This is a genomic window from Mesorhizobium sp. M0207, from assembly GCF_040321995.1.
In the GTDB taxonomy this organism is placed as follows: domain Bacteria; phylum Pseudomonadota; class Alphaproteobacteria; order Rhizobiales; family Rhizobiaceae; genus Mesorhizobium.
Genome location: NZ_JAMYSQ010000007.1, coordinates 109,429 through 208,915, shown reverse-complemented (window position 1 = coordinate 208,915; position 99,487 = coordinate 109,429). Strand labels below are relative to the sequence as shown.

The following is a 99,487-nucleotide window of genomic DNA, read 5'->3' as shown; positions in this document are numbered from 1 at the left end:
GGGTTACGCGGGAATGATATCTGCCGTATGTGCTCAGGCGATAAAGTTTGCCCGGGGTGAGCTGACGGCTACCCCGGCCCACTATCTCAACTTTCGGGCGGGGGCGCCGGGTCACAGCGGGGCGCCCTTCGTGTATCGGAACGCCCAGTGTTTCGGGGCGCACCGAAACGCGTCACACGCACGATGACGAGGACCAGATGACGGTGAAGCCCCTCTACCGACGTGTCTTGCTGAAAGCGTCGGGCGAAGCGTTGATGGGCGAGCAGCATTTCGGCATCGACGTATCGGTGGTCGACCGCATCGCCGCCGACATCGCCGAGGCCCGCGCATTGGGCATCGAAGTCGGTGTCGTCATAGGCGGCGGCAACATCTTCCGTGGCGTCGCGGTTGCGTCAAAAGGCGGAGACCGCGTCACCGGCGACCATATGGGCATGCTTGCCACGGTTATCAATTCGCTGGCGTTGCGCACCTCGCTCAACAAGATCGGCGTCGACGCCGTGGTGCTGTCGGCGATCGCCATGCCCGAGCTTTGCGAAAGTTTTTCGCAGCGTCAGGCGACCGCCTACATGAACCAGGGCAAGGTCGTCATCTTCGCCGGCGGCACCGGCAATCCGTTCTTCACCACCGATTCGGCTGCAGCCCTTCGCGCCGCCGAGATCGGCGCCGATGCTCTGTTCAAGGGTACCCAGGTCGATGGTGTCTATTCGGCTGATCCCAAGAAGGACCCGCATGCGACACGTTTCGAGCGGATCAGCCATGACGAAGTCATCAAACGCGGGCTTTCGATCATGGATACGGCGGCGATTGCACTTGCGCGCGAAAACAACATTCCGATAATCGTCTATTCGATCCACGAGAAGGGTGGCTTCGGCGATATCCTGAGGGGCGGCGGCCGTTGCACGGTTGTCGCAGACGATTGACCGGACCATGAACCCGAAAGGGACCGGTTGCGGATGAGGCTCGAACAGGGCCTAAGCAGTGAACCCGGGTTAACGGGTCGAGGAGACGATGATGAGTGGCGAGTACGACGATCTCAAACGGCGCATGGACGGGGCGATCGCCGCGTTCAAGCATGATCTGGCTTCGCTGCGCACCGGCCGCGCGTCGAGCAACCTGCTCGATGCCGTCCAGGTGCAGGCCTATGGCACCACCATGCCGATCAACCAGGTGGCAACAGTGTCGGTGCCGGAACCGCGCATGATTTCGGTTTCGGTCTGGGACAAGTCGATGGTCAGCGCAGTCGACCGCGCCATCCGTGAAGCCAATCTCGGCTTCAATCCTATCGTCGACGGTACCAATCTCAGGATTCCGCTGCCCGAGCTCAACGAACAGCGCCGCAAGGAGCTGGTCAAGATCTCGCACGGTTATGCCGAGAATGCCCGCGTCGCCGCACGCCACGTTCGCCGGGACGGCATGGACTTTCTGAAAAAGGCGGAAAAGGACGGCGACATCAGTGAGGACGACCATCGCAAACGGGCCGACCAGGTTCAGAAACTGACCGACGAGACAATCAGCACCATCGACCACCTGCTTTCCGACAAGGAAGCGGAAATCATGCAGGTCTAGGGTCTGGCCACGCCTGGCCCGGAAGCGAGAATATGGCAACGCCCGCGCATGTCGCGATCATCATGGACGGAAACGGACGCTGGGCCAAGGCGCGCGGCTTGCCGCGGCTGGCCGGTCACCGCGCCGGCGTCGAGGCGCTGCGCAAGACAGTGCGCGCCGCCCCCGGCCTCGGCATCTCCTTCCTGACCGTCTACGCTTTTTCGTCGGAAAACTGGTCACGGCCGAAATCCGAAGTCAGCGACCTCATGGGCCTGCTTAAGCTTTTCATCCGACGTGACCTCGCCGAGCTGCACCAGAGTGGGGTGCGGATCAGGGTCATCGGTGACAGGGCGGGGCTGCAGCCCGACATAAGGGGGCTGCTCGAGGAAGCCGAAACGCTCACTCTCAGCAACGAGGCGCTGACACTGGTCATTGCCTTCAATTACGGCGGGCGCGACGAGATCGTGCGCACCGCGCGCAAGCTCGCAGCGGCGGTGGCGCGCGGTGAGATCGAGAGCGAGGCGATCACGGCCGATTCCTTTGCCAGCTCGCTCGATACAGAGGGCATTCCGGACCCGGAACTGGTCATCCGCACCAGCGGCGAGCTTCGGCTGTCCAACTTTCTGTTATGGCAGGCAGCCTATAGCGAACTCGTTTTCCTGCCTTGCTACTGGCCCGACTTCAGTCGCGAGCACCTGTCCGATGCACTGCGCGATTTCGCCGGCCGCGAGCGCCGCTTCGGCGGACTTGCCGCCCAAGATGTCGCCTCAGGCTGAGGAATGAGCAACCTCCAACTCCGGGTCATTTCGGCCGTCGTGCTTGCCATCGTCACGCTTGCCCTGACCTGGCTCGGCGGACTGTCCTTCCGGTTGCTTTGCGCTGCCATGGCGGCGGTCATCTTCTACGAGTGGACGCGGATGAGCCGCCCCGTTGCCCCGGCAGGTGCTGGTGCTACGGCAGGTCTCGGCTTTCTGCCCGAGGCGCTGATCGTGGTCTTTATTGGTGCCCTCGTCGCCGGCCTGCCTGCGTCTTTGCTGCTGCCGCTCGTCGCGGCTCTGGTTGCTGTCACTGCCGTCGCTTCTTCCATGCGCAGGGCAGGACCGTGGGAAGCATCCGGCCTTGCCTATGCGGCCGTGTCCGGCTTGTCGCTGGCCTTCTTGCGTGACGGCGACCATTCAGGGCTGCTGGCCATTCTGTTCCTATTCGCCGTGGTTTGGGCGACCGATATCTTTGCCTATTTCGTCGGCCGCTCCATCGGTGGTCCAAGGCTGGCGCCGTCGATCTCGCCGGGCAAGACGCGGAGCGGGGCGCTCGGTGGGGTGGTCGGCGGCGTAGTGGCCGGGCTGCTTCTGGCCGCCGTAGCCGGAACGGGCAACCTCGTCGTGCTTGGCGTGGTCGCACTGGTGCTTTCGATTGTCGCGCAGGCCGGCGACCTGTTCGAATCATGGGTCAAGCGACGCCACGGCCGTAAAGATTCCGGCACGCTGATACCCGGCCATGGCGGCATCATGGATCGGGTAGATGGGCTTGTCGCGGCGGCTTTCGCCCTATACGTCATCGGCTGGATTTCCGCGACCGCCGACCATCCGGCACAGGGGCTGTTTCCGGTTTGAACGGCATCGTCGGTGGGCCGGCGCGGGGCTGCGTCATGGATTCGCCTGGATTGATGTCACAGTCGCGGCGTGATCTGTGCCGTGGATGAATTTGAGGGCATGAATTGAACGAGATTTTTCACGCGGTTTTCAGCACAGAGGGCTTTGTCCTCGGCACGCTGGTGCCTTTCCTGTTCGTGCTGACCGTGGTCGTTTTTGTCCACGAAATGGGCCATTACCTCGTCGGGCGCTGGTGCGGTATCGGCGCAAAAGCCTTTTCGATCGGTTTCGGCCCAGAGATCATCGGCTTCAACGATAGCCGCGGCACGCGCTGGAAGCTTTGCGCCATACCGCTCGGCGGCTACGTCAAGTTCGTCGGCGACATGAACGCGACGTCGAGCCAGCCCAGCTCGGAGGAGATCGAGGCGCTGAGCGACGAAGAACGCAAGGTTGCCTTCCACACGCAGCCGATCTGGAAGCGGGCGGCGACCGTCGTGGCGGGGCCGCTGTTCAACTTCCTGCTGACGATCGCCGTCTTTGCCGTGCTGTTTTCCGTCCACGGCCGGCCCGTGCTGGAGCCGATGGTGGCTGAGGTCACCGTCGGCAGTCCGGCCGCCGCGGCCGGCATCATGCCCGGCGACCGATTCGTCAGCGTCGACGGCAGCAAGGTCGAGACCTTTGCCGACGTCCAGCGTCTGGTCTCTGGCCGCGCCGGCGACAGCATCACCTTCGTCATGCTACGCGCCGGCAAGGAAATTACCGTCACGGCGACGCCGCGCTCGATGGAACAACAAGACGCACTGGGCAACAAGGTCCAGGTAGCCGTGATCGGTGTCGTCAACAACAAGGAACTCGGCCAGCCACGGCTGATCACCTATAGTCCGGCCGGGGCGGTCGGGGCAGCGGTCCAGGAAACCGGACACGTCATCCAGCGTACCGGCCAGTTCCTGCAACGTTTCGTTGTCGGTCGCGAGGACAAGTGCCAGCTGGGCGGCCCCATCAAGATCGCCAAGATGTCGGGTCAGGCGGCAAAGCTCGGCTTTGAATGGCTCGTGCAGCTTGTTGCATTCCTGTCAGTCGGGATAGGGATTCTCAATCTTTTGCCGATTCCCCCCCTCGACGGAGGGCATCTTCTGTTCTACGGCGTGGAGGCTGTCATCCGGCGGCCGGTGTCCGAACGCATGATGGAAATGGCTTACCGAAGCGGCCTCATATTGGTGCTCGGGTTCATGGGCTTTGTTTTCTGGAACGATCTGTTTGGGTGCTGAAATCATGAAGGAATTTGGCTTCGGCACGAGCAATGTTGAGACGCCGTTTACCATGCGTGGGGATATGCGTGACGCGAAAGCCACGCCGCAGGGTTAAGTAAATACAAATTAACCAGAAGCCTTGCGTGTAGGGAAAATCCGGTTAATACGGTAGGGGAAATTACCGCACGTCCGGTTTTCTCGCCGTGGGGACTTCGAGAAAAGGTACAAAAGCCCGATGAAGGCAGCATCCAAGTTTCTGAGCGCCGCGTCCGCGGTGGCAATGTCCGCCGCTCTGGTTGTACCAGGCGCGCTCGCAGTACAGTTCGTTGCCACATCGGCCGCCGAGGCGGCTGTCGTCTCCAGAGTCGAAGTCACCGGCAATCAGCGTGTCGATGCGGACACCATCCGCAATTACGTGACGATCAAGCCCGGCAAGGCGTTTTCCAGTTCGGATATCGACGATGCGGTCAAGGCGCTGTTTGGCACCGGGCTGTTTTCGGATGTGCAGATCAACCAGGTCGGATCGACGCTGGTCATCAAGGTGTCCGAATACCAGGTCGTCAACCAGGTGCTGTTCCAGGGCAACAAGAAGCTCAAGGACAACGCGCTTGAGGCCGCGGTGCAATTGAAGCCGCGCGGCACCTTCTCGCAACAGCAGCTCGACGCCGATGTCGAGGCGGTCAAGGCCGCATACCGGCGTATCGGCCGCGACGATGCCGCCGTGACCACCCAGATCATGGATCTCGGCGACAACCGGGTAAACGTGGTCTTCAACATCAACGAAGGCGGCCGCACCCAGATCGCAGCGATCAATTTCGTCGGCAACAGCGCCTATTCGAGCCGCCGTCTGTCGGACATCATCTCCACCAAGCGTTCGTCCTTCCTGTCGTTCGTGCTGCGCGACGATGTCTACGACGAGGACAAGCTGCGCGCCGACCAGGAGCTGCTGCGCCGCTTCTATTATAATCACGGCTATGCCGACTTCCAGGTCGTCTCGGCTGTCGGCGAACTCGACGACACAACCAACAAATACACCGTCACCATCACGGTGCAGGAGGGCGAGCGTTATACGTTCGGGGATGTCAGCGTCGAAAGCACGATCCCCGAGGTCGACGCCAAGTCGCTGGAATCGGTGGTCGAGACCCACAAGGGCGACGTCTACAACGCCAAGAACGTCGAGGACACGATCATCGCCTTGACCGAAAAGGTCGCTGGATCCGGCTATGCCTTCGCCCAGGTGACGCCGCGCGGCGACCGCAACTTCGAGAACCACACGATCTCGGTCGTCTATACGGTCGACCAGGGTACCAAGGCCTATATCGAGCGCATCGAGATTCGCGGCAACGATCGGACGCGCGACTACGTCATTCGCCGCGAGTTCGATGTCAGCGAAGGCGACGCTTTCAATCAGGTCCTCATCCAGCGCGCGAAGAGGCGGCTGGAAGCGCTCGATTATTTTGAAAAAGTCGAAATTTCCACCGTTCCGGGTTCTGAGCCGGACCAGGTTGTGCTGGTGGTCGATGTGGTCGAGAAATCGACCGGTGAGTTCACGGTCGGCGCCGGTTATTCGAGCGGCGGTGAAACGTCAGGTCCGTCCGTCGAAGGTTCCGTCAGTGAGCGCAACTTCCTCGGTCGCGGCCAATTCATCAAGGTGGCGGCGGGCGGTGGCAAGAACTCGCGCGACTACAGCTTCTCTTTCACCGAACCCTATTTCCTCGGCCGCCGGATCGCGGCCGGCTTCGACATCTACAAGCAGAGCCGAAACTACGACCATTACGACAGCGACACGACAGGCGCGACCGTCCGCTTCGGTCTGCCGATCACCGACAACATCTCAACGCAGCTGGCTTATAATATTGCGCAAGAGAAGTACGAGTTCGACGAGGGCTGCGTTCCCGTTATCAATGGTGGCACCTGCGACGTCTCCCAGGCGATCGTAAACGGCGTTGAAGAGAGCCCATGGCTCAAGTCCTCGGTCAGCCTCGGCCTGATCTACAATACCATCGACGACATGAAGAACCCGCATGACGGCATTTATGCCAATGTCGGCACCGAAGTGGCCGGCGTCGGCGGCGATGCCAAGTTCATCAAGGTCACGGCGCGCGGCAGCATTTATCAGACGCTGTCCGAACAATTGGACCTGGTGGGCCTCATTTCGGGCGGCGCCGGCCATGTCCAAGGCTATGGCAACGGCGATCTGCGCGTCTTCGACCATTTCCAGAGCAGCGACCGTATGATCCGCGGTTTCGAATACGGCGGCATCGGCCCGGTTGCTTCGGACAACAGCAATGACCATCTCGGCGGCACCACCTACTTCAATGCCTCGGCGGAAGCGCAGTTCCCGCTGCCGGTCATCCCCGAAAGCTTCGGTTTGCGTGGCGCTGTGTTCGCCGATGCGGCAACGCTCTACGGCAGCAAAATCGCAAGTGGCCTTGTCAATTCTTCGACAACCGGCATGGAATGGCGCGCTTCCGTCGGTGTCGGTTTGATGTGGGCATCGCCTTTCGGCCCGATCCGCATTGACTATGCGATCCCGGTCAAGAAGGAAAAGACCGACGACGTGCAGGAATTCAACTTCGGCATATCGACCCGCTTCTGATGTGCGGGCAATGATGCTTCCGGCTCGTTTGGATCCGGATGGCAGTGATCCGATACTACAGCGCAGCGCGTCCTATCGGACGCGCAAAGGACGTTGTAGCACTTTGATTTGCGCATGATCCTTTCCGAGGGTCGATTTCCGATTTTCGGGTCATGCGCTAGCTGGATATTGCTTCTGGAATGACCGATCCGGTGTTCTTCGCGCCCTCACGCCGGTATACGGCCGGCGAAGTCGCGAATCTGACCGGCTCGACGCTTGTTGATTCCGGTCTCTCCGACGTATCGATCGAGGCTCTGGCGCCCGCCAACGAAGGCGGCGAGAACGCCCTTGTCTTCGTCGATGGCAGGCGCAATTTCGCCCTGATGCAGTCACTGCGGGCGGCGGCGGTTCTCTGCCCTGCCGAATTTGCCGGCAAGGCGCCGGCGGGCATCGCGGTGCTGGTGCATCCGCGCCCGCAGCAGGCCTTCGCAATGGTCGGGCGTCTGCTTTTTCCGGCGGCTGCAACGCCTGGACCGATGACCGGCGAAACCGGTATCTCGCCGCACGCCCATATCGATGCGACCGCCCATGTCGAGGCCGGCGCGATCATCGAAGCGGGTGCGATCATCGGACCTCGCGCTGCCATCGGCAGCGGGACCGTCATTGCCCCGCATGCGGTCATCGGTCCGTCCTCGCAGATTGGCCGCGACGGCTATGTCGGTCCAGGTGCCAGCGTGCAATATGCGTTGATTGGCAATCGCGTCATCATCCATGGCGGTGCCAGGATCGGCCAGGATGGCTTCGGTTTCGTGGCCGGCGCCAAGGGTCCGGAGCGGGTTCCGCAGATCGGCCGCGTCATCATCCAGGACGACGTCGAGATCGGGTCGAATACGACCGTCGATCGCGGCGCCATGTCCGACACGATCATCGGCCAGGGCACCAAGATCGACAATCTGGTGCAGATCGCGCACAACGTTCGCATCGGCCGCAATTGCATTATAGCCGGGCTTTCGGGTATTTCCGGTTCCGTGACCGTAGGCGACAACGTCACCATGGGTGGCGGTGTCGGCCTTGCGGATCATTTGACCATCGGGTCCGGGGCCAAGCTTGCGGCAAGAAGCGGGTTTATGAGCAATGTGCCTGCCGGTGAGATTTGGGGAGGATATCCGGCGCAGCCGATGGCGGAAGCCATGCGCGAGATAGCGGCCTTGCGCAGACTTGCACGGACGCGCAAACAGGGTGAGGGGGGAAATGGCTGACATCGCAGCGGCGACGCTCGAAGCGGTTGACATAATGCGGCTGATGAAGCTCCTGCCGCACCGCTATCCGTTCTTGATGATCGACCGTATTGTCGACATAGATGGCGACGAATCCGCCGTCGGCATCAAGAACGTCACCATAAACGAGCCGCATTTCCAAGGTCATTTCCCCGACCAGCCGGTCATGCCCGGCGTGCTGATCATCGAGGCGATGGCGCAGACGGCCGGCGCCATCTGCATCCGCAGCCTTGGTACGGAAAAGCCGTCGCTGGTTTATTTCCTGACCATCGACAATGCCAAGTTCCGCAAGCCGGTCGTTCCAGGCGACCAGCTGAAAATTCATGTGAAGAAAATCAAGAAACGCGGCAATCTTCTCAAATTCGCTTGCGAGGCCCTCGTCGATGGCGCCAAGGCGGCGGAAGCCGAGATCTCGGCGATGATGGTCGCAAGCGGCTGACAAACGAATGCTAATGAAAATCCAGACAGTCATCCATCCATCCTCGGTCATCGAGGCAGGCGCCCAAATCGGCGAAGGCGCCCGCATCGGGCCCTTCTGTCACGTCGGCCCCGACGCCGTGATCGGCGACCGCGTCGAACTGGTCAGCCATGTCTCGGTGATTGGCGCGACCACCATCGGTGCATCGACCAAGGTCTATCCGATGGCGATACTGGGCGGGCCGCCGCAGAACACCAAGCACAAGGGCGGCCGTACCACGCTGGTGATCGGCGAGAACTGCACGATCCGCGAAGGTGTCACCATGCATGTCGGCACCGATTCCAGCCGCGGCGAGACGACGATCGGCGACAACGGCAATTTCCTTGCCTATGCCCATATTGCCCATGACTGCGTGGTCGGCAAGAACGCCACCTTCGCCAATCAAGCGACGTTAGGCGGGCATTGCGAAGTCGGTGACAATGTCTACATCGGCGGCCTTACCGCGGTTCATCAGTTTGTCCGCATCGGCGATAACGCCTTTCTCGGCGGTTGCTCGGCGATCGTCGGCGACGTCATTCCTTACGCCATCGCCGTTGGCAACCGTGCCAGCCTTCGCGGCCTCAACATCATTGGCCTGAAGCGCGCCGGCCTGCCGCGTTCGGAGATCCACTTGCTGCGCAAAGCCTACAAGACGATCTTCGATCGCTCCCGGACCGTCGGCGAAAACATCGAATTTGCCAAGGCGGAATTCGCCTCGTCGCCGACTGCCATGAAGATCGTCGACTTCATCGCCGGTCGCGGCAAGCGGCACTACGCCGTGCCGTCCCTCAAGGGTAGCGACGGCGACGACACCGATGATGAAGACTGAGGGCAGATGACGAAGATTGAGGCTGCCGGAAAAGGCCTTGATCTCGCGCCAGATGCCAAGGTCGGCATCATCGCCGGCGGCGGCAGTCTCCCGGTCGAAATTGCCCGAGCGCTCGCCCGGCAAGGCAAATTGCCCTTCGTCGTGATGGCGGCCGGCGAGGTCGATCGCATAGCCGATTTCGAGCCCTATGAGCAGGCAACCTTGAGGCTGGAAGACGTCGGCTCGCTGCTGCCGATCCTTAAGCGGCACCACGTCACGCATCTCGTAACCGCGGGTCATATCACGCGCCGCCCCAGGCTGAGCGCCATGCGCCTCAATTTGGGCCTGCTCGCGTGGCTACCCAGCCTCTTCGTCGGTGTAACCCGGGGGGACGATACGGTGCTGAAACTGTTCGTCCGCAGGATCGAGCGCAGCGGCATCAAGGTCATCGGCGCTCACGAGATCGTGCCGGAGCTGGTCGCCGCCGAAGGCCTGCTGACCAAGGCGGCGCCACGCAAATCCGACTGGCGCGACATCGAGGCGGCGCACGCGGCGGCAAAAGCCATCGGCGCGCTGGATATCGGCCAAGCGGCTGTTGCGGTCGGCGGCCGCGCCATTGCGTTGGAAGGCGTCGAAGGCACCGACGGGCTGCTCGAGCGGACAAGGGAGTTGCGCGGGCACGGCAGGCTGGCCGGCGGGAGCCGCGGTGTTCTGGTCAAATGCGCCAAGCCCGGTCAGGAACTGCGTGCCGATCTGCCCTCCATCGGCCCGCTGACAGTCGAGGCCGCGCATGCCGCCGGACTGGCCGGCATTGCCGTCGAAGCCGGTCGCTCGCTAGTGCTCGAAGGTCCCGCCACCATCGGACGTGCCAATGCGCTCGGCCTGTTCGTGATCGGCCTGCCTGCTGCGGAGCCGGCGCATGGCGAATGAGCGGCCGTTGAAGATAGCCATCGTCGCCGGCGAGGAGTCCGGCGACCTGCTTGGCGCCGACCTTGTGCAGGCGCTCAAGCGCATGACCGGGCGCGAAGTTCGGCTTGTCGGCATCGGCGGCCGCCATTTGCAGGCGCTCGGCCTGGCGCCATTGTTCGACGGCAGCGAGATCGCACTGATGGGGCTTAGCGCCATCCTGCGCGACCTGCCGCGCCTGATACGGCGGATCGGCCAGACGGCCACCGCGATTGCCGGTGAAAAGCCCGATTGCCTTATCACCATCGACAGTCCGGACTTCTCGCTGCGCGTCGCCAAGAAGGTGCGTGCCGCCGATCCGACTATCCCGATCGTCCACTATGTCTGCCCGAGCGTGTGGGCTTGGCGGCCGGGCAGGGCGGCGGCGATGAAGCCATATGTCGATCACATTCTTTGCATCCTGCCGTTCGAGGTGAAGGAACTCGCTCGCCTGGGCGGGCCGCCCGGCACCTATGTCGGGCATCGCCTTACACACGATCCGGGCATAGTCAGTGCCGCAAGGGCGCAGGCGCAGCCGCGTAACCTCGCCGCTGACCGTGTGAAAACGTTGCTTGTATTGCCCGGTTCGCGTCGCGGCGAGGTGCGGCGCCTGGTTGGGCCGTTCGGCGAAACGCTGTCGATCCTGCGGGCGCGCGGGCACCGCTTGCGCCTGCTGTTGCCGACGGTGCCGCACGTCGCCGACCTGGTCAGGACCTCGGTCGCGAGCTGGGACGAGAAGCCGGAGATCATCCTTGATGCCGAACGCAAATGGCAGGCCTTCGGCAAGGCGGATGCGGCGCTGATCGCGTCGGGGACGGTATCGCTGGAACTGGCACTGGCGGGTGTGCCAATGATCTCCTGCTACCGGCTCGATCCGGTCATGCGCATGGCGCAGCCGCTGATCAAAGTATGGAGCGCAGCCTTGCCCAATCTCATTGCCGACCGACCGGTTGTGCCGGAACACTACAATCAATATGTGCGGCCGCATTATCTGGCGCGGCAGTTGGAAGCGCTGTGCTCCGATACCGCCTACCGCACCTGGCAGAAGCATGGTTTTGCCGACATTGCCGGGCGTATGGCAACCGCCAAGCCGTCAGGCGAGATTGCCGCGGGGGTGGTGATGGGGATGGTGAGGAAGTGAGTGAATTATGAATTGTGAATAGTGAATTGTGAATAGCGGTTTCTATGGACAGGGAGCGACGCTTCGCTACTCCCATTCACCATTCACCATTCACCATTCACCATTCACCACCTTCACCGCTTCGCGATTGGCACGTAGTCCCGTTCCGGCGCGCCGGTATAGAGCTGGCGCGGGCGACCGATCTTCTGGTGCGGATCCTCGATCATCTCCTTCCACTGCGCGATCCAGCCGACGGTGCGGGCGACCGCGAACAGCACGGTGAACATGGTGGTCGGAAAGCCCAGCGCCTTCAGCGTGATGCCGGAATAGAAATCGACGTTCGGATAGAGCTTCTTCTCGATGAAATAGGAATCGGTCAGTGCGATCCTTTCCAGCTCCATGGCGATGTCGAGCAGTGGATCGTCCTTGATGCCGAGCTCGCCCAGGACCTCGTGCGCGGTCTTCTGCATGATCTTGGCGCGCGGATCGTAATTCTTGTAAACGCGGTGGCCAAATCCCATCAATCGGAACGGATCGTTCTTATCCTTGGCGCGCGCAATGAATTCCGGGATGTGATCGACATGACCGATCTCGCCCAGCATGTTCAGGGCTGCCTCGTTGGCGCCGCCATGTGCGGGACCCCACAGGCAGGCGATGCCGGCAGCGATACAGGCAAAAGGATTGGCGCCCGACGAGCCGGCCAGGCGGACGGTCGAAGTCGAGGCGTTCTGTTCGTGATCGGCGTGCAGGATGAAGATGCGCTCCATCGCGCGGGCCAGCACCGGATTGATCTTGTATTCCTCGCAAGGCACGGCGAAGCACATATGCAGGAAGTTGGCTGCGAAATTCAGCTCGTTCTTCGGGTAAATGAATGGCTGGCCGATGTGGTATTTATAGGCCATCGCCGCGATCGTCGGCATCTTGGCGATCAGCCGCATTGACGCGACCATGCGTTGATAGGGGTCCGAGATATCGGTGGAATCGTGATAGAAGGCCGACAGCGCGCCGACCACGCCGCACATCACCGCCATCGGATGCGCATCACGGCGGAAGCCGGTGAAAAAGCGCGACATCTGCTCATGCACCATAGTGTGGCGCGTCACCCGGTAGTCGAAATCGTCCTTCTGCGCCTTGGTCGGGAGTTCACCATAGAGCAAGAGATAGCAGACTTCGAGGAAGTCGCCGTGCTCGGCCAATTGGTCGATCGGGTAGCCGCGGTGCAAAAGAATGCCGGCATCGCCATCGATGAAGGTGATTTCCGATTCGCAGCTCGCCGTCGACGTAAAACCGGGATCGTAGGTAAAGACGCCGGCGGTGTTGTAGAGCGAACCGATGTCGATGACGTCAGGTCCTACCGAACCACTTCGTATCTTGAATTCATGGGTTTTGCCGCCGAGTTCCAGCTTGGCCGTCGATGCCTGGGTTTTGCCGCCAAATTCCATTTTTGTCGCAGGTTCGGTCATAGCAAACTCCTTTTTGTTTCCTCAGGCCGGCAAAGGCAAAATATCTGAACCCAACACGTCAAAAGCATCGGAATACGCACATTTGCGCCCGCAATTGAATCTGCGCGGCAGATTAGGCCAAGACCCAATGTTGCACTGCGAAACACACCTTTCAATGCCAATCTTCTTGGGCCAGTTTGCTAATCGATTTGATCAGCGATCCGCGCCAGGCTTTCCTCGCGGCCAAGCACGGCAAGCACATCAAAGACACCTGGCGAGGTACTTTTGCCGGTGAGCGCGGCGCGCAAAGGTTGGGCCACGGCGCCGAGTTTATAGCCGGCGGCCTGCGCATAGTCGCGGATCGCGGCTTCGGCTGAGGCGGCAGACCACCCCGAAACCGTGGCTAGTGCCGCATGAGCGCCCCGCAGGATCGCGCGTGCCTCACCGCTGAGCAGCGCCGCCGCCTTCTCGTCGACCGGCAGCGGCCGTTCGACGAAAAGGAATGCAGCCCCTTCAACAAGTTCGACCAGCGTTTTGGCGCGCTCCTTCAGGCCCGGCAACGCGGCAAGCAGTTGCGCCCTGCGTCTGTCGTCGAGGCGAGCGGCGATTGCCGGGCCGCCTTCTAGATAGGGCAGAGTGGCGATGAAGATGTCGAGCAGCGCCGCGTCGTTCATCCGGCGCATATGCACGCCGTTAAGCGCCTCGAGCTTGGCGAAGTCGAAACGGGCGGCGCCCTTGTTGACGTCGCCAATGTCGAACCATGTAATCATGTCGGCGATCGACATGATCTCATCGTCGCCGTGGCTCCAGCCAAGCCTCGCCAGATAGTTGAGCAGCGCCTCCGGCAGGTAGCCCATGGCGCGATAGGCTTCGACGCCAAGCGCACCGTGCCGCTTCGACAGCTTGGCGCCGTCGGCACCGTGGATCAACGGGATATGCGACATCGACGGCACCTCCCAGCCCATGGCGTGATAGATTACGGTCTGGCGTGCGGCGTTGGTCAAATGATCGTCGCCGCGGATGATGTGGGTGATGCCCATGTCGTGATCGTCGACGACGACGGCATGCATGTAGGTGGGATTGCCGTCCGAGCGCAGAATAATGAAATCGTCGAGATCCTTGTTGGGAAAGCGCACGTCGCCCTGGACGCGGTCATGCACCACCGTCTCGCCGTCTGTCGGCGCCTTGATGCGGATCGCCCCCTTGGCGCCGGGCGGCGCCTCCGACGGGTCGCGGTCGCGCCAGCGCCCATCATAGCGGGGCGGAAGCCCCTTGGCTCGCGCTGCCTCGCGCATCGCCTCCAGCTCCGCCGGCGTCGCGTAGCAGTAATAGGCCTTGCCCACGCGCACCAGCTCCTCGGCCACCTCGCGATGGCGCGGCGCGCGCTCGAACTGCGAGACAGGCGCGCCGTCCCAGGTGAGTCCGAGCCAGGAAAGCCCGTCGAGAATGGCTGCCGTCGCCGCATCCGTCGACCGCTCACGGTCGGTATCCTCTATACGCAGCAGCATCGTGCCGCCCGTGTGCTTGGCGTACAGCCAGTTGAACAGCGCCGTGCGCGCGCCGCCAATGTGCAGATAGCCGGTGGGCGAGGGGGCAAAACGGGTGACGACCTTATCGGGCATGGAACTCTCAGGCGGGCGAAGGAAGTGGGTTTGCGGACTTTCGCGCGTTGCGCGTTCATGTAGCATAGGAGGTCGAGGGCGCAAGGGGCAGACCCGATGGCTGTGCGAGGCCGTGGTGCGGGCGAGGGCGAGGACGTTGGCAGCGACGTCAGCGAACGCTTGCTGTTTGCCGCTCCCCCGCCTGTCCCGCCGGCACCGGCATTGCTACCTGCTCCGCGCTTCGATGCTCCGTCGCTGCCGGCCAGCGACCCAGCAACGGTTCTCGTGCCCGCGGGCGAGCCTATCGTACGCCTGCGCAGGCGTTTCCGCCTCCCGTCACCGTCCCGTATCCGCAACAGCGTAACCACAGCGGCCGGTCTGGAACTCGACCGCGGCATCGCCTTCCTGCTGGTGCCGGTGTTCCTCGCATGCGGGGTGGTCGTTTATTTCGGGCTGTCGGTGGAGCCGGCCTTTCCACAGCCGGTCGCAATCGCGCTCCTCGCGACCCTTTGTGCCGTCGTCTCGCGGTCATGGCCCAGGACGCGCCTGTGCTTCATGGTGGCACTGCTCTGCGCGCTTGGCGTACTTGCCGCCAAGTTCGAGACATGGCGTGTCGGAACGCATATGCTCGGCTCCGAAATCTCGACGCGGCTGACGGGTCGCGTCGTATCGTACGAGCCCATGGCGAGCGGCCGCATCAGGCTGACAATCGATGTGATCTCAACCGCCAGGCCGACACTGCGCTACATGCCGGAACGGCTCCGCGTTTCGGCGATGAAGATACCGGCTGAGCTGACCGCCGGTTCTGAGATCACCGGCTATGTGCGGCTGCTGCCGCCGACCGGCCCGGTGCGGCCCGACAGCTATGATTTCTCCTTCGACAGCTATTTCGCCGGTATCGGCGGCAGCGGCTTTTTTCTCGGCAATCCGAAAATCGTGTCGTCGGACAGCATGCCGCTTGCCGCGCAGCTTTCTTCCGCGATCGAAGACGCGCGTGAATCCATCGCCGACCATATCCGCAGCCGCATCGGCGGTGCCGAGGGCGAGATTGCTGCTGCGCTGATCGTCGGCGTGCGCGCCGGCATTCCCGAGGAGATCAACGAAGCGATGCGGCGCACCGGCATCTACCACATCATCTCCATCTCGGGGCTGCATATGGCGTTGGTCGCCGGCACCATCATGGCGCTGCTCCGGGGTGCCTTCGCGCTGTTTCCCGATTTCTCATCGCGACGGCCGGTCAAGAAATATGCCGCGGCCGCCGCGCTTTTTTCGATTGCGGCCTACCTCGTCTTTTCCGGCATTGTCGTGGCGGCCGAACGCAGCTTCATCATGCTGGCGGTGATGCTTATCGCCGTGCTGTTCGACCGGGCCGCGCTCACCATGCGCAACCTGGCGATCTCGGCCATCGCGGTCATCCTGGTGTCGCCGCACGAGGTGGTCGGTCCGAGTTTCCAGATGTCCTTCGCCGCGACGGCGGCCCTTGTCGGCGCCTATGCAGGCTGGTCCGATTACCGCGCCGGCAGGGCCACCACGCCGCCGCCGCGGCAGTCGCCGCTACGCTTTGCCACTCGAAAGGTCCTGCTGGGCATGTGCGGTCTGGCGATGACCTCGATCATTGCAGGGAGCGCCACGGCGCTTTTCGCCATATGGCATTTCCAGCGCGTGGCGCCGCTCAGCCTGTTCGCCAATCTGGCCATCATGCCCATCGTCTCACTGGTCGTCATGCCCTTCGCCGTTCTCAGCGCGCTGGCGATGCCGTTCGGTGCGGATGGCCCTTTTCTCTATGTCATGGGCAAGGGGCTGACGGCGATGATCGCCCTGTCCGGGTGGATCTCGGAGCGCTCGCCGATCGATGCGGTCGGACTGATTTCGCTGAGATCCGTCCTTCTGGTGACGATCGCCCTCGTCATTGCCAGCATGGCGACGACGTGGTTGCGGCTGGCGGCACTTCCTTTTGCGCTCGCCGGCTTGCTGACGACAACGCAGACACGCATACCCGACGTATTGGTCTCGGAGGACGCACGGCTGGTCGCGCTGCCGATCGGCAGCGGTGAACTCGCGGTCAACCGGGCACGCCCGAATGAGTTCACCATCGACAACTGGAAACGCGCGCTCACATCAGAGGCTATCGTCGCGCCGGAAACACCTGGAAAGAACGACCCGCAATTCGACATTGCCGATCCGGCCGACCTACCGCCGGGCATGCCGTTCATTTGCACGGACGGCCTCTGCCTTGCCAGGCATCCATCCGGCGCGATCATCGCGCAAGCCAAGGACCGCGATACTGCGCGGCCAGCCTGCGCCTTTGCCAGCTTGATCGTCATCGACGACGCCACCGCCCATAACCCCTGCTACTACGACCGGCTGGTCCTCGTCGTCACCAAACGGCAACTGGCGCGCGCGGGAAGTGCCGCCGTCTATTTCGATCCACAAGCGGCAACACGCGCCGAGATCCGCTTCGCCGTCGAAAAATCATACCGGCCCTGGCACGTGCAGCGGAAATTTTCACGCGCGGCACGGGGCCTGCCGCCATACCGCCGGGCCGACAACCCCAAAGCCGGCGCCAAGGACGGAGCTCAGTAGCGGCGGATCAGTCCGACGAGCTTGCCCTGCACCTTGACCCTGTCTGGTCCGAAGATGCGCGTCTCGTAGGCCGGATTGGCGGCTTCCAGGGCGATCGAGGCGCCCTTGCGGCGGAACCGCTTCAGCGTCGCTTCCTCCTCGTCGACCAGTGCCACCACGATCTCACCGGGGCTCGCCGTATCGGCATTGCGGATGATCACCGTGTCGCCGTCGAAAATGCCGGCCTCGATCATCGAATCGCCTTTGACCTCGAGCGCATAATGCTCGCCGCCCATGATCATATCCGGCGGCACCGAAATCGAATGCGTCTGGTGCTGGATGGCGTCGATCGGCACACCGGCAGCGATGCGGCCCATCACCGGGATCGAAACGGCGGCGACGACATCGTCGTCATTTCCGGCTGCGGGCACGCGCGACGATGTCGGCTTGCCTTGCCGAGGGGCGCCTTGCCCAAGACTACCCTGGATGACACTCGGCGAGAACTTGCGTGCCGCATTGAGGCCGGGGGCGATCGAGTCAGGCAGGCGTAGCACTTCCAGCGCACGGGCCCGGTTGGGCAAACGGCGAATGAAGCCGCGCTCCTCCAGCGCCGTAATCAGCCGGTGGATTCCGGATTTGGAAGCCAGGTCGAGCGCTTCCTTCATCTCGTCGAATGAAGGCGGGATACCGCTTTCCTTCAACCTTTCGTGGATGAACATAAGCAGTTCGTGTTGTTTGCGTGTCAGCATAGCGACCCCCAACAGAATCAGAAAAACAAACCCAGAACAAACACTATCTGTTCCAGTTGTGTTCCGCAACTGTTTAAAGTTTAATGAATGCGTTAAGGCTCGGGAAACAAACGACGTCCCCTACCGGCGTACCGCATTTTCACCGCCGCAAGCCTCATCGCCTTGATTCTGCTTTCGTTTGCGCCCTTCTGGCCTCCTAGAAGGCGGCACTGGCATCGGCCGTCGGTCGGCAAAAGGCACGGAATTGAACCCGTATCGACTGTGCGGTTTGGTCAATGCACCGTGAACGAAACGAACTCAAAACGCCAACCTCGGGTTAAGTCCCGGTTTCCACCGCCTGGTCAGGCTGCTTCTCGCCGGTGGAGCCTTGCTGCGCGCAACCAAGTAATGGAAGAACAGTCGATGCGTGTCCGGCGTTGCGTTGGATCTTGGGGGAGCAGACAAATCATGACAGGAATTCCCGATCTCGTGGCCATAAAGGCGATGGATGCCGCGGATCCGCTGCGCGCGATGCGCGACCGCTTTGTGTTGCCGCAAGGAGTGATCTATCTCGACGGCAATTCGCTAGGAGCTGCTTCACGTGCCGCTTTCGATGAACTGCACAAGGCCGCGACCGAAGAATGGTCGCATGATCTCATCCGCGCATGGAACACGGCCGGCTGGTTCAACATGCCGCTTGAACTTGGCGACCAGCTCGGGCGCCTGATCGGGGCCGCGGCCGGCCAGACAGTGGTCTGCGACACGACATCGGTCAATATCTACAAGCTGCTGCACGCCGCCATGGCCATGCGACCGGAGCGGCAGGTCATCGTCGCCGAGGGCGATAGTTTTCCGACGGACCTCTACATGGCCGAGGGTGTGGTTTCGACGCGAAAAGATACGCTGCTGCGCCTCTCGGGAGTCGACGCGCCGACCATCGAAGAGCTGATCGACGAACGCACCGCTGTGGTGCTGGTCAACCACGTCAACTATAAGTCGGGCGAACTGCGCGACATGCCGGCGCTGACGCGCAGGGCTCAGGAAGCCGGGGCGATGATCGTCTGGGATCTCTGCCACACCGCCGGCGCGATGCCAGTCGAACTCGACAAGGCAAACGCCGATTTTGCCGTTGGCTGCACCTACAAATATCTGAATGGCGGCCCGGGCGCGCCTGCCTTCATCTATGCGGCTGAGCGGCATCTTTCCGACATCCAGCAGCCGCTCACCGGCTGGTGGGGCCATGCACGGCCCTTCGCCTTCGAGCCAGGCTATGCGGCCGGCACCGGCATCCGCCGGTTTCTGTGCGGCACACAGCCGGTCCTGTCGATGCGCACGCTGAAGGGCGCGCTCGACATCTGGAACGATGTCGACATGACGGCGGTGCGCAAGAAGAGCATCGCGCTGGCGGATCTGTTCATCGAGCTTGTCGAGGCAAAGTGCGGCACTTACGGGCTCACGCTCGAAAGCACGCGCGATGGGGAAAAACGCGGCAGCCAGATTTCATTCATGCATGAGCATGGCTACCAGGTCATGCGCGCGCTGATCGAACGAGGCGTGATCGGCGATTTTCGCGCGCCATCGACCATGCGCTTCGGCTTCACCCCGCTCTATGTCGGCTATGCCGATGTCTGGCAGGCCGTCAAAGTGCTTGAGGACATCCTGCACACCGGTGCGTGGAAGGATGCGCGCTTCGCCATCAAAGCAGCTGTCACTTGAGATTGATGCGAGAGCTGGAATCGTGAGGCTGGCGACGACGCGCCGCGCGATGCTTACGGCTACGCTGCAAGGCCATATGCCAGGGAGGGCGCAGGGTGTTCGAACGTCACATTGCCGATTGGGACAACGCCTATGCCAACGGCGCCAACATAGCCGGCAGCGATCGCTGGCCGGCGGCCTGGATCGAGCCCGCGCGGGTTTTCCGCGACGTGCTTTCGACCGAGGGCAGGGCGCGGCTCGACATGGCCTATGGCGACAATCCACGCAACCGGCTCGATCTTTTCCTGCCGGCCATCAAGCCTAAGGGACTCGTGGTGTTCGTTCATGGCGGCTACTGGATGGAATTCGACAAGAATTTCTGGTCGCATCTTGCCGCTGGCCCTGTTGATCGCGGCTATGCGGTGGCGATGCCGTCCTACACGCTCTGTCCGCAGATACGCATTGGCGGCATCGTCAAGGAGGTCGGCGCGGCGATCGGCAAGGCGGCGGCGATGGTTGCAGGGCCGCTGATGCTGACCGGGCATTCGGCCGGCGGCCATCTTGTTAGCCGGATGGTTACGGCGACGACGCCGCTGGCGACCGAAGTGGTCCGGCGCGTTCGTCATGTGGTGTCGATCTCGGGGGTGCACGATTTGCGCCCGATCATGCGCACCGGCATGAACGAGACGCTGGCGATCGATGAGGCCGAGGCGCAGGCCGAAAGTCCGGTGCTGCTGCGCCCGATGGACAAGGCCCGCCTGACCTGCTGGGCCGGCGGCGGCGAGCGCGCCGAATTCCTGCGTCAGAGCGCGTTGCTGGCCAACATCTGGATCGGCCTGGGTTCCGCGACCAGCTCGGTGGTCGAACCTGACCGGCATCATTTCAACATCATCGACGGTTTGGCCGATCCAGACCATCCGCTGACCCGGACCTTGATTTCGGAGTGAGGCAGGTTCAGCGTAGCATCAGCACGTCGCAGGGGGAGCCCGCCGCCGCGGCAGGCGCGAACGGCGCGCGAACGATCAGCCCGTTGGCATCGGCCAGCATTTTCAGCATCGAGGAGTCCTGGATGCCGAACGGCGTCGCCACGGGCGTACCGGCGTCATCTATGACAACAGCCCGCACATAATCTTGCCTGAGATCATTGGCCGGCATGGCGGCACCGAGCCGTGCCCGACGTATATCCTGCTGAAAGGCGCGGCCGCCGAGCCGCGCCAGCAGCGGCTTCAGGAAGAGCTGAGTGCAGACCAGGCTTGCCACCGGATTGCCGGGCAGGCCGATGCAGCGAATGTCTCCCAGCCGCCCGAACATCAGTGGCTTGCCCGGCCGCATGGCGATCTTCCAGAAATCGAGCGTCATGCCTTGCCCGGTCAGCACCTCATGGACGAAGTCGTGGTCACCGACCGAGGCACCGCCCAGCGTGACGATGACGTTCGCGCCAGCCTTCACGGCCTTTTCAACCAGCGCAGCGATCGCCTCCCTGCGGTCCGGCGCGATGCCAAGGTCGAGCGCGCGCGCACCGACCGACTGTGCGGCAGCGGCGACACCATAGGCGTTGGAGGAGATGATCTGGTCGGGGCCAAGATCGCTGCCCGGCGGCAGTAATTCGTCGCCGGTGGCGATGATGGCCACCAGCGGCCGTTTGACCACGCGCACCTCGGGGTGATTGGCCGATGCCGCCAGCGACAAGGCCGCCGGGTCGAGCAGGCGGCCTTTGGGCAGCAGGACATCGCCCTTGGCGAAATCGAGCCCGAGGCGGCGGATGTTGCGCCCCTGCACCGTCCGTTCCGTCACTTCGACGCTGCCGCCACCGAGATCGCGGACGTTCTCCTGGATGACGATAGTGTCGGCGCCTTCGGGAAGCGGCGCGCCGGTAAAGATGCGCACGGCCTGCCGCTGCTGCACCGTTCCGGCAAAGCCGCGTCCGGCCGGCGCCATGCCGACCACCGAAAGCCTTGCCGGTACGGACGCGATATCGGCCGCCCGCACGGCATAGCCGTCCATGGCGGAGGCGTTGAACGGCGGCTGGGTGCGGAGCGCCACAACCGGCTCCGTCAGCACGCGGTCGGCGGCATCCAGCAGTGCGACGCGTTCGCCCGGCAGCGCTGCTGCGCCGTCCAGCAGGCGCTCGAGCGCCTCGGCAACTGGGACCAGCACCATTATCGGCCTGCCTCGGTGGCCCCGTCTCCGGTGATCTTGTAGTCGCCGGATTTGCCGCCGGTCTTTTCAACCAGCCTTATGCCGGAGATGACCATGGCGCGGTCGACCGCCTTGGCCATGTCGTAGATGGTCAGGCAAGCGACCGAGACGGCACTCAGAGCCTCCATCTCAACGCCGGTCTTGCCGGTGACGCGGGTCAATGCTGTCACCTTCAGGCCGGGCAGCGCGGCGTCCGCCTCGATATCGACAGATATCCTGGTCAGCAGCAGCGGATGGCAAAGCGGGATCAGTTCATGCGTCTTCTTGGCCGCCATGATGCCGGCAATGCGCGCGGTGCCCAGCACGTCGCCCTTCTTGGCGTCGCCGGCGAGGATCATGTCCAGCGTCTCGGGCCGCATCGCGACAAAGCCTTCTGCGACTGCCGTGCGCACCGTCACAGCCTTGTCGCCGACATCGACCATGTTGGCTTCGCCCTGCGCGCCAAGATGGGTGAGGGTGGCCGCCATCCTCAAACGGCCTCTGCCGGCGCCTTGCCCGTCAACAGCAGGCGCGTTGCCGCGGCCACGTCCTGCTGGCGCATCAGGCTCTCGCCGACCAGGAAAGTCGCAATTCCGCTCTGCTCCAGCCGGCGGCAATCGTCGTGCGAAAAGATACCGCTCTCGCTGACCAGATGGCGGTCGGCCGGCACCATCGCTGCCAGCCGCTCCGAGGTCTGCAGGCTGGTTTCGAAGGTCCGGAGATTGCGGTTGTTGATACCGATCAGTCGCGACGACAGCTGCAGGGCGCGTTCCATTTCAGCCTCGTCATGCACTTCGACTAGCGCGTCCATGCCGAGCCCGAACGCTGTCGCTTCGAGTTCTCTTGCCAACGCGTCGTCGACGCTGGCCATGATGATCAGGATGGCATCGGCGCCCCATGCCCTGGCCTCGTAGACCTGATAGGGGTCGAACAGGAAATCCTTGCGCAGGGCAGGCAGCTCGACGGCAGCGCGCGCAGTGGTGAGGAATTCGGGCGCGCCTTGGAAGGAGGGTGCGTCGGTCAGCACCGAAAGGCAGGCGGCACCGCCCTTCGCATAGGCCCTGGCCAGCGCCGGTGGATCGAAATCGGCGCGGATCAGGCCTTTGGATGGGCTAGCCTTCTTGATTTCGGCAATCAGCGCGAACCTGCCGGATTTGCGCTTTGCTTCAAGGGCGGAAAGAAAGCCGCGCGGCGCGTCGGCATCCGTCGCCCGTGCCTTGATCTCAGCCAGCGGCACGCGCGCCTTGGCCGCCGTGATCTCGTCGCGCTTGTAAGCCTCGATCTTGCGCAGGATGTCGGACATGGTTTTTAACCGTTCGAAATCTCGATCAGCCTGTCGAGCACTTTCAGCGCGCGGCCGCTGTCGATGGCCTGCGCCGCCGTTACCATGCCGTCGGCGAGGGTCGTCGCTGTGCCGGCCACCACCAGCCCGGCGCCGGCATTCATCAGCACCGTATCGCGAAAGGCGCCGGCGGCGCCGCCCAGCATGTCGCGCAGTGCCTGGGCGTTGTGGGCGGCGTCGCCGCCGCGCAACTCGTCCTTGGTGTGCCGCTTCAGTCCGACGGCTTCCGGGGTCAGCGTAAAGCTGCGGATCTCGCCGCCGGCCAATTCGGCGACAAGTGTCTCGCCGGTGGTGGTGATCTCGTCATAGCCGTCGCCATGGACGATCCAGGCATGGTCGGCACCAAGTTCCTTCAACGTTTCTGCCACCGGCATGATCCATTCGGGCAGGAACACGCCGACCATCTGCCGTCTGACACTCGCCGGATTGGAAAGCGGCCCCAGCAGGTTGAAGATGGTGCGGGTTCCGAGCTCGACCCGGGTCGGGCCGACATGCTTCATCGCCGGGTGATGCGCCGGCGCGAACATGAAGCCAACGCCGGCCTCGTGGATGCAGCGGCCGATCGTCTCCGGAGGGATGTCGATCTTGACGCCCAATGCGATCAGCACATCGGCGGCGCCGGTCAGCGAGGACAGTCCGCGATTGCCGTGCTTGGCGACGGGCACGCCGCTGCCGGCGATGACGAAAGCGGATGCGGTCGAAATATTGACGCTGTGCGAATTGTCGCCGCCGGTGCCGACAATGTCGATGGCACCCTCGGGAGCTTCGACACGCAGCATCTTGGCGCGCATGGTGGCGACGGCGCCGGCGATCTCGCTGACGGTCTCACCGCGCACGCGCAATGCCATCAGGAAGCCGCCGATCTGGCCGGGGGTAGCATCGCCGGACATGATGATGTCGAAGGCCTCGCGCGCCTCCTCGAAGGAAAGAGCGCTGCCGGCGGCGACCTTGGCGATGTGGATCTTCAGCGCGCTCATCTGGCCAGGGCTTGGGTTACGGCCGCCTGATCGATGCGGACGTCATATTGCGTCTGCAACTGCGCGACCAACTGGTCGAGCAGGTCGTCGGACATGCCCGAGGTGAAGGACTTCTGTGCGTCCTGGGGCACTGAGCTGGCATCGGCCCCGGCAGGCTCGAACACCTCGGCAACCTTGAACAGGATCTGTCCGTCGCCCGTAGGTGAGGGGATCAACCCGGTGCCGCCTTCGCCGACGCCGAACATCGCGGCGGCGCCTTCCTTGCCGAAATCGACGTCGTCCGCATCGCGCTTGACTCCGCGCTTGGTCTGCTTTTCGAGCTTGAGCTCACCGGCGATCACCTCGAGCGTGACGCCAGCCTTGAGACGCTTCTCGAGCTCCTGTGCTTTTGCTGTGAGCCGTTTGGTGGTCTCCGCCGCGGTCCAGTCGGCCACGACCTTCTGGCGGACTTCGTCCAATGTGCGGTCGCGGGCAGGCGTGATCGCGCTCACGTCGTAGAAGACGAAGCCGTTATCGGCGGTGGTGAGGCCTTCATTGTCGGTTCCGGGTTCGGATTCGAACACCGCCTTGATGAGTGCCGGCGATTCCGGCAGGTCTTTGACGATGCTTCCATCCGGCCGTTGGCCGGTGCGGTCGATGGCATCGATGGTGACGACCTTCAGCTTCAATTTGGCGGCAGCCTCGGCGAGCGAACTGCCCGAGGCGCGCGTATCCTCGTAATTGTCGTGCACGTCCAGCAAGATGCGGCTTGCCTCGCCCAGTGCCAGGTCCTTGCGGATCTGCTCGGACACTTCGGCCAGCGGCTTCACCACTTCGGGCTTGATGTCGGTGACGCGCAGCAGAACGGGACCAAAGGCGCCCTGTACGACCGGGCTGACCTCATTGACGTTCAGTTTGAAGGCAGCATCGGCGACCGCCTTGTCGGCGATCTTGTCCTTGGCCAGCGTGCCGAGCAGCGTGTCTGCCGGCGTCTTGCCTTCGGCAGCGACGATCTTGTCGAAGGTCGCGCCGGTCCTGAGCGAATCGAGCGCCGCCTTTGCGGCATCAGGTGTCTTGAACACAAGCTGCTCGATGGTGCGCATCTCCGGCGTGGTGTAGCGCGCCTTGTTCTTATTGTAGTCGTCGCTGACCTGTTGGTCGGTCACCGCGCTCAAATCCATGATGTCTTCCGGTTCGAGCCTGACATAGGAGAACTTACGGTATTCGGGAGCGGCGTAGGTTTTCTTGTTTTCCTCGAAATAGGCCGAAAGCGCGCTGTCGGACGGCGCTTCTATCGGTTCGACCAGCGATTTCGGCAAGGTCAGGTAGTCGATGGTGCGATCTTCGCCGCGATAGAGCGCGACCGCCTTGAAGAATGTATCCGGGGCCTTGAGGCCGTCCGAAACCGCCTCGACGATCTGCTGGCGGACCGCGACCTGGGCGCGGTTCTTCAAATAGTCTTCCGGCCGCATGCCGACCTGCCGAAGCAGGTACTCGAAGGTTCTCCTGTCGAAGGTTCCGGCAGGCCCTTTGAACGCCGGGTCTTCACGCGTCAGTTCGGCGAGCCGGTCCTTGGACAGGCCGAGGCCGAGCTTGCGGGCCTGCTCGTCGAGGACGGCACCCGACACGAGTTGCGCCAGCACCTGGTTGTCGATGCCGAGCGCCGTCGCTTGCTCACGGCTGATGCGCTGGCCGAATTGCTGCGACATGACGCTGAGCTGGCGATCGTAGGCGAGGCGGTATTCGTTGATCGAGACCTTGGTGCCTCCGGCCGTAATCACGGCGTCATGGCCGGCAAGACCGCCCATCAGCCGCCCCGAGATGCCCCAGATGGCGAAGCTCAACACCAACAATGACAGCAGCAGTTTCGCGACCCAGGTCCCCGCCGCGCTTCTCAACATACCAAGCATGAGTACTTCCGATTTTTGCGCATTTCGCATGCGCCGAGTCTGAAACAAGCGCAATAGCGCCCTTCCTGCCCACTGTCGATTGCTTTGTGGCCTGATTTTGATAGTGAGGGCCAGCTGGAAATTGCCCGGAGAAACAAATCCCATGACCACTGGAATCCGCCCGCTCGTCGCCGGCAACTGGAAAATGAACGGCACCAGCGCCTCGCTCAACGAGCTCAGGATGATCGGCAACGGCTTCATGAGTGGGCTCGACGCCGAGACCGAAGCGGTGGTCTGCGTGCCGGCGACCTTGCTTGCGCACGCCGCCGAGATTCTGTCGCGCACGCCGGTGCGGGCCGGCGGAGAGGATTGCCACACCGAGGAGAGCGGCGCCTATACCGGCTGCATTTCGGCCGAGATGCTGAAGGATGCAGGTGCCAGCCATGTCATCGTCGGCCATTCCGAATGCCGCGCCGATCGCAAGGAGGACGATGCCTTGGTCCAGGCCAAGGCCTCCGCCGCATGGCGCGCCGGGCTGGTGGCCATCGTCTGCATTGGTGAGACAAGAGCCGAACGAGAAGCAGGAGCCACGCTCGACGTGCTGTCGCGCCAGGTCGCTGGCTCGGTCCCGCCAAACGCCACGGCTTCCAACACCGTCATTGCCTATGAGCCAATATGGGCGATTGGGACCGGCTTGACCCCGACCGCCGCCGACGTCGCCGAGGCACATGCGCATATCCGCGAAGAACTGGCACGGAAGCTCGGCAATACGGCGGCCAAGATGCGCATTCTCTACGGCGGCTCGGTCAAGCCGTCCAACGCCATCGAGTTGCTCGGCGTCAGGAATGTCGATGGCGCGCTGGTCGGCGGCGCCAGCCTAAAGGCGGCGGACTTCCTCGGCATCGCGGAAGCCTATCGAAACATCGCTTGATACAAGGGCTGGTTGCTGCATTTGAGCGGACGGCCGACGTCGAAATCGTTGCAAAGGACGCATTGCTTCCCATATTCCGGCCACGGGCTTGGAAATGCCGTCAAAGCATTGTATTGAGCCGCCTCCAAATCAGCGGCCGCACAAGGCCTTGCCAGGGTAAATTATGGAAACCGTACTGATCGTCGTCCACCTCATGGTCGTGCTCGCGCTTGTCGGCGTGGTGCTGCTGCAGCGCTCCGAAGGCGGCGGCCTCGGCATCGGCGGCGGATCGGGCTTCATGACCGCGCGTGGCGCCGCCAATGCGCTGACGCGGGCGACGGCGATCCTGGCTGCCGCTTTCTTCGTCACCTCGCTGACACTGTCGATCGTTGCGCGCTATGGCGAGAAGCCGATCGACATTCTCGATCGCGTGCCGGCGACCTCGGACGGAGCAGGCAAGGGCGTACTCAACCAATTGCCTGGAACCACGACGCCGACGCCGCCGTCGGGCACCACGGCGCCGACCCCGCCGTCCGGCAATGGCGCGGCAACGCCGCCGCCGGCAACCGCTCCGGCGACGCCGCCAGCGACAAACGGCGCCACCGCGCCGGCTACGCCGCAGGTCCCCAACCAGTAATAGGGCAACTTATGCCGCGATCTGTTGTCGTTTGAACACAGTCGCGGCAAATGCCGCACGATCATGAAGATTCGACTGCGCCTCACGCTTGAGGCGCTTCCGGCTAATCGATTATACGTTGCACGCGGCATTCTCGGCGTCCTTGGGGGGCGCCGGGCGACGCCGTGGGCAACAAGCATTGAACGATCGGATCTTCCCCATGCAGCTTCGCAGCTTCATTTTTGCCGGCCTTTGTGCCGTGCTCAGCCTAGGTGCGCCCGCTTACGCGGCCATGCCGACGGCAAACTCGGCCCACAAAGCCGCAACAACAACCGACGTCGTCAAGGTCGCTGCCAAAAGCGATGCAGCGCAATTGAAGCTTCTCAAGAAGAAGAAAGATCCGACGCCGGACGACCTTGCGCAGATCCGCAAGATCGAAGCCAAGATCGCAGCCGACAAGGACGCCGCTCGCGCCAAGGCACTCGAAGCCAGGAAGCTGGCGATGCGCGAGGCGGCGAAAGCCAAAGCCGATGCGGAACGGCAGGCGTTCCTTGCCAAGAAGAGCCAGCCGCTCGCAACGGCCAAGGTGGCTGACGCCACGCCGGCCAAGAAGAAGACCGTCAACATCATCGAACCGATTACGCCCATTGCGCCGATCCAGTCGGCCGAGCCGATCCCGGCCGAGGCCATGAACGTTGCGCTGACCGGCAACAATGGCGAGTTGCGCAGCGAACCGGTCGGGCAGAAGCCGCAGAGCGTCGGGCTGTTCGCGGGACTGTTCGGCGGCACATCCTCTTCGTCGATGTCGCTGCTTCCGGAAACACGCGCGCTCGACGCCGCGCTCGAAAGGAAGCAGGCCAAGCGGCAGTTCAAGGTCAAGCCGGAATTCGTGCCGCAGGAGGTCGAATTCACCGGCTACAACCCCGGCACCATCGTCATCGATACCAGCGCCCGTCGTCTCTACCTCGTCGAATCATCGTCAACCGCCCGCCGTTATGCCATCGCGGTCGGCCGGGAAGGCCTGCAGTTCAAGGGTACGGTTGCCGTCGGCGACAAGCAGGAATGGCCGCGCTGGATTCCGACGCTGGATATGCAAAAGCGCGAACCCAAGCACTATGGCCAGTACAAGGACGGCATGCCCGGCGGCGGCGACAATCCGCTCGGTGCGCGCGCCATCTATCTTTACGACGGCAAGAAAGATACCCACCTGCGCATTCACGGCACCATCGCGCCGCAGTCAATCGGAACCAGCGCCTCCAATGGCTGCTTCCGTATGATCAACGAGCACGTCATGGACCTTTACCGCCGGGTGAAAGTAGGCACCAAAGTCGTCATCATCTGACGCTTTGACAGATCGTGCCAAAAGGGCCGGCCTCGCCGGCCCTTTTGTTTTGATACGCCAACGACCAGAGCGCCTTCTTGGGAAAAAGCCTTCGCGGCGGTTTTTTCTCTGGCGGAATCAATTCGGCCGCGTTAAGCGATGACTCCCATGGCGCGATATGTATTCATCACAGGCGGCGTGGTTTCCTCACTTGGAAAAGGCATTGCTGCAGCGGCCCTTGGGGCTCTCTTGCAGGCGCGGGGCTATCGCGCACGCATCAAAAAGCTCGATCCCTATCTCAATGTCGATCCCGGCACGATGTCGCCCTATCAGCACGGCGAAGTCTTCGTGACCGATGACGGGGCCGAGACCGATCTCGATCTTGGCCATTATGAGCGCTTCACCGGCCGCTCGGCCAACCAGCAGGACAACATCACCACCGGCCGCATCTATAAGAACATCATCGAGCGCGAGCGGCGCGGCGACTATCTCGGCGCTACCGTGCAGGTCATTCCGCACGTCACCGACGAGATCAAGAATTTCGTCCTCAACGGCAATGACGACTACGATTTCGTGCTGTGCGAGATCGGCGGCACCGTCGGCGACATCGAAGCGATGCCGTTCCTGGAGGCGATCCGCCAGCTCGGCAACGACCTGCCGCGCAACAACGCCGTCTACGTCCACCTGACCTTGATGCCTTACATTCCGACGGCAGGCGAACTGAAGACCAAGCCGACGCAGCATTCGGTCAAGGAGTTGCGCGGCATCGGCATCGCACCCGACATACTGCTGGTCCGCGCCGACCGGCCGATCCCCAAGGAAGAGCGCAGAAAGCTGTCGCTGTTCTGCAATGTCCGCGAAAGCGCCGTCATCCAGGCGCTCGACGTCCCGCATATCTACGACGTGCCGATGGCCTATCACAATGAAGGGCTGGATTCGGAAGTGCTGGCGGCCTTCGGCATCGATCCGGCGCCGAAGCCGCGCATGGAACGGTGGCAAGCGGTGTCCAACCGCATCCACAATCCGGAAGGCGAAGTGACCATTGCCGTCGTCGGCAAATATACCGGCCTCAAGGACGCCTACAAATCGCTGATCGAGGCGCTGTCGCATGGCGGCCTCGCCAACCGGGTCAAGGTCAAGCTCGACTGGATCGAAAGCGAGATATTCGAGAAGGAAGACCCGGCGCCGTGGCTGGAGAAGGTCCATGGCATTCTCGTCCCCGGCGGTTTTGGCGAGCGCGGCTCGGAGGGCAAGATCCTGGCGGCGAAGTTCGCGCGCGAACGCAAGGTGCCGTATTTCGGCATCTGCTTCGGCATGCAGATGGCCTGCATCGAGGCGGCGCGTTCGCTGGCCGGCGTCGAGCACGCATCATCGACCGAGTTTGGTCCAACCGAGGAGCCGGTTGTCGGCTTGATGACCGAATGGCTGAAGGGCAACATGCTGGAAAAGCGCAGGGAAACCGGCGACCTTGGTGGTACCATGCGGCTCGGTGCCTACCAGGCCGACCTCGCCAAGGGATCGAAGATCGCCGAGATCTATGGCGATACCCAGATTTCCGAACGCCATCGCCACCGCTACGAGGTCAATGTCGACTATAAGGAGCGGCTCGAGGATTGCGGCCTGGTGTTTGCCGGCATGTCGCCGGACGGCGTGCTACCGGAAACGGTCGAATATCCCGACCACCCCTGGTTCATCGGCGTGCAGTACCATCCCGAGTTGAAAAGCCGGCCGCTCGATCCGCACCCGCTGTTTGCCAGCTTCATCGAGGCGGCGGTAGAGCAGTCGCGGCTGGTCTAACTAGCCGCCCATGCAAACTTACGTCGCGCTGCTCTACAGCATTGTCCTGGGCGAGGGGCGGCGGGTCGTCATGTCCGATCTGAAGGCGATGGCCGAAGGCCTGGGTCTGAATAACCCGCGCACGCTGGTGGCGACCGGCAATCTGGTTTTCGAGGCGCAAGAAACAGAACTTGCGGCGTTGGAGCAGCGGCTGGAGGTGACGTTCGCAAAGACTTTCGGCCGCCACGTCGACATCATCGTGCGCCGCGCCGACGGCTGGCTGAGGATGGCGGCCAGCAATCCGTTCCCAGCCGAATCGGCTGAGGCCGCGGACCAGGTGGCGGTGCGCGTGATGCGGGCGCCCGTTCCCGCCGAGACCGCCGCGGCGCTTGAGGCGTATGCCGGCAAGGACGAGAAGCTGCGGATTGTCGGCGGCGACATCTGGATCGTCTTTTCCCGCGAGACGCCGAGTTCGCGGCTGCTTGCGGCGGTCAGTCACAAACGTCTCGGCATCGGCACCTCGCGCAACTGGAATACGGTGCGCCGCCTGGCCGAGATGGTCGCAGAATAAACGGGGCGGCTCGCGCCGCCCCAAATCGCTCAGGCCTTGGCTATCCTGGCTCCGGCACCGAGTGCCATGGTGCGCAGCACGTAGTAGATGACGCCGGCAATTGCCACGCCGAAGAACCAGCCATAGACGCCCCACCATGACGGCAGCAGGCTGGTGAAGTTGGGCAGGATCGAGGAGAAGACCGCGCCGATACCGGCGGCGATGAAGGCATTGACATGCCAGCCGCCCTGAAAGCGGAATTCGCCATTCTCCCTGTAGAGCGCCTCGACGTCGACCTCGCCCTTCCGGATCAGATAGTAGTCGACCATCATCACGCCGAAGATCGGCCCCATCGTTGCGCCAATGATGTTGACGAAGGAGGCGGCACTGCCTTCCCAGGGCGCGAATGGATAGAGCACCAGCGCGATCAGCGCCGCGATGTAGCCGCCCTTCTTGAAGTCGATCTGGCGTGGAAAGACATTGGAGAAGTCGAAGGCCGGCGACACGAAGTTCGCCACCACATTGATGCCGAGCGTCGCCACCGCAAAGGTCAGGGCTGCGAGCGCCGCCAGGAACCAGCTGTCGAATTTCGCCGAAATCTGGTCGGGATGCAGCAGCACCTCGCCATAGACGTCGAAGGCGGCGATCGTCGTAACGCCGGCGACCAGCGAGAACAGGATAAGATTGACCGGCAGGCCCCAGATGTTGCCCTTGCGCAGCGATGCCTTGTCGGGGGCGTAGCGCGCGAAATCGCAGAAGTTGAGATAGAGCGCGGAGAAATAGGTCACCCAGATCGCGGCCACCGCAAACAGCGAGGTCCAGGAGCCCGGCGTGCCCGGCACGCCCGCGTCCTTTGTCTTTTCCAGCAGCACATCCATCGGGATGTCGCTGGTGAAAGCGAAGGTGCCTGCCTTGATGCAAAGATAGATCGCCAGGATCAGCATCATCACCCACACCGCCGGTCCGGCCCAATCCTGGAAGCGGCGCACCGTTTCCATGCCTTTCTGGATGATCAGGAGTTGCAGCGCCCAGATGACGGCGAAGCAGATCACCTCGAGCCCGGAATGGCCGAGGAAATGTGTGCTCTGGTTGAAGTCGGCGAACCATTGCGAGCGGATCAGCAGGGCTACGATCGCCCCGGAGGCGGCCGCCGTCTGCGCGCCGTACCAGAAGCAGGCGACGATGGCGCGCACCAGCGCCGGTATGTTGGCGCCCCAGATGCCGAAGGAGGCACGCGCCAGGACCGGGTAGGGCACCCCGGTCTTCACGCCGGCATAGCCGACCATGTTCATCAACGCATAGATGATCAGCGAACCGATACCGATGGCGATGATGAAGTTGACGAAGCCGCCGCAGAACAGGAACAGGCTGGCAGCGAGATAGTAGCCCCACAGGCTGTGGACGTCCGACGTCCAGACGTTGAAGATCGAGAACGGTCCCCAGTTTCGAACCTTCGCCGGAGCGAGATCCTCATTGTACAGGTCCGGTGATGCGCCTTGTATTGTCATTGCTATGTCCTCCCCTTGCAACCGCACGCGCCTCCACGCATGGCACGCAGGTTAAGCCTGACGCAGGGGAACCGGCAAGCAGACGATTTGCCGGCTTTGGGCTTAAAGTCATTCAATGAGAAACGCGCTTATCGGCGTGGCGTCGTTGAGCTTCTAGCGCCGGCGATTCGTGGGGTGACACCAATCGCTCGACCTAAGCTCCAGAGTCCACCTTGTGCGTGATCAGGGCGGCAAGCTTTTTGGGCGCTTGTGCGCGATAACTCTCATCGAGCCATGACTTCAGTTGTCCCATCGGTGGCAGTTCGTCCGGTGCTGGTTCGAACGTCACCCATCCGCTCTTGCCAAGGCCGTACTCCGTCGGCGACGCATAGTGGAGCTTTCTCGCCTCGTCGCCGCTGTAGGGGAGTTTGAGGGAGATGCTGAACGGTTCGCCTTCAAGGCTCAAATAAGCAAAGGTCTTGCCTTTCACCGCGAGATCGTCGTGACCAGGCCACGGACTCTTTGTCTCGGCGCCTGGATAGGTGAGGCCGAAGGCGCGTAGTTCCTTGAGAACGGCATCGGTCGAAGCGCGCGATTTCCTACTCATCAACTCTCCTCCATCGCTGTCGGTGGCTATCCTGGCAGACGAGCCGACGGGGAGCCTCGACAGCAAGAGCTCGGAGCAGGTGTTCACAATCCTGCAGAATCTGGTGCGCGAACGCGGCAAGACGGTCGTGGCAGTCACGCATGACCTCGACATGGCCGCACGCATGGATCGCCGCATTCACATAGTGGACGGGAAGATCAGCTGAACCGGGCCACGGCGCGATCAGGCCACCGCCGACGTCTCGAAACTGGCCTCGAGCCAGGCTATTGCGCCCGTCACGTCGTCGAGGACATAGGTTGCGGCCGTCGGTCCGTTCGGCTTCACGCGGATGGAGATGCCGCCAATTTCATTGATCGCCTCGAAACCGTGTTCGTCCGATGTATCGTCTCCGAGGAATATCGGCCGCCGGCCAACAAAGGGCGGAATGTCCATGAAACGCCGGATGGCAGCACCTTTGACGGCTTCCAAAGGCATGAGCTCGACGCCGGCGTTTCCTGGAAGCACCCGATAACCCTTCGGAAGCCGGGCCAATGCCTGTTCGACGAGCTGGATTGCGGGTGCAAGCAGTTGCGGTGCTGCTCTTGTATGAACGGCAAGGACCGGCCCCTTGCGCTCGACATAGACCTTGCCGCTGCCCAGTTCGGCCTCGATCTCGTCCGCAAGGGCGGCGATGTCGGCCGGCGCGTCGGCGGCATCGATCGGACCGCTCGGCGTCAGCCGGTGCTCCAGCCCATACAGTCCGGCGATCCGCAGCTTCAGCGGATGGAACAGCTTGTCCACGGCGGGAATCGATCGGCCGGTGATGAAGGCGACCGCACCATCCAGCCGCCGCTCGATGCGTTCCAGCAGATTGCGCAATTCCTCGCCGACGAACACCGCGTCGGGATGGGCAGCGTGTTCCAGCAGGGTTCCGTCGATGTCGAGAAAGAGCGCCCATTGCCGTTCCGACAGGTTCAACGCCGGTGGTTGTTCAAAGCTTTTCACGACGCTGCCTTCCGAGCCCGCTCGAACATCGAGATGACGTTGTTGGTGTTCGATGGCGGGCGCTCGCCGGTTCCGGTCACCCTGTCGAGATCGCCGCGTTTGCGCAGGCGCGCGGCGTCCAGCAGCATGCTGCCGGCCCAGCGGTAGACATTGTTGTCGCGGACCATCTCGCGCATCGGCCGCAAACGTTCGCGCTGCTCTTCCGGCGTCATCGTCAGCGCCTGCAACAGCGCCTCGCTCATCATGGCCGCATCGTAGGGGTTGACGATCAGTGCTTCCAGCAATTCGCGCGAGGCACCGGCGAAGGTGCTGAGCAAAAGCACGCCCTGTTCGTCGTCGCGCGCTGCGACGAATTCCTTGGCGACAAGGTTCATGCCGTCATGCAGACTGGTGACCATACAGATGTCGGCGGCACGATAGACCTCGTAGACCTGCTCCTGCCGATGATGTTCGGCGACCATCAGGATAGGGCTGTATGTCTCGCTGCCATAGCGCCGGTTGAGCTCCTCGGCACAGCGGCGGCATTCGTCGTGGAGTTGCTGGTAGGCGGGCAATGTCCCCCGGCTCGGCGCGGCGATCTGCAGGAAAACCACCTTGCCTATCCATTCGGGATATCTCGTGAACAATTCGTCCAAGGCATGGAAGCGATCGAGAATGCCTTTCGTGTAGTCGAGGCGCTCGACGCCAACGCATAGTTTGGTATCCGCAGACAGGCCGAATCTGTCGCGCACGCTGGCGCGGCACTCCTCCACAGACGGCAGTTTTGCCAGCAATTGGGCCGGCCATTCTATGGAAATGGGATAGGCGTGGACCAATGTGGTCTGCCCACCATAGGAGATTGCCGCGTCTGCCCGTTCGATCCGGCTCTCCAGAAAGCGGTCGACACTTTCGGTGAAGTTGTTGGCATGGAATTGGGTATGAAAGCCGATGATCGAACTGCCGAGCAGTCCTTCCAGGATCCGCTCACGCCACGGACAGATGCTGAATACTTCCGAATTAGGCCACGGGATATGCCAGAAGGTGATGACTATCGCGTCCGGCAGGCGCTGGCGGATCATGCGCGGCAGCAGCGCGAAATGATAGTCCTGCACCAGCACGATCGGCCGTTCGTTGCGGGCTTCGGCAACCACCGTATCGGCGAATTTGCGGTTGACGGCCTCGTAGGCGTCCCAGTCCGAGGCGCGAAACACGGGGCGGGTGAAGGCGATATGGCAAAGCGGCCATAGGCCCTCATTAGCGAAGCCCAGATAGTAGCCCTGATATTCCTCCTCCGTCAGCCAGACCCTGCGCAGCGTGTAGGACGGATTGCCTGGCGGCACCTGCACCCGGTCGTCCTTGTCGACGGTGAGACGGTCTGCCGTGCCGCCGCCATAGGCGATCCAGGTGCCGGCACAGGCGCGGGTGATGGGCTCGAGTGCCGAAACCAGGCCGCTGGCCGGCACCAAAAGTTGGACCCCGTCGTCCTTGATGTTGTGGATGTAGGGTTCGCGGTTGGACACCACGATGACCTGTGCGTCCGGCAGGTCGTCGGCCAGGATCTTGCGCAACGTGTCGGGCGACCACGTGACCAGTGCCGCATCGGCGGACTGGCCGTTCTTTTCGAACTCGCGCAGCACCTTGCGTGCCGCTTCCGAGGCGACATCCTCGCTCGGCGTGTATGCGGCGGCCGTTGCGCGACCGCGGCGCTGGCGGGATATCGACAGGAGAATGGCAAAAGCGGAAAAGCCAAAACTTGCAATCAGCAAAACCCAGAGCAGGTTTACAGTATAATCTGACATGGAATGTGATCTCGCCTCCGGCCGGCCGATAGCCGTTTTTTTTATTTGTTTTCTGGTTCGCCGCCGTATGACAACGACGGCGTCCCCACCCCGCCCATTTTTGCAACGCACAAAGAGGCTATCGGTTCCGGACGATTGCAACGCGCGCGTCATTTTCGATGCGCCGCAGCGCGGCGGCATCAAGTGCGCACGATGAGCGGCACCATCCCCTCATACCGGTCGGCAAGAAAGGCGACGACCCGGTCGCCGACACGCTGGAATGTGAGGTCGACCACTGTCGAGCCGACACCCAGATGCCGCAATGTCAGCGTGTCGATGCCGATCGGCAGCCTTGGGCGGGTGACCCGGATTTCGCTGTTCCAGCCGTCGATTTCGAGCCCAAGGCAGGCCTGCATCAGCATGAAGGCCGATCCCGCTGACCAGGCTTGCGGCAGGCACGCGACGGGATAGGCGATGGGGGCTTCGCCCGGCGACCGGGTAAAGCCGCAGAACAGTTCCGGCAGCCGCATGTTGAAATGGACAGCCGATTCGAACGTGCCGCTCATCAGCCGGACCACGCTGTCGCGCACGCCATAACGTGCCAGGCCGGCACCACACATGGCGGTGTCGTGCGGCCAGATCGAACCATTGTGGTAGGACATCGGATTGAAGAATATCGCATCGTCGGCCAGCGTCCTCACGCCCCAACCAGAGTGGAACGACGCGGAGAGCAGCTGATCGGCGACCATCTGCGCCCGTTCCGGCTCGGGCAGCCCGACAAAGAGAAGATGGCCGGCATTCGACGTCCGTACCTTGCAGAGCTCGCCTGCACCATCGATCGCCAGTGCATAGAAATTGAGATCGTCCATCCAGAAATGGCGTTCCACCGCGGCGCGCATGGTTTCGGCGCGTTCCTCCCAATGATCGGCCTTGTCGTCCTCGCCGCGGCGGCGGGCGAGCGCCGCCAGCCCACGGAACGCGGCAAAGACGTAGCCTTGCACCTCGACCAGGGCGATCGGCCCCTTGGGCATGCGGCCATCGGCATGGAAGACGGAATCGAAACTGTCCTTCCAGCCCTGGTTGGCAAGGCCGGTCTCGGCGCCGCGCTGGTAGGTAACGAAGCCGGTCGCGCGGCTTGTCTCCTCCGTCCATTCGGCCGCTGCACAGAGCGATGGCCACAGGCTGTCGACGAACGCCATGTCGCCGGTACGATCCGCATAGGCGCAAGCGAGATGAATATAGAGCGGCGTGGTATCGACGCCGCCGTAATAGCGGCCGAACGGGAGCTCCCGCAGTGCCGCCATCTCGCCCTTGCGGGTCTCGTGCATGATCTTGCCGGGCTGCGAATCGCTGAACGGCGACGTTTCGGTCGCCTGATGCTGGGCGAGAAAGGCGAGTACGCCGCGCGCCAGCCCAGGATTCAACCACAGCATCTGCAATGCGGAAATCACCCCGTCACGGCCAAATGCCGTCGAGAACCAGGGTATGCCGGCATAGGGGTAAGGTCCGGTTGCAAGCTCGGTGGTCAGCAGCGCCACGTCCGCGCGCGCGCGTTCGATCCAGTCGTTGAAGACGCGGCCAGAACTGTGCACCGTCGCGCCGTGGCGGCGTTTGGCGCGCATGCCGAAGCGAGCGCGGGCGGCTGCAGCCCGAAAACGGTCGCGGTCGGGTGTCTCCGCCACTTCCGGGCCGACCTCGATATAGAGGACCTCGCTGCTGCGCTTCGTCACCGCAACCAGGAAATCCGCGCGGCTGGCGGTCAAATTGTCCGGCGCCTGCGAGAACGAGATCGCCGACAGGCGCACGAGTTGGTCCAGCCCGTCATATCGAAGCACCACGGATGTCGGACTGGTCTCGGCGGCGTGGGCTATTCCGCGCTTGAGCCGGGTCGAACCGCGCACCTCGAACATGTCGCGGAAATCTGCTGCGAAATGCAAGGAAACCCGAATGGCCGACGATTCCTGGCTGTAGTTGGAAAGGGTGATGCGCTCGAACAGCCGGTCCTGCCAAAGCAGCCTGACGCGTTCTATGTGGATCGCGCCCTGCGGAATGTCGCGACCACCGACACTCTGGATCGGCAGATTGGTCAGGTTCGAGGTGAAAAGCACATTGTCCTGGCTGAGCGAGGCGCCGAGCAACGACATTTGCCGGCCACCGACCGTCAGCCGGAATTCCGAAAGCACACGCGTGTCGTCTCGGAAAAAGCCATCGCCGGCGCCGCGGATGTCGCCATAGGCGTCGGCCACCGCGAAGCAGTCGGCTTGCTTGAGGGCGAACAGCCGGTGCGGCTCCCGGGGCGCAACCTCGTCGAGGGAGGCAAGGGCTACGGCGGGATCAAGCTTACGCTCGTCGAGTTGATTCATACGTCACAAGCTCTGTCGTTTCGTTCCAACGTCCACAATGACGCCGATCAGGACGCTCTCGCTTCACCGGGAGTACCGATCAGGCGCGCATAGGCAGCCACATAGTCGTGGGCCATTCTCGTGGCAGAAAAACGGTTTTCGAACACGGCTCTCACCTGTCGCCTGTCGAGGCGCAGCAATTCCGGTATCGAGGCGACCGCAGCATCGACCGTATCGACAAGAAAACCGGTCACGCCGTGGTCGATGATCTCCGGCAGGGCACCGCATTTCCAGGCGATCACCGGCGTGCCACAGGCCATAGCCTCTATCGCGGCAAGACCGAACGGCTCCGGCCAATCGATCGGAAACAGCAGGCCGGCCGCCTTGCCGAGGAATTCCGCTTTTCTGTCCTCTTCGATCTCGCCGATATAGTCGACACGGTCGCCGTCGATCAGCGGCTCGACCGTGTCGTGGAAAAAAGGGCGGTCGTCGTCGCCGATCTTTGCCGCAAGCTTCAGTTTCAGCCCGGAGCGCAAGGCGATCTCAATGGCACGGTCCGGGCGCTTGTCGCGCGACAGCCGGCCCAGAAAGGCCAGATACGGCTCGTCCACCTCCGTCTCGAAAGTCGGCTCGTACATATTGATCGGTAGCCCGTGATGGATGGTCGCCAGCCAATTTGCCCTGGGTAGCCCGGTTCTCTGGCTGCGCGAAATCGAGATCATCGGAAAGCGCGGAAAATGTTCGTAGGCGGGGGCCAGGTCGACATAGTCGAGCCTGCCATGCGGTGTCGTCACCGTCCGGTCGGGCATGTGTTCGAAGAAAGGAAAATGCAGGAAGTGGCTGAGATGGAAATGGATGATGTCGAACTGTTGCGCACGGCTCCTCACCTCGGCGAGCATCGAGAGATGCGCCGCTGTTTCGGATTTGTGCGGGCGCGGATCGAGACGGAGCGCGCGCTCGCGACACGCCACCAATTTCGCCGATGTCTTGGTATCGCCGCTGGCGAACAGGGTCACGTCATGGCCAAGCTCGACCAATCCTTCGGTCAGATAGGAGACGATGCGCTCCGTCCCTCCATAGAACCGGGGTGGCACGGATTCATGGAGCGGCGCCACATGGGCTATTCTCATGTTTTGGCATTTCCCTCAAAAAGACTGCTCGTGGCATCGAAATGCATCAGCCGCCCTAACGTTCCCGTACAATGGCAAGATGCCACCCAATTGGGGCAAGATGTCACCCAATTGGAGCTGCCGGGCGCGTCCACCGTTGCTCGTCTCGTCCAGCAAACATTTTTCAGGCCAAGCCATGTTTTGCCGGGAACCAAAGTCGGGTTCGCGAGTTTAGTGGGGTTCGATCGCACGCATCCGGTCGACGGGGAGGAAATGATGGACCGCTTGCAATTCTTTTCGCCCGTGCGGATTTTGCGCGGACAGGGACAGCCCGTGGAGGAGATCGACAGCGTTGCCGAAGCGATGGCATTCTTGCGAAAATGGCCGGCCGGGCGGCGCGGGCCGGTTTACCAGTGCGCCGTGAATTGCTGCGCTGCGGCCATGGCCGGCCGGATGTCGGCCGAGGAAGCGAGAAAGGCTTTTGCCGGCTTCGCCCGGATCACCCGCCTGCTCGAGGGCGATCGGCCGTTGCCGATGAGCGGCGAGGATCGGCATCGCGATCACGCCTTGAGGCGATAGGCAAGCTGCCGCAGATGGTCCGAGCAAGGGCATTCAGCCTGAGCGCCTGATCGGCGACCGACTCGCTTTCGCGAACAGTCGTTTGAGCTGAGCAACGGCGCCGTTTTCGCTGATGTAATCGCGATAGGCGACGTAATCGGGGTCGCGTGACAGATGGCATTCCTCGGTGATGGCGCGGAGTGCGTAGATGGCATTGAGCGCGAGCAGGATGGCGGAGTGCCGCAGCGCTTCAGCGGGTCCTGCGGCGGTGAGGAAAGGTAGGGAGACCAGCCACCAGGAGAGGTTTTTCGAAACATAGGCCGGATGCTTGATCCAGCGATACGGTCCGCAGGTGATGATTCCGCGATTGGTGAGATTGGAAAATCTCAGGCCAAAGCTCACGGTGGACCAGACAAAAATCAAGATGCAGAAGAGGATCGCCGACCCCCAGAAAACCTGGAGCGCCGGCGAGGGCATCACCGCCGTCCAGTTGGCGCCCGTTTCGTAGTTCAGGTAGGCACGGGTGGCGGCGTTGATGGGTTCATAACAGGCAAGACAAACCAGCCAGCCGAATACGGTGGGCTCGACGGTGCGGATATGATTGTCGAGGACGCGCAGCGTGAAGACGTAGCCGACGACCGCGACAAGAACATCCACCATGAACAGGAGATCGATTGCAAAAGCGTGCCAGCGCATGATGTCGAATCGATACGGTTGTTCCAGCCCGGCAAGGATCGAACCCAGTGTGGAGCACAGATAGACGAACATCAGCGGCAGGAAGAAGCCTTTGACGGTCCAGCCCCGCACGTGCTGGCGTATCTGCTCGGTCCTTTGCGGCACGGCGCCGCTGAGGACGAATGCACCGATTTCGGCATATGAATCTTCCGGATCGGTCTGCCGGCGGTCGACATAGGCAACATAAAACGGCGCGGCGACGAGCAGCGCCGGCAAGGTGTCGAAAAGCGCCGCCCAGTAGGGGGCGTAAAACCCGCGCCGGTATTCCGGCACTATCCAGTAGACTGCGGCAATGGTCGTGAGCGTGACGATGAAGCCGATGAGCTTGCGCACGACGCGCTCGACTTCAAGCACTCGCATCGGCTTCGCCTGCAATCCCGTCGAACGCCTCCGGAACGTCTGGAAATAGGCCGTGTCGACCGCGATCATCGCTGCCGCGGTAGCTGCAATGACAGTCATGGCCTGCAAATGTACAGGCCAGCTTCTGTTGACGAGCACTCCGACGGCCAGCGCAAGACCAAACAGTCCTGCAAGGCCGGTGAGGGGCGCGGTCGCGGATTTCGGTTGGAGCGTCAAGCTGCTACTCCCGTTGCATGAGGGTTGATCGTCGTCGGCGGCCGCGACGGGTCACGTAGTGTGCCCACCCGCCGCCGCTGGTGCCACTTGAGCAGCCGCTACACTCCACCGCTGCCGTTGGATCCGCTGCTGCTTGTCCCGTCGTTGCCGCCGCTGGATCCGCTGCTACTGCTCGATCCGCTTGAGCCGCCGCTGCTTGTTCCGTCATTGCCGCCGCTTGAACTGCTGGTGCCACTCGAACCGCTGCTGCCGCTGGAGCCGCTGCGGCCGCTTGAACCGCTGCTGCCGCTCGACCCGCTGCTGCCGCTGGAACCGCTGGTGCCGCTCGATCCGCTGCTGCCGCTCGAACCGCTGCTGCCGCTCGAACTGCTGGTGCCGCTCGAACCACTGCTGCTGCTGCTTGAGCCACCGATGGGCCTGTTGTTGAGGTTGTGTGGCGAGCGATGGTTGTTGGCGCCCTCGTTTGTATTTTCGCAGGTGCATTTGCGCTGATATTTGGTGCCGAAAGCACTGTGTTCATTGCTCGCCTTCTTGCAGACCAACCTATGGCAAATCAAATTCGCTTCGGTCGTCTCGGGGGTAAGGCCGGTGATCACTATTGCGGTTGTCGTGGCCGCCATGGCCATGATCGAGAACCGGAGTAAATTCCGAAAATTTTGCATAGATACCTCGCTTTCTGACGCCTCGCTTCTCGGGCTCGCGCCCAAGCTTCCTGATTGTCGAGCGGGTATTTGCAACAAGGCCGCATACGGATCGCTTACGCCTCAGCGGTCGGGCTCAGGGCGGCGAAAAAAGTTGAACAAAGCGCAGACAATGCTGCCGCATTGCGGTATTTCGACCAGAAAAAGGAAGATGCACTTTGGGGGAAACGGAAAATGTCGAAACGGCTTAGACTGGTGCTGGGAACGGCCGGCGCAATTGCCGTCGCCATTGTCTGGGGGATCATCGCCACGTTAACGGGTGTGCCATCGATTCTGATCACTGTAGGAGCGGTCGCGATCGGCGCGGGCATCTACAGCTATGTCGATCGAAGCCGAAGCTGATCCGGTTATCAGGCTACGGGCATAACGCAAAAATCCCACCGTCGCAGACTGTCTGCGGCAATGCTCAGTGTACGAAAATTACCAACGACAGCGGTCTGTGGCACGAGTGGCCTGCCGAAGCTATTGTGGTGTCGGTCCGAGACACCCCCGCCTCGGGTCATTGGCTCACCCAGCCGAGTGGTCCGCTGCTACCCAATGGCAGCGGACCTTCATCCGGAGGACAGACCCGGAAGACGGATTGTGCCGAATCGAGGGAGAACGATGGTCGTTGACGAGATTGCCGCGCGGCGCCTGAAAATTCTGCTCGAGCAATACATGGAGACCAGGAAGAGGCGCCACGATGCGGTTTCCACCGCAGCGGCTGAGATCGCGATCAGGGCTGTCATGCCGAATTGCCCGGCCTCCGGAAAAGTCCTGGACGACATGATTGCGGCATGTGCGTTCGAACACGGGCTGGGGGTGCTGTTCGATCGACCTGACGCATGAAGGCCTAAACGCCATGAATCCCAACGCCAAAATCGCACGGTGCTGTCGTGCACAAATCCGACGCTGTTCCTGAGGCGCTCGCCACTAAAGCGCATCGCGTCGATCGGCCTCATGCGATGCGCTGTAAGTGCCTGTTTTTGTGCATGTCGTTGCCGCAAAACCGCTGCACAGTTTTGCGCGACATGCATTAGAGAAACCGACCGACCGGAGCAGCCATGCCGAGATATTTTTTCCATTTCCGAAACAATGAGGGCCGCTTGACGGAAGATTTCGAGGGTCAGGAGTTGGACGGTTTGTCCGCGGCTCAGGATAACGCAATGGCCTCGGCCAAGGAAATCCTGGCCGAGGGCCTGCTCAGCGGCAGCCCGGTCCTGACAGGTCTTTCCTTCGAAATCTGCGACGAGAACCGGAAGCTGCTTTTCCGATTTCCATTCTCGGAAGCTGCCGAAAAGGCCGGCACTCGGCCGTGATTGGCCAAAAGCCCCGCGATGCGGGCGAGCTTTGATCGAGCCTGGCTGAAAAACCGCATGTCGCGGCAAGACGGTCGTTGGTGCAAATCAGCACCATAGCCAAATTAGTAGCATAGCTGCCGGCACAAAGCAAGAACAAATATGGCTTGCCTTGCCTACGGGGGCATTACTTATGTCCCTGCGTGTGCCGGCCCGGGCTATCGTGCGTTTCAGGAACTCGAGGGCAGGCACGGGTAGGGGGCGCCAAGCGACGTTGCCATTTCCAACCAGTATGTCGATTTGTCGGGCCGGGTGTTCGTCAACTTACCGAAACGTCTTCGCAGGATGCTGTGATCAGGAGTTCCTTTCTCCCGCGGTTGCGTTTACAGGACGCTCAGGACAGTGTCGTTTGCGCGCCGGCAACTGGACCGAGTTAGGCCGGGCGCACAGTCCCCCTCCGTCAAGGAAACCAATCCGGCGCCGTTTTTGGAGAACAATGATTTGTGGTGGTCAAATAAGCAAAAGAGATTCAAGGGAACGTGGGACGACCGACTGGATGGCCTATTCTCAGCAGAGGTCGACTACGCCGGGAAATCCATTCTCGATGTTGGCTGCAACATGGGTATTGTCGCCTATGAGATATCCAAGCTAGGACCGAGTTCGATCCATGGGATCGACATTCTCAAGCCGCATATCGAGACGGCCAGGATGATCTTCCTGGGTTGTCCGGTCCAAAGCCAGTTCGATTGTCTCGATCTCGGCAGCCGGAAGCTGCAAAATGTTCTCAAACCGCAGTACGACATCGTCATGCTGCTGGCGGTCTACCATCACATGCAGTGGAGCCTCGGCGCGGACAAGGCGCGACGCGTGCTGTGCGATATCGCCGGGCGTGCTCAAACGATCGTTGCCCGCGTCCCTCCTGGCAAGGATAAGGAGATGATCGCGGTGCTTTCGGATGTGGGCTTTTCAATCAAAAGCAATCACACATCGCCTCTTGGAAGCCATCTCATGGTCCTCGCGAAACACTGACCGGGCATAGCGCGGCCGACGGCGAATGGCGCAAGAGCCGCGTGGCTGGGATCCGCTATGCTCGGATGCGAGGAACCGACAGTCATAAGCCGATGACGTGCAAGGATCCGGTTCGGCATTGACTGCGGTCGGGAACGAAGCCACAGACAGGTGATCGAAACCGTCTCGTGCTTCAAGACAACACGAAGACCGGACGGGATCGCAACGGGCGGCGACAAGATGATTGCAAAGAAACGAGTGTCAACGGTCCCGGCATATCCGCTGATCAAGCGTCTGATTGGCGAAAATCTGCCGCCGCACAAGATGCTGTATGTGACAGGTTTGCTGTGCTCGATCGCTGCTGCGGCCGCGGTCGGCGCGACGGCCTGGATCATGAAAGTCATGATCAACACCATCTATGTCGAGCGAGATGCTGCCGCTGTATCGGGTATCAGCGTCGTCATCATCGGCATTTTCCTGGTCAAGGGCATAGCTGCCTACTGCCAGACCGTCACAACGGGAAAGATTCGCCGGGCTATCGTTTCGGACCTGCAAAACCGGCAATTTTCTCGAATGGTGCGTTTCGACATCAGCCGTTTCGCGAACCAGCATCCGGCAAAATTCATCTCCAAAATCATGTTCAACGCGCGCGCCGGGGCGACCGTTATTCTCACCCTCACGAGCAGCGCCGTCTCTGATCTGCTGACCCTGATTGCCTTGGCCAGCGTCATGGTCAAGCAGGACCCGGTGATGTCGCTGATATCCGTGGCGGTTCTGCCGATGCTGTTCCTGTCAGTCGGCGCGATAACCAGGAAGCTCAAGGCGCTGGCGAGGGGCGAGACGGAATTGGCCGCGCAGGTCCAGTCGATCGGCACGGAAGCCGTCGAAGGCATCCGCACCATCAAGTCCTTCCAGCTCGAGGACAAGGCCGTCGCCAGCTTTGCAAAGGCCGTCCGCAAGATGGAAAGACGTGGCATCCAGATCAACCGGACGTCAGCATTGATGAGCCCATTGATGGAGACCGGCGGCGGCGTGATCATCGGGCTTTTCGTTATGTACGCCAGCTGGCAGACCCTCGGCAACGGCAAGACGCCCGGCGAATTCATGGCCTTCATTACCGCGTTCCTGCTTGCCTATGAGCCTGCCAAGCGGTTGGCCCGGGTCAATGTCGACATTCAGAAGCAAATGGTCGCCGTCGAGCAGATGTATGATTTGATCGACACGCCCGAGCAGCGGCGACTCGCGATCGCGGGCGAGCGTCTGACCGACGTCGATGGTGGTATCCGCTTTGAAGATGTGGCCTTTTCCTATGACGGCAACAGCCCCGCGCTCGAGGGTGTTTCCTTCGATGTGCGACCTCGTGAGAAGCTGGCGATCGTCGGCCGCTCCGGCGCCGGCAAGACCACCATCGTCAATCTGATCCTGCGTCTGATGGAGCCGGACAAGGGCAGGATCCTGATCGACGGAAAGGACATTTCGAAGATCAGCCTGGCCGACGTCCGCGATAACATCGCACTTGTGTCACAGGACGTCTTCCTGTTTGAAGGCTCGATCCGCGACAACATTCGCGACGGCCGCCCGAATGCCACGGATCAGGAAATCGAGTCCGCTGCGAATCTCGCCCGGGTCACCAGCTTTGCTTCGGCGCTCGAAAACGGGCTCGACACGCTTGTCGGGCCAAGCGGCACCAACCTGTCCGGCGGGCAGAAACAACGCGTTGCCATCGCACGCGCCCTGCTCAAGAATGCTGCGGTAATCGTCTATGATGAAGCGACATCGGCGCTTGACGGTGAAAACGAACGGGCGGTTATGGAGGCAGCCTTCGACAACACATTTCAGCGCACAGTGATCTGCATTGCGCACAGGCTGTCTACAATCAAGGCGGCCGATCGTATTCTCGTGTTTGACGCCGGACAGCTTGTCGATGCTGGAACGCATGACCAGCTTTCCAAGCACAGCGAGATATATCGTTCGATATTCCACCTGGAGACGGCCGATCCGATGGTCGAAAGCGGCAAAAAGCTGCGGCAGAGCGTATTGCGCTGAAGGCCGATGACCAGCTTTTATCACGGTTCCTATGTCCGGTATGTGATTGGTGGACTGGGCCTTCAGGTGCGCCGGTACAAAAAGGCGGTGCGCGGATTGTTTTCCGGTCCCAAGCAGCCTCGTTCCGTTCTTGAGCTGCAGGCCAAGGTTGCGGCACTGATTGTGCGCAGGGACTGGAAAGGCCTTGAAGCCGGTACCAATGACATGGCTGTCACGGCCGATCATAATCGCGACCCCGAGCTGATGCAGAAGGCGGGCCAGGCGTTCGAACGCCTTGGCAACTTTGCGCGGGCAGCTGAGCTTCGGCTTTCCGCTCGCCGGCTGCGGAAAGGGAAAAGCGCCAACGAGTGGACCGGCGAGAATCTCGGATCGGATACACTGCTGATCGATCTTGTGGAGGATGACCCGCGCAGCCTTGGCCGGGTTATCCGCCACGCGCGACTGGCCGGCGCTGCCGCTGCCTATGCGCAAAGCGCAACAATCCGGGTCGAGCCGCGCCTGGTATCAATTCTGCAGCGAACGTTCCCGAAGGCGACCGTGGTCCCGGCGCAGCGGGATGTGGTCGGCGACAAACACGCGACTTTCGAAGATCTCGCCTGGGTGTTCGGACGCGATGCCGAAAAACTTGCTGCCGACTTCGTGCCGCTGCGGGCAGATCCTGAACTCGTCGAGACATTCCGCAAGCGCTATCGCTCGATGACGGATCTGCCGCTGGTCGGTCTCTCCTGGGGCAGCAAGTCCCATACCAAGGACGTGCCTGATTTTCCTGAATGGGCACGGTTCATCGCCCAGACGCCAGCGAAATTCGTTTCGCTCCAGTACGGGCAGGTCAAGCCGGCGTTGCGGCGCCTTCGCAACGGCAACGACGCGCGTCTGATCTTTGACGACAGCGTCGACCAGATGGTCGACATGGACCGTTTCGCCGCACAGGTCGCCGCACTCGATGCTGTCGTGACGATCAGCAATACAGCTGCCCATCTTGCCGGAGCCATTGGCGTGCCGAGTGTTTTCCTCATCGACGATAATTTTCAGACGGCATGGCCGGTGACCGGCGACCGGACACCCTGGTATCCGAAGGGCATTGTCATTCGCAAGGAGGGACGCCCTTGGTCGCTGGTGCTCGACGAAGCCGGCCGGCGGCTCTCGTCGATCCTGACGACGCTTTCCGACGCTCCCCGAGGACGATAGAACATCGCCGTGCAGAACAGACGAACCATCCTTCAGAAGGCAAAAACCGCCGATCTGCGCCCGCAAGGCGCCGTCGGCAAGCGGCTGCAGAAGGTTCTCGAGCGGGCAAAGGAACTTCTTAGACGTCCCTCGCGCCACGCCGACGAAAGCGCCGAAAGGCGTATGAGGCTGATGGAGGAAAGCGTGCAGCGTGGTGACTGGCAAACTGCTCGCGACCATGCACTGGCGCTTGGCGCGCTTGGTGAGCAGCTTGGCGATCTCGGCCTGATCAAGAAAGCGGGGCGCGGACTGAGGCGTCTCGACGGAGGAAATCGCATCTGGCAGTTGATGGCGGCGAGCAAGCAGCGCGGCAGACCCGATTGGGATGGCAGTGATCTTGCGGATCGCACGCTTCTCGTCGATCGTCGCGAAGGCGACCTGGCGATCTTTTTCCAGTTCGCGTCGCTGCTTGGTCCAGTGGTCGCGGCTGCCGGTCGATGCATTGTCTTCGTCGAGCCGCGACTGGCACCGCTTTATCGCAGAACATATCCTGCGCTTGATGTCAGGATTGAAGGGGAAGAGGACATGGCGGCAGTGGACGCCGATGTCGTTGCCGGTTTCGAGACACTCGCAAAGCATTTCTGGCCGGACGACCCGGCGGCACGCGCGCCCTTCGTTCCGCTGGAGCCGGACCGCCGACTGGTTGCCGATCTGCGCGGCACCTATCTCGATGGCGGCCCAGGTCCCCTGATCGGATTTGCCTGGGGAAGCCTGAACAAGAGCAAGGATCTGCCGGCTCTGGACGATTGGCGGACGCTGTTCAGCAGCCTGCCGGGGCGCCTGGTCAGCTTGCAATATGGCGATGTCGGGCCGGCCCTCTCCGAGTTCGAGCGCCACGCTCCGGGGCGCATCATCCATGACGCTTCAGTCGACCAGTTGACGGACATGGACCGCTTTGCCGCCCAAATTGCGGCGCTCGACGCGGTGGTCACGATCAGCAATACCGGCGCCAACCTCGCCGGAGCGCTCGGCGTGCCGACGATTGTCATGCTCGACGATGGATTTCGGCTGTCCTGGCCTGCTTTCGGTGAGACCGTCGCCGCATATCCGAGCGTTCGACTGGTCCGAAAAGGCGGCCGAGCCTGGGCGTCGGCAGTCCAGGAAGCAGGCGGACGGGTCATGCAAATCATCGGCGGAGCTGGCGATGGAGGGTAGCCAACTTCTCGGCCGGTTGCGCCGCGCTGTCGCGCTTGCAGGCTACAGATACAAGGTCTGGTTCCGACGTCACCGGCGGCAGCTCTTCCTTCGCTGGCGCGACGGCGACATTGCCGATCAGATGGCGGATTATCGGCGAAGCGTCGAGTCCCGCGATTGGCCGGCGGCACTGCCGAAAGCCCTGGCTCTTGGATCCATTGCGAAGTCGAGGGGCGAGGTCCACCTGATCGACGAGCTCAGCAAGGCGCTGATGCGGATGGGCGCCTATGGCGCAGCCGCCGAACTCAGGATCGCCCGACGCCACATCGTCAACGGCCGCGTCGATGGCGAGTGGCTGGGCCAGGATATTTCGGGCCAGACACTGCTTGTCGATCTGATGGAAACCGAAAAGCAGGGTCTGGCCACCGCGATCCATCATGCGAGTTCCGTCGGCTGTGCGTTGGGGCGCGCCGCCCGTTCGATCGTCCTGGTCGAGCGCCGCCTGGTACCGCTCTTTCAGCGCACTTTTCCGACCGCCGATGTGCGGCCGGTCGGCGCTGACGGCAAGGCTGCCTATGGCGAGGCGCAGGCCTTCGCCGGCGTCCAGCATCTGACTGCCGTTTTCGAGACCGACGAGGCGACGATCCGCGAGCATTTCGTGCCCCTTAAGCCGGATCCGGCCCGGGTCGCTGAACTTCGCGCCCGCTACCGGAAGGAAGGACGGCCGTTGGTCGGTATCGCATGGGGCAGCTCCAATCCCGGCAAAGACCTGCCGCCGCTAGCCGCCTGGCGAAACCTGATCGGCCGACCGGACCTCCGGTTCGTCTCGCTGCAGTACGGCCAGATCGAGACCGATCTGAAGGTCCTGACCGACGGTGAGCCGGAGCGCATTCTTCATGACAGATCGGTCGATCAGCTCGTCGACATGGACCTTTTCGCCGCGCAGGTTGCCGCGATGGACGCCGTGGTGACCATCAGCAATACCGGAGCGCATCTGGCGGGCGCGCTCGGCATCCCCTCGATTTTCATTCTGGGCGACGGCTTCAAGCGCTCCTGGCCGGTCGAGGGCGACCGCACGCCCTACTATCCATCGGCCGTGCTGGTCTCGAAACGGGAACGCCCCTGGTCCGTGGTGATGGGCGAGGCTGAGGCCATCCTGGCGCCATGGCTCACAAAAGTGAGTGGCTAATGCCTGTCGTCCGAAAGGGTGTCACTGAAGACGCTTCGACGCGATCCGCATTAAGGGTTCGGCCGACGGATCGCGGAATGGAGCGCCCGTGTCGAACAGTCGTCGCAACAGGCCAAAAAACATAAGGCATTCCGAACCGGGATATAGTAAAGGCCAATTCGCCCCGCAGAGGATCGCAATTCTTGCTGGCATTTCTGCCTTGTGTTCGAATTAGCCGTAGGCTTAGGCGCCCAGTAATGGGGTTGGTCTGGCCGGCAGCGGTTCGGGCGCCAGCTCTGATAATCTAAAGGAGGTCTCTCCCATGTCCTTTCTAAAATTTTTCCAGGCCAAAGCGCCGCCTCTTCCTCTTATCGTATCCTTTCCAAAATCGGGGCGCACGTGGCTACGTGTCATGCTGGACGATCTCGGAGTTGAAGTTCAATACATTCACGACGGAACCGACCACAAGTTACTTCGACCGAAATCGAGCCTCAAGGAGAATAAATCTCGGTATAAAAAGAGAAGAACAATAATGCTTGTTCGCGATCCAAGAGATACGGTGGTCTCAGGGTACTTTCAGGTTCAGAAGCGCCACATGCTTCCAGCGGGATCGTTCAGTGATTTTATCAGAAGCGACAATCATGGGATTGAAAAGATCATCAGATTCAATCTGCATTGGTTCGCGGCCATGCCCCGGATGCGCGAAATCCGGTATCTTCAATATGAAGATATGCATCGGGATACCGCTGGTGTCCTTCGCGCGATCCTTGGATTCCTGAACCAGCAGGCTGACGATCGGACGCTTGTCGAGGTGGCGAACAACCGAACGTTCGACAAGATGAAAGTGAGTGAATCGACTGGTGATCTGTCCGATCGATACGGCAAGATATTACAGCCGCGCGATGCGAATGATCCCGAAAGCTTCAAGGTGCGCAAGGGCAAGATAGGCGGTTACGGCGAATATCTTTCCGAGGACGATGTGGCCTATTGTGACGAGCAGTTGGCTAAGTTCGAATATTGGGAGAAGCTGGACAAGGTTTTTAGCACGAACGGCTTGTGCTACGCTCGCGTCGATAACCGCGCCCGGGTCGCCTTGGGTTAGGGAGCATTGCCGACATGGTGATGCGGACCGGATTCATTTGCGGCTGCGGCCATAGCGGGACGACGTTGATTGCGACGATCCTTGCGTCGCATCCCGACGTCTACCTGCCGCTCCAGGAAACCAACATTTTCTTCAAGTGGACGCCACTGGCCATGTTCCGCTTCTGGAAACTGAAGCGGGCGGCGCTCGATGCTGGAAAGAACGTGCTGCTTGAAAAGACACCGCGGCATATCCGCCGTGTCGCCCGCATTCGCCGGCTCGTGCCCGGCGCGCGTTTCGTCATGCCGGTGCGAGATGGACGCGACGTCGTAGCGTCCCTGATCAAACGACTTGGCGACCCAACGGAGGCTCTCGACCGCTGGATCAACGACAATGCGCTGGTTCTTGCGGAACGGGGAAAGCCGGATGTGCTGATCTATCGCTATGAGGACCTGGTCGAGAATCCGGCCAAAGTCGTCGAGCAGATATGCGGCTTTCTCGATGTAACCTTCAGGCCGGATCTCCTCGACTATCACAAGAACCCGCAGCAGTGGTTCAAGCCGACCGACGCCAGCGGCGAGACGCCACATGCGGTGCTCCGGAACCAACAGGTCAATCAGCCGATCTATGACGGGAGCGGAAGATGGCGCTCCGAACTTGGAAACGCCGAGCTACAGGACCTGGTACAGGGACGAGGTGCCCAGCTTATGAAAGCATTCGGTTATGCATGATCTCGGCTCGGCATCTGCTTGAACTGCCGTCTACCAATCAATTTTGTCGATCAAACCCGTTTTGAACAGGCTGTGAGCTCCTTCGTACAGCATTGACTGTTCGCTCATCGCGCTGAGAGCGGCTTTACCGCTCGATACCTCATGATACTGGCGATATTTGGAAGCGCCGTTCCAATACTGACCTTCCGCCACCGCGACCTGCGCCTTGTCGTTGAAATCGGCGAAGAACTTGAAATGAAGCAGGCCAGCCAATCCCTTTATATAGTTTCGCCAGTAGGGCAGCGGTGAGTGAATCGACGTAAAAATCGTCTGGCGATCAACATATATCAGAGGAAACTTGGTCAACTTGTGCTGCCTGGCGAAAAGCCGGGTTCTCGGGCCGCCTGTGATCTTGAGATGCCGGGGGCTCCTCGTCACCTCATAGCCGCTGCCGTCGAAATGGTCCGCAACTTGCCATGGCGGCACGATGGGATCGAAGGGTACGTCCCAGATGTTTCCGCTCGGATACATGTCGATCATCGGCGCCAGCAGGCGTGTCATTCCGCGCCGCTTGAGCCAGTCGGCCATCGCACCGAGCGGATGCTGATCCATGCCGTCATAGACAAGATATTCGTCCGCATCCACGGTCAGATACCAGCGAGGCTGACCATAGATCTGCACAATCCGCTGCCGCCAAAGGTTTCCCAGGTCCGACTGCGAATAGGTGACCGGCGAGCTGAATAGATCGACATCTGGCTGCTCGGCCAGAAGCTCAGCTGTGCCGTCGGTCGAGCGATCATCGAGGACGGCGAATCTGGTGACGCCGAGTTCGCGATAGTGCTTCAGGAACGGGGGTAGCCTGTCCGCCTCGTTGCGGATGACGAGGATCAAAGGCAGGTCATTCGCGTTAAGGGGCGTTATCGGCCGCAGCGATGACACTTCTGCCCGTCTTCCGAAGGTGTGTCTCAGCCGATATATGGCGGTGTCGGTAATCGTCCGGCGGACAATGGCGGGCCAGGTTGCTTTGCTCAAGCCATCGATTCCCCTCATGGCGGTCACCGGCTGGAGCTGGCGCTGATCCGCTGTTTGCAGTTAATTTCTACATGCAGCACCGTTAGGCAAATCGCAAGCAGTTGCGGACAATGGACAGGCCTGTTCTGAGTTCCGGCGGGGAGCTTTCCAAGTGTTGCCGATGCGAGCTGGCCTCTATAGACATCGTCAGATGGCAACAAGGCCGGAGCCCAGACCCTATGTACGCCGGCATTCGTGGCAGCGAAATTCAATTCGACAGGCCGATCCTGTTCGTGCGCCAGCGCTATGCGCCTTTCGGTGGCGGCGAGATCATGTTGGAAAACATCATGGCCGCATTCGCCGCGCGTCAGCGGCGGGTGGCCGTGCTGTCCGGCGACTGGCCGCGTTATGAAGGCATCGAGTTCATCCATTGTGCCGGTCGGCGGTTTCCGCGTTCGCTGCGGGCGACGTCCTTTGCTCAAGCTGCCTGCCGCAAGATCGCCGAGATGCCGCCGGCGCTGGTGCAGAGCAACGATCGCCTCCCGTGCTGCGATGTCTTCCGGGCCGGGGAGGGCGTTCATGCCGCCTATCTTGCCGAGCGGCGGCGTTTCGAGACGCGGCTTGGCAGGGCGGCAATGGCGCTGAGCCCCTTTCACCGCCAGACGCTGCGCCTTGAACGTGCAACCTACGCCAGCCCGAGGCTCAAAGCTGTCATTGCCATTTCGAAGATGGTGGCAGAGGACATTGTCCGTCACTACGATTATCCGGCGGAAAATGTGCACCATATTCCCAACGGGGTGGATCTCGACCGCTTCAACCCGCAGCTGCGCCAGCAGCATCGGGCGACAATCCGCGCGCGGCTCGACGTCGACGAAAACAGGCCAGTCGTCCTGTTTGTCGGCTCGGGCTTTGCGCGAAAAGGACTTCTTGCACTGATGAAGGCGGTCGCCAGGCTCGATGGCGAGCCTGAATTGTGGGTCATCGGCCATGATTCGCGCGCCGACGCTTTCAGGCAGGCCGGTGACAGGCTCGGTCTCGGCGCACGGCTCAAGATGCTGGGGCCGCAGAAAGACATGCTGCCGTGGTACGGCGCGGCCGATATTGCCGTGCTGCCTTCCATCTATGATCCTTTCGGCACAGTGGTCATCGAAGCGATGGCCAGCGGCTTGCCCGCCGTGGTAAGCACCGGCTGTGGAGCGCGCGAGCTTGTCGAGCGGTTCGAGCCGACGCTCGTTTGCGATGCGGCCAGCGAAAGCGACCTCGCTGCAGCGCTCGCGCACGCGCTGCAGTTGTCGTCACGACCTGACACCGCAGCCCGGGTGAGAGCGGCGGCCGAACACTATGATTTCAATGTCATGATCAAGCGAATGATGGCGCTTTATGAAAGCCTTGATCTGAAATGATTTTCGACTTTGTTGAATTAGGTTAGTACCCTCAGTGTGCTAACGGGCCGGGAGCCGATGCTGCAGATGCATTCGAATGACAGTGGCAGCTTTGATGCCGGAGCATTCTGACCGTGCCGGCGCTCTCGGTCATTATCATCACCCGCAACGAGGAGGCATCCATCGCGCAATGCCTTCGGTCGGTCCATTTTGCCGATGAGATCGTCGTTCTCGACAACAACAGCAGCGACAGAACCAGGGAGATTGCCGGTGCTCTGGGGGCAAAGGTTCTGATGACCGTCGATTGGCCCGGTTTTGGCGCGCAAAAAAACCGTGCGCTGGCCGCGGCAACGGGGGATTGGATCCTGTCGCTGGATGCCGATGAGTGGGTGGAGGCGCCGCTCGGCGCGGAAATAAGGGCCGCAATCGCCGACCCAAAAGCCAATGACGGCTTCGAAATACCGAGAAGATCGCGCTTTTGCGGGCACATTGTCCGCCATAGCGGCTGGTCGCCCGATCTGGTGCTCAGGCTCTTCCGTCGCCGCTCCGGGCGGTTCAGCGACGACACCGTGCACGAGAAGGTATTGGTGAACGGGAAGGTCAGCCGATTGTCCCAGCCGATCGAGCACGATTCCATTACCGACTTGGCAGATGCCCACGACAAGATCGGCCGGTACGCAGAAGCGTCCGCCGCGCAACTGCTTGCCGAGGGCAAAAAAAGCTCGATAGGCAAGGCGGTCTTGCGCTCGGTCTGGGCCTATGTGCGCAGCTATATTTTCCGGCTGGGATTTCTGGACGGTTCCATTGGTGCGATGGTGGCCGCGTATTCGGCCAGCTACACCTATCAGAAATGGGCTCGTGTCGCATTGGGAATGCGAGGCCAGGTCCACCCAAAAACGCAAGGCTGAGGCCAGGACAAATCTGTGAGAAACCGGCTTGGTTGACCGCAATTGTTGCCGAGCCATCGCCAACTAGTTAGTGTACGACCGTAAAAATCGAAAGCCAGGGTAGTGAATATGACTGATGCGTTTAGGGTATTTATCGGATGGGACAGCCGTGAGCCGATCGCGTACGACGTCGCGCGACACTCGCTGCTCAAACATGCGTCGGCGCCTGTCTCCGTCATTCCGATCAAACAGGACGAGATGCGTGCCCGCGGGCTCTATTGGCGGGAAAAAGATCCGCTCGCCTCAACGGAGTTCACCTACACGCGCTTCCTCACGCCCTTTCTCGCCGACTACACGGGTTGGGCCCTGTTTTGCGATTGTGATTTCCTGTGGCTTGGTGACGTCGCAGGCCTGCTGAAATATACGGACTCGGACAAGGCGGTCTATTGCGTCCAGCATGACTATACGCCGAAGGCCACAACCAAGATGGATGGTGTGGTCCAGACGTCCTATCCTCGGAAAAACTGGTCGTCGCTGATGCTGTTCAATTGCGCGCATCCTTCGGTCAGATCGCTCACGCCAGAGGTCGTGAATCAGGAAAGTGGCGCCTATCTTCACCGAATGCAGTGGGTTGCCGACAAAGATTTGGGCTCATTGCCGGTAGAGTGGAATTGGCTCGAAGGTTGGAATGAAAAGCCTGCGGTCGGCACACCTAAGGCGGTCCACTATACCAGCGGCGGCCCGTGGTTTGCCGAATGGCAGAATGTCGACTACGCCGATTTGTGGATAGCAGAACGCGACGAGTTCCTGGCTTCCGATCAAGCGGAATCTTCTCAGAGCGCCGTTCGATAAGAACATCGTGTTTGGCAGGTGACCTGGGCGCTTCCGAAAGTGGCATTGATTTTCGTGTCGCCAAGGGCGCAGCAACCAGCCGTCAGGCGCGGGGCGTCGACAACAATGCGTGTTGCCGCCTGGGGGCGGGACCGGGGCAGATTGCGCCTACGAATCTGGCGGCTCCGGCCGGGTAAACATGCCGCGCTGAGATAAGGATCAGCTCGCGGCAATATGATCGGTTTTTTGGGTCCGTCAGCTCTTTCATCGGCCTAGCCGGCACGCGAAAGTCGACCATGCCGTCACTGCGAAGACGCCTCGATCGTTTCCTGGAGAACCGCGGGCCTAAAATACCGCGGCTGCAGCTGAACCATGTCGAGCGCCTGGCGCTGGTCCGTCGCCATGGTGATTTTTCCCTTGCCTATTCGACCGCCGTGCAGAAGGGGCTTCACTACTTCGGCGATGCCCAGGGCTACATCGCTTACGGCAGCAAAACGCGACATCATTTCGCGCTCGGTGATCCAGTGGCTGCCCCGGCCGATCGGCGCGACTATATCAGACGTTTCATCGAGGTTGCCGGCAGCCCGTGGTTCGTGCAGATCGGCGACCAGACGGCGCGCGTGCTTGCCGGGCTTGGCTATCAGGTCAACCGCCTCGGCGTCGACACCAGGCTTGTCCTGCCCAGACACGACTTTTCCGGAAAGCGCAATGAGACAGTGCGCTATTCCGAACGCTGGCTCTTGAAGAAGGGTTTTTCCTTCGCAGAGGACAACGGGACTGTCTTCCTCGACGAGATTGCCAGGCTCTCCCAGAATTGGCGGGCCGACCGCATTGTCAAGCGCTGGGAGATGAGATTTCTCAACAGGCCCTTTGCCGATCACCTTGGCGTCGATATGCGCCGTTTCGTCCTGCACGGTCCGGATGGGGAACTCGTGGCCTTGCTGGATTTCGATCCGCTGTTCAGCGACGGCAAGGTCATCGGCTACACCACCTCGTTCAAGCGCAAGCACATCGATGCCTCGGCGCATGCCGAGATCGGCCTGACCAAATTCGCGGTCGACCGCTTTCGCGATGAAGGTGTTTCCGTCGTCACCCTAGGCCTGTCGCCGCTTGTCGAAATCGGACCTAGCGGGTTTGCCGAAAGCGATTTCTGGCGGCACGCCTTCCAGCGTGCCTATGACTCCCCCTGGGTCAATCGCACCCGCTTCAATCTGCAGGGGCAGGCGGCCTTCAAGCGCCGGTTCCATGGTGTCGAAGAGCCGACCTATCTTGCCTTTCGCAAGGGGACCTTTTTCGAAGCGCTTTCTCTGCTCCGGCTGATCAGGGCCGTCTAGTGCCTGGTGGCTGAGCGCTCGTCGTCTCCTGGTATGGTCGACCTCACACCGGTCAGGCTTGGTTGTTTAGTTTAGGCGGGAAAGGAATGCCGCGGCGGGAAGCAAAAGACCGGCTGCGAACCGTCGGCCCATTCTGCGGCGTCCCCCAGTCCCGCCGGGCACGTTTGGCAGCCTGAGAACGGCTTCGCGTCAGCGCCAATGGGTCGGATTCACGGTTGCTGCAGCGTACCGCCGGGAATAACGAGGGTACCCTGGCCTGGCCTTGAGTATCTGAAGCCTATGAAGAACAAAGCAACGATGATCAAACAAATGACGATGACCGCGACGACGCTGCCAGGATGGTGTCCGGTATCTGGCGGTTGGACCATTGCCTTCCCGTATGGCTATCGCCGCTGACCTTCTTCATCTTCCAACCGAGCATGACGACTGTCAATGGATACAGGAGTTGCGCTCGCCATCCAATCAGCCGACTGCAGCGTCGATCATGTTGCGCGCTTGCTGGCCGAAGCTGATGATGGACCTAACCACAGCTTGTTCCCAAGCACGCTTCCATCGCTGCGAAGCGTTGAAGGGCGGCGATCCACCGCGGCTTCGTCAGGCCGGAAACAGGAATGCAGCAGCAGGATCGAAAAAGACCTGCCGGCTGCAGGGCCACACATCCTGCGATTGCATGGCGGCGGAGGTCGGCCTGATGTCAACCTCCTGTCCAGCGGCGATGCGCGCGACGATCCGCCGGCGCTCGCCGTAAAATGCGATGTCGACGATCTCGACATTCAGTTCCGCGCTCGCCGGGCTCCGCTCCATGCTAAAGGCTTCGGGCCGGATCATCAGCCTGGTCTTCTGGCCTTTGCCGAACGTGCCGTTGGCCCTGACTCCGGATATGACCGAACCGTCTGTCATGCGGATCGTTGTCGTGCCGTTGGTGGTGCCGAGATGTTCGGCGGCGAGGAAATTCGAATTGCCGATGAAGCCGGCGACGAAATCGGTCGCCGGCCTGAGATAGAGATCCTCGCCGGTGCCGGTCTGCTCGATGCGGCCATCCTTGAACAGGGCGATTCGGTCCGACAGATGCAGCGCCTCTTCCTGATCGTGGGTGACGTAGAGAATGGTGACGCCGGTCTGGCGATGGATGCGGCGGATTTCGCCCTGGATTTCCTCGCGCAGCTTCTTGTCGAGCGCCGACAATGGCTCGTCCATCAAAAGGATCGGAGGATCATAGGCCAGCGCCCGGGCCAGCGCGACGCGCTGCTGCTGGCCGCCCGACAGCGCACCGGGTAAGCGTCCGGCAAAGCTTTCGAGCCGCACCAGGGCCAGCATGTCGGCGACCTTTTTCTTCACCTCGGCGTCCGGCAGGCGGCGAACCCGCAGCGGAAAAGCGACGTTTTCGGCCACCGTCAGATGCGGAAACAGCGTGTAGCGCTGGAAGACCATGCCAATGTTGCGCTTATGCGGGGGCACCGCAAGCAGCGACTTTCCTTCCAGCAAGACATCGCCGGAAGTCGGGTCCTGAAAGCCGGCGATCGCGTAGAGCGTCGTCGATTTTCCCGAACCGGAGGGCCCGAGGAAGGTCAGGAACTCGCCCCTGGGAATGTCCAGCGTGACGTCGTGCACGGCGACGATCGCCCCGAACGCCTTGCGCAGATTGCGGATGGAGAGGAAAGGGTGGGTCATGTCCGGAACTTTCGCTGCAGCAGCGCCGTCATCACCATCAGGGCAAGCGTCAGCCCGACCAGCAGGCTGGAGGCAGCGGCGATCACCGGACTGAGGTCCGACCGCAGACTGCCCCAGATCTTGACGGGCAAGGTTTGCAAGCTGGGGCTTGCCATGAAGATCGCCACCACGACTTCGTCCCACGAGGCGAGGAAGGAAAAGATCGCGGCGGAGAAGATGCCGATCCGGATCGACGGCAAGGTGATCCTGAGCCTGGCCTCGAGCGGGCTTGCCCCGCAGACGATTGCCGCGTCCTCGATCGACTTGTCGAATCCTTCGAGCGCGGTGGCGATCGGAATGATGGCGAAGGGCAGCGCCAGCACGCTGTGGGCGATGACGAAGCCGATGGTGGTGCCGCCGAGGCCAAGGCGAAGGAAGAAGGCGTAGATGGCGATGGCGAAGACAACGACGGGCAGCACCATCGGCGTCAGCAGCAGGCCGCGCAGGATCTCACGTCCGGCAAACCTTCCGCGAACCAGGGCAAAGGAGGCGAGCAGGCCGATCGCTACTGCCAGGATCGCCGTCATGGTGGCGATCCGAGCGCTGGTCAGCGCGGCGTCGAGCCAGGCCGGATCGGCAAAAAGCTCCTGGTACCATTTGAGCGTCCAGCCGGGCGGCGGAAAGGCCAGCCAGCGCGACGAGCCGAAAGAGAGCAGGACAATGAAGACCACCGGCAACAGAAGAAAGCCGGCGACCAGCGCGGTGAAGCCGAGCAGGGCAACCCGCAATCCACCCATGCGGTCATAGTCGAGCAGCATCTCAGATGCCTCCGCTCATGCGCCTGGCACCGGCAAGGCGCAGTTGCAGCGCGTAGAGAGCCATGGTGACGACAAGCAGGATGAAGGCAGCGGCGCTGCCGAGCCCCCAGTTGAGCAGCGACTGGACCATCTGCGCGATCATTTCGGCGAGCATCATGTTCGACGTGCCGCCGAGCAGTGCCGGCGTTACGAAGTAGCCGAGCGACATGACGAAGACCATCAGGCCACCGGCGGCGACGCCGGGCAACGACAGCGGCACGAGGATGCGGCGGAACGCCTGGAAAGGGCTTGCGCCGCACAGCGACGCCGCACGCAGCGTCATCGGATCGATCGCCCGTAACGTGCCGACCAGCGGCAGGATCATGAAGGGCAGCATGATATAGACCATGCCGATGGTGACGCCGGTGAGATTGTTGATGAGCGGCAGCGGGTGGTCGATGACGCCGATGGTCATCAGCGTCCGGTTGATGACGCCGGTACGCTGCAGGAGCACCATCCAGGCATAGGTGCGGGTGAGCAGGTTCGTCCACATCGACAGAATGATGATGCCGAAGATGATCGAGGCCGGTCCCGAAGGCATGATCGCCAGCATCCAGGCGACCGGAAAGGCGACAAGGACCGTGACGATGGTGACCAACGCCGCGACCAGGAATGTGTTGAAGAACACCCGCGCATAGGTGCCGTCACCGAGCAGGGCAGCATAGTTCTGCAAGCCTGGCTCGGGCTCCGTGACACTGCGCAAAAGCAGCGCCAGCACGGGGACGACGAAGAACAGCATAATCAGAATCAGGGCCGGCAGCAGGCCATTGAGACCTGCCGGCACCCGCACCGTTCCAAAGTTCCGGCGTGTTTCGACCGACATGACAGCGACCCGGCTATGGGACGAGACGGCGCGAACCGTCTCGTCCATTGCGGTTCAGGGGCGGGCTTATTTCGCCTGCCAGGCATACCAGCGCGCGGCGATGGTGTCGCGATTGGCGGCCCAGTAGTTCATGTCGAGATTGATCTGTCCGTCGACATGAGCGTCCGGCAGCGATTTCACGGCATCGGCCGGCATCTCTGCCTTGGCCTTGGTGTTGATCGGCGCATAGCCGCTGGCTTCGGCAAATTTGGCCTGGCCGGCGGGGCTGCTCGCCGCGGCGAGGAATTTCATCGCCGTATCCTTGTTCTTGGCACCCTTCGGTACCACCAGAACGTCGGCTGCGGTCAGGTTCTGGTTCCAGGAGACGCCGACATCGGCGCCTTCCTTGTCCAGTGCGAAGACGCGGCCGTTCCACAGCTGGCCGAACGTTGCTTCGCCGGATGCGATCAATTGCTGCGACTCCGCCCCGCCGCCCCACCAGACGATGTCCGACTTGATGGTGTCGAGTTTCTTGAAGGCGCGATCGAGATCCAGCGGATAGAGCTTGTCCGCCGGAACACCATCGGCCAGCAGCGCGATCTCGATGACACCGGGCGCCGACCATTTGTAGAAGGTCCGCTTGCCCGGGAACTTCGTCAGGTCGAACATGTCGGCCCAGCCGGCCGGTTCACCCGAAACGGCGCCCTTGTTCCAGGCGAGCACGAAGGAATAGTAGAAACTGCCGACGGCATGATCGGTGGTGAAGCGCGGATCGAGGTCGGCCTTCGGCACGGCCTTGAAGTCGATCGGCTCGAGCAGACCGTCCTTGGCCGCCTTGATGGCGAAATCCATCTCGACGTCGACGACGTCCCAGTTGACACTGCCGCTGTCGACCATCGCCTTCAGCTTGCCGTAGTCGGTCGGGCCGTCCTGCATGACCTTGATGCCGGATGCAGCGGTGAACGGCTCGGCCCAGGATTTGGTCTGCGCTTCCTGGGTCGTCCCGCCCCAGCTGGTGAAGACCATGTCCTCGGCCTTTGCGGCCGTCGTTGCCAGAACTGTCGTTGCAATAAATCCGGCAAGGAAGCCGGTGATGATCAGTTTCATGTCGTTCTCCTCTGTTGTTTTCGTTGGTGTCTGTTCGCGATCGGTCGTTTTCGCCTTGATCGCGCATCTCCGGCCAGCGGCGGCTACCGCATGACAAAAGGATCGGGAATTGGGTCGTCGGAGGTGCGTATCCACACCGATTTCGAACGCGTGTAGTCGCGGATCGCATCGAGGCCGCCCTCGCGGCCGAGCCCGGATTGGCCGTAGCCGCCAAACGGAACCAGCGGCGAGACCGCCCGATAGGTGTTGATCCAGACCACGCCGGCATGGATGCCGCGCGCCATGCGGTGGGCTTTTGCCAGATTGGTGGTGAACACGCCGGACGCCAGGCCGAACTTCGTGTCGTTGGCGAGCGAAAGCGCTTCAGCTTCGCTGTCGAAGGCTAGCACACAGAGCACCGGGCCGAAGAGCTCTTCGCGCACGCAGGCAAGCGTCTGATCAGGCGCGTCGATAATCGTCGGCGCGTAATAGAAGCCGTCCGCCATGCCCGCGGGGCGGATGCCGCCGGTGACCAGTTGCCCGCCCGCGGCCAGGCTTTCAGCAATGATCTTCTCTATCCATTCGCGCTGGCGCGAGGTGGCGAGCGGTCCCATTTCGATCGCGGGATCCTGCGGATCGCCAATCCTGATCGCCTCGGCCTTGCGCTTGAGCCGGGCGAGGAATTCGTCCTTCGCGGAGCGCTGGACCAGCAGCCGCGAGCCGGCGACGCAGCTCTGGCCGGTGGCAGCGAAGATGCCGGCAACGACCGCGTTGGCGGCGCTGTCCAGATCGGCATCGGCAAACACCACGACCGGGCTTTTGCCGCCGAGCTCGAGCGTCGTGAAGGCGAGGTTTTCCGCCGTATTCCTGACGATCTGCCGAGCGGTCGAGGGACCGCCGGTGAAGGCGACGCGGGCGACGAGCGGATGACTGGTCAGCCGGTGACCGCAATCGTGGCCGAAGCCGGTCAGGATGTTCACGGTCCCGGCGGGAAATCCCGCCTCATGGACGAGTTCAGCGAAGGCCAGCAACGGGGCAGGGCCGTCTTCCGATGCTTTCAGAACGATGGTGCAGCCGGCCGCCAGCGCCGGCCCGAGCTTGACGGCGGACAGGAAGAGCTGCGAGTTCCACGGCACAATGGCGGCTACGACGCCGATTGGCTCCGGCCGGATGGTCACTTCCATGTCGGCCTTGTCGATGGGAACAAACGAGCCCTCGTGCTTGTCGGCCAGCCCGCCATAATAGCGGTAATAGTCGCCGACATAGGCGATCTGGGCGCGGGTCTCGCGGATGATCTTGCCGGTATCGCGCGTCTCGAGTTCCGCCAGCCGGTCGGCATTGGCGACCACCAGATCGCCGAGCCGCACCAGAAGCTTGCCGCGTGCCGTTGCCGTCATTGCCGGCCACGTGCCGGAGCCAAGCGCCCGGTGAGCAGCTTCGACGGCGCGGTCGACGTCATCAGACGATGCAGCGGGCATCTTCGCCCATGGCGCGCCCGTCGAGGGATCGATGCTGTCGAAGGTCGCCGCCACTTCGACGAAGCTGCCGTCAATATAGTTCCTGAATTGAGTGGTGCTCATCGCAATCCGGCTTTCGGTTCGGAAAAGGCCGGCATCACCCTGTCGATGAAGAGCTGCAGCGATTTCTTCTTGCGCCGATGGGAAAGGCCGCTGTCGATCCAGATCGAATACTGATCGTAGCCGAGCGCTTCGTAGGCCTTCAGCCTGGCGATCACCTCGTCGGCTTCGCCAATGACCAGGTTCTGCCTGATCTTGTCAGGCGCATATTGCGGCATGGCCGCGATCTCGTCTTCGGTCAGCGCTTCCATTATGCCCTGGTGCACCGGCTTCTTGTTCTGGAACCAGGCGCCGAACTGGCAGTAGAACTGCGACAGATCCTGCGCGAGCCGGTCAGCCTCCGCTGCATCCTCGGCGACGAAAGTATGCATCAGCAGCATAATCTCCGGCCTTGGTACGTCGGGGTGGGCATTGCACGCCGCGTTGAAACGCTCCATCAGGCTGGCCACTTCGCCATCGCCGGAGGCAAGCGGCGTCACCTGGACGTTGCATTTGCTGGAAACCGCAAAGTCGTGCGAGTTCGGATCGCGTGCGGCCACCCAGATCGGCGGATAAGGCTTTTGCAGCGGCTTGGGCGACGAGGTGGTTGAAGGAAACGACCAGAACTCGCCGGCGAGTTCGAAATCACCATCCCAAAGGCCCCGGATCGCCGGCACCATCTCGCGCATACGCTGCCCGGCGACCCAGGCCTCGAGGCCTGGGAAAAGTCGCTGGTATTCGTAAGCGTAGGCGCCGCGCGCAATGCCGATGTCGAGACGGCCGCCGGTGACGACGTCGGCCATCGCTGCTTCGCCGGCAAGCTTGATCGGGTGCCAGAACGGCGCGACGATGGTTCCTGTTCCGAGCCGGATGCGCCTGGTTTTGGCGGCGAGCCAGGCGATGTTGATGAACGGGTTCGGCGAGATGGTGAATTCCATCCCGTGATGCTCGCCGATCCAGGCAGTCTCGAATCCTGCCTCTTCCGCCTGCAGAACCAGCTCCTCCAGCTCGCCGACAAGCTCGGAATGCGGCTTTGCCAGATCCGATCGCTCCATGTGCACGAAAAGCGAAAACTTCATCGGTTTCACCCGCGGCCGGAAAGAGGAATTTGAGAAGGCGAGGGCTTGGCGAGCGGCCGGACTTCGCCTTCGACCTCGTTGCCGACATAGACGCCGAATGCATCTTCCGTGCGTTCGCGCGCATAGCGGGCAAGCATCGAACGCACCGCGGGATCGGCGATCTCCAGATCGGCGATCTGCTCGATGTCGACAAGCCGCATCTGGCGATCGTCGGAATAGGACCCCTCGGCCGTTCCGCGATAATAAACATGCGTGCGCCAGGGTTCGGCGGCATCGTCCCACACCGCGAACAGGAAGCCGAGCTGGGCGTCTATGGCCCTGGCGGCAAGGCGCCCCTTGAGGCTGCGCGCATCGTTGGGCGTGCCCAGTCCGCGCCCCGCAGGCAATTCGTGAAACCCGTCGGCCGTTGCGAAGAACAGCACACGGCCCTCGTGCTCGAGAATGGCGCCGACCTCCGTATCGGGGGGCGCCGCCGCCAGCGCCTCCTGGCTGAGGCCGGGCGTGACGTAGGTGCCTCTGCAATAACCGAGGGGCTGGGCTCCGTTGTGGCTGAAGTCGCGGACGCGGCCGATGAGGATCGAGTGATCGCCAGCATCGACCAGCTGCTCCATGCCGCAATCGAACACCGCAACGGAGCCGTCGATCAGCGGATTGCCGGTCCGGCCCGGCTGCCAGGCCACGGCCGCGAACTTGTCCGCTGCTTTGGAAGCGAAGATGCCGGAATGGGCCTTCTGGTCCTCCGACAGGATGTTGATGGCGAAACCTCTCGATGTCGAAAAAGCACTGTGCCCCAGGGCCCTCTTGGCGATGCAGACAAGCACCAGCGGCGGCTCGAGCGAGACCGAGGTGAAGGAGTTGGCGGTGAAGCCGCGCGGTTCGCCTTCCGCTCCGATCGTTGTGACGATGGTGACACCGGTCAGGAACGAGCCGAGCGCGCGCCGGAATTCGCCGCTGTCAAAGACTGCATCCGTCTCCGGCTTCACGCCAGCGTCTCTTGCCGTGTCGAGAAATTCCATGATGTGTTTGGTCACTTTTTCAGGTGAAGCCATTGCCATCATATGCCTTTCTCCATTGAGCACGAGGCATTGGCCGTGCGGCGCAAGCCTCGCCATCGCCGCCGACATGGCCGGGGTCGAATTGCTGTCCTGCGACCCGGTCATGAACAGGGCCGGCGCGGCAAGACCGGGGAGAGCATCGGCGTGCTCGGCATCGGCATGGGCAAAGAGGCGATAGGTGCGCGCGTAGCCTTCGGGGTCGACCCTTTCAAGGGCGGCGCGCGCGGTAGAGGCCGCCCCGATAAGGTTCGCCGGCAGCGGGTCGCCGAACCAGCGGGCAAGCGTAGCCGCAATGGCGGAAGGGTTGCCATGGGTGCCGAGCGCGGTGGCACGCTCGCGTACGGCCTGCGCCAAGGCCACGGGGCGGCGGAATACCGCATTGAGACAGACGATCGAGCGAATGCGCGAAGGGGTGCGAAGGGCGATCTCCAGAGCGACCAGCGCGCCCATCGAATGGCCAACGATCGACACCGACGCCACGCCGAGATGGTCGAGAAGGCGAACCGCCTGATCGGCGAAATCCGACAGGCTGGCTTCTTCCGGCGGCAGCGGTGAAACGCCGTGGCCGAGCATGTCGATGGCGATCAGGTCATGATGATGTTTCATCGCCGCGATCTGATCGTGCCAGATCGCGGCGTTCATGCCGACACCGTGAATGAGCAGAACCGGCGCGCCGGAGCCGGCGCGGATGAAGCCGGTGCCGTCCGGAGCCGTGTCCCGGACCCATGCGGTGGCAGCGACGTCAGCCATGCAGGTCTCCGACCTCCTTGAGGTCCTGATAGCGGTCGCCGATACGATGGTGCGGGCGGCCGCCAATCGAAGCGCCAAGCGCCACCACCAGCTCGTCGGGCGCGGGCGCGTCGCCGATCTGGAAATGTATGGTCAGATAGTGGGAGCGGCGGCCTTCGTCGTTCTTGTCCATCAGCGGGATCATGATCGGGGTGTTCGGCCCTCCGCGCAGATTGGTGAAGGCGAGATAGGTCTTGGCGCCGACCGCGCGACGGTAATGGTTGCCGAAATGCAGCGTATGGATCAGCGCCGATGCATGCTCGATCTCGCCCGCCGTGCCGCAGACCGCGGCCTTGCCGTAGCCCTCTATCGCCTCGCCGGAACCGGCAACGGCGATAATCTCGCGGGTCAGCAGTTCACCGAGGACGGGAGCAATGGCGCGGATCTCCGGCGACAGGTCGTCGGTGAAACCGCGGCCGGCCCAAGGATTTGTCAGCACAGCGGCGACACCGATCAGACGCAGCGGTTTTGGGGCTTCCTTGCCGCCCTCGATTAGCGTGTTCTCGATGTAGGTGACGATCTTTCGAATGGCTGGTTTCATGAAAGTCCTCGGTCGCCGCGGCGCTGTGCAACGCCGAAATCTTTACATCATCTTATGGTATACCATACTATGGAGCACCAGAAGCCTTGTCAATCGGCTATGGAATCTGTTTTGTGGCCGGATCGGGGTAGGGAGAGAAAATGTCAGGCGATACGCTGCGGATCGACCGCTCTGCCAAGACGCTGAGGACGCTGGCGCTGGAGCGCATGCGTGAGGCGATCATGGGCTTCCATTTCCAGCCTGGCGAAAGGCTGGTCGAGCGGCCGCTATGCGATCAGCTCGGGGTAAGCCGTTCCGTCGTGCGCGAGGTGCTGCGGCAGCTGGAGGCGGAAGGCCTGGTGCAGATGATACCGGGCCACGGACCCGCCGTGGCCAAGCCGGATCTCGGCCGCACCGACGAAATCTATGAATTGCGGGCGCTGCTCGAGGGCATCGCGGCGCGGGCTTGCGCCCTGACAGCCACGGACGCGCAGATCGCCTCGCTCGATGCCGCCTTGACTAACCTGCTTGAGGCGTGGGCGTCCGGTGCGCCTGTCGAGGTGATGCGGGCAACGACCAAGTTCTACGAAACGCTGTTCGAGGCGGCGGACAAGCGCATTGCCTGGGAAATCGTGACGGGGCTGAATGTCCGCATCAACCAGCTCCGCTCAATGACGATCGCGTCGGAGAACCGCCGCGAGCCGGCGATCGCCGAAATGACCGAAATCATGGATGCAATCCGCTCGCGCAAGCCGGACGAGGCGGAGGAGGCGGCGCGGCGGCATGTCGAATCCGCGTGGCAGATCGCCCGCAACACGCTTCGCCTTGGCTGACTGGTATGCCGCCGGCGGTCCATCGTTCCACGGCAGGCATCTAACTGGTGCGTACAGTGACATGTGTGACATGCCAATTTGCTTTCAGTTGCGGCGGCAAAATCGTATATCGGGTCAGTTAGGTGTGCATCTTTCGAACGGACTGAGACAGAAAAGTAGTAAAATGAACATGTTACGCCACAAAGTTGCCGTGGCGCCGATGATGGATTGGACGGACCGGCACTGCCGGTTCTTCCATCGCCAGCTGACGCGCGAGGCGCTGCTCTATACCGAGATGGTGGTGGCCGATGCGGTCATCCACGGCGCACGCGAGCGGCTGCTTGGCTTCGACGACAACGAACATCCGTTGGCGCTGCAACTCGGCGGCGCCGATCCGGGAAAGCTGGCCGAGGCGGCGCGCATCGGCGAAGCCTTCGGCTATGATGAAATCAACCTCAATGTCGGCTGCCCGTCCGACCGCGTCCAGTCGGGCACCTTCGGCGCGTGCCTGATGAAGACGCCCGTGCTCGTCGCGGATTGCGTCGCCGCAATGAAGGCGGCGGTGAAAATACCGGTCACCGTCAAGTGCCGCATCGGCGTCGATGAGCAGGATCCGGAACCGGCACTCGATGCGTTGGCCGATGGTGTTTTCGCGGCCGGCGCCGACGCGCTGTGGGTGCACGCCCGCAAGGCCTGGCTGGAAGGACTGAGCCCAAAGGAAAATCGCGACATCCCGCCGCTCGACTATGGCCGCGTCTATCGGCTGAAAGCCAGAAAACAAAACAAATTCATCGGCATCAATGGCGGTATTCAATCTCTCGCAGAGGCGCTAACGCATCTCGACCATGTCGATGGCGCCATGCTCGGCCGCGCCGCCTATCACACGCCAGGGATACTCACCGGCATCGATGCCGCGTTTTACGGCAGCACAGCTGAGTCGTTCGATTTTGTCGCACTGATCGATGCCATGGCGGATTACGCGTCACGCCATATCGAGCAGGGCGGACGCCTCGGGCATGTCACCCGGCACATGGTCGGGCTGTTTCACGGCCTGCCCGGTGCACGCCGCTATCGGCAGATCCTGTCCACCGATGCGACAAGGCCGGGTGCCGGACCGCAGGTGCTCAAGGCGGCTTTTGCAGAGGTCGATTTCGGCCGGACCGCAGAGGCGGCCTGAGGAAAAACTCAATCCCGCAAAATCATGCGATCGCCACGTACGTCGAAGCCCGATAGCGAGCCGATGAAATTCATGCCGAGCAGGCTCTGGCCGAGCGTGCCGGGTGCGGCGATCATGATGGGCATGTCCTTGCGCACGATGCCGCCGATCGACAGTTCGTCGGTTCGCACCGCCGCCGCGCGTGTCATGCCGTTGGCGGTAGAGATCGGTATGGTGAAGCGGAGAGCCGCCGAATTGAACCCGACCGCCAGCGCGTCCTCGGCGGTCAGAACGGTGCTGGTCGCGCCGGTATCGACAACCGTCAGGATCGGCGTGCCGTTGATCGTGACGCGCGCTTCGAAATGGCCGCTGCCGGCCTTGTCCAGGGTGACGGTGGCATGGCCTTCTTCCACGCCCAGCGCCAGCGGACTGCCGGGAACAAGGCCGGCGGTGACGCGGCTGGCGAAATCCTGCAACTCATAGCGGTACTGATAGCCGGCAATCAACGCCAGCACGATGGCACCCCAGGCGCCGAGGCTGCGGGCCATGGTGCCTAACGGTCTGCCCGATCTGAGCAGGCCGGCGCCGACGAGCGCCGCTAAAGCGCTAAGCCAGATCAGCTGGCTGAAATCGTAATTCTCAATGCCGAATGTACTGCCGGCGGAATCGTTGAGCATGAGCAGGAGTACACCTGCCCCGATCGCGACGATCAGAATCCACAGCAGTCGGTTCATCTCTGCGGCCGGTTCACGAGAGGGCGTCGCGTTCGCGTGCCATGCGGCTGCGACGGGTTTCCCGGCGGGGGCGTCGCTCGATCGTTTCCAGCCTTGCCGGCAGCTCGGCCATGACGCTGCGGCGGGTTTGCGGGGTCATGTCGATCCAGGCAGCGATTTCCGCGCGCGTGCGCCCGCAACCGAAACAGAAGCCGGTTTTCATATCGATCGAGCAGACCAGGATGCACGGGGATTCAATGGCCGTCATAAGGATTTCCTTGGCTAGCCTCCACATGGTGCAACGACAAAGTCAATACAAGCCCTCCGGGAAGCGCCGCCAACGGGTGCTTTCGCGTCAATACCTCGAAGTTGTACCAGGCCTGGAGCTTGTGCCGGCTTGAGGTTGTGCCGGCTGGCCAAGGCGGCTATGCCGCTCACCAATTCACACGGACGATCGCCATCGACATGACCAGCGCGCTACCTTTCGACGATTTTCGCGACCTCCTGGTGAGCCTGCCGCCGGGAGATATGGCGGCCAAGGCCCGCGTGCGCCAGTTGTTTGCCAAGGCAGACAAGCCCAAAGGCTCGCTTGGCCGCATCGAGGACATCGCCGCCTGGCTTGCCGGGTGGAGCGGCCGCGCGCCGCCGGCGGTGACGCGGCCATTGGTGGCGATCTTTGCCGGCAATCATGGCGTCACCCGCCACGGCATTTCGCCGCGCCCGGCCGCCGCCACGGCAAATGCAGTCGAGCTCTGCGCCGCCGGCGGTGCAGCAATCAACCAGATCTGCATCGCCAACGATCTCGGCTTGAAGGTGTTCGATCTGGCTCTGCACATCCCGACAACCGACATTACCGAGGATGCGGCACTGGACGAGCGCGGTTGTGCCGCTACCATGGCCTTCGGCATGGAAGCGATTGCCGGCGGCACCGACCTGCTTTGCCTTGGCGACCTCGGCGTCGGCAATTCGACTGTCGCCGCGGCCCTTTGCACAGCACTGTTCGGCGGCACCGGCGCCGACTGGATCGGCCCTGGATCAGGGGCAGACGCGGCGATGCAGAGGCGCAAGGCGGAGGTGGTCGATGCCGCGGTCGCGTTTCACGGCGCGAGCCTCAAGGACCCGCTGGAAGCGCTGCGCCGGGTCGGCGGGCGGGAATTCGCCGCGATCTGCGGCGCCATTCTGGCGGCGCGGATGCAGAAGATCCCGGTGCTGCTCGATGGGTTTGCGGTGACTGCCGCCGCTGGTGTCCTACATGCCGCCAACCCCGCCGCGCTCGATCATTGTCTCCTCGCAAGCCTGTCGCCGGAGCCTGGTCACGCCAAGGCCGCCGAGCGCCTCGGCCTTCGCCCGCTGCTCGATCTGGGCGTCAGTCAAGGCGAGGCGGTAGGGGCGGCTCTTGCCGCCGGCCTGGTCAAGGCGGCCGCGCTGACCAGCTCCGGCATGGCAGCGGCGGTCCGCGGTTAAGCATTCAGCGCCGGCGCGAGGCAACCGCCTTGGTCGGCAGCGCCGGCAGTTCCTCCATCACCCGGCTCAGCGGGAAGATGGCGATCGCCTCGGTGCCTTCGCGCAGCCTGGAATGGAGCTGGAATTCGCCGCCATGCATGGCCAGCAAGCCTTGCACGATCGGCAGGCCAAGCCCGGTGCCCTGTTCGGCGCTCTTGATGGCGATCGAGCCCTGGCCGAAGGCCGAAAGCACGATCGGAATCTCGTCTTCTGGTATGCCCGGCCCATTGTCCTTGACGGAGAGATATTGCCCGCCGCCCGCCGTCCAGCCGACGCGCACGCGGATTTCGCCGCCGGTGGCGGTGAACTTGATGGCATTGGACAACAGGTTGAGCGCAATCTGCCGCACCGCGCGTTCGTCGGCGAACAAGCGCGGCAAGGCGTTTTCGAAATCCTGGACGATGCGGATGTCCTTGTTGCGCGCCTTCAGCTCCATCATGTGGCAGCAATCCTCGACGACGGAGAGCAGCATCATCGGCTCCTCGTTGAGCTGGTAGCGGCCCGCTTCGATGCGCGACAAATCGAGAATTTCGTTGATCAGGTCGAGCAGATGCTGTCCGGAGTCGTGCACGTCACGGGCATAGTCGCGATAGGTCGGGTTGCTCATCGGGCCGAGCACCTCGTTGGCCATCACTTCGGAAAAGCCGAGAATGGCGTTGAGCGGTGTGCGCAGTTCGTGGCTCATCGAGGCTAGGAAACGCGATTTCGCCAGATTGGCGTCTTCCGCCCGCCGCCGTGCCTCGTCCGACATCGATTTCGCCGTCTCCAGTTCGGCGATCAGCGCATCCTTTTCGGAGCGGAACGACAGCAGCATCAGCGAGGAACGGTTGAGCTGGCGCGCCACATAGGCGAAGAAAGGCAACGAGGCGATCAGCAAGCCTGCCATGATCGCCTCGACCGGCATCCATAATTTCGCACTGGCATAAGCATAGATGGCGACCGGGAGGGCGAAGGTCGCCAACAGTGCACCGCGCAGGGACGAGGCCAGGATCGCGGTTGCCGACATGGCGAGCAGCAGCACCACCGCCTTGGCGACCTGGAACTGATCCATTTGGCAAGTTTCGCAGCCGAGCCATGCGAACCAAGCCCAGCCAAGCCCGCACAGAAAATGGCCGATCAGGAAATCCCTATGCGTTTCCAGCGGGTTGAGTTCGGACGCTTGAGTGACGCGTCTGGCCATGAACGCAACGATGGTATAGCAGATGAATGTGAACAGCGCCCAGACGCCGATCTCCTTGCCGATGCCCGCGAACAAGCCTGCCGCGGCCGTTGCCAGAACGAGCAGCGGAATGACGATCACGCCGCCGGTCATCGAAAGCGCGTGGAGCTTCAACAGCTCGCGGTCGAAGTCGGGATTTCCGGCTTGCTGCGAAAGACGGTCGCGCGTCTTGCGGACCGCGCGCGCGACATCGCTGTTGCGATGGCGTTTCCTGCGGTCCACAATAAACTTGTCCGCCGTGGTCGAGCGTTGCAGGGGCATGAAGTCTTCAATTTACGCGGGCAGCAATTTCAAATCGTTAAGCTACGTTCGAATGATTAACCAACGGTTTGCCATATGAGCCGTTCGTGGTCGCGATGGCCGCGCCAGCGATACTATGCGCCGCGTCCGCGAAGCCTGTGGCGCCGACTGATGGACTATGGGCTGACACTCATCGTGCTCGGCCTGCTGATCCTCCTGGCGGCGCGCCTCGACCGGGTGGAGACGCGCAAGACGGAGGGCGCGGCCATTGTCAATGACGGCGATAGCATCACGCTCGGCGGCGAGCGCATCCGCATGCGTGGCATCGACGCGCCGGAATATTCGCAGATCTGTCGCAAGGACGGTGCCGACTATCCTTGCGGCAAGCTCGCGCGGCAGTCCCTGGTGCGGTTGATCGCCGGCAAAGCCGTCTCCTGCAGCGGCTGGCAGCGGGACCGCTACGGCAGGCTGCTCGGCGACTGCAAGGCCGGCGGCAAGGATCTCAACCGCGCACAGGTCGAGGCCGGCTGGGCGGTCGCCTTTGGCGATTTCGAGACCGAGGAAGCTGCTGCGCGCGCGGGCAAAGCCGGCATCTGGGGCGGAACTTTCGACGAGCCGAAGAACTGGCGCGAGAGCCACGGCCACGAGCTGGTTGAAAGAAAGCACGGTACCTTGGCGTCGATCGGCGACGCCTTGCGCGAAATTTTTCGCTTCTGGTGAGCTGTGCCTATAGTTCGTCGAGGCGGACGAGGAGGATAGAGATGAAGCTGTTCGACGGCGGGCGCGCGCCCAACCCACGCCGGGTTCGGATTTTTCTGGCCGAAAAGGGACTTCAGGTTCCGCTGGTGCCCGTCGACATGGGCGCGCTGGAGCACAAAGAGCAGCCGGTCAGCTCGCGCAATCCGCTGAAGCGTCTACCGGTGCTCGAGCTCGACGACGGCACTGTCATCACCGAATCCGTCGCAATCTGTCGTTACTTCGAGGAACTGCACCCCGAGCCGGCTTTGTTCGGGCGTGGCGCGCTCGGCAAGGCGATCGTCGAGATGTGGCAAAGACGTGTGGAGTTCAATCTGTTCGGCTGCGTCGCTGCGGCGTTCCGGCACATCCACCCCGCAATGAGGGAATGGGAGATCCCGCAAATCCCCGAATGGGGCGAGGCCAACAAGCCGAAGGCGATCGAATTCCTGAGATTTCTGGACACTGAGCTCGCCGGCAGGGAATTCGTCGCCGGCGATGCCTATTCGATCGCCGACATCACCGGGCTGGTCGCCATCGACTTCATGAAGCCGGCTCGCATCAAGGTACCCGAAGAGTGCACGAACGTGCTGCGCTGGCATCGGGAAATCTCCAGCCGGCCGAGTGCCGCCGCCTGACAACGAGTTCCGAATGAGCGAAGAGCTAGAAGCCTTGGCGGCGAGGGTACGCGCCTGCCGCATCTGCGTCGATAACCCGGCCGGCAGGCCGTTGCCGCACCAGCCGCGTCCGGTGCTCAGGCCATCGTCGAGTGCGCGTATCCTGATCGCCAGCCAGGCGCCGGGTACCAAGGTTCACATTACAGGGATGCCGTTCACCGACGCCTCCGGCGACCGGCTGCGAAGCTGGCTGGGCGTCGGCAGCGAGGAATTTTACGACACGGACAAATTCGCCATCGTGCCGATGGGCTTTTGCTTTCCCGGTCAGGACGCCAGGGGCGCCGACCTGCCGCCGCGCCGCGAATGTGCGCCGGCCTGGCGCACATCGCTGATGGCGCTGATGCCGCAAGTCGATATGGTGCTGACGATCGGCATCTACGCGCAAAGCTGGCATATGGGCGCGGCGCGCCGTCCCTCGCTGACGGAAACGGTCATGGATTGGCGTGCCATCTGGGCGGTGGCAACCGACCCGAAAGTCCTACCGCTGCCGCACCCGTCCTGGCGCAACACCGGCTGGCTGAAGCGCAATCCATGGTTTGAAATGGATTTGCTGCCCTTTCTGAGATCGGAAATCCGCTATCGCCTCGGCTAGGCATTCAGCAAGAAATCACTCGCTTTCGCACTATGCGGCAGAATTTCTTTCTTGTAATAGGCTCGAGCAAGAGGGATTATGGTAATCCATTCCTCGAAGCGCGCCGCGCATGAGGGGACGCGCGTTAAATTCTTGTTTTTATGCATGTCGTTGTGCCAATGCCGCTGCGCACTTGGACGACTTGCATCAGGGGAGCACCCAATGGACCGCCTTGATAGAAAAATTCTCCGCCTCCTGCAGGAGGATGCGACGCTTGCAGTCGCCGACGTCGCCAAGAAGGTCGGCCTGTCGACGACGCCGTGCTGGCGGCGCATCCAGAAGCTCGAGGAAGAGGGCGTCATCAAGCGGCGCGTCGCCATCCTCGATCATGAAAAGGTCAATGTGCGGGTCACGGTGTTCGTCTCGATCCGCACCAATTCGCACAGCCATGAATGGCTGCGGCGCTTTTCCGAGGTCATCCAGGAATTCCCGGAAGTGGTCGAATTCTATCGCATGAGCGGCGACGTCGACTATCTCTTGCGCGTCGTGGTGCCCGATATCGCCGCCTACGACGCCTTCTACAAGCGGCTGATCGCCAAGATCGAGATCCGCGACGTGTCGTCTTCCTTCGCCATGGAGCAGATCAAATACACGACCGAGATGCCGCTGGATTACATGATGCTCGACAAGGAGTCCGGCGCCAACGCCGCCTGAGATTCTTCTGTTTAGTTCTTCTTTTTGTTCAGGAAAGTCCATGGCGAGTTGACCGGCAGCGTGATCGTGTCCGGCACCGTATCGACGTTGACCACCTCGGCCTTGTGCACGGTGTAACCCGACTGGATGACGCTGACGCCGTCAAGGATGAAAAGCTGGCTCTTCTCCATGCCCGGCCGTAATGCGCCGGTCACCGAAACCGGCTGGTAGGCCTCGGACATCCTGTAAGGCTGTGCAGGCGTGACGAGGACGATCTGGTTGGGCGGCGGCGTCGGCATGTGGCTGCAGGCTCCCGTCCACGGCACCAGCAGGAATTGGTAGACGAGATCACCATCGCGGTCGACCGGCAGCGCATAGCCTGCGAGTTGCACGGTCTTGTCCTGCAAGTCGAGTGAGAGCGTCTCGCCACGATCCGGCATTTTGGCCGCGATCATCGGCAGTCCGACGCTTTCGGCGGCTGCCTGGGTCGCCGGGCGCAGATCCTTCCAGAAAATGTGCATGGTCCCAGTGGAAGCGCTTGCCGCGATCGCGGACGCCAACAAGGCAGTTGCCATGATCGTGCCTGATTTAAAACGGTTGCTCATCGCTGCTCCGCCGTTGAGCCTTGATCTGCGGACATCGAGTAAAGCTGCCGCTGCCTCACAGGTCAACGCTCAAGCCGCATCACATGCCGGCGCGAGCCGGTCATGCCGATCTCGCGAAAGCCGCGGGCGACGAACATGTCGCGAAAACCCATGAAGCTGTAGCTCGGCGAAGCCTGGTCGACGGGATAGGCTTCGATCGTCCTGGCGCCTTTGGCAAAGGCGTGATCGATGGCCGCGTCAAGCAATGCGCTTGCCAGCCCGCCGCCGCGCAGCGCTTTCGGTACATAGAAGCAGACGATCGACCAGATGCCCATCTCGCTATCGTCCTGCTGCCGTGACAGCTTGCGGTAGGTCTCGCGCGGCGCAATCGAGCACCAGCCGACGGTCCGGCCATCGATCTGGGCGACAATGCCGACCGGCGTGCCGGCGTCGATCAGCGTCATCATCGCGCGTTTCTTCTCGTCGTTCTCGACATGCTCGCGGCGGTCGAGATTGCGCCAAGCCATACACCAGCAGTATTTCGGCCCGCCGGGTTGCTCGAACAGGTTTTCGAAATCGGCGCGCGTCGATTGCGTCACCTCCGTGAAGCGCGCTTCGCTCAGGTCAAGCTTTTCTGGCGGCGAGCCGCTCGAGCGTCTTGGCATCGGAAAGTTCCTTCACGGCGTCCTTGCCGATCCAGCGTGCGGTCCTGTCTGTCGAGGCCGCCAGTTTTAGCGCCAGGGCAAGGGCAGGGCCGTGCAAATTCATCGATCGCTTGCCGATCGAACGAAGCGCCCAGTTCACGGCCTTCTTCACAAAATTGCGGCCGTCGGTCGCATGCGCTTCGATGATCGGCAGGAATTCGAGGAAGGTCGTCTCGGGTTCCTTCTTCCGGTGGACTACCGACCAGGCCATCATCGCAAAAGCCGTGCGTCGAACGAATTCCCGTTCGTCGACCGCGAATTCGGCGATCAATTCCTTCCAGCAATCCGTGTCGACAAAGAGATCGGAGACCCCGTCGACGATATCCCACGAGTCGAAAGTCGCCGCCCATCGTCTTGCATCCGCGCCGGAGAACCGCTCCGGATCGGCTGTCACGGAAGCGATGAACTGCGCCTCCATGATGCCTGTCTGCCAAAGCTCAAAGGCACGCTCATGGTTGCGCTTGATTTTCTTGGCAATCTGCCGCTGCACGCCATGCGAGATACCTAGCGCACGTTCGATCTTGATGCCGTAGCGCAGCATGCCAAGTCGATTTTTCTTCGAGGCGATCGAGCGCAGATGAGCGACAATTTCATCGGCGCTGGATTGAGGCGAAAGCTCGGCCACAGTGAAATCCTATTTCTCCAGCCGCGCCAGCAGCGAGGACGTGTCCCAGCGCTTGCCGCCCATCGCTTGCACGTCCTTGTAGAACTGGTCGACAAGTGCCGTCACCGGCAGTTTGGCGCCGTTGCGGTCGGCCTCGGCGAGGCAGATGCCAAGATCCTTGCGCATCCAGTCGACGGCGAAGCCGAAATCATATTTGCCGGCATTCATCGTCTTGTGCCGGTTCTCCATCTGCCAGGAACCGGCCGCACCCTTGGAAATCACCTCGATGACCTTTTCGATGTCGAGCCCTGCCTTCTTGCCGAAATGGATGCCCTCGGCCAAGCCCTGAACGAGGCCGGCGATGCAGATCTGGTTGATCATCTTGGTGAGCTGGCCAGCCCCGGCCGGTCCCATCAATCCGACCATGCGGGCATAAGCATCTATGACTGGCTTGGCCCTGTCGAAGGCGTCGGGCTCGCCGCCGACCATCACGGTCAGCATTCCGTTCTCGGCGCCTGCCTGGCCGCCGGAGACCGGGGCGTCGAGGAACGCAAACCCGAGCGCTTGCGACTGCTGCGCCAGTTCGCGCGCGACCTCCGCCGATGCGGTGGTATTGTCGATGAAGATGGCGCCTTTCTTCATGGAATTGAAGGCGCCTCCGGCGCCGGTCGTCACCGAGCGCAGATCGTCGTCATTGCCGACGCAGGAAAAGACGAAGTCCTTGCCCTCCGCCGCCTCCGCTGGCGTCACAGCGAAGCTGCCGCCGTGCCGGGCAACCCACTGCTCGGCCTTGGCGCTGGTACGATTGTAGACGGTGACATCGTAACCGCCCTTGTTCTTGAGATGTCCGGCCATCGGATAACCCATGACGCCAAGACCAAGAAATGCCACCGAAGCCATGTTTTCGAGTCCCCTAGAAGCCTGCTTTGCGGTCTTCTTACCGGATCAGGCAATGCGATGGGAGTCAGCGGTGCAGGTGGATGGTGATGCGCCGTTCGATCCATTCGACCGCGTGACGCAGGATCTCGACAATGATCAGATAGATGATCGCCGCCCATATAAAGGACTGGAAGTCGAAAGTGCGCGCATAGGTGAGCTTCGTGATGCCCATCAGATCATAGACGGTGATGATGGCAACGATCGCCGAGCCCTTGATCATCAGGATGATCTCGTTGCCATACGGGCGGAGCGCCACGATCAGCGCCTGCGGCAGGATAATTTTCCGTAGGATTTGCACTTTGTGCAGGCCGAGCGAGGCGGCACCTTCCCATTGACCCCTCGGTACGCTCTCGATCGCGCCACGCAAAATCTCGGCCTGGTACGCGGCCGTATTCAGCGAAAAGGCGAAGATCGCGCAGTTGAACGCCTCGCGGAAGAAACCCCACAGGCCGACCATCTCGAGTTCCGGCCGGAAGGAGCCCAATCCGTAGTAGACCAGGAAGGTCTGCGCCAACAGCGGCGTGCCGCGAAAAAAATAGACATAGGCATAGGCAAACCCCGAGAGGATCGGGTTCTTCGACATACGTGCATAGGCGATCGGCACCGACAGGATCGCGCCAAGCACAATCGAGATGGCAACCAGCAACAGGGTGATGCCGAGGCCGGATATGTAGCCGGGTGCATATTTCTGGAAGAACTCCGGGTTCCACGCAGCGACCAGGTAGACGACCATGCCGATGCCGAGAGCGATCCACAGGCCGACCAGGACATGGCCGAGGACGCGTTGGCGCGACCAGCCGCGTGCGGGCGGCGGCGGCCGGTCGACCTTCAGCGTGTCGGTGGCCAGGCTCATCTCTTGACCTCGCTGCTGCCGACCGCTCGTTCGATCGCATTGATGCCGAAGGAGGAGACGATCGCCAGCAGGAGATAGATCAGGCCGGCAAAACCGTAAAACAGGAAGGCATGCTTGGTGACGCGAGCGGCAACCCCGCTCTGCCGGAGGATCTCGTTGAGCCCGACGGCCGAGACGAGCGCGGTGTCCTTGAGCAGGATAAGCCAGAGATTGGCAAGTCCGGGCAACGCGATGCGGATCAACTGCGGCAACACGATCAGCCGCATCGTCTGGCCGCTGGACAGGCCAACCGAATAGCCTCCCTCATATTGCCCTTTTGGAATGGCGCGGAATGCGGATAAAAACACCTCGCTGGAATAAGAGGAGAAAATGAAGCACAGCGCGATCATGCCGGCGACGAAGCTGTTGACGTCGGCGGAGGTGCCAGGGCTCACCAGCCGGACAATGTATTGCAGGATCAATGGGATGCCGAAGAAGATGAGAAATAGGGTGAGCAGCTCGGGTATTCCGCGAAAAATCGTGGTGTAGATGTTCCCGGCCAGTCTCAGCGACGGCTCTTCCGATTGTTTGGCCAGCGCCACGAAAAAGCCGAGCGTCAGCCCGAAAGGCAGAGTGGCCAGCGCAAGACATACCGTGACAAATACACCCGCGGCGATGTCGTCGAGCCAGCCTTCGGGTCCCCAACTGAGAAGCGTCAGTGCGCTCTGCATCCGCCTGCCTGTTCTCCTTGAGGCTCTTCGAGACCCGTACCGCATCACCCCTCGTGCGCGGCGTCCTTATAAGAACGGCGGGAATCTCCCGCCGTTCACGTCATCCTATGTCGGTCGATCAGGACTCGCCGCCATAAACGTCATATTTGAAGTATTTGTCGTTGATTTCCTTGTACTTTCCGTTTGCGCGGATGGCGTCGATCGCCGCATTGAACTGGTTGACCAGATCGGTCTCGCCCTTGCGCACGGCAATGCCGGCGCCCGGACCGTGGATTTCGATAACCGGCTTGATTGTGCCGACCAGCTTGCAGCAGGCGCCGTCCGGCGAATCCAGCCATTGCTGCAGCACGACGACGTCGTCGTTGGCGGCATCGAGCCGGCCATTGGCCAGATCGAGCTGGTATTCCTGTGCGGTCGGGTACGGCTTGACGGTGCTGTCGGTATAAGTCTTGGTCGAATAGTTGAAATGCGTGGTGGACGCCTGCACGCCGATCGTTTTGCCGGCCAAATCTTCCTTGGTGACACCCTTGATGTCGGTGTCCTTGGGCGCGGCGATCGCCGGCGGCGTATTGTAATATTTGTGGGTGAAGTCGACCTTCTCGGCGCGTTCCGGCGTGATCGACATCGACGCGACGATGGCGTCGAACTTGCCTGCCTGAAGGGCTGGAATGATGCCGTCCCAGTCCTGCGCGACGAAGGTGCACTTCACCTTCATCTCGTCGCAAAGCGCCTTGGCGATGTCGATATCGAAGCCCACGAGTTGGCCGTCGGCGGTGAGGTTGTTGAATGGCGGATACGCTCCCTCGGTGCCGATCCTCAAGGTTTTTTCCTGCGCCTGGGCAACGCCAAGCGTCAGCAGCGCAGCCGAAGCGGCGAGCGCGATACGCAGTGCAATACGCATAATGGTCCTCTCTGTTGGTCCCGGCCGTCGTTCCCGAACGGCTCTGTGGGCGGTGCTTTTGACCGCCCGCTGGCGCGATACTCCCATTCTTTCCCAAGAAAAAGCAACTGCAAAACCGTCGCTTGAGGGAAGGTCATGTTCAGAAAACGGTGACGCTGGGTCAAACGCCTGAATGGAGAGAAAGTGGCCGGAAGCCCCCTGTGGCCGCGATCTCAGCGCGTCAGGCCGGTGGCGCGCTCGATGAAGTCAGCTATCGAATTCGTGTCGTCGAGATCGAAGGCCGGCAGGTCTTCGCCGACAATGTGGAAGTCGGACGCGATGGCGACAATGTGTGGATCGCCTGCCGAGAGCGGTGTCCGGTCCTTGGCCTCGAGCCGTCGCGTCTCGATTTTCTTGTGCGCTTCGCGCTTGTAACCCTCGACCAGCACGATGTCGCACGGTGCCAGCCGTGACAGGATCGCGTCCAGCGTCGGCTCGTCCTCGCCGCGCAATTCGTGCATCAGCGCCCAGCGCCTGCCCGACACGACCGCGACCTCCATAGCTCCCGCCTGCCGGTGGCGAAAGCTGTCCGCCCCTGGTTTGTCGATGTCGAAATCATGATGGGCGTGTTTTATCGTCGACACTTTCCAGCCGCGCCGGACGAACTCGGCCACCAGCTTTTCGGTCAATGTCGTCTTGCCGGAGTTCTTCCAGCCGGTGATGCCGAAGATACGTCTTTTCATGGTTCGATGCTCCGCAACAGATGCGCGGCCTGGGCAAGGTCGTCGGGAGTGTTGATGTTGAAGAACGGATCGACCTCGGCCCCGCCCGATTTCAGGATGGGAAATTCCACCTCGACAAAACCGTGCCGGTCGATGAACGCCGCAACGCGCCGGTTGTCTTCCTCGACGAGAAATTGTCGCAAGGCCTGATCTAACCCTAGCGGCCAGAGTGCAAAGGTCGGATGCCGTTTGCCGCCGGAACAAGCAACGGCGATCGAGCCAGAGCGCGCATAGGCTGCCGCGAGCAGCCGCTCGACCATGTCCCTCGGCAGGAAAGGCGTATCGCCGGCAGCCGTGACCAGCGCCTGGCAGGTCGTGTCGGAAGCCCATTCGAGGCCGGTCAGGATCCCGGCAAGCGGCCCGGCATAACCTTTGACGGTATCGGCAAGCACCGGAAGCCCCGTCGCGGCAAACCGTGTCGGATCGCCATTGGCGTTTAGCGCAAGCGGTCCGACCTGCGGGCCAAGGCGCGAAACGACACGGTCGAGCAGGGTGCCGTCGCCCAGCGCAAGCAGCGTCTTGTCGCCGCCGCCCATCCGGCTCGACCGGCCGCCGGCCAGAATGATCCCTGCGATATGTCGGCCCATCGTTTGCTGCCTAGACCCAAAATCCAGTTTTCAAATCAGACAGTCGTCGACAGTCACTCTATATGCCGTCCGGCGCCATGTCCGGTCCAGTGCTTTCGGCGGCTGTCTTTCGCCGGCCGACGATCCGTTCGCGGTAGAGTGCATAGAGGCCCGACGCGATGATGATCGTGGCACCGACGATCATCGGCAGATCCGGGACGTCGCCGAAGATCGTGAAGCCAAGCAGGATCGACCAGAGCAGGGCGGTGTAGCGGAACGGCGCGATGAAGGAGATATCGCCCACCCGCATCGCCGTGATGATGAAGTGGTAGCCGATGAGCACGAGCACCGCCGCCAGCGCCAGGAACGCCGTGCTTTGTCCCGTCATCGGTGTCCAGCCGCCCATCGGTGAAAGCAATGCCGCGCCCAGAAACGTCATGGCAAGGGCGGTGGCGCTCGACACCAGCAATGTCGGAATTGCCTGCGGTATCCGCTTGGTGGCGAGATCGCGCACCGCACAGCATGCCACGCTGGCCAGCGCCAGCAGAGAAAAGACGCTGAACCCTTCGAAGCCCGGCCGCACGATGATCAGCACGCCGGCAAAACCGACGGCAATAGCCAGCCAGCGCCGCCAGCCGACGCCCTCGTTGAACACAAGTGCTGCGCCCATCGTCACCGCCAGCGGCAGCGCCTGCAGCACGGCGGAGACATTGGCGATCGGAAGATGCGCCAGAGCAACCAGGAAGGACACCGTGGCGCCGGCCTCGCTGGCAACGCGCAGCGCAACGGTCGGCTGCAGCATCGAACCTGGCCGGGCAAGCGCGCCGCGTTGCCACGCAAGCAGGCCAACGAAAAACGAAGCGAAGGCGCCGCGGATCAGCATGACCTGCGCCATGTTCATCGATTCCGACGAGAATTTGGTGATAGCGTCGTTGAGGGTGAAACCAGCCATGGCCACCATCATGAACAACGCGCCGCGCAGGTTTGGCGAAAGAGGCAAGGCGATTACCGGTGAGTCCTGCAGCAAGCGTCTAGCAGGCACCCGCAAAACAGCAACGTCAAAGGGCTGGGCCACAGCCATTCTATGGCCCGTAACATCTGTCGCGCAAGAGCGGCAGGGCTTATTTGGGCGTCAGTACCTCGGTGCCGTTGCCTTCCTTGCCGGCGATCGTCCACAGGCCACGCAGCGAGCCGTCGTCCTGCACCTTGTAGACGACAAGACCGACCGCCTTGCCCATGACATAACCGGCGGAGAAGGCATCATCGTTGCGCATGCAGATACCGTCCGAGGACGAGCCGCCTGTCTCCCAATGGATCGTGCAGGTCGTCTCGCTGGTCAGCGTGATCGTCGCGTCGCCACCATAGGACGACCCATCGAAATTGGTGCCGGCCACGGCATAGGTGCCGCCGATCGACTGAGCCGCCGCGGGCAGGGCCGCGAGGCTGAGCAATGCAAGAGAAAGAATGAGTTTGCGCATATCGTATTCCCCCACTGGGCGAAGAACCGCTCCAGAGCAGAGGCTAGGCCCGAATGGGCTTGCGGTAAATCCGGTGACCGTTTGCGGACGAGACCTTTTCTGGGTGTGACCCAAAAAAGGTGCCGTTCTAAAGGATGGGTCCGGAGGGCAAATTTATCACACTGCGGCTCGAGGAAAATTTTCGACGAGATCAAATTTGCTCGGCAAGATTCACCAAATTGGTCATTGTAAACTTCTGATCGTGTTGGGGAGATGGTCCATGATGAATGCACGAGGCAATGCGGACTGGCTTGGCACAGGCAGCAGGCGGCATGTTTCGTCGGCTTTCCGGTTCTCTTCTGCCCTGGCGGCTATCCTCATGGCGATAGCGCCTGCGTTCGCCGAGAACGGCGCTTCGGCGTCGGCAGTCGAACGGATGTCCACGCCGGGTCACGAAGCGGATGAGCTCGCTCGCCGCGTCGGGAAATGGTCCGTCGTCAACACGATCTGGCCAACGCCCGGTGCGCAGCCGATCGTCATGACCGGGCTGGTGGCCGAGCGCACGATGATCGGTCCCTTCATGCAGGAGGTGATGCGCCCGGCGCCCGGGTCGAAAGTGCCGGACTTCCAGCGGATAGCCTATTTGAGCTATGACCGAGTGGAGGGCCGCTGGAAGTATGTCTCCATGGACACCCGTTTCCCGGCAGGGATCATGCCCGCCTGGAGTTTTGGTGGTGAGGAGGACGGCAAGATTTCACTCCTGTTCCAGCCGCTTGGTTTCGTCGGCTTCGGCCCCGAGGTCGAAGGGCGGTTCACGGCCTCCGATTTCGTCATTTCCAGGGACGGCGACAATCACGAAGTGGCCGAGCAACATTTTCTCCAGGCCAATGGCAGCGGCAAAAAATGGCTTGCCGTACGATATGACTACACGCGCCAACAACCGTGACTCGCTAGCAAAAACAATAGGCTGCCAATAAGTTCTGACGTCGCCGGATGCTCACGGTCCCCTGAGGCTGCCGGCGATCGCATCGACGAGCGGGTCGTATTTCGATTTCAGGGCTGGCGGGTAGTCGATCCAGACCGTATGGATGACACCGTCTTTTCCGAACAGGCGGCGTTCGTAGAAGATGTTCTCGCCTTTGATGCCCGACAGCACCGCCCAGTCCTTGCCGGTCTTGCTGTAGGTGATCCTGTAGCCAGGTTCCTTGCTGGCCCTCTCGGCGGAGACGAAGGCTGTCGGGGTGTCATCATAGATGTTGAGGATACCCGAACAGATCAGGCTGGCGCCATCGGCAGTGAGCCATTGTTGTCCATCGCCATTGTCCGGCTCAGGCTGGCGAAGAGTGAAGATTTCATCCGGAAAGGTGCAGATGGTACCGAAGCGCTCGTTCGTATAGGTAAATGGCGCGGCAACTGCCGTGGTCCCCGCCATCACTCCGAAAAACGTCAGGACTGCAAAAAACCGCTGCACGCCTTGCCTCGCGCCGATACCAAGGCGATTATTCTTGCACGAAATCGGCGAAAAATCAGCCGCCGGTGACGCTCATATGCCGCGACACCGACGGACGGTTGGTGCGGCGATCGATGATGAAGTCGTGGCCTTTGGGCTTGCGGCCGATTGCTTCGTCGATGGCATCGGCGACCAGCTCGTTGCCTTCCGACGCACGCAGCGGCGCGCGCAGGTCGGCCGCATCTTCCTGGCCGAGGCACATGTAAAGGGTGCCGGTGCAGGTCAGCCGGACCCGGTTGCAGCTTTCGCAGAAATTATGCGTCATCGGTGTGATGAAGCCCAGCCGCCCGCCGGTCTCGGCGACTTGGACATAGCGGGCCGGGCCACCGGTCTTGTAGGGAATGTCGCTTAGCGTGAACTGGCGTTCGAGAGCCGCGCGCAGCAGCGACAGCGGCAAATACTGGTCGGTGCGGTCGGCGTCGATCTCGCCCATCGGCATGGTTTCGATGACCGTCAGATCCATGCCGCGGCCATGCGCCCAGCGTAGCATTTCCGGCAATTCGGCGTCATTGAAGTCCTTCAACGCCACGGCGTTGAGCTTTACCTTTAGCCCGGCCGCCTGCGCGGCGTCGATGCCGTCCATGACCTTGTCCAGATTGCCCCAGCGGGTGATCTGGCGGAATTTGTCGGCATCGAGCGTATCGAGCGAGATGTTAATGCGCTTGACGCCGCAGTCGGCGAGCTCGGCGGCAAAGCGGGAAAGCTGCGATCCGTTGGTGGTCAGCGTCAGCTCTTCCAGTGCACCACTCTCGAGATGCCGCGAAAGCTGGCGTACCAGGTGCATGATGTTCTTGCGCACAAGCGGCTCACCGCCGGTGAGGCGGAGCTTGCGCACACCCTTTTCGATGAAGACCGTGCAGAGCCGGTCGAGCTCTTCCAGCGACAGCAGGTCCTTCTTGGGCAGGAACGTCATGTCCTCGGCCATGCAATAGGTGCAGCGGAAATCGCAGCGGTCGGTGACCGACACGCGCAGGTAGGTAATCGTGCGACCGAAAGGATCGATCATATCCATGCGTATGCGCTTTCCGTGGCCGTGAACGGCTTCGTTATATATGGCTATGTGATACGAGCCAACTTGCCATTCAAGATAGAAGCTCGCGATCATCGGTAACATTCCGACGCCGACAGATCATGTCGGAACTTTCCATGCGGCCTTTTCCCTCGACGCGAAGCGGCGTAGGGAAGGGCGGTTCTCCGCAGGATCCACCACCATGACAGCGCCCAAGGAACTCAGGGTCTCGAAGGACCGCAAGCTGCTTTCCGTCACCTTTCCTGGCCATCAGCCGTTCGAATTGCCGGCCGAGCTGCTGCGCGTCGCCTCGCCATCGGCCGAGGTGCAGGGCCATTCGCCCGAACAGCGCGTCACCGTTCCCGGCAAGCGCAACGTGGCGATCCTGAAGATCGAGCCAGTCGGCAATTATGCCGTGCGCATCACCTTCGACGATTTCCACGACACCGGTATCTTCACCTGGAACTACCTGCATACGCTGGGTCATGAGAAGGATGCACGCTGGGCCGCCTATCTCGCCGAACTGGAAGAGAAGGGGCTGAGCCGCGACCGTTGAATGGATCCCGCAGGACTCTCCGGTCAACGCAGGATCGCCAGTATTTCGCTGGTGTCGTAATAAAACGGCGTGCCTTCGATCAGCCGGTCATCCTTGAAGCGCAAGACTTCGGCAAACGGCTGTTTGATGGTTGCACCATTGGCCCGCGACGTCAGCGAAAGCGAGCAGCTCATGAACACCGTGTCATCGTTTTGGGCGACCTGAAGGTCCTCCACCGCCACGTCGCTCCAGATTTCCCGCATTTTGCGGAAAAGGGCGCCAACGCCGTCGAGGCCGTTCCAGTCACCGGCATAGGGCAGGGAGCGCGGCTCATGCACGACAATCTCGGCATGAAATGCGCCGGCAAGCACATCGAGGCTCTCCGACCCTGATTGCAGGAAACGCATTTCAACATTGAACATGTTTTCAATAAGTTCCATGGCGGTGCGTCGCCGGTCGAGCGGTTTATCCATTTTTGACCTCCGTATCCGTTGGCACGATCATGCAGGTAAAGCGGTTTGCCCTTGTTTGCGTTGCCTCGACACCCGTTTCCTGATGACCGGCAAACGGGCACTTGTCGTGAAAACGTCATCCATCTGGAGTAGCGCCGGCAAAGCTTTGGAGACGAAAACATGTCCATGATCACCAGCATCGAACAGCTTGAAGCGCTCTATGGCCTGCCCGGCGAGGCGTCGGTGGTCAAGGAACTCGACCAGCTGATTCGCGAATACGCAGCTATCATCGAGGCTTCGCCGTTTGCCGCGCTCGCAACCTGCGGGCCAGAAGGGCTGGACTGCTCGCCGCGCGGCGATCTCGCCGGCTTCGTCCGCATCCACGATCCGAAAACGCTGATGATGCCGGACCGGCGCGGCAACAACCGTGCCGATTCGCTAAGGAACATCCTTCGCGATCCGCGCGTCGCGCTTCTGTTCCTCGTGCCGGGTTCCGGCACGACACTGCGCGTCAATGGCCGCGCCCACATCACCACCGATACCGCGCTCTGCGCCTCGTTTGCGGTCGAGGGCAAGCCGGCGCGCTCGGTAACGATCATCGAGATCGATGCGGTTTATTTCCAGTGCGCCCGCGCCATCCACCGATCGGAACTGTGGAATCCGGCAAGGCATGTCGACCCGAGAACGATGCCGACTCCCGGCCAAATCCTGGAAATCACCAGCCGCAAGAACATTGACGGCGAGGTCTACGACAAGGAATGGCCCGAGCGCGCGAAAAAATCGATGTGGTGAAGCATTTGGTGGTGGAGCACTGGGCTGTCAGGCGGTCTTCAAAACCTCGGCAACCCTACGCATCTGTTCGCCGATCATGTCGCATTGTTCCGGTGTCGACTGGCTCATCGCCTTCTCGATAAGCGCCATATGGACCTTCAGTGCCTGCATCAGCAGTGCCTCGCCGGCCTCGGTCAACGTCAGCCGCAGCACGCGCTTGTCCTTCTCATCGCCCTCGCGGCGCAGCAGGCCGCGCGTCTCCAGCTGCGGCAAAAGCATGGTGATGTTGGAGCGGCCGACCAGCAGCCGGCGAGCGAGGTCGTGCTGCGACATGCCGGGATGACGGTAGAGGTTCATCAGCACGTCGAGCTGCGCCGGCTTCAGGTCGAGCGGCGCAAGCTTCACCGCCAGGGTGCGTTCCAGCACATGGCAGGCGCGCGCCACCGCGACCCAGTTGCGAAAACGCGGGTTGTCCCAAGGCAGGTCTTGCTTAATGTTCATGTTTGAACTATTATGTTCATGCTTGAACTAATGAATGGATCGCCACTATGGCATCATTTGGACTGAAGGTCATCCGCGGCACGTTCGGCGTGGCTGAGCATGTGGCACCGCGACTCACCGGGCGTGCTGCATTCGAGCTGTTCTGCCGCACGCCGCACGAGAAAAGCTTGAGCGAAGGCGAGCGCCGCGCAATCGACCGCGCCGCCGATTTCATGACCCAGGCACGCCATCATCGGCTAAAGACCAGAACCGGCTGCGTCATGGTGCATGAATTCCGGCCCGAGCCGGGCAGGGCGGCTGCCGGCACCGTGCTCGTCATCCATGGTTGGCGTTCGCGCACCGAATACATGCGCACGCTGATCGAAGCCTATCGCGATGCCGGCTACAAGGTGGTCTCGCTCGACCTGCCGGGCCACGGCCAGTCGCAGGGCCGCCGGCTTACCCTGGTCAGCGGGGTCGATGCGGCACGGGTTGCCGGCGAATGGTTCGGGCCGTTTGCCGCCATTGTCGGCCATTCCTTCGGTGGTGCCGTTGCCGCCAACGCCGTCGCCGGTTCGATCAGGAACATCCCGCGATTGGCGGCCGGGCGGCTGGTGCTTATCGCCGCGCCGAGCTCGCTGCCGGCGATCTTCGCTGATTTCAGCCGCATGCTGAATGTCGGCTCGCGCTCGCAGGCCGCCATGGCCGACCGGGTCGAGCGCATCGCCGGCCGGCCGTTGCACGAGTTCACCGGTGACCGCCAGCTCGCAAGCACGCCGCTGCCGACGCTGGTGATCCACGCGCCGGACGACCGCGAAGTGTCCGCCGAGCATGCAAGGCTCTACACGCGCGCCGGCGACCATGTGCGGCTTTACTGGGCCGACGGGCTCGGCCACCGCCGCATTCTCGCCGACAGGGGAGTGGCGGAGCGTGCCGTTGGCTTCGTTGCCGGCAGGCTCGAGCCGTCTCTGCCGTGACCTGAATATCGTTCTTGTCAGCCGGGTTCGACGTCACGCTGCCCCGGTGCTGGCCATCGCTATCCAAGCCGCCATTGCCCCGGCCACCGTCGCCAGAAGAGCCGAGCGCGACGCGCCGTCGCGCGCCTGGATCGACATGCCGTGCTGCACGGTCGCGTAGAAGGTCGCGGCCGTACCGCAGTCGAAATCGGCCGGCAACTCTCCCTCGGCGACGCCACGCTCGAGGCGTCTCAGCAAGGCTTCGCGGTTTTCGGCGCGGCGACGGCGCAGATCATCGCAGATGGCGCCGCAGCTTGAATCCTGGTGCAATGCGCCGAGCGTGATAAGGCAGCCTTGCGGACGACCGCTCTGTGAATAGGCCCTGGCAGTCTGCCGCAGGAACCGTTCGACGGCCTCGCGCGCGGTCGGCGCCTTTTCCAGCGCGGACCAGATCTTGGTTCCCTCGACCCGCGTGTAAAGCTCGGTTGCCTCGAGAAACAGCGCTTCCTTGCTGGCGAAGGCGGCATAGAGGCTGGGTGAGTTGATGCCCATTGCAGCGGTCAGGTCACTTATCGACGCGCCCTCATAACCCTTGGCCCAAAACACTTCCATTGCGCGCCGCAAGGCGGCGGCTCGATCGAAGGTGCGGGGGCGGCCTCGTTCCGGCATGGCATCCTTTCTGTATTGATCGATACATAATTCGGTTGACGTGGTTCAGCAAGGCTGGCAGATATTTATGTATCAATCACTACAAAATGGAGAAGCAGATGTCATCCAGAAGCTTGAACGGCAAGGCCGCCCTCGTCACCGGCGGCAGCCGCGGCATTGGTGCGGCGATCGCAAGAAGGCTCGCGGCCGACGGCGCAGGCGTGGCGATCACCTATGTGAATGGCGAGGAAGGGGCGTGTGCGGTGGTCAGGGAAATCGAGGCGGCCGGCGGCCGGGCCTTTGCCATCAAGGCCGACAATCGCGATGCTGGGGCGATCGAGGCGGCAGTCGATGAGGCAGCAACAGCCTTCGGACGGCTCGACATCCTGGTCAACAGCGCCGGCATCTGGCGCGCTGCGCCGATCGATGCCCTGTCGCTTGCCGATTTCGACGAGACGATGGAGGTCAACCTCAGAGCCCCGTTCGTCGCCGCCAAGGCGGCAGCAGCGCATATGGGCGAGGGTGGCCGGATCATCTCGATCGGCAGCAATCTGGCCGAGCGTGCCACGGACGCCGGCCTGAGCGCCTACTCGGCCAGCAAGGCTGCCTTGGTTGGCCTGACCAAGGCCTTTGCACGCGATCTTGGTCCGCGCGGCATCACCGCCAATGTCGTCCATCCGGGGTCGACCGATACCGACATGAATCCGGCAGCCGGCCCGCACGCCGAGCATCAGCGTCAGAAGATGGCGATGCCTCGCTTCGGCACGGCCGACGAGATCGCCGGCATGGTCGCCTGGCTTGCCGGCCCCGAAGGGCGCTTCGTGACAGGCGCTGCATTGACCATCGACGGCGGCGCCAACGCTTGAGGTTTGGCTCACGGGCACTACCATTGGTCGGGAGCGACGGCGGATTCGCTCCCCCCGTCACGACGTTGTGAAACCGTTCTGCAACAGACGTTCCGAAATTTATGAAAGCTTAACGAAATCAGTATGAATAAGTGTAGTCACGCCTTACATCCGCCATGGGGTGGGCGAGACCGTGAAAGCGGTGCGGAACGGGATCCGGTTCAACCGGAGCGGGTGATCCATGAAACTCCTTGGAAACAAAGCAACCGTGCTGCCGTTTGCGGTGGCCGCGGCAATGCTGGCCTTCGGGGCGCCGAAGGCTGAAGCGCAAGGGTTCTTCGACATGCTTTTCGGCGGCGGCGTCAAACACGCACCGCCGAAAGGTAACTTTCCGCCGCCACCGTCAAAATACAAGCCGAAGCCCAAGGCGCCGGCCGCTTCCGGTGGTGGTGCGCAAATCAGCGGCCCGTCCTATTATACCTACAAGAGCGATCCGCTGGTGCGCGTCGATTTTTCGGCACTGTCGGCAGCGCCTGAACCAGCAACGCCTCAGGACGCTGCTTTCGAGCCGGCGGCCACTGGGGCTGCATTCCGCGAAGCCATTGCCGGCCTCGACGGCTATGACCTTTACGCCGAGAAGGACATCGCCAAGGCGCTGATCGCCTATTACTCGGCCAATCCGGATTTCATCTGGGTGGCGGGAACCAGTCCCAGCAGCCGTGCCCAGGATGCCGTGCGGGTGCTGGGCGAGGCCGCGAGCTACGGCCTGACTCCCGCCGACTACACCGTTGAAGTTCCGGCAACAGGCACATCGGCCGGCAATGCCGATGAACGCCTGAAAGAGCTGGTCCGCTTCGAGATGGCGCTGTCGGCGCGTGTCCTGCGCTACGCCCGTGACGCACAAAGCGGCCGCGTCGATCCCAACCGCATGACCGGCTACTACGATTTTCCGCCGAAGCCGCTCGACATGGAAGGGGTGCTGAAGACGCTGGCCCATACCCAGCAAGTGCGCGCTTATCTCGAGTCGCGGCATCCACAGAATTCCGAGTATCAGGCGCTGCGCGTCGAACTGGAAGCGCTCCAGGCCAGCGCCGAAGACGAAATCACCATCGATCCCAATCTGCTGTTGAAGCCGGGGCAGACCAGCCCCGAGCTGCCGAAGCTTTTGACAAAGATCGCGCGCAATCTCGATGACGAGATGGGCGGCGCCTATGGCGAGGTCCTGGCGAGGCTCGCTACCAGCGAGGTCTACGATCCGGAGCTGGTGCCGGTGATCCAGGCGGTGCAGAAACGGGCCGGCATGAAAGGCGACGGCGTCATCGGCCCGCGTACCGTTGCATCGTTGGCCGGAACGTCCAAGGCCGACAAAGTTCAGAAGGTTCGGGTTGCGCTCGAAGAGTTGCGCTGGTTGCCTTCCGACCTTGGCAGCCCGCGCGTCTTCATCAACCAGCCGGCTTTCACCGCGAGCTATATCGATGATGGCGAGGAGAAGCTGAAGACCCGCGCCGTGGTTGGCAGGCCCACCAACCAGACTGCTTTCTTCTATGACCAGATAGAGCAGGTCGACTTCCATCCCTATTGGGGCGTGCCGCAGTCGATCCTGGTCAACGAGATGCTGCCGCGGCTGCGCCGGGATCCTGGCTATCTCGACCGCGCCGGCTACGAGGTGGTCGATGCCCGCGGCAAGCGCATTCCCTCGTCCTCGGTCAATTGGGGCGCCTACGGCGCAAAGATACCCTACGGCGTGCGCCAGCTGCCAAGCGAGGCCAATGCGCTGGGCGAGCTGAAGATACTGTTCCCCAACAAGCATGCAATCTACATGCATGATACGCCGCAGAAGTCGTTTTTCCAGCGCGACATGCGTGCGCTCAGCCATGGCTGCGTTCGCTTGCAGGATCCGCGCGGCATGGCCGCTGCCGTGCTCGGCACCTCGGTCGACTACATCGAGGACAAACTGAAACACGGACATTCGACCGAGGACGTGACACGCAAGATCCCGGTCTATGTCGCCTATTTCACCGCGTGGCCGGACCTGTCCGGCACCGTCGAATATTTCAACGACGTCTACGGCCGCGATACAAGGCTGCAGCAGGCGCTCGACAGCACGGAAGCGGTGCGTTCGCCGGCAAGCTGACGAATGCGGTTCTAGCGCTGAAACAGTGGACGCCGGAAACCGGCATCGCGTCCGGCGATGAGCCAATAGACCAGGCCCGCGACAACGCCTGCGGCGGCAATGATGCCGATATCGGCCCAGCGCTCCGGGTTCGTGTCATCCGGTACACTGGGCCAGATCAAGGCGAAGCCGCCAACAGCGGCCGCCGCGCCGAAGACCATGTGCAGCCAAAAACTGCGCAGCGAGAAAAACTCGGCAATCAGTGCGAAGATCAGCGTCTGCAGGCCCGTCAGCACGATCGTCAGAAAATAGATGAACATGCCGAGCGGCGGCAACAGCAGCACCGCAATGGGGGTGACACCCATGACGTCGAAATAATTCGGCGCATTTGGCAGCGAACTCAGCCCGCCATAGATCGCCGCCACCGCGATCAGCCCAACCAGTACCGCTATGAAATAACCCGCGAGCATCATCAGAAAGCGTTTCAATACGTGCTTTACCGCCGCCATGCCCACCCCCGCGCGCAATGATAGCACCCAGTCAGCCATCAAAGTCATGTCTACGCAAGCGTGTGCCGAAGGCCGGGGGCCTTCGAGGCGCGCCATTTTTTAGAATCTGGACCGTTGGCGGCCAGCTTCATTTCGGCGCGGCTGTCACCGGATCATAGGTGATTTCAACTTTGGCCTTGTCGCTCGTGTAATAAATGACGGTGTAGCCATCGCTGTCCCAATCGATTTCCTTGATATAGCGGAAGTCGTCGCGCTGCTCGACCTTGGCGATGATTTCCGACAGCTTCTTGGCATTCTGCGGCGGCACCGGATTTTCGTCCGCGGCAAAGGCCGATCCGCCGACAAGCAGCACGGCGGCCGCCAAAACAAGTCTGGACATGGCTTTCCCTCACATTTCGATGAGCAGAAACTCGTTTCCATGCAGGTTTGTTCCGGGATCGCGGAGCGTTGCGCTACAAGGAGGCGCCGGCCGTACCTGATTTATGGCCGCCGAAAGAAAGGCAGGTCGCTTAAAATCATGATGCGTCGCCTCAACATCGCGGCCATAATAGTGCCGGCGGTCATTCGGGGGGTCTACATGCAAATGCATCGTGCCATCATATTTGTACTTTTCATATTTTCCATTCCGGCCATTTCGATGCCTGTCCAGAAAGCCGAGGCGCTGGAACCTGAACGCTATACAGTCTATTGCGCCGACGATCGTATCGAGGTTTCGTTCTGGGATATCGAGCAGATGAAGGTGCGGGCCGGCTCCGACGTTTGTCAGTTCCAGAGCTATACGAGCTACAGCAGCGCTTTGAATTTCGCCCAAAAGAATTTTGGCGGCGAGGGGGCGACCTGCAGCTGCTAGCCGCTCCGGCTTGGAATTGACTCAGGAAAGCAGATGGTGGGCGATGCAGGGATTGAACCTGCGACCCCACCCGTGTGAAGGGTGTGCTCTCCCGCTGAGCTAATCGCCCGCTCGTTGCCCGAAGGCCAAGCGCGCCGCGATATAAGGGAGGCCGGCCTGCTAAGTCAACCACTTGTCGGTCGGCATTTGGCGGTCCGCCCGATGGGCAGCTTTCAGCCTTCTGCCGCGGCCATCAGCCCTTGTACCAGATCGAGCGTCAGCGAATCGAAATGCGAGATCACCGCCGACGGTTCGAACTCTCGCACATGACGGTCGGTGTAGCCGAAATCGACTGCCACCACCGGAATCCCGGCGGCCTTTGCCGTGTCGATGTCGGTCTGCGAATCACCGACCATCAGTGCACGGTGCGGGTCGCCGCCGGCGCGCGCGATGGTCAGCGTGAGATGGCGCGGGTCTGGCTTGCGGAACGGAAAACTGTCCTGGCCGCAGATCGCCGCGAAATGCCTGGTCATGCCGAGCGCCTCGATCAGCGCCACCGAATTGGCCTCGTATTTATTGGTGCAGATGGCCAGCAGGTAGCCGGCCGCCTCGAACCGCGCGATCGCCCCGGGGACGCCGGGATAGGGGCGCGATTTGCCGGGGATGTTAACGGTGTAATGGTCCAGAAACAGCTTGAGCAGGCGATCGTGCTCCTCCACTGCCAGCGACCTGTGCTGCGCTGCGTGGGCGCGCTCGATCATCACCCGGCCGCCATGGCCAACGAAGCGCCTGAAGCCGGCTTCGTCGACGGCCGCGAGCTGGCTGGCGGCAAGGCTGTGGTTGAGACTGTCGAGCAGGTCCGGCGCCGTGTCGATCAGCGTCCCGTCGAGGTCGAACACGATGATCGGTCGGGTCATGGCCTGTCCTGTGACGATTTGATTGCCGGCAGGCGATAAACGCTGCGGCCCGTTCAGGCAAGCCGGCTTATCCACCGTGGGCAAGGTCCTTTGACCAGCCCGGCAAAAATGCTACGAGCGCCGAAACAAATCTCGGGACCCGGCATGGATGCGAGGCAATTGAAGGTTGAGGCCGCGCGGGCAGCGCTTGCCCATGTCACGGATGGCATGCGGCTCGGCATCGGCACCGGCACGACGGCGGACGAGTTCGTGCGGCTGCTCGCCGACAAGGTCGCCACCGGCCTGACTGTCATCGGCGTGCCGACCTCGGAGCGCACCGCCGTCCTTTGCACCGAGCTTGGTGTGCCGCTGTCCACCCTCGAGCAAACCCCCGAGCTCGACCTCACCATCGACGGCGCCGACGAGATCGATCCGGCGCTGACGTTGATCAAGGGCGGCGGCGGCGCGCTGCTGCGCGAAAAGATCGTCGCGGCGGCCTCCGCCCGCATGATCGTCATCGCCGACAGCTCCAAGATGGTCGAGATGATCGGCCGTTTTCCGCTGCCCATCGAAGTCAACCGGTTTGGTCTGCGCGCCACCGAAATTGCGGTCGGCGCGGCGGCCGCAAACCTTGGCCTTTCCGGCCCTGTTACATTGAGGATGACGGGGAGCCAGCCATTTGTTACAGACGGCGGCCATTTTATCCTCGATGCATCTTTTGGCCGCATTCCGGATACAAGAGCGCTTTCGAATGCTCTCCACGCCATTCCGGGCGTGGTCGAGCATGGTCTTTTCATCGGGCTGGCATCAACGGCCATCATAGCCGGCGGCGACGGCATCCAAACCGTCCATGCCGCCCGAAAATCAGGGAGTTTTACCGATCATGATGTTGCATAACCGGGTTGGCCGCTTTTTTGCCATTCTGGCGGCCTCGGCCGTTTTCGCGTTTTCGTCGCCTGCGTTTTCGCAGGACGTCACCGATGCGCATTTGAAGGCGGCGCGCGCCGCCGTCGCGGCGATCCATGCGACGGATACGTTCGACAGCATCCTGCCGCAAGCGGCCGCGGCACTGGAGCAGCAGCTGATCCAGAAGAACCCGGACATGCAGGAACTGATCGCAAAGACGATCAACGAGAAGGCGATGGCCTTGGCATCGCGCCGCGCCGACCTGGAAAAGGAAGCGGCGCTCGCCTATGCAAAGGTGTTCTCGGAAAAGGAACTCAATGAAATCGCCGCCTTCTACAATTCCGATTCCGGCAAGAAGCTGCTCGACAACGGCCCGATCGTGACGCGCGAACTGGTGAAGGCTGCCGAGATCTGGCAGAACGGCCTGGCTCGCGATCTCGCCCAGCAGGTCGGCGAGACCCTGGGTGCAGCGGCGAATGCCAAGGCGCCGGCTGCACCTGCCGACGGTACCGCTCCGGCCGATGGCGCAGCTCCCGCGGACGCTACACCGAATTGATTGCGGACTTCCGGGCCGCCTGACCGCCACTGGACCAAAAGCCCGGCAAATCCGGGCTTTTCTTTTGATAGTCGGCAGCCTACCTGTCTCGGGGTTTGAGGGGCAAGGAGTTCAGCCATGGCCGGTTACGACTACGATCTTTTCGTCATCGGCGGCGGCTCCGGCGGGGTGAGGGCGGCGCGCGTCGCGGCCGCACTCGGCAAGCGTGTCGGCATTGCCGAGGAATACCGCTATGGCGGCACATGCGTGATCCGTGGCTGCGTGCCGAAGAAGCTCTATGTCTACGCCTCGCAATTCCCCGAGCATTTCGCCGACGCCGCCGGTTATGGCTGGACGGTGCCTGAGGCGCGTTTCGACTGGCAGACGCTGGTCGCCAACAAGGACCGCGAAATCAGCAGGCTGGAGGCCATCTACAAGAAGAACGTGCAGGGCGCCGGCGGCGAGGTCTTTCATTCGCGCGCCATCCTGGTCGATCGGCATGTGGTGCATCTTCTTGGTGAGGATCGCACCGTTACCGCCGACCAGATCCTGATCGCTACCGGCGGGCGACCGGCGCCGCATCCGGCATTGCCCGGCCATGAGCACTGCATCTTTTCCAACGAGGCCTTCGACCTCAAGGAACTGCCGAAGGCAATCATGATCGAGGGCGGCGGCTATATCGCCGTCGAATTCGCCAACATCTTTCACGGCCTCGGCGTCGACACGACGCTGGTCTACCGCGGCAAGGAGATCCTCAGCCGTTTCGACATGGATCTCAGACGTGTGCTGCACGAAACGATGGAAAAGAAGGGGATAAAAATCCTCTGCCACGCCGTGTCCGAGTGGGTCAGGAAGCGGCCTGACGGCCGGCTCGACGCGCTTGTCACCGGCGGCACGGTGCTGACGGTCGACCAGGTCATGCTCGCCATCGGCCGCATTCCCAATACCGAGAACATGGGCCTGGAAGGCGTCGGCATCGAGATGACCAAAACCGGGGCAATCCACGTCGACGAATACTCCCGCACCAACATCGACAACATCTGGGCAATCGGTGACGTCACCCATCGGGTGCAATTGACGCCGGTGGCAATCCACGAGGCGATGTGCTTTGTCGACACCGCCTTCAAGGACAAGCCGACGGCGCCCAACCATGACACGATCGCTACCGCCGTCTTTTCGCAGCCCGAGATCGGTACGGTCGGCCTGTCGGAGGATGAGGCGGCAAAGCGCTTTTCGGATGTTGAAATCTACCGCGCCACCTTCCGGCCGATGCGGCACACACTTTCCGGCCGCGACGAAAAGATGCTGATGAAGCTGGTCGTCGACGGCGCCTCGAAAAGGGTCCTCGGCGCCCACATTCTCGGGCCGGATGCCGGCGAAATGGCGCAGCTTCTCGGCATACCGCTGAAGGCCGGCCTGACCAAGGATGATTTCGATCGCACCATGGCGGTGCATCCGACCGCCGCGGAAGAACTCGTCACCATGTACAAGCCGACTTACCGGGTGAGAGATGGTGAGCGCGTCTGACGCGACGACAACCCATCGCGGCAACGAAATTGCCGCGATGAAAGTGCGTGCGTTTTCTTACAGCAACGTTCCGCGCAGGATCACCAGCGCCACAGAAAAATAGATCACCAGCCCGGTGACGTCGACCAGCGTGGCGACGAACGGGGCCGATGCGCTGGCCGGGTCGAAGCCCATGCGCTTCAGGGCGAACGGCAGCATCGATCCAGACAGCGAGCCGAAGGTGACGATGCCAACCAGCGTGGCGCCGATCGTCATTGCGATCAGCGGCCAGTGCGGGCCGTAGTCGTAGAAGCCGAGATACTGCCAGAGCGCGATGCGGCAGACGCCGACCACGCCAAGGATCGAGCCAAGCACCAGGCCGGTGGGCAGCTCGCGCAGGGCCACCCGCCACCAGTCGCCAAGGCCGATCTCGCGCAGTGCCAGCGCCCGGATGACGAGCGAGGTCGCCTGCGAGCCGGAATTGCCGCCGGAGCTCATGATCAATGGAATAAATAGCGTCAGCACGATCGCCTTTTCCAGCTCGCCCTCGTAACTTTGCATCGCGTTGGCGGTCAGCATCTCGCTGATAAACAGCGCGCACAGCCAGCCGGCGCGTTTCTGGATCATCGCCAGAAAGCCCATCTTCATATAGGGCTCGTCGAGAGCCTCCATGCCGCCGAAACGATGCACATCCTCCGTCGTTTCCTCGATCATCGTGTCGATAATATCGTCGATGGTAACGATGCCGAGCAGTTTGCCGTTGTCCACGACCGGAACGGCGAGCAGATCATATTTCGAGATCAGCTGAGCAACCTTTTCACTGTCGGTCAGCGGTGAAACGGTGACAGGCGCACGATCCGGCGCGATTGCCATGATCAGCTCGTCGGGCCCGCCAGCGATCAGTCGACGCAGGCTGGTCGAGCGCAACAGGACATGTGTTTGCGGATCGACGATGTAGATCGCGTAGACGGTTTCGCGCGTCCGCTCCACCTTGCGGATATAATCCAGCGTGCGGGCCACGCTCCAGTCCGGCGGCACGCTGACATATTCGGTCGTCATGAGCGAGGCGGCGCTGCCTTCGGGATAGCCGAGAATGGCAAGCAGCGTCGCGCGCAGCGGTGGCGCCAGGCCACCAAGCAGTTCGGAACGAGCCGGCTCGTTCAGATCGCGCAGTATGTCGGCGGCGCGATCGACCGACATGGCGGCAAGCAGTCTGCCTGCCTTGATGCGTGGCAGCGCCTCGACCAGTTCGGATGCGCCGTCGAGTTCAGGCTGGTCGAAGATCTCGACCAGCCGCCCGAACGGCACTTCGCAAAGCAGCTCCGATGCCGTCTCGCGGGGCTCCTGGTTCAAGGCCTCGACGAGGTCGGCGACGTGTTCGTTGGCAAGTACGCGAGCGATGGCGATGGCATCGCCGCCCGCGACAGGGGAAAACTCGTTCATGGCTCACTCCTTGCCGTCCGGCAGGACGTGAGCCTGTCAGGTCACGTCAAGCGGACGGCGGTTGCGTTCGACTGTGACTGTCGCCAGGCATGGCGCGGTGACCTTTCTGCTCGCGGGTTCGAGTTGAGATTCTGCAAGCCGGCGCAACATAGGAGCGCGCCTTGCCGAGTCAATCGCGAGAGCGGGTTAAAACGGCGGCAAACCGGCGGATCGCGAGACTGTGATCGGGCTACGTGGCAGTGGCTGGATGCCGGCAGTGGTGCCGCAGCTATCTCTGCTTCAGCCGGCGGGGAAAGCGCAGCCACTTGTCCTCGGCCGGCCGTGTCGGCTGCGTGAGGATGGTGGTGAGCTCTACCGGCAAGCTCGGAACCAGCGGCTTCTTGGTAGCGACCCCGTCGGCGATCGCAACCACGCTGTGGTAGAATTCGGTGCCCGCGAGCGATCTCGGCGGCGTCGCCTCATGCATGATCGAGATCACGGTTGCATCAGGGCAATTGTCCTTGATCGCCTGGTGGAAGGCGATCCGTCCATCGGGGTCGAGCGCGCCGGTGGCTTCATCGAGGAACAGCAATCCCGGCTGCTGCAGCACGATGCGGGCGACAACCAGCTTCTGTTTCTGCCCACCCGAGAGAACCTGATCCCAGATCTTTCCTTCACGGCTC

At 62.0% G+C, this 99,487-nt stretch carries 99 protein-coding genes, 1 tRNA gene and 2 pseudogenes (1 of these 102 cut by a window edge); 53 read left to right on the top strand and 49 right to left on the bottom strand.

The window, feature by feature from the left end; genetic code table 11:
* Positions 1-197 precede the first annotated feature (197 nt).
* The 11 genes from pyrH (at position 198) to lpxB (ending at position 11,593) form a co-directional block, all read left to right on the top strand.
* A complete protein-coding gene (pyrH, locus tag NKJ15_RS13390) occupies positions 198-920 on the top strand; it encodes a UMP kinase (protein WP_023674934.1) in 723 nt (240 codons plus the stop codon).
* Between the two features lie 91 nt (positions 921-1,011).
* On the top strand, positions 1,012-1,566 hold the full coding sequence (gene frr, locus NKJ15_RS13385; RefSeq protein WP_084640965.1) for a ribosome recycling factor: 555 nt from the start codon (positions 1,012-1,014) through the stop codon (positions 1,564-1,566).
* A gap of 32 nt (positions 1,567-1,598) precedes the next feature.
* On the top strand, positions 1,599-2,321 hold the full coding sequence (locus NKJ15_RS13380) for an isoprenyl transferase (protein WP_023674936.1): 723 nt from the start codon (positions 1,599-1,601) through the stop codon (positions 2,319-2,321).
* Between the two features lie 3 nt (positions 2,322-2,324).
* Positions 2,325-3,158 (top strand): phosphatidate cytidylyltransferase, encoded by an 834-nt coding sequence (locus tag NKJ15_RS13375; protein ID WP_352474281.1) that lies wholly within the window; start codon positions 2,325-2,327, stop codon positions 3,156-3,158.
* A 104-nt stretch (positions 3,159-3,262) separates the two neighbouring features.
* The gene (gene rseP / locus NKJ15_RS13370) at positions 3,263-4,405 is read left to right on the top strand and encodes an RIP metalloprotease RseP (protein ID WP_352772183.1); all 1,143 of its coding nucleotides are present in this window, start codon (positions 3,263-3,265) and stop codon (positions 4,403-4,405) included.
* A 217-nt stretch (positions 4,406-4,622) separates the two neighbouring features.
* A complete protein-coding gene (gene bamA, locus NKJ15_RS13365; RefSeq protein WP_352474279.1) occupies positions 4,623-6,986 on the top strand; it encodes an outer membrane protein assembly factor BamA in 2,364 nt (787 codons plus the stop codon).
* 179 nt (positions 6,987-7,165) lie between these two features.
* Positions 7,166-8,224, top strand: coding sequence for a UDP-3-O-(3-hydroxymyristoyl)glucosamine N-acyltransferase (gene lpxD, locus NKJ15_RS13360; RefSeq protein ID WP_352448823.1), 1,059 nt, complete (start codon positions 7,166-7,168; stop codon positions 8,222-8,224).
* Entirely contained in the window at positions 8,217-8,681 is a 465-nt protein-coding gene (fabZ, locus tag NKJ15_RS13355; protein WP_352502391.1) for a 3-hydroxyacyl-ACP dehydratase FabZ, read from the top strand. Before lpxD ends, fabZ begins: the two co-directional genes overlap by 8 nt.
* Positions 8,682-8,694: 13 nt before the next feature.
* The gene (gene lpxA, locus NKJ15_RS13350) at positions 8,695-9,528 is read left to right on the top strand and encodes an acyl-ACP--UDP-N-acetylglucosamine O-acyltransferase (protein WP_352474276.1); all 834 of its coding nucleotides are present in this window, start codon (positions 8,695-8,697) and stop codon (positions 9,526-9,528) included.
* Positions 9,529-9,534: 6 nt separating this feature from the next.
* A complete protein-coding gene (locus NKJ15_RS13345; RefSeq protein WP_352815657.1) occupies positions 9,535-10,437 on the top strand; it encodes an LpxI family protein in 903 nt (300 codons plus the stop codon).
* Positions 10,427-11,593 (top strand): lipid-A-disaccharide synthase, encoded by a 1,167-nt coding sequence (gene lpxB, locus NKJ15_RS13340; protein WP_352815655.1) that lies wholly within the window; start codon positions 10,427-10,429, stop codon positions 11,591-11,593. The genes NKJ15_RS13345 and lpxB overlap by 11 nt, the downstream gene beginning before the upstream one ends.
* Before the next feature lie 113 nt (positions 11,594-11,706).
* Here lpxB and gltA read toward each other — a convergent pair whose 3' ends face one another.
* Both gltA and gltX read right to left on the bottom strand, forming a co-directional pair.
* Positions 11,707-13,035: a citrate synthase gene (gene gltA / locus NKJ15_RS13335; RefSeq protein ID WP_023674946.1), complete on the bottom strand. Its 1,329-nt coding sequence runs from the start codon at positions 13,033-13,035 to the stop codon at positions 11,707-11,709.
* 179 nt (positions 13,036-13,214) lie between these two features.
* A complete protein-coding gene (gene gltX / locus NKJ15_RS13330) occupies positions 13,215-14,636 on the bottom strand; it encodes a glutamate--tRNA ligase (RefSeq protein ID WP_352815654.1) in 1,422 nt (473 codons plus the stop codon).
* A 96-nt stretch (positions 14,637-14,732) separates the two neighbouring features.
* Here gltX and NKJ15_RS13325 point away from each other — a divergent pair, with 96 nt between their 5' ends.
* Entirely contained in the window at positions 14,733-17,198 is a 2,466-nt protein-coding gene (locus NKJ15_RS13325; RefSeq protein ID WP_352815653.1) for a ComEC/Rec2 family competence protein, read from the top strand.
* On the opposite strand, the gene lexA is transcribed toward NKJ15_RS13325, so the two are convergent.
* Positions 17,192-17,926: a transcriptional repressor LexA gene (gene lexA / locus NKJ15_RS13320; RefSeq protein ID WP_023674949.1), complete on the bottom strand. Its 735-nt coding sequence runs from the start codon at positions 17,924-17,926 to the stop codon at positions 17,192-17,194. The genes NKJ15_RS13325 and lexA overlap by 7 nt on opposite strands.
* 447 nt (positions 17,927-18,373) lie before the next feature.
* Between lexA and kynU the strand changes: the two genes are divergently transcribed.
* Positions 18,374-19,621 (top strand): kynureninase, encoded by a 1,248-nt coding sequence (gene kynU / locus NKJ15_RS13315; protein WP_352685766.1) that lies wholly within the window; start codon positions 18,374-18,376, stop codon positions 19,619-19,621.
* Positions 19,622-19,716: 95 nt separating this feature from the next.
* On the top strand, positions 19,717-20,547 hold the full coding sequence (locus tag NKJ15_RS13310) for a hormone-sensitive lipase (protein ID WP_352502397.1): 831 nt from the start codon (positions 19,717-19,719) through the stop codon (positions 20,545-20,547).
* Positions 20,548-20,554: 7 nt separating this feature from the next.
* Here the strand turns inward: NKJ15_RS13310 and NKJ15_RS13305 are convergent, their stop codons facing one another.
* From NKJ15_RS13305 to NKJ15_RS13285, 5 genes are read right to left on the bottom strand one after another with little or no spacing between them, the layout of a single operon-like run.
* On the bottom strand, positions 20,555-21,760 hold the full coding sequence (locus NKJ15_RS13305; protein ID WP_352815650.1) for a molybdopterin molybdotransferase MoeA: 1,206 nt from the start codon (positions 21,758-21,760) through the stop codon (positions 20,555-20,557).
* A complete protein-coding gene (moaC, locus tag NKJ15_RS13300; protein WP_352474267.1) occupies positions 21,760-22,266 on the bottom strand; it encodes a cyclic pyranopterin monophosphate synthase MoaC in 507 nt (168 codons plus the stop codon). The genes NKJ15_RS13305 and moaC overlap by 1 nt, the downstream gene beginning before the upstream one ends.
* 2 nt (positions 22,267-22,268) lie before the next feature.
* Complete coding sequence (trpC, locus tag NKJ15_RS13295) at positions 22,269-23,081, bottom strand: indole-3-glycerol phosphate synthase TrpC (RefSeq protein WP_352474266.1); 813 nt, start codon at positions 23,079-23,081, stop codon at positions 22,269-22,271.
* A gap of 5 nt (positions 23,082-23,086) precedes the next feature.
* The gene (gene trpD, locus NKJ15_RS13290) at positions 23,087-24,097 is read right to left on the bottom strand and encodes an anthranilate phosphoribosyltransferase (protein WP_352474265.1); all 1,011 of its coding nucleotides are present in this window, start codon (positions 24,095-24,097) and stop codon (positions 23,087-23,089) included.
* A complete protein-coding gene (locus NKJ15_RS13285) occupies positions 24,094-25,986 on the bottom strand; it encodes a SurA N-terminal domain-containing protein (RefSeq protein WP_352502399.1) in 1,893 nt (630 codons plus the stop codon). Before NKJ15_RS13285 ends, trpD begins: the two co-directional genes overlap by 4 nt.
* 142 nt (positions 25,987-26,128) lie before the next feature.
* Between NKJ15_RS13285 and tpiA the strand changes: the two genes are divergently transcribed.
* From tpiA to NKJ15_RS13260, 5 genes are all read left to right on the top strand, one after another.
* Complete coding sequence (gene tpiA, locus NKJ15_RS13280) at positions 26,129-26,896, top strand: triose-phosphate isomerase (RefSeq protein ID WP_352815648.1); 768 nt, start codon at positions 26,129-26,131, stop codon at positions 26,894-26,896.
* Between the two features lie 163 nt (positions 26,897-27,059).
* Positions 27,060-27,512 carry a preprotein translocase subunit SecG gene (gene secG, locus NKJ15_RS13275; protein WP_352815646.1) on the top strand — a complete coding sequence of 151 codons (453 nt, stop codon included), beginning with the start codon at positions 27,060-27,062 and terminating at the stop codon, positions 27,510-27,512.
* Between the two features lie 199 nt (positions 27,513-27,711).
* Entirely contained in the window at positions 27,712-28,833 is a 1,122-nt protein-coding gene (locus NKJ15_RS13270; protein ID WP_352815643.1) for a L,D-transpeptidase, read from the top strand.
* Between the two features lie 147 nt (positions 28,834-28,980).
* A complete protein-coding gene (gene pyrG, locus NKJ15_RS13265) occupies positions 28,981-30,609 on the top strand; it encodes a CTP synthase (protein ID WP_352448839.1) in 1,629 nt (542 codons plus the stop codon).
* A gap of 10 nt (positions 30,610-30,619) precedes the next feature.
* The gene (locus NKJ15_RS13260; protein ID WP_352474258.1) at positions 30,620-31,159 is read left to right on the top strand and encodes a DUF1697 domain-containing protein; all 540 of its coding nucleotides are present in this window, start codon (positions 30,620-30,622) and stop codon (positions 31,157-31,159) included.
* Positions 31,160-31,188: 29 nt separating this feature from the next.
* On the opposite strand, the gene NKJ15_RS13255 is transcribed toward NKJ15_RS13260, so the two are convergent.
* Both NKJ15_RS13255 and NKJ15_RS13250 read right to left on the bottom strand, forming a co-directional pair.
* Positions 31,189-32,646 carry an NCS1 family nucleobase:cation symporter-1 gene (locus NKJ15_RS13255; RefSeq protein ID WP_352474257.1) on the bottom strand — a complete coding sequence of 486 codons (1,458 nt, stop codon included), beginning with the start codon at positions 32,644-32,646 and terminating at the stop codon, positions 31,189-31,191.
* 193 nt (positions 32,647-32,839) lie between these two features.
* Positions 32,840-33,232, bottom strand: a complete 393-nt coding sequence (locus tag NKJ15_RS13250) for an MmcQ/YjbR family DNA-binding protein (RefSeq protein ID WP_352474256.1) — start codon at positions 33,230-33,232, stop codon at positions 32,840-32,842.
* On the opposite strand from NKJ15_RS13250, the pseudogene NKJ15_RS13245 reads away from it, so the two are divergent.
* Positions 33,228-33,437, top strand: a pseudogene (locus NKJ15_RS13245) (ABC transporter ATP-binding protein); the annotation flags it as partial. The gene NKJ15_RS13250 and the pseudogene NKJ15_RS13245 sit on opposite strands and share 5 nt — an antisense overlap.
* A 17-nt stretch (positions 33,438-33,454) precedes the next feature.
* Here the strand turns inward: NKJ15_RS13245 and otsB are convergent.
* The 4 genes from otsB to NKJ15_RS13225 all read right to left on the bottom strand — a co-directional run bounded on the left by otsB (position 33,455) and on the right by NKJ15_RS13225 (position 39,445).
* Positions 33,455-34,216, bottom strand: a complete 762-nt coding sequence (gene otsB / locus NKJ15_RS13240) for a trehalose-phosphatase (RefSeq protein ID WP_352815640.1) — start codon at positions 34,214-34,216, stop codon at positions 33,455-33,457.
* Positions 34,213-35,994, bottom strand: a complete 1,782-nt coding sequence (locus NKJ15_RS13235; RefSeq protein WP_023674969.1) for an alpha,alpha-trehalose-phosphate synthase (UDP-forming) — start codon at positions 35,992-35,994, stop codon at positions 34,213-34,215. Before NKJ15_RS13235 ends, otsB begins: the two co-directional genes overlap by 4 nt.
* A 179-nt stretch (positions 35,995-36,173) precedes the next feature.
* Positions 36,174-38,336, bottom strand: coding sequence for an amylo-alpha-1,6-glucosidase (locus NKJ15_RS13230; RefSeq protein ID WP_352540550.1), 2,163 nt, complete (start codon positions 38,334-38,336; stop codon positions 36,174-36,176).
* 47 nt (positions 38,337-38,383) lie between these two features.
* Positions 38,384-39,445 carry a glycosyltransferase family 4 protein gene (locus tag NKJ15_RS13225; RefSeq protein ID WP_352815639.1) on the bottom strand — a complete coding sequence of 354 codons (1,062 nt, stop codon included), beginning with the start codon at positions 39,443-39,445 and terminating at the stop codon, positions 38,384-38,386.
* On the opposite strand from NKJ15_RS13225, the gene NKJ15_RS32960 reads away from it, so the two are divergent.
* Entirely contained in the window at positions 39,431-40,003 is a 573-nt protein-coding gene (locus tag NKJ15_RS32960; RefSeq protein WP_502901245.1) for a DUF982 domain-containing protein, read from the top strand. The two genes, NKJ15_RS13225 and NKJ15_RS32960, sit on opposite strands and share 15 nt — an antisense overlap.
* A gap of 33 nt (positions 40,004-40,036) precedes the next feature.
* Here NKJ15_RS32960 and NKJ15_RS13215 read toward each other — a convergent pair whose 3' ends face one another.
* On the bottom strand, positions 40,037-41,092 hold the full coding sequence (locus tag NKJ15_RS13215) for a methyltransferase family protein (RefSeq protein ID WP_352815637.1): 1,056 nt from the start codon (positions 41,090-41,092) through the stop codon (positions 40,037-40,039).
* Positions 41,093-41,380: 288 nt separating this feature from the next.
* Here NKJ15_RS13215 and NKJ15_RS13210 point away from each other — a divergent pair, with 288 nt between their 5' ends.
* From NKJ15_RS13210 to NKJ15_RS13160, 11 genes are all read left to right on the top strand, one after another.
* Positions 41,381-41,785, top strand: coding sequence for a hypothetical protein (locus NKJ15_RS13210; protein ID WP_352815635.1), 405 nt, complete (start codon positions 41,381-41,383; stop codon positions 41,783-41,785).
* A 239-nt stretch (positions 41,786-42,024) separates the two neighbouring features.
* Positions 42,025-42,336 (top strand): hypothetical protein, encoded by a 312-nt coding sequence (locus NKJ15_RS13205; protein ID WP_352613697.1) that lies wholly within the window; start codon positions 42,025-42,027, stop codon positions 42,334-42,336.
* A gap of 261 nt (positions 42,337-42,597) precedes the next feature.
* Entirely contained in the window at positions 42,598-42,822 is a 225-nt protein-coding gene (locus NKJ15_RS13200) for a hypothetical protein (RefSeq protein WP_352502409.1), read from the top strand.
* 215 nt (positions 42,823-43,037) lie between these two features.
* On the top strand, positions 43,038-43,292 hold the full coding sequence (locus NKJ15_RS32955) for a DUF6894 family protein (RefSeq protein WP_352977186.1): 255 nt from the start codon (positions 43,038-43,040) through the stop codon (positions 43,290-43,292).
* A 381-nt stretch (positions 43,293-43,673) separates the two neighbouring features.
* On the top strand, positions 43,674-44,300 hold the full coding sequence (locus NKJ15_RS13190; RefSeq protein WP_352815633.1) for a class I SAM-dependent methyltransferase: 627 nt from the start codon (positions 43,674-43,676) through the stop codon (positions 44,298-44,300).
* A 237-nt stretch (positions 44,301-44,537) separates the two neighbouring features.
* Complete coding sequence (locus tag NKJ15_RS13185; protein WP_352471929.1) at positions 44,538-46,325, top strand: ABC transporter ATP-binding protein; 1,788 nt, start codon at positions 44,538-44,540, stop codon at positions 46,323-46,325.
* Between the two features lie 6 nt (positions 46,326-46,331).
* A complete protein-coding gene (locus tag NKJ15_RS13180) occupies positions 46,332-47,513 on the top strand; it encodes a glycosyltransferase family 9 protein (protein WP_352815631.1) in 1,182 nt (393 codons plus the stop codon).
* A gap of 9 nt (positions 47,514-47,522) precedes the next feature.
* A complete protein-coding gene (locus NKJ15_RS13175; protein WP_352815630.1) occupies positions 47,523-48,707 on the top strand; it encodes a glycosyltransferase family 9 protein in 1,185 nt (394 codons plus the stop codon).
* The gene (locus NKJ15_RS13170; protein ID WP_352815628.1) at positions 48,697-49,875 is read left to right on the top strand and encodes a glycosyltransferase family 9 protein; all 1,179 of its coding nucleotides are present in this window, start codon (positions 48,697-48,699) and stop codon (positions 49,873-49,875) included. Before NKJ15_RS13175 ends, NKJ15_RS13170 begins: the two co-directional genes overlap by 11 nt.
* Positions 49,876-50,176: 301 nt before the next feature.
* Positions 50,177-50,956, top strand: coding sequence for a sulfotransferase domain-containing protein (locus NKJ15_RS13165; protein ID WP_352471923.1), 780 nt, complete (start codon positions 50,177-50,179; stop codon positions 50,954-50,956).
* Between the two features lie 14 nt (positions 50,957-50,970).
* On the top strand, positions 50,971-51,666 hold the full coding sequence (locus NKJ15_RS13160) for a sulfotransferase family protein (protein ID WP_352471922.1): 696 nt from the start codon (positions 50,971-50,973) through the stop codon (positions 51,664-51,666).
* Positions 51,667-51,696: 30 nt separating this feature from the next.
* Here NKJ15_RS13160 and NKJ15_RS13155 read toward each other — a convergent pair whose 3' ends face one another.
* The gene (locus NKJ15_RS13155) at positions 51,697-52,677 is read right to left on the bottom strand and encodes a glycosyltransferase family 2 protein (protein ID WP_352815625.1); all 981 of its coding nucleotides are present in this window, start codon (positions 52,675-52,677) and stop codon (positions 51,697-51,699) included.
* Between the two features lie 218 nt (positions 52,678-52,895).
* Between NKJ15_RS13155 and NKJ15_RS13150 the strand changes: the two genes are divergently transcribed.
* The 4 genes from NKJ15_RS13150 (at position 52,896) to NKJ15_RS13135 (ending at position 57,090) form a co-directional block, all read left to right on the top strand.
* Positions 52,896-54,059, top strand: a complete 1,164-nt coding sequence (locus tag NKJ15_RS13150) for a glycosyltransferase family 4 protein (protein WP_352815623.1) — start codon at positions 52,896-52,898, stop codon at positions 54,057-54,059.
* A 113-nt stretch (positions 54,060-54,172) separates the two neighbouring features.
* On the top strand, positions 54,173-54,946 hold the full coding sequence (locus tag NKJ15_RS13145) for a glycosyltransferase family 2 protein (protein ID WP_352815621.1): 774 nt from the start codon (positions 54,173-54,175) through the stop codon (positions 54,944-54,946).
* 108 nt (positions 54,947-55,054) lie between these two features.
* Positions 55,055-55,777 (top strand): glycosyltransferase, encoded by a 723-nt coding sequence (locus NKJ15_RS13140; protein ID WP_352448862.1) that lies wholly within the window; start codon positions 55,055-55,057, stop codon positions 55,775-55,777.
* A 275-nt stretch (positions 55,778-56,052) separates the two neighbouring features.
* On the top strand, positions 56,053-57,090 hold the full coding sequence (locus NKJ15_RS13135) for a phosphatidylglycerol lysyltransferase domain-containing protein (protein WP_352575040.1): 1,038 nt from the start codon (positions 56,053-56,055) through the stop codon (positions 57,088-57,090).
* Positions 57,091-57,684: 594 nt separating this feature from the next.
* Here NKJ15_RS13135 and NKJ15_RS13130 read toward each other — a convergent pair.
* The 8 genes from NKJ15_RS13130 to NKJ15_RS13095 all read right to left on the bottom strand — a co-directional run bounded on the left by NKJ15_RS13130 (position 57,685) and on the right by NKJ15_RS13095 (position 66,505).
* Positions 57,685-58,761, bottom strand: a complete 1,077-nt coding sequence (locus NKJ15_RS13130) for an ABC transporter ATP-binding protein (protein WP_352815620.1) — start codon at positions 58,759-58,761, stop codon at positions 57,685-57,687.
* Complete coding sequence (locus NKJ15_RS13125; RefSeq protein ID WP_352815619.1) at positions 58,758-59,558, bottom strand: ABC transporter permease; 801 nt, start codon at positions 59,556-59,558, stop codon at positions 58,758-58,760. Before NKJ15_RS13125 ends, NKJ15_RS13130 begins: the two co-directional genes overlap by 4 nt.
* 1 nt (position 59,559) lies before the next feature.
* The gene (locus tag NKJ15_RS13120; protein ID WP_502896503.1) at positions 59,560-60,420 is read right to left on the bottom strand and encodes an ABC transporter permease; all 861 of its coding nucleotides are present in this window, start codon (positions 60,418-60,420) and stop codon (positions 59,560-59,562) included.
* A 66-nt stretch (positions 60,421-60,486) separates the two neighbouring features.
* Positions 60,487-61,506: an ABC transporter substrate-binding protein gene (locus NKJ15_RS13115; protein ID WP_352471913.1), complete on the bottom strand. Its 1,020-nt coding sequence runs from the start codon at positions 61,504-61,506 to the stop codon at positions 60,487-60,489.
* Positions 61,507-61,589: 83 nt separating this feature from the next.
* Positions 61,590-63,065 carry an aldehyde dehydrogenase gene (locus NKJ15_RS13110; protein ID WP_352815616.1) on the bottom strand — a complete coding sequence of 492 codons (1,476 nt, stop codon included), beginning with the start codon at positions 63,063-63,065 and terminating at the stop codon, positions 61,590-61,592.
* Positions 63,062-64,120 (bottom strand): LLM class flavin-dependent oxidoreductase, encoded by a 1,059-nt coding sequence (locus tag NKJ15_RS13105; protein ID WP_352815614.1) that lies wholly within the window; start codon positions 64,118-64,120, stop codon positions 63,062-63,064. The genes NKJ15_RS13110 and NKJ15_RS13105 overlap by 4 nt, the downstream gene beginning before the upstream one ends.
* A 5-nt stretch (positions 64,121-64,125) precedes the next feature.
* Entirely contained in the window at positions 64,126-65,925 is a 1,800-nt protein-coding gene (locus NKJ15_RS13100) for an alpha/beta fold hydrolase (RefSeq protein ID WP_352815613.1), read from the bottom strand.
* Positions 65,918-66,505, bottom strand: a complete 588-nt coding sequence (locus NKJ15_RS13095; RefSeq protein WP_352815611.1) for an amino acid synthesis family protein — start codon at positions 66,503-66,505, stop codon at positions 65,918-65,920. The genes NKJ15_RS13100 and NKJ15_RS13095 overlap by 8 nt, the downstream gene beginning before the upstream one ends.
* Before the next feature lie 140 nt (positions 66,506-66,645).
* Here NKJ15_RS13095 and NKJ15_RS13090 point away from each other — a divergent pair, with 140 nt between their 5' ends.
* Together NKJ15_RS13090 and dusA are read left to right on the top strand one after the other, a co-directional pair.
* Entirely contained in the window at positions 66,646-67,317 is a 672-nt protein-coding gene (locus NKJ15_RS13090; RefSeq protein WP_023674997.1) for a GntR family transcriptional regulator, read from the top strand.
* Positions 67,318-67,480: 163 nt separating this feature from the next.
* Positions 67,481-68,473 carry a tRNA dihydrouridine(20/20a) synthase DusA gene (dusA, locus tag NKJ15_RS13085; RefSeq protein ID WP_352815609.1) on the top strand — a complete coding sequence of 331 codons (993 nt, stop codon included), beginning with the start codon at positions 67,481-67,483 and terminating at the stop codon, positions 68,471-68,473.
* An 8-nt stretch (positions 68,474-68,481) separates the two neighbouring features.
* Here the strand turns inward: dusA and NKJ15_RS13080 are convergent, their stop codons facing one another.
* Both NKJ15_RS13080 and NKJ15_RS13075 read right to left on the bottom strand, forming a co-directional pair.
* On the bottom strand, positions 68,482-69,186 hold the full coding sequence (locus tag NKJ15_RS13080; RefSeq protein WP_352540527.1) for a TIGR02281 family clan AA aspartic protease: 705 nt from the start codon (positions 69,184-69,186) through the stop codon (positions 68,482-68,484).
* A gap of 13 nt (positions 69,187-69,199) precedes the next feature.
* Positions 69,200-69,433, bottom strand: a complete 234-nt coding sequence (locus NKJ15_RS13075; RefSeq protein WP_352766569.1) for a DUF1289 domain-containing protein — start codon at positions 69,431-69,433, stop codon at positions 69,200-69,202.
* 197 nt (positions 69,434-69,630) lie between these two features.
* On the opposite strand from NKJ15_RS13075, the gene NKJ15_RS13070 reads away from it, so the two are divergent.
* Positions 69,631-70,629 carry a nicotinate-nucleotide--dimethylbenzimidazole phosphoribosyltransferase gene (locus NKJ15_RS13070; RefSeq protein ID WP_352774145.1) on the top strand — a complete coding sequence of 333 codons (999 nt, stop codon included), beginning with the start codon at positions 69,631-69,633 and terminating at the stop codon, positions 70,627-70,629.
* 4 nt (positions 70,630-70,633) lie between these two features.
* On the opposite strand, the gene NKJ15_RS13065 is transcribed toward NKJ15_RS13070, so the two are convergent.
* Complete coding sequence (locus NKJ15_RS13065) at positions 70,634-72,148, bottom strand: sensor histidine kinase (protein ID WP_352815606.1); 1,515 nt, start codon at positions 72,146-72,148, stop codon at positions 70,634-70,636.
* A 75-nt stretch (positions 72,149-72,223) separates the two neighbouring features.
* On the opposite strand from NKJ15_RS13065, the gene NKJ15_RS13060 reads away from it, so the two are divergent.
* The 4 genes and pseudogenes from NKJ15_RS13060 (at position 72,224) to NKJ15_RS13045 (ending at position 74,824) form a co-directional block, all read left to right on the top strand.
* Positions 72,224-72,847, top strand: a complete 624-nt coding sequence (locus NKJ15_RS13060) for a thermonuclease family protein (RefSeq protein WP_352815604.1) — start codon at positions 72,224-72,226, stop codon at positions 72,845-72,847.
* A gap of 41 nt (positions 72,848-72,888) precedes the next feature.
* A complete protein-coding gene (locus tag NKJ15_RS13055) occupies positions 72,889-73,500 on the top strand; it encodes a glutathione S-transferase (RefSeq protein ID WP_352540524.1) in 612 nt (203 codons plus the stop codon).
* 13 nt (positions 73,501-73,513) lie between these two features.
* Positions 73,514-74,131: pseudogene (locus tag NKJ15_RS13050) on the top strand (uracil-DNA glycosylase family protein); the annotation flags it as partial.
* Between the two features lie 201 nt (positions 74,132-74,332).
* Positions 74,333-74,824 (top strand): Lrp/AsnC family transcriptional regulator, encoded by a 492-nt coding sequence (locus NKJ15_RS13045; RefSeq protein WP_023675006.1) that lies wholly within the window; start codon positions 74,333-74,335, stop codon positions 74,822-74,824.
* 11 nt (positions 74,825-74,835) lie between these two features.
* Here the strand turns inward: NKJ15_RS13045 and NKJ15_RS13040 are convergent, their stop codons facing one another.
* The 11 genes from NKJ15_RS13040 to NKJ15_RS12990 form a co-directional block, all read right to left on the bottom strand.
* Positions 74,836-75,408, bottom strand: coding sequence for a DUF3299 domain-containing protein (locus NKJ15_RS13040; RefSeq protein ID WP_352815602.1), 573 nt, complete (start codon positions 75,406-75,408; stop codon positions 74,836-74,838).
* A gap of 62 nt (positions 75,409-75,470) precedes the next feature.
* Positions 75,471-76,052, bottom strand: coding sequence for a GNAT family N-acetyltransferase (locus tag NKJ15_RS13035; protein ID WP_352815600.1), 582 nt, complete (start codon positions 76,050-76,052; stop codon positions 75,471-75,473).
* Positions 76,012-76,716: a DNA alkylation repair protein gene (locus NKJ15_RS13030; protein WP_352815598.1), complete on the bottom strand. Its 705-nt coding sequence runs from the start codon at positions 76,714-76,716 to the stop codon at positions 76,012-76,014. Before NKJ15_RS13030 ends, NKJ15_RS13035 begins: the two co-directional genes overlap by 41 nt.
* Positions 76,717-76,725: 9 nt before the next feature.
* Entirely contained in the window at positions 76,726-77,595 is an 870-nt protein-coding gene (locus NKJ15_RS13025) for an NAD(P)-dependent oxidoreductase (protein WP_352815596.1), read from the bottom strand.
* Between the two features lie 64 nt (positions 77,596-77,659).
* A complete protein-coding gene (locus NKJ15_RS13020; protein ID WP_352815594.1) occupies positions 77,660-78,487 on the bottom strand; it encodes an ABC transporter permease in 828 nt (275 codons plus the stop codon).
* Entirely contained in the window at positions 78,484-79,197 is a 714-nt protein-coding gene (locus tag NKJ15_RS13015) for an ABC transporter permease (protein WP_352471895.1), read from the bottom strand. Before NKJ15_RS13015 ends, NKJ15_RS13020 begins: the two co-directional genes overlap by 4 nt.
* Before the next feature lie 118 nt (positions 79,198-79,315).
* Positions 79,316-80,098, bottom strand: a complete 783-nt coding sequence (locus NKJ15_RS13010; protein ID WP_352471894.1) for an ABC transporter substrate-binding protein — start codon at positions 80,096-80,098, stop codon at positions 79,316-79,318.
* Between the two features lie 212 nt (positions 80,099-80,310).
* Complete coding sequence (gene mobB / locus NKJ15_RS13005) at positions 80,311-80,820, bottom strand: molybdopterin-guanine dinucleotide biosynthesis protein B (protein ID WP_352815592.1); 510 nt, start codon at positions 80,818-80,820, stop codon at positions 80,311-80,313.
* Positions 80,817-81,446, bottom strand: coding sequence for a molybdenum cofactor guanylyltransferase MobA (gene mobA / locus NKJ15_RS13000; RefSeq protein ID WP_352744194.1), 630 nt, complete (start codon positions 81,444-81,446; stop codon positions 80,817-80,819). The genes mobB and mobA overlap by 4 nt, the downstream gene beginning before the upstream one ends.
* 58 nt (positions 81,447-81,504) lie before the next feature.
* Positions 81,505-82,425 carry a DMT family transporter gene (locus NKJ15_RS12995; RefSeq protein WP_352815590.1) on the bottom strand — a complete coding sequence of 307 codons (921 nt, stop codon included), beginning with the start codon at positions 82,423-82,425 and terminating at the stop codon, positions 81,505-81,507.
* A gap of 121 nt (positions 82,426-82,546) precedes the next feature.
* On the bottom strand, positions 82,547-82,903 hold the full coding sequence (locus NKJ15_RS12990; protein WP_352448884.1) for a hypothetical protein: 357 nt from the start codon (positions 82,901-82,903) through the stop codon (positions 82,547-82,549).
* Positions 82,904-83,099: 196 nt separating this feature from the next.
* Here NKJ15_RS12990 and NKJ15_RS12985 point away from each other — a divergent pair, with 196 nt between their 5' ends.
* Positions 83,100-83,828, top strand: coding sequence for a DUF1579 family protein (locus NKJ15_RS12985; RefSeq protein WP_352815588.1), 729 nt, complete (start codon positions 83,100-83,102; stop codon positions 83,826-83,828).
* 51 nt (positions 83,829-83,879) lie between these two features.
* Here the strand turns inward: NKJ15_RS12985 and NKJ15_RS12980 are convergent, their stop codons facing one another.
* Positions 83,880-84,353 carry a hypothetical protein gene (locus NKJ15_RS12980; RefSeq protein ID WP_352815586.1) on the bottom strand — a complete coding sequence of 158 codons (474 nt, stop codon included), beginning with the start codon at positions 84,351-84,353 and terminating at the stop codon, positions 83,880-83,882.
* Positions 84,354-84,408: 55 nt separating this feature from the next.
* The gene (moaA, locus tag NKJ15_RS12975) at positions 84,409-85,404 is read right to left on the bottom strand and encodes a GTP 3',8-cyclase MoaA (RefSeq protein WP_352681223.1); all 996 of its coding nucleotides are present in this window, start codon (positions 85,402-85,404) and stop codon (positions 84,409-84,411) included.
* 199 nt (positions 85,405-85,603) lie between these two features.
* Between moaA and NKJ15_RS12970 the strand changes: the two genes are divergently transcribed.
* Positions 85,604-85,957 (top strand): gamma-butyrobetaine hydroxylase family protein, encoded by a 354-nt coding sequence (locus NKJ15_RS12970; protein WP_023717628.1) that lies wholly within the window; start codon positions 85,604-85,606, stop codon positions 85,955-85,957.
* 23 nt (positions 85,958-85,980) lie between these two features.
* Here NKJ15_RS12970 and NKJ15_RS12965 read toward each other — a convergent pair whose 3' ends face one another.
* Positions 85,981-86,409: a nuclear transport factor 2 family protein gene (locus NKJ15_RS12965; protein ID WP_352540516.1), complete on the bottom strand. Its 429-nt coding sequence runs from the start codon at positions 86,407-86,409 to the stop codon at positions 85,981-85,983.
* Between the two features lie 159 nt (positions 86,410-86,568).
* Here NKJ15_RS12965 and NKJ15_RS12960 point away from each other — a divergent pair, with 159 nt between their 5' ends.
* A complete protein-coding gene (locus NKJ15_RS12960) occupies positions 86,569-87,180 on the top strand; it encodes a pyridoxamine 5'-phosphate oxidase family protein (protein ID WP_352774107.1) in 612 nt (203 codons plus the stop codon).
* Between the two features lie 27 nt (positions 87,181-87,207).
* On the opposite strand, the gene NKJ15_RS12955 is transcribed toward NKJ15_RS12960, so the two are convergent.
* Positions 87,208-87,660 carry a MarR family winged helix-turn-helix transcriptional regulator gene (locus tag NKJ15_RS12955; RefSeq protein ID WP_254817243.1) on the bottom strand — a complete coding sequence of 151 codons (453 nt, stop codon included), beginning with the start codon at positions 87,658-87,660 and terminating at the stop codon, positions 87,208-87,210.
* Between the two features lie 47 nt (positions 87,661-87,707).
* On the opposite strand from NKJ15_RS12955, the gene NKJ15_RS12950 reads away from it, so the two are divergent.
* Complete coding sequence (locus NKJ15_RS12950; RefSeq protein ID WP_352815584.1) at positions 87,708-88,616, top strand: alpha/beta hydrolase; 909 nt, start codon at positions 87,708-87,710, stop codon at positions 88,614-88,616.
* A 33-nt stretch (positions 88,617-88,649) separates the two neighbouring features.
* Here the strand turns inward: NKJ15_RS12950 and NKJ15_RS12945 are convergent, their stop codons facing one another.
* On the bottom strand, positions 88,650-89,264 hold the full coding sequence (locus NKJ15_RS12945; RefSeq protein ID WP_352815582.1) for a TetR/AcrR family transcriptional regulator: 615 nt from the start codon (positions 89,262-89,264) through the stop codon (positions 88,650-88,652).
* 98 nt (positions 89,265-89,362) lie between these two features.
* On the opposite strand from NKJ15_RS12945, the gene NKJ15_RS12940 reads away from it, so the two are divergent.
* Positions 89,363-90,109: a 3-oxoacyl-ACP reductase family protein gene (locus NKJ15_RS12940; protein ID WP_352815580.1), complete on the top strand. Its 747-nt coding sequence runs from the start codon at positions 89,363-89,365 to the stop codon at positions 90,107-90,109.
* Between the two features lie 220 nt (positions 90,110-90,329).
* On the top strand, positions 90,330-92,222 hold the full coding sequence (locus tag NKJ15_RS12935) for a L,D-transpeptidase family protein (RefSeq protein ID WP_352815578.1): 1,893 nt from the start codon (positions 90,330-90,332) through the stop codon (positions 92,220-92,222).
* A gap of 11 nt (positions 92,223-92,233) precedes the next feature.
* Here the strand turns inward: NKJ15_RS12935 and NKJ15_RS12930 are convergent, their stop codons facing one another.
* Together NKJ15_RS12930 and NKJ15_RS12925 are read right to left on the bottom strand one after the other, a co-directional pair.
* Positions 92,234-92,710, bottom strand: coding sequence for a hypothetical protein (locus NKJ15_RS12930; RefSeq protein WP_352815664.1), 477 nt, complete (start codon positions 92,708-92,710; stop codon positions 92,234-92,236).
* A 127-nt stretch (positions 92,711-92,837) separates the two neighbouring features.
* Positions 92,838-93,089 (bottom strand): PepSY domain-containing protein, encoded by a 252-nt coding sequence (locus NKJ15_RS12925; RefSeq protein ID WP_023675031.1) that lies wholly within the window; start codon positions 93,087-93,089, stop codon positions 92,838-92,840.
* Between the two features lie 138 nt (positions 93,090-93,227).
* Between NKJ15_RS12925 and NKJ15_RS12920 the strand changes: the two genes are divergently transcribed.
* Positions 93,228-93,560: a hypothetical protein gene (locus NKJ15_RS12920; protein WP_352815576.1), complete on the top strand. Its 333-nt coding sequence runs from the start codon at positions 93,228-93,230 to the stop codon at positions 93,558-93,560.
* A 34-nt stretch (positions 93,561-93,594) separates the two neighbouring features.
* Here NKJ15_RS12920 and NKJ15_RS12915 read toward each other — a convergent pair.
* Both NKJ15_RS12915 and NKJ15_RS12910 read right to left on the bottom strand, forming a co-directional pair.
* A tRNA-Val gene (locus NKJ15_RS12915) sits at positions 93,595-93,669 on the bottom strand.
* 103 nt (positions 93,670-93,772) lie between these two features.
* Positions 93,773-94,456, bottom strand: coding sequence for a phosphoglycolate phosphatase (locus NKJ15_RS12910; protein WP_352448899.1), 684 nt, complete (start codon positions 94,454-94,456; stop codon positions 93,773-93,775).
* Positions 94,457-94,600: 144 nt separating this feature from the next.
* Here NKJ15_RS12910 and rpiA point away from each other — a divergent pair, with 144 nt between their 5' ends.
* The 3 genes from rpiA to gor all read left to right on the top strand — a co-directional run bounded on the left by rpiA (position 94,601) and on the right by gor (position 97,403).
* A complete protein-coding gene (rpiA, locus tag NKJ15_RS12905) occupies positions 94,601-95,332 on the top strand; it encodes a ribose-5-phosphate isomerase RpiA (protein ID WP_352815575.1) in 732 nt (243 codons plus the stop codon).
* Positions 95,319-95,897 carry a DUF2059 domain-containing protein gene (locus NKJ15_RS12900; protein WP_352448901.1) on the top strand — a complete coding sequence of 193 codons (579 nt, stop codon included), beginning with the start codon at positions 95,319-95,321 and terminating at the stop codon, positions 95,895-95,897. Before rpiA ends, NKJ15_RS12900 begins: the two co-directional genes overlap by 14 nt.
* A 117-nt stretch (positions 95,898-96,014) precedes the next feature.
* Positions 96,015-97,403 (top strand): glutathione-disulfide reductase, encoded by a 1,389-nt coding sequence (gene gor / locus NKJ15_RS12895; RefSeq protein WP_352815573.1) that lies wholly within the window; start codon positions 96,015-96,017, stop codon positions 97,401-97,403.
* 57 nt (positions 97,404-97,460) lie between these two features.
* Here gor and mgtE read toward each other — a convergent pair whose 3' ends face one another.
* Entirely contained in the window at positions 97,461-98,825 is a 1,365-nt protein-coding gene (mgtE, locus tag NKJ15_RS12890) for a magnesium transporter (RefSeq protein WP_352815571.1), read from the bottom strand.
* A gap of 268 nt (positions 98,826-99,093) precedes the next feature.
* Positions 99,094-99,487, bottom strand: the end of a protein-coding gene (locus NKJ15_RS12885) for an ABC transporter ATP-binding protein/permease (RefSeq protein ID WP_352682747.1). The gene runs 1,496 nt beyond the window's last position; only the last 394 of its 1,890 coding nucleotides appear in the window; its start codon lies beyond the right edge, outside the window — the gene reads right to left on this strand; the stop codon is at positions 99,094-99,096.

What these genes read in the sequence shown, in the direction of transcription:
- NKJ15_RS32960 (WP_502901245.1), top strand. Translation starts at nt 39,431, where the DNA reads ATGGGCTATTCTCATGTTTTGGCATTTCCCTCAAAAAGACTGCTCGTG.
- NKJ15_RS13035 (WP_352815600.1), bottom strand. Translation starts at nt 76,052, where the DNA reads ATGCCAAGACGCTCGAGCGGCTCGCCGCCAGAAAAGCTTGACCTGAGC.
- trpD (WP_352474265.1), bottom strand. Translation starts at nt 24,097, where the DNA reads ATGAGCGCGCTGAAGATCCACATCGCCAAGGTCGCCGCCGGCAGCGCT.
- tpiA (WP_352815648.1), top strand. Translation starts at nt 26,129, where the DNA reads ATGACCACTGGAATCCGCCCGCTCGTCGCCGGCAACTGGAAAATGAAC.
- NKJ15_RS13020 (WP_352815594.1), bottom strand. Translation starts at nt 78,487, where the DNA reads ATGAGCCTGGCCACCGACACGCTGAAGGTCGACCGGCCGCCGCCGCCC.
- NKJ15_RS13325 (WP_352815653.1), top strand. Translation starts at nt 14,733, where the DNA reads ATGGCTGTGCGAGGCCGTGGTGCGGGCGAGGGCGAGGACGTTGGCAGC.
- NKJ15_RS13075 (WP_352766569.1), bottom strand. Translation starts at nt 69,433, where the DNA reads ATGACGGCCATTGAATCCCCGTGCATCCTGGTCTGCTCGATCGATATG.
- NKJ15_RS13165 (WP_352471923.1), top strand. Translation starts at nt 50,177, where the DNA reads ATGTCCTTTCTAAAATTTTTCCAGGCCAAAGCGCCGCCTCTTCCTCTT.
- NKJ15_RS13010 (WP_352471894.1), bottom strand. Translation starts at nt 80,098, where the DNA reads ATGCGTATTGCACTGCGTATCGCGCTCGCCGCTTCGGCTGCGCTGCTG.
- NKJ15_RS13235 (WP_023674969.1), bottom strand. Translation starts at nt 35,994, where the DNA reads ATGTCAGATTATACTGTAAACCTGCTCTGGGTTTTGCTGATTGCAAGT.
- NKJ15_RS12900 (WP_352448901.1), top strand. Translation starts at nt 95,319, where the DNA reads ATGATGTTGCATAACCGGGTTGGCCGCTTTTTTGCCATTCTGGCGGCC.
- NKJ15_RS13045 (WP_023675006.1), top strand. Translation starts at nt 74,333, where the DNA reads ATGGACCGCCTTGATAGAAAAATTCTCCGCCTCCTGCAGGAGGATGCG.
- NKJ15_RS12965 (WP_352540516.1), bottom strand. Translation starts at nt 86,409, where the DNA reads ATGGATAAACCGCTCGACCGGCGACGCACCGCCATGGAACTTATTGAA.
- secG (WP_352815646.1), top strand. Translation starts at nt 27,060, where the DNA reads ATGGAAACCGTACTGATCGTCGTCCACCTCATGGTCGTGCTCGCGCTT.
- NKJ15_RS13060 (WP_352815604.1), top strand. Translation starts at nt 72,224, where the DNA reads ATGAGCCGTTCGTGGTCGCGATGGCCGCGCCAGCGATACTATGCGCCG.
- NKJ15_RS13140 (WP_352448862.1), top strand. Translation starts at nt 55,055, where the DNA reads ATGACTGATGCGTTTAGGGTATTTATCGGATGGGACAGCCGTGAGCCG.
- NKJ15_RS13345 (WP_352815657.1), top strand. Translation starts at nt 9,535, where the DNA reads ATGACGAAGATTGAGGCTGCCGGAAAAGGCCTTGATCTCGCGCCAGAT.
- NKJ15_RS13055 (WP_352540524.1), top strand. Translation starts at nt 72,889, where the DNA reads ATGAAGCTGTTCGACGGCGGGCGCGCGCCCAACCCACGCCGGGTTCGG.
- lpxB (WP_352815655.1), top strand. Translation starts at nt 10,427, where the DNA reads ATGGCGAATGAGCGGCCGTTGAAGATAGCCATCGTCGCCGGCGAGGAG.
- mgtE (WP_352815571.1), bottom strand. Translation starts at nt 98,825, where the DNA reads ATGAACGAGTTTTCCCCTGTCGCGGGCGGCGATGCCATCGCCATCGCT.
- NKJ15_RS13080 (WP_352540527.1), bottom strand. Translation starts at nt 69,186, where the DNA reads ATGAACCGACTGCTGTGGATTCTGATCGTCGCGATCGGGGCAGGTGTA.
- NKJ15_RS12930 (WP_352815664.1), bottom strand. Translation starts at nt 92,710, where the DNA reads ATGGCGGCGGTAAAGCACGTATTGAAACGCTTTCTGATGATGCTCGCG.
- NKJ15_RS13120 (WP_502896503.1), bottom strand. Translation starts at nt 60,420, where the DNA reads ATGTCGGTCGAAACACGCCGGAACTTTGGAACGGTGCGGGTGCCGGCA.
- moaA (WP_352681223.1), bottom strand. Translation starts at nt 85,404, where the DNA reads ATGGATATGATCGATCCTTTCGGTCGCACGATTACCTACCTGCGCGTG.
- NKJ15_RS13230 (WP_352540550.1), bottom strand. Translation starts at nt 38,336, where the DNA reads ATGAATCAACTCGACGAGCGTAAGCTTGATCCCGCCGTAGCCCTTGCC.
- NKJ15_RS13285 (WP_352502399.1), bottom strand. Translation starts at nt 25,986, where the DNA reads ATGCTTGGTATGTTGAGAAGCGCGGCGGGGACCTGGGTCGCGAAACTG.
- NKJ15_RS13040 (WP_352815602.1), bottom strand. Translation starts at nt 75,408, where the DNA reads ATGAGCAACCGTTTTAAATCAGGCACGATCATGGCAACTGCCTTGTTG.
- mobB (WP_352815592.1), bottom strand. Translation starts at nt 80,820, where the DNA reads ATGAAAAGACGTATCTTCGGCATCACCGGCTGGAAGAACTCCGGCAAG.
- lexA (WP_023674949.1), bottom strand. Translation starts at nt 17,926, where the DNA reads ATGCTGACACGCAAACAACACGAACTGCTTATGTTCATCCACGAAAGG.
- NKJ15_RS12935 (WP_352815578.1), top strand. Translation starts at nt 90,330, where the DNA reads ATGAAACTCCTTGGAAACAAAGCAACCGTGCTGCCGTTTGCGGTGGCC.
- NKJ15_RS13105 (WP_352815614.1), bottom strand. Translation starts at nt 64,120, where the DNA reads ATGAAGTTTTCGCTTTTCGTGCACATGGAGCGATCGGATCTGGCAAAG.
- NKJ15_RS12910 (WP_352448899.1), bottom strand. Translation starts at nt 94,456, where the DNA reads ATGACCCGACCGATCATCGTGTTCGACCTCGACGGGACGCTGATCGAC.
- NKJ15_RS13200 (WP_352502409.1), top strand. Translation starts at nt 42,598, where the DNA reads ATGGTCGTTGACGAGATTGCCGCGCGGCGCCTGAAAATTCTGCTCGAG.
- NKJ15_RS13305 (WP_352815650.1), bottom strand. Translation starts at nt 21,760, where the DNA reads ATGGTGCTGGTCCCAGTTGCCGAGGCGCTCGAGCGCCTGCTGGACGGC.
- NKJ15_RS13170 (WP_352815628.1), top strand. Translation starts at nt 48,697, where the DNA reads ATGGAGGGTAGCCAACTTCTCGGCCGGTTGCGCCGCGCTGTCGCGCTT.
- NKJ15_RS32955 (WP_352977186.1), top strand. Translation starts at nt 43,038, where the DNA reads ATGCCGAGATATTTTTTCCATTTCCGAAACAATGAGGGCCGCTTGACG.
- NKJ15_RS13065 (WP_352815606.1), bottom strand. Translation starts at nt 72,148, where the DNA reads ATGCCCCTGCAACGCTCGACCACGGCGGACAAGTTTATTGTGGACCGC.
- NKJ15_RS13380 (WP_023674936.1), top strand. Translation starts at nt 1,599, where the DNA reads ATGGCAACGCCCGCGCATGTCGCGATCATCATGGACGGAAACGGACGC.
- NKJ15_RS13260 (WP_352474258.1), top strand. Translation starts at nt 30,620, where the DNA reads ATGCAAACTTACGTCGCGCTGCTCTACAGCATTGTCCTGGGCGAGGGG.
- dusA (WP_352815609.1), top strand. Translation starts at nt 67,481, where the DNA reads ATGAACATGTTACGCCACAAAGTTGCCGTGGCGCCGATGATGGATTGG.
- NKJ15_RS12955 (WP_254817243.1), bottom strand. Translation starts at nt 87,660, where the DNA reads ATGAACATTAAGCAAGACCTGCCTTGGGACAACCCGCGTTTTCGCAAC.
- NKJ15_RS12920 (WP_352815576.1), top strand. Translation starts at nt 93,228, where the DNA reads ATGATGCGTCGCCTCAACATCGCGGCCATAATAGTGCCGGCGGTCATT.
- NKJ15_RS12945 (WP_352815582.1), bottom strand. Translation starts at nt 89,264, where the DNA reads ATGCCGGAACGAGGCCGCCCCCGCACCTTCGATCGAGCCGCCGCCTTG.
- NKJ15_RS13160 (WP_352471922.1), top strand. Translation starts at nt 50,971, where the DNA reads ATGGTGATGCGGACCGGATTCATTTGCGGCTGCGGCCATAGCGGGACG.
- gltA (WP_023674946.1), bottom strand. Translation starts at nt 13,035, where the DNA reads ATGACCGAACCTGCGACAAAAATGGAATTTGGCGGCAAAACCCAGGCA.
- NKJ15_RS12950 (WP_352815584.1), top strand. Translation starts at nt 87,708, where the DNA reads ATGGCATCATTTGGACTGAAGGTCATCCGCGGCACGTTCGGCGTGGCT.
- NKJ15_RS13110 (WP_352815616.1), bottom strand. Translation starts at nt 63,065, where the DNA reads ATGAGCACCACTCAATTCAGGAACTATATTGACGGCAGCTTCGTCGAA.
- moaC (WP_352474267.1), bottom strand. Translation starts at nt 22,266, where the DNA reads ATGGCGGCCACCCTCACCCATCTTGGCGCGCAGGGCGAAGCCAACATG.
- NKJ15_RS13130 (WP_352815620.1), bottom strand. Translation starts at nt 58,761, where the DNA reads ATGACCCACCCTTTCCTCTCCATCCGCAATCTGCGCAAGGCGTTCGGG.
- NKJ15_RS13015 (WP_352471895.1), bottom strand. Translation starts at nt 79,197, where the DNA reads ATGCAGAGCGCACTGACGCTTCTCAGTTGGGGACCCGAAGGCTGGCTC.
- gltX (WP_352815654.1), bottom strand. Translation starts at nt 14,636, where the DNA reads ATGCCCGATAAGGTCGTCACCCGTTTTGCCCCCTCGCCCACCGGCTAT.
- NKJ15_RS13025 (WP_352815596.1), bottom strand. Translation starts at nt 77,595, where the DNA reads ATGGCTTCGGTGGCATTTCTTGGTCTTGGCGTCATGGGTTATCCGATG.
- NKJ15_RS12990 (WP_352448884.1), bottom strand. Translation starts at nt 82,903, where the DNA reads ATGCGCAAACTCATTCTTTCTCTTGCATTGCTCAGCCTCGCGGCCCTG.
- NKJ15_RS13225 (WP_352815639.1), bottom strand. Translation starts at nt 39,445, where the DNA reads ATGAGAATAGCCCATGTGGCGCCGCTCCATGAATCCGTGCCACCCCGG.
- NKJ15_RS13125 (WP_352815619.1), bottom strand. Translation starts at nt 59,558, where the DNA reads ATGCTGCTCGACTATGACCGCATGGGTGGATTGCGGGTTGCCCTGCTC.
- lpxD (WP_352448823.1), top strand. Translation starts at nt 7,166, where the DNA reads ATGACCGATCCGGTGTTCTTCGCGCCCTCACGCCGGTATACGGCCGGC.
- NKJ15_RS13255 (WP_352474257.1), bottom strand. Translation starts at nt 32,646, where the DNA reads ATGACAATACAAGGCGCATCACCGGACCTGTACAATGAGGATCTCGCT.
- NKJ15_RS13115 (WP_352471913.1), bottom strand. Translation starts at nt 61,506, where the DNA reads ATGAAACTGATCATCACCGGCTTCCTTGCCGGATTTATTGCAACGACA.
- lpxA (WP_352474276.1), top strand. Translation starts at nt 8,695, where the DNA reads ATGAAAATCCAGACAGTCATCCATCCATCCTCGGTCATCGAGGCAGGC.
- bamA (WP_352474279.1), top strand. Translation starts at nt 4,623, where the DNA reads ATGAAGGCAGCATCCAAGTTTCTGAGCGCCGCGTCCGCGGTGGCAATG.
- NKJ15_RS13375 (WP_352474281.1), top strand. Translation starts at nt 2,325, where the DNA reads ATGAGCAACCTCCAACTCCGGGTCATTTCGGCCGTCGTGCTTGCCATC.
- rpiA (WP_352815575.1), top strand. Translation starts at nt 94,601, where the DNA reads ATGGATGCGAGGCAATTGAAGGTTGAGGCCGCGCGGGCAGCGCTTGCC.
- NKJ15_RS13090 (WP_023674997.1), top strand. Translation starts at nt 66,646, where the DNA reads ATGTCAGGCGATACGCTGCGGATCGACCGCTCTGCCAAGACGCTGAGG.
- NKJ15_RS12940 (WP_352815580.1), top strand. Translation starts at nt 89,363, where the DNA reads ATGTCATCCAGAAGCTTGAACGGCAAGGCCGCCCTCGTCACCGGCGGC.
- mobA (WP_352744194.1), bottom strand. Translation starts at nt 81,446, where the DNA reads ATGGGCCGACATATCGCAGGGATCATTCTGGCCGGCGGCCGGTCGAGC.
- NKJ15_RS13100 (WP_352815613.1), bottom strand. Translation starts at nt 65,925, where the DNA reads ATGGCTGACGTCGCTGCCACCGCATGGGTCCGGGACACGGCTCCGGAC.
- NKJ15_RS13135 (WP_352575040.1), top strand. Translation starts at nt 56,053, where the DNA reads ATGCCGTCACTGCGAAGACGCCTCGATCGTTTCCTGGAGAACCGCGGG.
- trpC (WP_352474266.1), bottom strand. Translation starts at nt 23,081, where the DNA reads ATGTCCGACATCCTGCGCAAGATCGAGGCTTACAAGCGCGACGAGATC.
- NKJ15_RS12925 (WP_023675031.1), bottom strand. Translation starts at nt 93,089, where the DNA reads ATGTCCAGACTTGTTTTGGCGGCCGCCGTGCTGCTTGTCGGCGGATCG.
- NKJ15_RS13270 (WP_352815643.1), top strand. Translation starts at nt 27,712, where the DNA reads ATGCAGCTTCGCAGCTTCATTTTTGCCGGCCTTTGTGCCGTGCTCAGC.
- pyrG (WP_352448839.1), top strand. Translation starts at nt 28,981, where the DNA reads ATGGCGCGATATGTATTCATCACAGGCGGCGTGGTTTCCTCACTTGGA.
- NKJ15_RS13180 (WP_352815631.1), top strand. Translation starts at nt 46,332, where the DNA reads ATGACCAGCTTTTATCACGGTTCCTATGTCCGGTATGTGATTGGTGGA.
- NKJ15_RS12960 (WP_352774107.1), top strand. Translation starts at nt 86,569, where the DNA reads ATGTCCATGATCACCAGCATCGAACAGCTTGAAGCGCTCTATGGCCTG.
- NKJ15_RS13250 (WP_352474256.1), bottom strand. Translation starts at nt 33,232, where the DNA reads ATGAGTAGGAAATCGCGCGCTTCGACCGATGCCGTTCTCAAGGAACTA.
- fabZ (WP_352502391.1), top strand. Translation starts at nt 8,217, where the DNA reads ATGGCTGACATCGCAGCGGCGACGCTCGAAGCGGTTGACATAATGCGG.
- NKJ15_RS13070 (WP_352774145.1), top strand. Translation starts at nt 69,631, where the DNA reads ATGACCAGCGCGCTACCTTTCGACGATTTTCGCGACCTCCTGGTGAGC.
- NKJ15_RS13150 (WP_352815623.1), top strand. Translation starts at nt 52,896, where the DNA reads ATGTACGCCGGCATTCGTGGCAGCGAAATTCAATTCGACAGGCCGATC.
- kynU (WP_352685766.1), top strand. Translation starts at nt 18,374, where the DNA reads ATGACAGGAATTCCCGATCTCGTGGCCATAAAGGCGATGGATGCCGCG.
- pyrH (WP_023674934.1), top strand. Translation starts at nt 198, where the DNA reads ATGACGGTGAAGCCCCTCTACCGACGTGTCTTGCTGAAAGCGTCGGGC.
- NKJ15_RS13095 (WP_352815611.1), bottom strand. Translation starts at nt 66,505, where the DNA reads ATGAAACCAGCCATTCGAAAGATCGTCACCTACATCGAGAACACGCTA.
- frr (WP_084640965.1), top strand. Translation starts at nt 1,012, where the DNA reads ATGAGTGGCGAGTACGACGATCTCAAACGGCGCATGGACGGGGCGATC.
- NKJ15_RS12970 (WP_023717628.1), top strand. Translation starts at nt 85,604, where the DNA reads ATGACAGCGCCCAAGGAACTCAGGGTCTCGAAGGACCGCAAGCTGCTT.
- gor (WP_352815573.1), top strand. Translation starts at nt 96,015, where the DNA reads ATGGCCGGTTACGACTACGATCTTTTCGTCATCGGCGGCGGCTCCGGC.